This window comes from Enterovibrio litoreus, assembly GCF_045679545.1.
Classification (GTDB): Bacteria; Pseudomonadota; Gammaproteobacteria; order Enterobacterales; family Vibrionaceae; genus Enterovibrio.
Genome location: NZ_CP166194.1, coordinates 2,190,717 through 2,306,059 on the forward strand (window position 1 = coordinate 2,190,717; position 115,343 = coordinate 2,306,059).

The window sequence follows — 115,343 nt, forward strand, 5'->3', positions numbered from 1 at the left end:
AACGTCTCTAATAGACACTCTGAAACTATTTCAGTGTTTCCTGATGTAGATGCGTAATAAATTCCAATTTTCACGGCAATTCTCCCTCTTTGGATGGGTGAAGAATAAGCCGAAAAGTTGAACAAAAAAAATCAATGAATAAAGCTATCACACCACGTTGAACCCACCATCCATTGCATCGATCAACATCCCACCATGAAATCTAACTTTTAATGCAAGCAGTAGTGATACACAGACATCCCTATGTAAATCATCATGCTATTCCACGCTACAAAAACCTGTTGGACTCCAACTATTAAATAAGTCATTGAGGTAAGCACTTACTCCACACTTAAGTGATCTTGGTTCAAAAAACTGGACAGTCCAGCCAATAATAATAATATTGATACAATTATCATGAATAATGAATTGAGATGACTCTGTCGCGGTAAAAAGCCCTCACAAATTGCACCGTAATTATAATTTAAATTGAATCCAAAAAAGAAATAGGAAAGTGTTTCCAAGCTTCATTCTTTAATATCAACAAGGTTAACCCTGCATTAAACCAGGCCGTTCAGGTTGACCAGTTTCAGCTCGGGGCACGAAACAAGTTACATACATGCGTCACAGTTATGAGACACCTCATACGTCTCACGCATGGCTTGATAAACATTCATATATCATGGACGAGTATGTATATAAAAAACCTGAATCATATAAATTCATTCCTGAATGTCGTTAAAACGGGATCCATTTCATCTGCATCGCGACTAATGCGAAAGTCGCAAACATCGGTAAGTAACAGCGTTGTAAGTTTGGAAATTGAGCTTGGGCTAGACTTATTAATTAGGGAAGGCCATAAAGCCAAGCCAACAGAAGAAGCTGAACGCCTTATTCCATATATGGAAAACCTTCTTGGATATCAAAGAATATTGTGCAGCATTGCCGATGAAATATTCTCTAATCGGCCACAACTTCACATTTCAATTGACAAAAGAATATCAAGTAATTTCCTACATCTTTTAAATTCAATCATCATTGAGCATGGCGACAAAACAATAAATGTCCACAGGGATTTGCATTACGATAACATGGAGAGCGGCGAACGCGGAGATATATATATCATCATCTCAATTAATGAAAACCTAATATTCCCAATGCTTACAAGAAAAACACTTGGAATACGAGAAGATGTAATTGTTTTTTCGTCTAAAAATAAAGGCTTGTCGTTGACGAAAAAAATGTGCTTTAGTGAAATTCTTAATTTGCGACAAGTGTATGTCCGAGAGAGTGTCTCTGACATTCAATGTAACCCGTTGAGCAGTAAAGTTTGTTATGTGGATTCGTATGATGATGCCATTCATTTTATAAAAAATGATTTTGGATGGGGGATCCTCCCTTACTACGTGATAAAAAATGAGCTCAAAGAGGGTTCCTTGATCGCTCTAGACGATGAAGAAAAGCATGATGCTCCCCTTCAGCATCATGTGTATTGTTACTTTTCGCCTTTGCTTAGAAATAGTGACGGATTCAAACGCTTCCTCGAAAAGTGTGCAACCATATTTATGTATCCTGCACGTCTTAAGTATAAACAGACTCAGTGCCCTTCGCGGTACAACAAACTGTAAACCAGATCTTGGTTTATTGAGGGGCTTGCGCCCCTTCTTTTCGCCCTGTTGCGCTTCAAATCATCATTCGCGTTTAATCTGGTGCTAGATTTCGGTAAACTCCATGGCCATATTGAAAGCGCCCCTTACGTTTGGCTGTGGGGGAGCAAACAAGGACACGAGTGTAAATGAAACAGCTCCTCGACTTTATTCCGCTGATCATCTTTTTTGCGCTGTACAAAATGTACGACATTTACACCGCTACCGGCGCGCTGATTATTGCCACAATTATCCAAGTCATTGTGACATGGGTACTTTATAAGAAAGTGGAGAAAATGCAGATCGTCACCGCAGCCTTAGTTGCCGTGTTTGGTGGTATGACGCTGTTTTTCCATGACGACAATTTCATCAAATGGAAAGTCACCATCGTCTACGTCATGTTTGCGGTTGGCCTGATGGTTTCCCACGCCATGGGAAAACCGCTGATCAAAGGAATGCTGGGTAAAGAAATCACCTTACCCGATACGGTATGGCGCAACATTAACACTGCTTGGGTTGCCTTTTTCGTGGTCCTCGCTGTGCTTAATGTATACGTTGCTTACACGATGCCATTGGACATATGGGTAAACTTCAAAGTGTTTGGCTTAATGGCAATCACTTTGGCTTATACACTGGCGACAGGTGTGTATATATACAAACACATCCCAAAAGAAACTGACTCTACCGATTCAGAATAATCAAACATAGAGGACATTCCCATCCTCTTCAGTACCTAGTACCCCATCTCGGAAGTAGTAAGATGTCGGAAACAAATAACTGCCCACGTGGCCAACTATTGCTAAGAACGTTGGCAATGCCCGCTGACACCAATGCCAATGGCGATATTTTTGGTGGCTGGATCATGTCTCAACTGGATTTAGCGGGTGCCATTTTGGCAAAAGAGGTCTCTCAGGGTCGCGTGGTCACGGTTTCTGTTGAAGAAATCGTATTCAAAACGCCCGTTTCAGTCGGTGATGTGGTGTGTTGCTATGGCGAATGTACTCGCATTGGGCGCACATCCATGAGTGTATCGCTTGAAGTGTGGGTAAAGCCTGTCGCCACTGACGGTGTCGGCGAACGCAATAAAGTCTGCGAAGCAACGTTTAATTATGTGGCGATTGATGGCGACGGTCGTCCAAGAGCGATAAATAAGTCATAAATCAGACAACGTCATCAGCATGTTTCTTTAGCCTTGCTTACAATAGGCCAAAGAGAAGAGAAAACGAATTAACACGGAGAGAAACACGGATGTGGTACGTCATTTTTTCACAAGATGTTGAAAACAGTTTGCCATTGCGCCTTCAGGTAAGAGAGCAACATCTAGCACGATTGCGCGATCTCGAATCCCAAGGACGCTTGCTGGTTGCAGGACCAAACCCTGCGATTGACAGCGAAGAACCTGGCGAAGCTGGATTTACGGGTTCAACCGTGATTGCAAAATTTGATAGCCTCGACGACGCAAAAGCGTGGGCCGATGCTGACCCTTACATCGACGCAGGCGTCTATCAAGACGTTGTCGTTAAGCCTTTTAAGAAAGTGCTACCTGCATAGTCGGTAGCCAGTAAACGCATAGGATTTCGTAATGCGAAAATTTTCAACCTTAGGACGAGTTGCCGTTGCTGGAGCATTGGCGTTGGTGTTATCGGCTTGTTCAAGTACTTCAGATCAGGAAATCGCGGAAACATTCGCAGATCAACGTGCAGACATGCTCAGCAAAATCGTCCCCGTTACCATGAATGGCTACAACTTGGTTCGCGCCAAAGCCATCGGTTCTCAAATTGAGTTGACCTTGCTGTATGCAGAAAGTGGTGATGTTGCACCCGCAGCGCTGACGGACAATCTGCTTAAAAAGTATTGCACCGATAACGAAATTTACTCGCTGTTGGAAAAGGGAGTAAGCTACAAATTGCTGTTCCGCGATGCTCGTGGACGCCCAGTGTTTGACCGCACTGTTTCCATCGCAGACTGTGGCGAATGAGTCCATCATCGACTGCTGACTGACATAAAAAATCCCGCATCGGCGGGATTTTTTTCGGGTTAGCTTTATACCAATCGAAATGAGTATTACTGCTGAAAGCCCAGAATGAACGACATCACTTTTTCACGAGGCATTTCGCAAGGCTTGAGTGACCATACATCATCAATCAAGTACAGATTACCACTGATAAAATCCTTACCTGACCGCGCTTCGGCGAACACTTTTATCGAGTGACCGTTGCTATAACGCTTGATGGTCAATCCCCAACGTTCATCGTGGTAAGTCACCTCATGATGACCTGACTCCAATGCGTCTATTCGTTGAAAGGCGTCCATGATATCGCTCCGTCAATTAGTCCTGACGTTTAAAGTGCATCACTTTCAGCGCGCTGTCTGTATCAATATCTTCAAATTCTGTCGGATTCTCAAGTCGAGACACAAACGTAAACTGTGGTGCAAACTCTGCCATTTGTTCTTGCAAGAAACTCGGCTTTACATCGGGCGCATTGACACAAGCAAGCACATCGCCCCCTTCAGACACCAATTCCGGTAAACGTCTTAGGATCTTGGCGTAATCTTTGGTGAGAACGAAACTGCCTTTTTGAAACGACGGTGGATCGATAATCACCAGATCATAAGGGCCATTTTTTTTCACTTTGCCCCATGATTTGAAAAGCTCATGACCAAGAAAGCTCACCTTGTTCACGTTATGTTGGTTTAACTGATGGTTCTCTCGCCCGCGAGCCAACGACGATCTGGCCATGTCCAGATTCACCACTTTGTCTGCGCCACCCTCAACCGCAGCCACAGAGAAGCCACACGTATAAGCAAAGAGGTTTAACACGTTCTTTTGGGCGGCGTGCGTTTGCACCCACTGACGACCAATGCGCATATCCAAAAATAAACCGTTGTTTTGGCGCTTACCCAAATCCAGTGTGTATTTGAGACCATTTTCAATCACATCGATTTGAACTGGCATTTCACCGACCAAAGTTTCGGTTTCTGCTCCTTCACGATCACGGTGTTGCAAAAACACCGTTTTACCACCAACCTTCTGCCACACTTCATCTTGGCAAAACTGCTCAACACCAGTACGAAGCGCATCATAGAATTCAGGTTCAGCTTCTTTGAATATCGCGATTTGCAGTACACCTTGCCCAAGCCAATCTGCAGTGATTTGTTCTAGCCCTTCGTAACAACGCCCACGACCATGAAATACGCGTCTAACTTCATCGCCGCTCGCGTGGATACGATCAGCAATAACGTGGAAAAAAGTGTTTAACGCATCAGGATTCATCATGGTTTATTTCCTTTTGTTCGTCGTTAGCGATGCTGGAAAGTTCTACGGGGGCTCCACTCATCTGAAGATTATAAAATTCGCAGTTACGGCGCGTGCGCGTGCGGGCCACTTTCTTTTTATGTTGTCGCCTAATGTTCGCAAGTGCCCAAAGACGAGACTGTTTCAAACTGCGGTTTCTGTTGCGGGCATGCTGCATGCTTATCTCCAACGCACTCCTTCCATGGAGATCAATGACCTGCCAATGACAGATCAATTCGATTATTTTTGATTCGGTAATTTTGGCCATGGTAGAGACGCTGGCTCAGCCCATTCATTGGGCAGTACCGGCCATTGGTCGCCAATTGATGGCGGGAGAAGAAACTGAAACGCTTCTCCTGAATGCGTAAACTGCAATCCATAGGCATGTAAATACCCACGGTCGGCGCTCGCACCGCCATAGGTGTCATCACCCAATATCGTCGCACCAATACTTTTCAACGCCACGCGTATTTGATGAGTTTTGCCTGTGTGTGGTTTGCATAAAAACAAACGACGCCCCTCTCCACCCGCAGTCGAAAAGAATTGGGTGACGGCAGGGTTATTTTTACTGATCAGCAGTTTCCACATTGAGCGACGACTTTTCATCATATCGCCAATAATGGTGCCTTGTTTTTTCGTTGGCTTTTTCGCTGACACTGCCACATAGAATTTTCGAACGGTTTTTTCCGCAAACATCAGAGAAAGTTCAGCGGCTGCTTTTTGATGACGACCAAGTAGCAAAAGGCCTGATGTCATTTTATCAAGGCGATGAATAAGATAGAGCTGCTTATCACCTGTCAATTTCGCCACTTCCGCGAGTAAGGGTTGTTCATTGTCGTCTTTGTGGACACTGACCCCTGGGTGCTTGTCGATGACAAGGAAGTCTTCATTATGAAAGACCAGACTAAACATGCCTAATCCTATAGTTGTAAGTCACAAGATGTTTGTGAGTGCTAAAAACAGCGCTGAGTGTAAACGGAATGGCGCTCAGGGAGAAGCAACCAAAGAGAGAAAGACAAAATCCCCAGCAAAGCTGGGGATTGTTCTCGTTTATTTAAGGAGTGGCCAGAAGAACACCAGCGCCATCAAAATAGGACATACAATGCGCACATAGGTAGGCCATACTTTCCAAAACAGGCTGTTTGCCAATTCAGGGTTGCCCTGGCTAAGTTCCTCTAGCACTTCATTTCGTTTCCACATCCAACCGGCAATCAGTGCCATAATCACACCCAAAATTGGCTGCATGTATTCAGTGGTAATGCTAATGACTGTGCCAAACATTGAGCCAAAATTGAAAATGATCAGCGCCGAGAACAGCGCGATTGCGCCACCGACCCACCAAGCAACATGCTTACGGTCTTTATTAAGCTCTTCTGACAGACAAGCCACCGGAACTTCCAACATGGAGATAGAAGAAGTCAGCGCTGCAATCACCATCAAAGCAAAAAAGGCCACGCCTACAATTAAGCCTGCACTACCCATGCTGTCGAACATTGCCGGAAGCACACTGAACACCAAGGTATCACCGTCTAGCAGCGTACCGCTCTTGCTATAGATTTGTACGCCATTTTTCTGCGCAACAAACATGGCAGGAAGGATCAGAAGACCCGCAACGAATGCAACACCCGTATCCAGCAGCGCAACTTGAGCGGCAGTCTTCGGCAAATTCGCATCTTTACGCAAATATGATCCGTACACCATCATGGTACAGACACCGATTGAGAGCGAGAAGAACGCTTGACCCATGGCACTCACCATCAGATCGGGTGAGAAATGAGAGGTATCTGGTACAAGATACATTTTCAAGCCTTCCATCGCGCCCGGTTGGAACAGGGTATAACCCACCATGGCGATAAACAGAATGAAAAGCACAGGCATTAAGCGGGTTGACCATTTTTCGATGCCATCAGCGACGCCGTTACGCACGACCAAAATGGTCAAGGTCATAAATACCGCCATCAGCACCAAATTACGTTCAATGCTAAAGCCTTCAAGCCATGCTGCCGCATCTTCAAATCCTGCCACGCTTAATAGCGGCCCAATCAGAAAGCCAAAGAACCAACCTGCAACAATCGCGTAGAAGCTCAAGATGCCACTCACACCCAACATGCCGGCGATACCAACCGCCGACCCCAGCGCTTTGTTCTTCGGTGCGACGGAAATGAGCGAACGAATAGGGTTCGACGCACCAAAGCGACCGATGGTCAGTTCAGCGACCAGCAGTGGGTAAGCCAATATGAAAACCATGATCAAATAAGTGATTAAAAAGACTGCACCACCATTGCTGGCAGCCTGTGTGGGAAAACCCCAAATATTACCAAGACCGACGGCAGACCCTGCCGCAGCCAAAATGAATCCTAATCGGGAGGAAAACTGGGCTCTATTACTGCTTGCCATACATACTCTCTACTACAAACGATGATATTGATGTCCATGCCCAGCGTCTTTTGCCATTCCATGGCATCTCCCTAGCTGGATTGTAAATTTAAATTTACAGGAGACGGGTGACCCGTTTTTAAAACAGGCATGGCAAGTAAACCAGTTTGAGAATAAAATTTGAAGCGTTAGCGCTATATTTTTCTTTTAGCCGACATATATCTCCAATTTTTCGCTCAAACTGATTACTTTGTAATCAACACCTCCCTACAAGACATTAACAAGTTGCCCACTCACCTTCCTGTTGGTTAGCAAAGCGTCACGTTTGCTAATACGAGACACTAAATACAGTGCATACTGTTCTCGTTCCCTCTATATTGGGAAACGTGTTGGGCTAAATAGATTGATATGGAACAGATTTATCAGATCCTTGTTTGGGCAAGTGTTTTCTTTTACTGGCTGCTAATAGCCGGTGTCACCATACGTGTTGTGTTAAAGCGACGAGCACTTGGTGTTTCTATCGCTTGGCTAATGATCATCTACATCATTCCTATTGTCGGCGTGATCCTTTATTTACTGTTTGGTGAACTCAACCTTGGCAGAAAACGCGCTGAACGAGCCAAAGCTATGTTTGCGCCCTATCTGAGTTGGCTTCATACGCTCAATGAATGCGAAGCACATCGCCCTCATCATCATAGTTTCCTTGCTAGACCCGTCCACGATCTGTGTTTGCGCAGAGCGGGTATCCCTGCCCTAGCCGGTAACCAACTAACATTGCTGAATGAAACCGCCGATATCCTCAAAAATATTGCCTTAGACGTTCGAACAGCGAAATCTTCGATCAATATGGTGTTTTATATCTGGCATCCCGGTGGCCATGCAGACGATGTGGCAAATGCGGTATGCGAAGCCGCAAGACGCGGCGTAACAGTGCGAATACTGCTTGATTCCGCTGGCAGCAAAGCGTTTTTCAAAAGCCACTGGCCGGACGTTATGCGTAAAGCGGGAGTAGAGTTGATCGAAGCCTTGGCTGTGAGTCCAGCCCGTATGTTCTTGCGCCGTCTAGATATTCGTCAACACCGTAAAGTTGTCATCATCGATAATAAGATTGGCTACACAGGTTCAATGAATCTGGTTGACCCGCGTTTTTTCAAGCAGGATGCCGGTGTCGGTCAATGGGTTGATATTATGGTGAGGGTAGATGGCCCTTCGGTTCCAATCCTGAACAGTATTTTTGCTTGGGATTGGGAGTTTGAAACAGGTCTGCGCTACCTACCTGATTTGCCAGAGTGTGCTCTGATTGAACAACACCAACACGCAAACCATTCGGTGCAAGTCGCACCCTCAGGCCCTGGCATGCCAGACGGGATCATTCAGCAAGTCCTCATGCTGACCATCCATCAAGCGAAAAAAAGCCTAACGATCACTACGCCATACCTCGTCCCAAGTGAAAGCTTGTTGAGCGCACTCCAAACGACAGCTCAGCGCGGTGTGACCGTTAACATCATTATTCCAGCGAAAAACGACAGCTTGATGGTGGATTGGGCAAGCCGATCTTTCTTCAATGACCTGCTTCGCACGGGGATCAATATCTATCGGTTCAATGGTGGGTTGCTGCATACAAAATCAGTCATGGTTGATGACAACTTTTGTCTCATGGGAACAGTGAATTTGGACATGCGAAGCCTATGGCTCAATTTTGAATTAACACTATGCATTGATGACCCTGATTTCTGTCAAGATATGCTGGCTTTACAGCAGTCATATATTGAAGACTCGACCGTTGTGAGCTTGGCTGAGTGGTCAAAGCGCTCTATTATCAATCGCCCTGTCGAGCAATTTTTCTACATGTTTAGCCCTTTGCTCTAGTCGAAATTTGATCCTCATTCAATATTTTGCACCTGTCCTCGCGTGAAAAATGCCATTTAAACGATAGCTAGATCAACTTTTTACATTTATTTACAACGTTTCAGGTTAAGCCATCACCGTCGAGATAGTTTACATTCGATTACCATTCATCCGGCATCGAAGCAAAAATAGACAAGGTTACTGACACTGCGTCTTATAAATGAAACATTATTTCGCGGGAAATAATTCAAATCCAATAAATTCATATGGTTATATTGCTGAAAACATAAATCCCTTGATTTGACCTTCTCAAACAAAGAGTGTCTAGCAGGTTAGACTTTTTTGAATTGACAGAGGTAATATGCGCGCTTCTTTCAACACATATAAAACAGTGATAATCGTGTATATTCAATCGGAACTCAGTTCTCTATGCCGACTTGTTGCTTTGAAATCCGAAAAGCGAGCGCAAGACTGGCTGGAAAACAAAGGCGTACATATTAGTTCTGAGCAAGCAATCACCATCATGGCTATCTCAAAACAAGAAGAATTCCACCAAGGTGATTTGATGGGCATGCCTTATCTTGCAAGCGAAAAATCGAAGGTCAGTCGCATTGTGCAAAGCCTTGTGATGGATGGTTACATCGTACGGCGAGATGATGCTAACGACCGCCGATCCAAAATCTTAGCCTTGACAGAAAAAGGCCAATCGATGTCTGAGTTGTTAATTCAAACCGAAGACATGAACAAAGAATTGCTGAGTGAGTTATTGTCACGAGAAGAAATGGACACGATTCAAGTATCGTTACAACGAATTGCAAACGCCATGTAATTGCCTTTGAGCCTGATTAACCATCAGGCTTTTTATTATAAACAAACAGTTAGTTTGATCCTCTATCGTTCACATTCCCTGCATCCCTTTCTCCACGGCTTAGTTCGGCCACAATTTAGACTCTTTTTAGCTTTACACTGCGTTTGAAATTACCGCATTAAGTACGTGAAAAAAGTTTTATTTACGCATCATAGTTTTGCCGTATTTATGACAAATTCTGACTATTTCGACCTGAACTTTATGCACCTTGTTGTCTACAATAAAATTGCAATTAGGGGATGACGCGCTGAGGGACAACATATGTTGGCAAGACATAGAAATTATCTTTTAAAAGACACCAAACAACTCCATGCAAATGTTCAAGTAATCCCAACAGGGACGATTGAAATAGAGATCATCGAAAAACATCAACGTCATGCTGCTGAATTTGAACACCTTCGCTTTGAACGAAGCGGAAGTTTGACAAAATTAGTCGGCAAACATACGTCAAATGGCAAACCCATTCATTGGCAGTTACCCCTTGCTAATGATGACGCGAAAGAACTAGAACATCTCATCGAAGAAGCGACCGAAGAGCTCGAGATCTTAATGAGAGACTTATAGCGCATTAATAAGCACTACATGAAATCCATAAGCACTAAATATGCCTTTCAGCGCTGCTCATGCAGCGTTTTTTTTGTCTATCCATCACACAAAGTTTGAAAACACCATATATACCCACGCATCTTGAGGTTGTTTGGGTATATTAATCATTTGTTGCACCTTGGCAGCCTAAGGGCCAATGTACATTTTGAGTGACTCTGGTAAAATGCGCGAAAATTCAAATGTGAGCATGACGAGAGCCAACTATGCCAATGTATGTAGTGGGACATAAGATCCCTGATTCAGATTCAATCTGTGGTGCCATCGCACTTGCGTACCTGAAAAATCAAATCGATGAGCCAGCAATCGCAGCACGTCTTGGTGAACTATCTCCAGAGACTGCGTTCATTTTGGAACGTTTCGGATTCGAAGCGCCTGAACTGAAGCTTAGCTACGCGGGTGAAGAAGTTTACATCGTTGACCACTCTGAGCTAACTCAAGCGCCGGATGACATCGCTGAAGCGACCATCGTGGGTATTGTTGACCACCACAAGCTAGGTGACTTGACGACATCTACGCCGCTGGAGTGCTGGATCCGTCCTGTCGGCTGTTCTAACACAGTCATCAAAATGATGTACGATTTCTACGGCGTTGCTATCCCGAAAGATATCGCGGGCATCATGCTTTGCGCTATTTTGAGCGACACCGTTATCTTCAAATCACCAACTTGCACCACAGCAGATATTCGTTGTGTTGAAGATTTGGCTGAAATTGCAGGTATCGAAGACATTCAAGCGCTGGGCATGGAAATGTTCAACGTAAAATCAGCCGTTGCTGGCACACCAGCACGTGATCTTGTTATGCGTGATTTCAAAGACTTCAACATGAACGGTAACCTAGTAGGTATTGGTCAATTGGAAGTTGTTGACCTGGCTGTTTTTGATGAAATCAAAGCCGAGCTTGAAGCGGATATTGCTGCGCTAAAAGAAGAAGGCCAACGTCACTCTGTGATGTTACTGCTGACTGATATCATGAAAGAAGGCTCTGAGCTGCTGGTTGTATCTGACGACATTTCAATTATTGAACGTGCTTATAACGCTCAAACAGAAAATGGCCGTGTATGGTTAGATGGCGTTCTTAGCCGCAAGAAACAAGTGGTACCGCCACTGCAAGACTGTTTCTAATCATCTTTACCACACAAAAAAAGGGCGATCATGTATCGCCCTTTTCTTTTCCCTCGGCTTCCCACTTTCACTCTCATCACCACACCTCTTAAGCAAAACAATACCTTATGGGTGACAGTAAAAAGCCCCACTATTCACGACAATTCCATGCTTAAACAATGCACAAATAACGACCAAAAAACAGCAAAACCACTATTGATGTGCGTCACAAAAAAATGCATACTCTGCGCAAATAATCACCAATAGGAGAACATCGTGTCAAATAAGATCATTGCTAAGCTCTCAAAATACGCCCCACTTTTCGTTCTCATGGGGGCAACCATCGCATTTACCATGTTCAATGCCATGTATTGGGGCGGCGCGCTCTGATACTCATGGGCCAGGCTGTCTGACTCAAAGCATTCAGGCGTTGGTGTGTTAACGTATTAATACCTGAACTCAAAACCCAAGCCTAAACGCTTGGGTTTTTGCTTTTTACAGAAGATTTAAATCGCATGTGATGTGCGCAAGAACATGCATCACGATGGCAAGTCGATAACGTGCAACGCATTCATTCCACGTTTTTTAGATAAGAAAAAAGACGCCCTAGGACGTCTCTAAACTTGAATGTGGCGGTGAGTGAGAGATTCGAACTCTCGATACGTTGCCGTATACACACTTTCCAGGCGTGCTCCTTCAGCCACTCGGACAACTCACCGTTTTTTTGTTGGACGTATTCGTCTCAACGGAGCGCTACTATAAATATTTACCCTTTCAGCGTCAATGCTTTGGGCTTTGTGAATCGTTCAAATGTTTAGGGTTTAAACGATTTATGCCTTCTATACCCAAACAACCTCAAGATGCATGGTTATAAACGAAGAAACCCGAGCATTTCTGCTCGGGTTTCGAATGTGGCGGTGAGTGAGAGATTCGAACTCTCGATACGTTGCCGTATACACACTTTCCAGGCGTGCTCCTTCAGCCACTCGGACAACTCACCGTATTTTGGTTGGACTTATCGTCTCAACGGGGCGCTACTATAGGGAAGCTGCTCAGTCAGGTCAACGATAAATAACAAAAACCGGTGCGAGTGTTTAAGTTTCCATCGGCTTGGTGCTGTTTTCACACCGAGTTACGCTTTTTACTCTCGAATTATCACTCAGACTGATAGAATATTGCCCTAAACAGGACCAGAGAATTACACATGACTATCTCGCTAGCGCAATTTATCAACGAAAATGGATTAGAGCCTTTTGTATTATCAGCGTCACAAACCGAAGGGTTTGTCACCGCAATGGCTGCTGCGCCTAATCTGATCGATCCAAGCGAGTGGCTTGCTTTTATGTGGGGCGGTGAAGAAGAAGCGCCGTTCAACAACCATGAACAACTTGAAGCATATGCCACTATCATTATTGACATGTGGAATAATCAACGTGAAGCGCTGCTGTCAAATGAATGGCATTGGCCTGAAGCGTGTGCATTGAGCGAAACAGAAATTGTTAATCAAGCGACGCGCGAATACTGCGAAGGTATGTTGCAAGGGTGGACACTAGCCCGTGATGATTGGGAAACACTCATGCCTGAGGACTCTCAAGAAAATGCCCTTCTTGGTGGCGTATTGCTTTCTATTAGTCTTCTTTTCGACCCAGAATCTGCTTTGGCGACAATGGATGAGTTAGGCGCGGCTGAACTGGCGCAATTTGAAGAGATTTTCAACGGTATGCCTGTCATGCTTTGTGGCCTGACGATGCGCGCACACCAAATGGTTGAGCAACAATAATACTGCGTAATCAACCCAAACGTACTGGCTAGCAGTATTGGGTGAATAGCAATCATAAAGCGGCCATGTGCCGCTTTATTTTTCGCGCAGTTTGCCAACATTCCTGCTATAGTCCTGCCCCTGTTTTCATCCGCCAATACCCTGGCTTCTAAATACTGGAATTTCCCTGTGACCACACAATCATTCTCTAACCTGCCGTTGAAAGCCGAATTGCTTTCCACACTTACTGATATTGGCTACACGGAAATGACGCCGATCCAAGCACAGAGCCTTCCAGCCATTCTTGAAGGTAAAGATGTGATTGGTCAGGGTAAAACAGGTTCGGGTAAAACGGCCGCCTTTGGTCTTGGTCTGCTGAACCGACTGAATGTAAAGCGCTTTCGTGTACAATCACTGGTTCTGTGTCCAACACGCGAACTGGCAGACCAAGTCGCGATTGAACTGCGTAAACTGGCACGCGGCATTCACAATATCAAAATCTTGACCCTTTGTGGCGGCGTTCCAATGGGCCCGCAAATCGGCTCTCTAGAACATGGCGCACACATTATTGTCGGTACGCCTGGCCGTATTCTTGATCACCTAGACAAAGGCCGTCTATCACTGGAAGAAGTGAACACCTTGGTGTTGGATGAAGCAGACAGAATGTTAGAAATGGGCTTCCAACCAGCGTTGGATGCGATTTTTCAAGACATGCCTGCGAACCGTCAAACGCTACTGTTCAGTGCAACGTTCCCAGCTCAGATCCAGAGTATCAGCCGCCAAATTATGACTGCACCAGTGATGGTGAAAGTCGAATCAAACCATGACAGCAGCAGTATTTCGCAGCACTTTTACCAGTGCAACAGCAATAAAGACCGCATGCATGCATTGCAACTGCTGCTACTAAAGCACCAGCCAGAAAGCGCGGTTGTATTCTGTAACACTAAACGCGATGTGAAAGACGTAGCCGCAGTGCTTGATAACGAAGGCTTCTCTGTCGTTGCTCTGCACGGCGACCTAGAGCAACGTGATCGTGACCAAATGCTGCTTAAATTTGCCAACAAGAGTGTCACCGTGATGGTGGCGACCGATGTAGCAGCACGCGGCTTAGACATCGAGGCGCTTGATGCCGTGATCAACTACGACATGGCATTTGACACCGAAATACATATTCACCGTATTGGCCGTACTGGTCGCGCGGGAAGCGAAGGCGCAGCATACACCTTCTTCAATCACGAAGATGGTTACAAAATTGCGTTACTTGAAGACTATCTAAAACGTGATATTAAAGGTGAAGCGCTGCCAGATGATTCGGCGATGACCAATATGCCACGCAAACCAATCATGACGACATTGCACATTGAAGCGGGTAAGAAAAACAAAGTCCGCCCTGGTGATATTGTTGGCGCGCTGACTGGCGAAAATGGTATTGCAGGCAGCGAAGTTGGCAAAATCAAAGTTACCGATTACCGCTCTTATGTAGCCGTTAATCGCAATGTTGCAAAACGCGCTTTGGACAAATTGTCATCAGGAAAAATCAAAGGCCGTACTTACCGCGTTTGGCAACTTCGCTAGATCACCTAATCTGTCGACCAATATAAATGCCGCTCATTGTGAACTGAGCGGCATTTTTGTTTGTGCTGTTCACTCCGCAGAGAAAGCTGAATGTCTCTCTTGTGTTACTTAACGGGCATGGGAAAAAGCCCTGCGGTAGCGCGCAATCAATAGCACCACAGGGATATTCATCAAAATCCCGTATAGCAGTGGTGTAAGCGCGAGTTCCGGTTGCTGAAGTTGCACAACGGCAACAAAAATCGCCGTGCCGGCATTTTGAATACCCACTTCAATCGAAAAGGTTTTGGTTAGCTTCGCATCATCGCCAAAGCCTTTTGCCACTATCGCACCCAATCCCATCCCCAGCAGACACAGTAACAATACGGCAAGCGACGCGACAGAAAACAACTGATAAAACACCTTGGTATTTGCGGCCAGAGTCATCGCAACAGTGAAGAATAAAGCCCAAAGTGCCGTTCGCCCTGCTGCATGGATGAACTTATCAAACCACGCCGATCTGATATATCGCTTGAGCAACATACCCAAAACAACCGGTACCAAAGTCACCGCCACCAATTGAAGAATGGCCGTTTTCACAGGAAGTGTGGCTGCAACGTCAGGCAGGACGATTGGCAGTAACAAGGGCAAACTAAAAGGGATAATCAGACTGCTGATCGCTGTCATGGTAATCGACAGTGCAGAATCTCCACCAGCCAAATGGCTAATGGCATTGGACGACGCACCACCGGGTGCCAATGCCAAGATCCAAAGCCCAACGGCAACAACAGGCGGCAAATTCAGCCATTGGATCAGGCAATAAGCGATAAGCGGCAAGCCAATAAGTTGGGCTGCTAGGCCTGCTGCTATCTTACCGGGAAATTGTAGGACACGCTTAAAATCGGCAACGGACAATGTCAAGCCAACGCAAAACATCATCCAAGCGAGCGCAATCGGAAGACCAATAGTTAGCATTGTTTGGCTCATGACCCCGCCTCAATAGAAAAGTAAAAATGGAAAACTCGGATCAAAAAAGGCGAACAGTTCGCTCGCCTTTGTACTCAAAACCCAACGTTGTGTTACGCGTTACCTTTAACTTGTAGTTGCAACTCTGCGGCAAAATCAAGCATACGGTTCAGCGGGATCAATGATTTAACACGAATCGATTCATCAACGAAGATCTCATGCTCTTCGCCGCCATCGCGCAAAGCGGTCTCAATGGCTTTTAAGCCATTCATTGCCATCCACGGGCAATGTGCGCAGCTTCGACATGTTGCACCGGCACCTGCAGTGGGCGCTTCGATCAGCTCTTTATCTGGCACGATTTGCTGCATCTTAAAGAAAATGCCCTTATCCGTCGCCACAATCAATTGCTGTTGCGGAAGCGCTTTTGCCGCTTTGATGAGCTGGCTGGTTGAGCCGACCGCATCGGCCAATTCCACCACACTTGCAGGCGATTCAGGATGCACGAGAATCGCTGCATCAGGGTAAACGGCTTTCATGTCACGCAGAGCTTTAGCAGAAAACTCATCGTGAACCACACATTCACCCTGCCATAGCAACATGTCAGCGCCTGTTTTATTCGCAATGTAAGAACCCAAATGGCGGTCTGGGCCCCAAATGATTTTCTTGCCTTGCTCGTCTAAGTGCTCAACAATTTCCAATGCAATGGATGATGTCACCACCCAATCAGCTCGCGCTTTTACCGCTGCTGATGTATTGGCATACACCACAACAGTGTGGTCAGGATGCGCGTCACAGAAAGCGGTAAAACGATCTTCAGGGCAGCCCAGATCCAAAGAGCACTCTGCTTCCAGTGTTGGCATCAACACGGTTTTTTCAGGTGTCAGGATCTTCGCACTCTCTCCCATAAAACGGACACCCGCGACCAATAACGTCTTGGCCGGATGCTTGTTACCAAACTTCGCCATCTCAAGCGAATCGCCAACAAAGCCACCTGTAGCTTCAGCCAGCGCTTGAATTTCAGGGTCGGTGTAATAGTGAGCAATCATGACTGCATCTTTTTCTTTCAAAAGTTGCTTGATGCTCGCGATGTAGTCTGCCTTTTGCAATTCAGACAAGACTTCCGGTTTCGGAGGGAATGGGTATACCGTCTCAGCTACGGTATTAATAATCTGGCTCATTGATTTACTCAGATTGACGTGCAATTCGGGCATTATACCCAGCTTAACGCCGAATTTTCACGCTTTATGATGCGAATATTAGGTTTTCTCACAGCTATTGATGCAAAAAAACCGGCCAAATAAGCCGGTTCTTAAATTTCAAAAACGAGAAAAGTCAGTTCAACTGTTTCTGGGCCTGTTTCGCCGTGGTGGTACCTGGGTACTCACTGACGACAGAATTGAACAAGCTTTTCGCTGTCGCGACATCGCCTTCTTTTTCAGCGATCATACCAAGTTTCAGCATAGCATCTGCGCGTTTGCTCGATTTCTTAGCCTCACTCACCGCAGTGAAGTGTAGTTTTGCCGCACCAAGGTCATTCTTTGAAAAATAGAGCTGACCTAACCAGTAATGGGCATTGGGCTTATAAATCGACTCAGGATACTTAACCAAAAACGCATTAAACGCTTCAGTAGCGCCTGCGTAATTCTTCTCTTTCAGAATGAGATTAACCGCAGCATCATACTCTGCATTCTCAGACTGATTCGAAGAGTAAGATTCTTTTGATTCAGACTCTTCAGGGTTGGCTTCCGCCGCAGCTGCTGGTTTCGCATTTCTCAGCGTATCGATCTCTCTGTAAAGATCGCGCTGGCGCTCCAACATCTGATTTAATTCGTAACTGTTTCTTTCTACTGTGCCACGCAATTGATCGAGTTCGCCGGCCATTTGGTCTAGCTGACGCTGCATATCCAATTGCATCTGATTACGGGCAGCCAGCATTCGCTCCAAGCGCTCTACAGAGCTACCACTACCTAACTCAGTCACCGGAGCAGGTGCAGCAGCCACAGGGGCTGCTGCACTCACCAGTAACGCCAGCGAAAGAGCACGCAAAGTGTTACTGTTCATAGGATTTACCTTTATTAGTAAACCAGAACCGCACGGCGGTTCTTCGCGTAAGCTTCTTCACCTTGGCCAAGAACCAAAGGCTTTTCTTCACCGTAGCTTACAAGTGAAATTTGTGATGCTGGAACACCCAGTGCTTGCAGGTACTTAGCCACTGCATTTGCACGGCGCTCACCCAACGCGATGTTGTATTCAGGTGTACCGCGCTCGTCAGCGTGACCTTCAACAACAACAGTGATTTCAGCATTTGCGCGCAGGAATTCTGCGTGTGCATCAAGCATATCTTCAAACTGAGGAAGCACTGAGTAATCATCAAAACCGAAGTAAACAGTTTGCGACTGACGCAGTTCGTTGTTTCGGATTTCTTGTTCAGTCAGGCTACCTTGACCGCCATCTACTGGTGTTACGATAGTGGTTTCTGTACCTTTGTTGGTTTCAGAGCCCGTGCTATCTGTAGAGCTGTCGCTTGAGCTACATGCTGCCAGTGTGAACATAGGCAGCGCAACAGCCAAACCCTTAAGTACTTTGTTAAGTTGCATCTTGTTTTCCTTTATATCAAATAAGCGCAAATATTATTGGTACGGAGACCATGCTGGGGCTCTCACCCTACCGTTAGTCGCAGGTAAACGTGCTTTAAATCGTCCATCAATGGAGACCAGTGAAAGTACGTTATTACGCCCATAAACCGAGCTGTAAATTACCATGCTGCCGTTTGGTGCTAGGCTCGGCGATTCATCCAACATTGTTTTTGTCAGAATTTCTACCGCCCCTGTTTGCAAATCTTGTTTTGCAATGTTGTAACCAGAGTCTGAGCGGTGAACCATGACAAGGTATCTACCATCCGGAGTAAGTTGACCACCGAGGTTCTGGCTGCCTTGCCAAGTTACTCGATTAGTAGAACCATCGGCTAAATTTACTCTATAAATCTGTGGTTTACCACCCCGGTCTGATGTAAAGATCAAAGACTTCCCGTCCGGATCCCAGAATGGTTCAGTGTTATTTGCTCGGCCTTTGGTGATTTGCTCTAACTCACGTGTTTTCAGATCCATCACATAAAGTTGCAAGCTCCCCGTCTTCGACAACACCAACGCCAGCTTGCTGCCGTCTGGAGAGAAGCGTGGCGAACCATTGTGGCGGGGGAATGACGAAATCATCTCACGCTCACCGGTATAGATGTTCATCAAGAAAATCTGCGCTTGCCCGTTTTCAAAACTGACATACGCCAATTGCTTGCCATCAGGAGACCATGCTGGTGACATCAAAGGTTGCTTTGAACGCAATACCAACAGCTCGTTGTACCCATCGTAATCAGCGATGCGAAGCTGATACGGGTGCTCTGCTTTGTCATCGATAACCACGTAAGCAATACGCGTCAGAAACGCCCCTTTTTCACCGGTCAGTTTTTCATAAACCAAATCAGAAATACGGTGAGCGTATTGGCGAAGTTGGTTGCCGGCAACCGTTTTACGGTTATTAAGAAGCAGATGATCTTTGGTTAAAACCAACTCACCCGTGGTGGACAGCCCCTTGCTTTGACCGCCAGTCAATTGACCACGGACCACATCAATCAGCTGATATTCGATCAAGTATTTGCCATCTGGTGTTGGGCTGATTTTACCGGTAACCAGAGCGTCGACACCCATTGCGGTCCAATCATTAAAATCCACATCCGCTTCACTATAAGGCGTTTGAGGCATTTTATCGGTCGGTACTGGGCTAAATTTTCCGCTGCGCTGCAAATCAGACGCAATCACTGACGACACGTTTGTTGGTAACTTGCCTTCGCCTTCCCATTTGAACGGGACAATAGCGATAGGACGTGCAGAATCGATTCCTTCGGTGATGAATAGCTCAAGTGCAGCATGGGCGAAGCCTGTGCTCATAATCCAGATGAATGCTACCGAAGCACTCCAACGTTTTAACATCCTGTATTCCTCTATTAACGCTCGAAATTGAGGTTCAAGTCTCTCAACTTAGCCACAACATCAGAATCTGCCGGCATGGGAAACTTGTTTATTTTAAACACGCTCGCTTTCGCAGAACGACAAAGTGCGTCATTACCCGATAGTGTTCGTACGTCAATCACGAGACCATCAGGTGCCAAACGAAGGTTCAAGCGACATTTCTGTCCATCCATACTGGAATCAACTCGCCAGTTTTGCTGGATAATTGACACATATCTGGAAGACCATTGACCCACTTCACTGGCAACTTGACGCCCTCGAGCCGAATCACGACTTTCTGATTCCGACTCGAGACCGCTAAAAAGCTCATTAAGTGCAGCCTCCTGCTCTGCTTGTTTGCGCTTGGCTTCTGCCGCTTTTCGCTCAGCTTCTACCCGCGCCGCTTCTGCTTTTCGGGCTGCTTCTTCGGCTTTTTTCTGCTCTGCTAATTTTTGCTGGCGGGCTTCTTCGGCCTTACGAGCCTCTTCTTCCGCCTGTTTTTTCTCTGCTAGCTTACGCTCACGTTCGGCTTCAGCTTGCTGACGTTCTTGCTCTGCGCGCTGACGATCAGCCTCTGCTTTTTTAGCCGCTTCTTCTGCTTTACGTTGCTCAGTGACCTGACGCTGACGCTCCGCTTCTGCAGCCGCTGATTTTTCCTTTGCGATACGTGTCGCTTCTTCTGCTTTACGTTGTTCTTCTGCTTCTTTTTTACGCGCTTCGTCAATCCGTTTGCGCTCAGTTTCCGCTTCTCGCGCTTCTTTTTCAGCAGTCAGTTTTTCTGCTCTCAACTCACGCAGACGTTTTTCGTCCTGCTCGCGTTGTTTTTCAAGCAAATCCGCTTGTTGTTCTAAACGACGTAAACGATCGTCTTCCTGACGTTTCGCTTCATCACGCTGCTGGCGGATTTTACGGGCTTGTTCACTCACTACACTCGGGTCGATCACCACAGCCTCTATGTTCTGACCTACCGGTTGCTGTGACACCTTGGTCAGATCTGCGCCCCATAACAAACCGCCTAAAAGCGCCACGTGTAACAGCACGGATATGACCGTCGAGCCCGCGTATCCGCCATTTTCTTTATTCTTCATTCAGTATCTCATCTTACGAATCATACGGTTCGGTCATCAGCCCCACTGATGAGACGCCCGCTTGACTCAACGCATCCAATGTTAGAATGATTTCTGAATAAGGTACGCGTCCGTCACCTCCAACAAGCACAGGAGCTTTAGGATTGATTTCCAGTTCAGCTTTTACGCGCACCAATATATCTTGCAGCGAAAGTCCGTGTTCCATATCGCCATTGTTAACGCTCAAGCCAAGACCACCGTTCTGATCGACTTCAACAATGATGAAAGCACCACTATCCGCGTCAGCTGCTAGGTCAGCCGCTGTCTTCGCCGTTGATGTCTGTGGCAGTTCAACGTCTACACCCTGTGTCACGAACGGCGCTGTCACCATAAAGATAATCAGCAGCACCAACATAACATCAATGTAAGGCACGACGTTGATTTCAGCGGTCATCTTCCTTCGTTTAGGTTGATAAGCCATGGCTTACTCCTTGGGTGCCGCGAACGCCTGACGGTGCAAAATGCTGGAGAACTCTTCCATGAAATTCACATAGTTGTTCTCAAGTTTGCCGACTTTCGATGTCAAACGGTTGTATGCCATTACCGCCGGAATCGCAGCAAAAAGACCCATCGCTGTTGCCACCAATGCTTCGGCAATACCAGGTGCTACCATCGCCAAGGTCGCCTGTTTCACCGCACCGAGCGCGATAAATGCATGCATGATGCCCCAAACCGTACCAAACAAACCAATGTAAGGACTAATTGACCCCACAGTGGCCAAAAATGGTAGGTTGGTTTCCAGCGATTCCACTTCTTTTGACAATGAAACACGCATCGCTCGAGATGTGCCTTCCATGACCGCGTCTGGCACTTTGCCATTGCTGCGGTGTAAACGCGCAAACTCTTTGAACCCCGAATAGAAGATTTGCTCGCTACCTGTTAGTGAGTCCTTACGTGCTTGAACCTCCTGAAAGAGTTGCGATAAATCCATGCCCGACCAAAAGCGGTCTTCAAAGCGTTCGGCTTTGGATTCGGCTTGGGAAAGCACTTGAGAACGTTTGATGATCATCGCCCAAGACATAATAGACATGCCTAGCAGCACCAACATCACTGCTTTTACCAGCAGACTGGCCTGTAAGAACAGATCAAGAATTGACAGTTCAGCGCTCACTTAAAATCTCCGATTGAATCGATATAGGGATGGATTTTGGTTTCATTTTCTCAGGGTCGATACAGGCTACCTTAACGGTGGCCCGACACAACACGTCGCCATTTGAATTAACTAAATCCTGACAGAATGTCATGCTGACTCGACGTAGCTCTGACACCGTTGTTTGAACGGTAAGCGCTTCATCAAGTGTTGCGCCTTTGAAAAAATCCATATCAAGGTGGCGAACAACAAATGCCGTGCGCTCTTCAAACAGCGTCAGTTGGTTGACACCAATACTGCGCAATAGTTCGGTTCTGGCACGCTCGAAGTATTTGATATAGTTCGCATGATAGACCAGTCCACCCGTATCTGTGTCCTCGTAGTACACCCGAATTGGCCAGCAGAATGGAGTGTGATTGCTCATCCTGATAATTACCTGAAATCCATAAATAGGTTTAGCGAAATACTATAACTGACTTGCTCAAGGTATTGAAAGCACGATGCAACGAAGCAGGTCACGAATGGCGTAAATATACCCAAGCAACCACAATATGTTGCTTTCACCGCGACTAATCACGCTAATTTAAATTGATTGGATACAAAACAGCCCAGCGCTTTCGCAACCGGGCTGTTTTAGGATTGATCTGTTTTCAACTAGACAAAGGCACTGATCAGCATCACGACCATCACCAACCACGCCAGAGGCGGGAAGAAGACAATCTGCCAAAGCCAAAAACGCGGTTTGAACCCTATACCATGAATCATTCCGGTACAGGTTGCCCAAATTAGAGCGGGTGCATTGGCGACATTAAAACCGCCAATTTTGTCAGCAAGTGATTGCGGGTCCCAAATAACCAGCCCCGCACACGTACAAGCAAGCACTAAGGAAAACAACATCAAAACACGCTTATGAAGACGGTCATGAAGACCGTCTAACATAATCGTGCATTTAGTCTTCACTGTCGTGATCCATGGCTTCAGTGTGTTCTAACCAAAGCGCATTGATAATACCGAACGAGCACGCCAGCAATACACCTAGAATCCAAGCGAAATACCACATGGTTAACTCCTTCTCTTAATACAGTGAGGTTTTGTTGTCTTCGATGAACTTGTCATCAAGGCGACCAAACATTTTGTAGTAACACCAAATGGTGTAAGCCAGAATGATTGGCACCATCACGAAGGCAACAACCGTCATGATGTTCAGCGTCAACTCACTCGAGGTCGCATCCCACATGGTCAAGCTATGCGAAGGCACGAGGCTTGATGGCATCACAAACGGGAACATCGCAAAACCAGCAGTCAAAATAACACCTGCAATGGCTACGCTTGAGAACAAGAAGGCAAAGCCACCACGTTCTAAACGAGAGCACAAGGCAACCAGAAGCGGCATGAACACACCTAGAGCAGGTGCAGCCCATAGTGCAGGGTAGGTATCGAAGTTGTTGAACAACGCACCAGCCATTGTCACCACTTCTTTGTTCAGAGGGTTAGACGTGGCGTTTGTCACAATTTCACTGGTGATAACGAAGCCATCAATGCTCTGCGCCCAAAAACCCGCTAGCGCGAAACATACTGCCGTTAGAACGGCAGAGATTTGCGCCACATTACGCGAACGAGCATGTAATGCGTCCGTGGTTTTCATCTGCAAGTACGTCGCACCTTGCGTCACGATCATAAACAAGCTGACCAAACCACACAGAATGGCGAACGGATTGAGCAGACCGAAGAAACCGCCTTTGTAAGTTGGGACCAGGAATTCGCTCAATTCAAACGGTACACCTTGAAGCAAGTTACCGAACGCCACACCGAAAATGATTGGCGGAACAAAGCTACCAATGAAAATGCCCCAGTCCCAGGTTTTACGCCAGCGTGGATCTTCAATCTTAGAGCGGTAATCAAAACCGATAGGACGGAACCACAATGCCGCCAATGTCAGCATCATGGCGAGGTAAAAGCCAGAGAACGACACGGCATAAACCAGAGGCCATGCAGCAAACAATGCACCGCCTGCGGTGATCAACCAAACTTGGTTGCCATCCCAGTGTGGCGCGATTGAGTTAATCATGACACGGCGTTCGTTATCCGTTTTACCAATAACCGGCACAAGTGCACCTACACCCATGTCGAAACCATCAGTCACGGCGAAACCAATCAGCAGAACACCAATCAGTAACCACCAAATTAAACGTAGAATTTCGTATTCAAACATCGCTCAGCTTCCTTATGCTTCAAGTTGACGCGCAAGATCCGTTTCCGGCGACTTTTGCTGTTCAAAGTGATAACGGCCCGTTTTTAGGCTACTTGGACCCAGTCGAGCGAACTTAACCATCAGATACACTTCTGCAATCAGGAATACTGTGTACAGCAGAACAATCGCGACCAGTGAGGTAATGATTTCTGATGCTGGCAAATTTGAAGCCGCCATGTGTACAGGCAAGATTTCACCCACCGCCCAAGGTTGACGACCATATTCAGCCACAAACCAACCTGCTTCTGATGCGATCCACGGCAGTGGAATCGAGAGAAGTGCAGCTTTCAGTACCCATGGTTTTTGGTCAATTTTCTGACGGCAGGTTTGAATGAATGCCATACCGAACACGAACAGCATCGCGAAGCCACATGCCACCATGATACGGAAGCTCCAGAACAATGGTGCAACCTGCGGAATTGACTCTTTTGCAGCAAGTTTGATTTGCGCTTCAGTCGCATCAACAACACTGTCGGTGTGCTCTTTCAGCAACAAGCCATAGCCCAGATCTTTTTTCACGTCGTCGAACGCTGCGATATTTTCGGGCGTTTTCTCCCCTGCACGCAGTTTCTCTAGCAAACCATAAGCAATCATACCGTTGCGGATTCGTGCTTCATGCTCTGCGACAATGTCATGCAAACCGGTAACTTGCTTGTCAAAAGAACGCGTTGCGATGATACCCATCACGTAAGGAATCTTGATGGCGTAATCCGTGTGCATGGTTTCTTGATTCGGAAAACCAAACAGCGTGAACGCAGCAGGCGCTGGCTCTGTGTGCCATTCAGCTTCAATCGCCGCAAGTTTTACTTTCTGAACTTCACCCAGCTCATAGCCAGATTCATCACCAAGCACGATAGTAGACAGAATACCCGCCATACCGAAAGATGCCGCAATCGCAAATGAGCGACGAGCAAAAGCAAGATCACGCCCTTTCAGCAAGTAGTAAGCACTGATACCCAAAACAAACATGGCGCCTGTGGTATAGCCCGCAGCAACTGTGTGAACGAACTTCACCTGCGCAACAGGGTTTAGTACAACTTCTGCAAAGCTGACCATTTCCATACGCATGCTTTCAAAGTTGAACTCCGCACCGATTGGGTTTTGCATCCAACCGTTTGCAACCAGAATCCAAAGCGCGGAAAAGTTGGAGCCAATCGCCATTAGCCATGTGACAGTAAGGTGTTGGCGCTTTGTGAGGCGGTCCCAGCCGAAGAAGAACATACCGACAAGTGTGGACTCTAGGAAGAATGCCATTAGCGCTTCAATCGCTAGCGGTGCCCCGAAGATATCGCCAACATAGTGCGAGTAGTACGCCCAGTTGGTACCGAATTGGAACTCCATTGTCAGGCCAGTAGCGACACCCAACGCGAAGTTAATACCAAAAAGCTTACCCCAGAACTTGGTCATGTCCTTGTAGATTTGCTTGTCGGTCATGACATACAAAGACTCCATGATGGCAAGTAAGAACGCCATACCCAAAGTCAGTGGCACGAATAAAAAGTGATACATCGCGGTAAGTGCAAACTGGAACCGCGATAGCTCCACAATATCAGTTAACATGGTAACTCCTTCCTCGTCAGACTGACTGACGCGCAATACTTTCGTATTAATAAGTAAATGCTAAAACACACGCACGCCTTGAGGGACGTACTTAACCGAGCTTACTTACGGGAACCGAGTAAACGGCTCGCCTATTTTTTGTTGCATGTATGTTCTGCACTGGTTAGGATTTTGTTAAGCAACTCCTAATGTAGTGACAGCTAATACTAATCATTATGCGAGGCAGCTTCAAAGTATTTGGCCATCTAACACTTTGACTGCTGTCAAAGTAATCAATTATTGACCTACAAATTTGCCAATTGTTAGATCTTGATCATTTTCAGCCACCATTTCGCACCGTTGCCGCTCACTTCTAGCACGAAATTTATACATCAAAGAGAGTATGTGCCCGTTGTTCTAAAATAGAAAAGGCCAGCATTAATACTGGCCTCAGACTATCATTTTGATGACTTATTGCTTATTCAGGCATGTCAAAGCCAAAGTGCAGATAAGCACGTTGGCTTGCAATCCGCCCACGCGGTGTGCGCTGAAGGTAACCTTGCTGAATCAAATAAGGTTCAAGCACGTCTTCAATGGTGTCTTTCACTTCACCAATCGCAGCGGCAAGGTTATCAAGGCCAACAGGGCCACCATCAAACTTTTCGATAATCGCTTTGAGGAGTTTTCTGTCCATGTAATCAAAGCCCTGATTGTCGACATCCAACATATCAAGCGCCTTAGATGCCACCTCTGCATTGATTTCCCCGTCTGCTTTTACTTCCGCATAGTCACGAACACGCCTTAGCAAACGGTTTGCAATGCGAGGTGTTCCCCGCGCACGTTTCGCAATTTCTAACGCGCCTTCTTCATCGATAACGAGATTCAGGCAATTTGCACTGCGCAGCACAATACCTTTGAGATCGGCAACATTGTAATATTCAAGACGCTGAGTGATACCAAAGCGGTCACGCAACGGAGACGTTAACGATCCCGCACGCGTGGTGGCACCTACCAAGGTGAAAGGCGGTAAATCAATTTTGATGGAACGAGCAGCTGGCCCTTCACCAATCATGATATCCAATTGGTAGTCTTCCATCGCGGGGTATAATATTTCTTCCACCACGGGGCTTAGGCGGTGAATTTCATCAATGAACAACACGTCATGAGGTTCCAGATTAGTCAGCAATGCCGCCAAATCCCCTGCTTTTTCTAATACCGGCCCTGATGTCGTTCGAATGCTCACATCCATTTCATTGGCCACGATATTGGCTAACGTGGTTTTGCCGAGCCCCGGAGGACCAAAAATGAGCAGGTGATCTAGGGCTTCTTCACGCTTTCTTGCCGCATGGATAAAGATTTCCATTTGGCTACGAACATGATCTTGACCTTTATAGTCCTCCAGCATTTTGGGGCGAATGGCGCGGTCAATAACGTCGTCTTCTCGCATTGGAGGCACGACGCCTGTTAAGCGGTCTGCTTCAATCATTCAACAAGGCTCCATTAAATCATGCTCCACTAAACCATTGAGCGCAGCGCATCACGAATAATGGCCTCGCTCTTCATGCCGTCTTGCGCGACTTGTTTAACCACTTTCTCTGCTTGAGCCGCCTTGTAACCCAATGCAATGAGTGCGCTCATGGCTTCCTCTTTTGGATTACTCGACGAAGCTGACGTTGTATCCGCGCTATTTGCGCGACGTGCTGCGGCATCTGAATGCGGCGTTAATAAATCAAACGCATGCCAGTTCTTGAGGCGATCACGCATTTCGATGACTAGACGCTCTGCAGTTTTTTTACCCACACCCGGAATTTTCACCAGGGTCGACACATCTTCGCGTTCCACACTATCCACAAATTGCGTCGCCGTCATGCCGGATAAAATGGCCAAGCCAAGTTTAGGGCCAACGCCGTTAGCTTTGATCACTTCACGGAACAAGGCACGCTCAACCGTGGTATTAAAGCCGTAGAGCAATTGCGCATCTTCACGGACAACAAAATGCGTATAAATAATCGCTTCTTCGCCGATTTCAGGCAACTCATAGAAACAACTCATTGGCATGCTAACTTCATAGCCCACACCATTGATTTCAAGAAGAACTTCAGGAGGTTGCTTTTCAAGCAAGGTTCCGCGCAATCGGCCAATCACAATGCTATCTCGACTCTAATAATGACAATTGCGATAAGGATAATGAACAACTGGATAGATATCCAGTCTTAAAGGGTTCTAAGGCATGGAAATGGGGTTATGATCAGGCGAGGAATTCCCGCCTCAAGCATTGCCTGCAGCGTGAATAACCTTGTCATCCTGAGCCGACACAAGCTGCAGCGCGGCAAATTCACGATAGAGTGATGAAGTTTCCATCAGCTCTTTATGCGTGCCACTAGCGACCAGCTCGCCTTTGTCCAGTACCAAAATTCGATCCGCATTCACCACCGTTGCCAAGCGGTGTGCGATAACCAAAGAGGTTTTCCCTTTCATCAGGGTATCCAGTGCCTCTTTCACTTTATGTTCGCTAACCGCATCCAGTGCGCTCGTTGCTTCATCCAATAGCAAAATCGGCCTGTCGGCCAAAATAGCACGAGCAATTGAAATACGTTGCTTCTGCCCGCCCGACAATCTCACGCCACGCTCACCCAAATCGGTCTGATAACCCTGAGGCAATTCAGAAATAAACTCATGGGCTCGAGCGGCGATACACGCTTCGATGACCGCCGCTTCACTGGCCGTGGGATCGCCATAGCGCACATTTTCTATGACGGAGGTGGCAAAGATCACTGACTCTTGCGGCACTAACGCAAATTGCTTACGCAATGCATCTAAAGATATTGTGTCGATCGACACGCCATCCAATGTCACCTCGCCTGCTTGCACGTCAAAAAAGCGCTGTAAAATAGCAAATACCGTGCTTTTCCCCGCCCCACTAGGCCCCACGAGCGCCACCCGCTCACCGGGCTTTACACGCAATGATAGCGCCTTAAACACGGCAAGGTTATCGTCGCCCGGATAGGAAAAATCGACACGACTAAAGGTAATGTTGCCTGATACAGCCGATGACAGTGCAACGGGATTTTCGGGCTCAGCAATATCTGGTTTCATCTGTGACAATTCAATCAGTCGCTCCGTTGCTCCTGCTGCACGCTGTATATCACCAATAACCTCACTGACCGTCGCAACGCCGCCCCCCACCAGCAAGGCATAGAACATAAAGGCGGAAAGCTCTCCCGCCGAGAGCGAACCATCAAGTACATTCAGCGCACCTACCCAAGTCACCAAAATGATGGCAACGGTACTGAGCAACACGACAGAAGACATCAACATGGCGCGATAACGAATGCGTTCTTTGGCCGCACCCATCACAGACTCTACGCGGCAGGTAAAATGCTCCGCATCGACACGTTCATGGTTATACGACTGAACGGTGCGGATCTCGTGTAAGGTTTCATCCACATGAGAGCCAAGATCTGCCACTCTGTCCTGACTGACGCGCGCTAAACGACGCACTTTTCGCCCTAAAACACCGATGGGAACCAACACCACTGGCACGGCCAGCAACACCAAGGCTGTCAGAGTCAAACTGGTGATGGCCATCATGACTAATCCACCCAGCACGGATACAACAGAACGAAGCGCCATAGAAAGGCTGGAGCCCACCACGGTTTGTAGCAAAGTGGTATCCGCTGTGAAGCGGCTAATCACTTCGCCTGTTCGCGCTTTGGCGTAGAAAGAAGGAGAAAGAGTCAGCAGTTGGTTGTACACCTTGATGCGAATGTCTGCGCTAACGCGCTCGCCCAACCAACTCATCAAATAAAATCGACAAAAAACAGCAATACCGCTGACGAAGGTAATAGCGAGAATCAGTAATATCCATTTGTTCAGTTGCTCGGCGTTTCCAGTCAGAAAACCATCATCAACCAGCAGTTTGACGCCCTGCCCTAAGGCAAGCCAACTCAACGAACCAATAAACAAAAAGAAGATAGCGGCAAACGCTTGACGGCGATACGGAACGAGAAAAGCTCCAATCCATTGAAGTACATCTCGGGTACGAACATGCTTAACAGTGTTGGACGACACAGGTGATCCTTACTCAGTAATGCCTAACCCAACGTTATCAGATCATAGGTCTAGGCGCGAATAGAAGCACCCAGACCAAGCAAAGTGTTAGTCGACTTGTTCGCGGTCGCCTTTTCTTGTTTGATACAGCAAAAATGCCGCTGAAACCCAAACCAAGCACGCCATGACAAACAAGGTCCCGCCGTCGTTGCCGACCACTTCTCCCGCAGCATTAAACGCTGGTTGAGCAACACCAATTGGCGTGAAAAGGTGAAAGAAAATCGCGCCCGTCATGGTTCCGATGGCCAAAAGTGCACCCAGCGCATGAAACCGCGTAAACAACATTATTGATGCGATAAGCTCAACCGTGCCCACCATGTACGCACCGTATTTTCCAAACCAAGCCAATCCAGACCATTCGCCCAATGTGCCAAAGATAAAAGTAGTTTCCGGAGAGCCCGTAAACTTAAAGAACAGCGATTGAACAAACACAAACGCAATAAAAATACACAAACCCCATTTAAGGTATTTCATAGCAAACTCACTTCAAGAAAAAATTGTTCATAAATAACGATAGATTAGAACCGAAACTTAGCGCTTTAATTTCCGATCTGCACAATGAAACACCGATGGAACGCTCTTAGGAATGAGAAATGGCCGTATTTTTCGGCCAGTGAAGGTTTGATGAAAAGGTTTTGATGAAAAGGTTTTGATGAAAAAAAGCAGCCAATTGGCTGCTTTGAACAAATCGTGTATGCAGTTATCGATATCGCCCACGTCTTGCACTTGTCGCCTTGCCTGCCATCGCCACCAGCGTGTGGTTGGTGTGAGCATGACAAATGGCAACCGCCAATGCATCAGCGGCATCAGCTTGAGGCGTTGAAGACAATTTCAGCATGTGTACCACCATGTGCTGCACTTGCTTCTTGTCAGCGCCGCCATTGCCAACCACAGATTGCTTAATCAAGCGTGCAGCGTATTCGCTGACAGGTAATCCACCGTTTACTGCCGCGACAATCGCACTGCCTCGTGCTTGACCGAGCTTTAGCGCGGAGTCTGCATTTCGCGCCATAAACACCTGTTCAATAGCAAAGGTATCAGGCTGAAACTGAGTGATCACTTCGCTCACACCCGCATAAATTTGGCCCAAGCGCCCTGCCAAGTCTTCCGATTCTGTTCGGATACAACCACTACCAAGATATTCGAGGTTGCGGCCTTGTTGGCGGATCACGCCATAGCCTGTGATCCGCGAGCCCGGGTCAATCCCGAGAATAATAGCCACGTATGCTTATTCCAATGTTGCTGCGACTTCGTCAGAAATTTCACCGTTGTGGTAAACCTCTTGAACGTCGTCCAAATCTTCTAGCGCATCGATAAGACGAAGCAGTTTAGGTGCCGTCGTTTCGTCTAATTCCGCCTTTGTTGAAGGAACTAGGGTGACTTCAGCGTTTTGTGCTTCAAATCCTGCGGCATCGAGCGCATCTTTAACCGAGCCAAAATCAACAGGTGTGGTGAAAACGTCAATCGAGCCATCTTCATGGGTTTCAACATCATCAGCACCGCCTTCTAGTGCTGCTTCCATGACTTCATCTTCATCTAAGCCCGACGCATAAGAAATCACACCTTTTTTATCAAACAGATAATTCACGCTGCCGTCAGTGCCCAAATTGCCGCCTGACTTTGAAAACGCATGGCGAACACCAGAAACAGTACGGTTACGGTTGTCAGTCATACACTCAACCATCACGGCCGTGCCTGCTGGTCCGTAGCCTTCATAGATGACAGTTTCCATGCCTTCGTCGCCTTCACCGCCAGCCCCACGGGTTACAGCGCGGTTAACGGTGTCACGGGTCATGTTGTTGGACAGCGCTTTATCAATCGCGGCACGAAGACGCGGATTGTTTTCTGGCTCTGCGCCGCCTTCTTTCGCGGCGACGGTAATTTCACGGATGAGTTTGGTAAAGATTTTACCGCGCTTGGCATCTTGCGCAGCTTTGCGGTGTTTGATGTTGGCGAATTTACTGTGACCTGCCATTTCTCACTCCTTTTTCAGCGACATTTCGGCACTGATTTATTCATTTCGTGTTGGGTTTATAGCAAAACAGTGCGAGTAGGTTTGAGACAACACCCATATCTGATTGAATGCACCCAATTTATTTCGTGGTTTTAGAAACAAATAAGGCCAGAAAATCTGGCCTTATTGCTAGAAGATAGGGTCGACTTAAGCGTCGTTTTCTTCGTTTTTCTTCGCAGCGGCGGTGACTGCAATCGCCAGCTCAGCCAACGATGCAGGATTCGCGAGGCTTGGCGCATCTGTCAGCAAACACGCGGCTGCGGTGGTTTTCGGGAAAGCGATAACATCACGGATGTTCTCTGTACCACAAAGCAGCATCACCAAACGGTCCAGACCGAATGCCAAACCTGCATGTGGTGGCGTGCCGTACTTCAAGGCTTCAAGCAAGAAGCCGAATTTTTCTTGCTGCTCGCCTGATTCAATACCCAGAATATCAAACACAACAGTTTGCATATCAGAGTTATGAATACGCACAGAACCACCGCCTACTTCGTAGCCGTTAAGAACCATATCGTATGCGTTTGAGATAGCTGATGCTGGGTTTGCTTTCAGCTCTTCCGCCGTCATGTTCAAAGGAGACGTGAACGGGTGGTGCATCGCGTGCAGGTTACCTTCGTCATCTTCTTCAAACATAGGGAAATCAACCACCCACAGTGGTGCCCACTTGTTGGTGTCAGTCAGACCCAGGTCAGTACCCAGCTTCAGACGCAGTGCGCCCATCGCTTCGGTAACCACTTTCTTGCTATCAGCACCGAACAAGATGATGTCGCCAGATTCTGCGCCAGTGCGCTCAAGAATACCGTTAACCACTTCTTCGTTTAGGAACTTAGCCACTGGAGACTGAACGCCTTCTAGGCCAGCAGCAAGGTCGTTAACCTTCATCCATGCCAGACCTTTCGCGCCGTAAATACCCACGAACTTGGTGTAGTCGTCGATTTGTTTACGAGAAAGCGCAGCACCACCCGGTACACGGATAACCGCAACGCGACCTTTAGGATCGTTCGCAGGGCCCGAGAACACTTTGAAGTCCACGTCTTTTAGTATGTCAGCCACATCAACCATTTCTAGCGGGTTACGCAGGTCAGGTTTATCTGAACCGAAGCGACGTGCCGCTTCTTCGAACGTCATGATTGGGAACTCACCCAGTTCCACGTTGAGCAGTTCTTGCCACATGCCGCGAACCATATTCTCGGTCATTGCACGAACTTGATCAGCGCTCATGAACGAAGTTTCGATATCGATTTGGGTAAATTCAGGCTGACGATCAGCACGCAAGTCTTCATCACGGAAGCACTTAACGATTTGGTAGTAGCGATCGAAGCCAGACATCATCAGAAGTTGTTTGAACAGCTGAGGAGACTGTGGCAACGCATAAAAGCTGCCTTTGTGAACACGGCTTGGTACCAAGTAGTCACGCGCGCCTTCTGGGGTCGCTTTGGTCAATACTGGGGTTTCAATATCCAAGAAGCCGTTGTCATCCAAGAAACGACGAACAAAACTTGATGCTTTTGCACGTAGTTTGATGCGGTCGCTCATTTCAGGGCGACGCAGATCCAGATAACGGAACTTCAGGCGCTGTTCTTCAGAGTTGTTTTGGTTGAAATCCAGCGGCAGTGGCGCAGCACGGTTGATAATTTCCAAGCCTGTCGCCAGCACTTCTACTTCGCCCGTTGCCATGCCTTTGTTAACTTGGCTTTCTGGACGAGCACGCACTTCACCCGTGATCTTGATACAGAATTCGTTACGCAGCTGATTGGCAAGCTCGAATATATCTTTCATATCCGGGTCAACCACCACCTGAACCACGCCTTCACGATCACGCATATCAATGAAGATAAGACCGCCTAAATCACGGCGGCGGTTTACCCAGCCGCAAAGTTCTACAGTTTGCCCTACTAGGGCTTTGTTCAGGTGACCACAATATTGGGTGCGCATATGAATTTCCCGATCTGTTACTGACTGTCCTATTGCGCCAAAAGCGCAAAGCTACAAATATGGTTGTGCAGACAATTCTGCAGGCTCCCGCCTAAGTAAAAAAGCCAAGGTTAAAAAACAACGTTAGAAAACCTAGGTTAAACACTCAAGCCAAAGCCAAAATACCTCAAAATGACGCAGCATTATAAAGGAAAAAATGGCCTTGCGGGAATTCGAAATCTGTCGAACGGCAGAAATCGTCGCAATCGCGCAAAAAATCAGCAAGGATTGACGCTCACAGGGTGAGACACCCAGAATAGGCACTCGACGACATGAGGGATTATCCGTTGCCACCATCGATTTCCAAACTTGCTCTGCTTTCTGAACTTGCCACGCCGCCACTTCGTTTAGGCATGACCCAATGGTCACACAATGGATGGCAGCGAAAGTTTTACCCATCTGGGACAAAAAGCGGCGAACGCTTGGCACGCTACGCGCAAGTTTTTAATACAGTGGAAGGTAACACCACATTTTACGCAAGCCCCTCTCATGCCACGGTCGCCAATTGGAAAGCGGCCACCAGCGATGCGTTTCGGTTTACCTTTAAATTCCCTCAACCCATCACGCACCAAATGATGCTGCGCCATTCAGATGCTATGGTGTCCGAATTCATCACACTGATGCAGCCACTACACGAGCGCATTGGGCTTTGGAAAATTCAATTACCGGCAGCCTTTGGCCCGCAATCATTGCCGGATCTCAAGCGCTTTTTAACCGCAATGCCTACGTCTTATAACGTCGGTGTTGAAGTGCGCCACCCTGCTTTTTTTGCCAAGGGTGATGAAGAACGCGCGTTGAACAGCTTGCTGATAGAGCACGGTGCGAATCGTATCATCATGGACAGTCGCCCTGTTTTTGCCGTACCTGCAGACACTGACGCCCTACTCGATGCGCAGCAGAAAAAGCCGCGTGTGCCCGTTCATGCGATTGCAACGAGCGACACACCTATGGTGCGATTCATTGGCGACCCAACACTTGAGAGAAACGATGTATTTTTTGCGAATTGGCAGAAAAAGATCCCGCAGTGGATAGAGGAAGGGAAAACGCCTTACTTGATGATCCACACCGCCAACAACGATGATGCACCGCAGTTGGCTGAGCACTTTTATCATCAGTTACAAAAGAAAATACTATTGCCGCCACTCGCGCAATTGTCCCCTGAAGATACCTCTTCTCAAATCGCCTTACTGTAAGCTGGGTTAACTAAAGACAACCGTTCTAAAATTCTCTACAATACGCGCCCTCTCGGTGCGGGACGGAAATCCACACATAAAACGAATTCGATACAGCATGTGAGGACAATACAGACATGCTGTTAGCACTCTCAAGGCAGGTTCAGATGGCCAATCGCGATAATATTTTTGCTGCGCCAATTGAAAAACTGGGCGATTTCACGTTCGACGAAAACGTGGCTGAAGTTTTTCCCGATATGATCCAACGTTCTGTACCCGGTTACAGCAACATCATATCCGCCATTGGCATGCTCGCTGAACGCTACGCATCTGACGGATCAACCGTGTATGACCTTGGCTGCTCGCTAGGCGCGGCAACCCTCTCTATGCGTCGTCATATCAAAGCAGAAAATTGCAACATTGTGGCCGTTGATAACTCGCCAGCCATGGTGGAACGCTGCAAATTGCACGTGAATGCCTATCGCTCAGAGACCGACGTTGATGTGATTGAAGAAGATATTCGTCACGTCGATATTCAAAATGCATCGGTGGTTGTCCTCAACTTCACCCTGCAATTTTTGAATCCCGATGATCGTCTGACGCTGCTGAAAAAGATTTACGCTGGCCTGAAACCGGGTGGCATCTTAATTTTGTCAGAAAAATACAGTTTTGCTGACGAAACCGCCCATGAACTGCTCATCGATTTGCACCATGATTTCAAGCGTGCAAATGGGTATAGCGAGCTAGAAATCAGCCAAAAACGCAGTGCGCTAGAAAACGTGATGAAGCCAGACACCATTGATTGCCACAAACAACGTTTAAGCGACATTGGTTTTAGCAGCATCGCGGTATGGTTCCAATGCTTCAACTTCGGCTCGATGTTTGCGATTAAGTAAGCTGGATGCTTGATGCCTAGCTAAACGTTGTCGCGCCTTTCGCAACTAGAAAATACCCTTTAATAAATACTTAACTGACAGACTAATAAGCCATGTTCGATTTTTCTGATTTTTACCAATTGATCGCCAAGAACCGTCTGCAAAACTGGCTGAATGTCCTGCCAGCGCAACTTGCCGAGTGGCAAGACCAGCCGCACGGTGACATGCCAAAGTGGATGCGTGTGCTGAAAAAGATCCCAACCGATGCGCCATCAACGGTGGACCTGAAAAATTGCGTATCCATTGGAACTGACAGCGAACTACCAGAAGGACAACGCGCGAAACTCGAGAATTTGCTGCGTACCTTCCATCCGTGGCGTAAAGGCCCGTATGACGTGCACGGCATCCAGATTGATACCGAATGGCGTTCAGATTGGAAGTGGGATCGCGTGCTTCCCCATATTTCACCGTTGAAAGGCCGTTATGTTCTGGATGTAGGTTGCGGAAACGGTTACCACATGTGGCGTATGCTGGGCGAAGGCGCAGAGCTGACAGTTGGCATCGACCCATCCGAGCTTTTTTTGGTGCAGTTCGAAGCGATTCGTCGATTGATGGGCAACGATCAGCGTGCACACCTGCTGCCGCTTGGTATTGAACGTCTACCAGAACTCAAGGCCTTCGACACCGTATTTAGCATGGGCGTGTTATACCACCGCCGCTCCCCGCTTGATCACTTGATCCAGCTTAAAAACCAACTGGTGAAAAATGGCGAGTTGGTATTAGAAACACTGGTAATTGAGGGCGACGAAAATGCGGTGTTAGTGCCAATTGATCGCTACGCGCAAATGCGTAATGTCTATTTTTTCCCGTCAGCAAAAGCATTGAAGGTATGGTTAGAGAAAGTCGGTTTTGTTGATGTGCGCATTGTTGATGAGTGTGTGACCACCACTGATGAGCAACGCTCAACAGATTGGATGACGCATAATTCACTACCTGAATACTTGGATGTGAATGACCCGTCGAAAACAATAGAAGGCTACCCCGCGCCTAAGCGCGCGATTTTAGTAGCAAAAAATCCTGACTAACCCATGACAAAGGACGCTTCTCGCGTCCTTTTTTTCAAGGTAAACTAACCGCCATCTTTTTCACTCGTTAATTATCCAGCACGGAGCTCCCCATGCTAACTCGCAGCGGATTGCTGATTTTTCTCACTGCTGTTCTTTCTGGCTGCAGCCTGACATCCCAAAAACAACATCAGCAAACATTGGACGCCATTAACGCCATCGACACCAATATCCAGTCTGACATGACAACATTGAATCAAAATGTCGTTTCTCAGCAAGCTCAAATCGCAACTCTTGAACAACAGATACTCAGCCTGTCTGACACACTCAAAGTGCTAAGACAAACGCAAGCACGCGAAGCGGCAAACCGCCCTGAACCAAAGGTGGTGTACGTAGAGAAAGAAGTGCCCGTTTCTACCGCGCAAGACAAAACCATTTTAGGTGAAATGGAATGGGTATGGATTGATGCTGCAGGTTCAAACTTCAAAGCGCGCGTTGATACAGGCGCCACCACCTCATCCATGAATGCCACTGACATTCAAGAGTTTGAGCGTGATGGTAAAACCTGGGTACGTTTCAATTTGGCACATGCCAATGTTGATCAAAATGATGTAGAGCCAGCCGTCGAGATTGAAGCCCAAGTCAAACGCTGGGTGAAAATACGTCAAGCTTCTGCGGATGAATTAGAACGTCGCCCTGTGGTTGAATTGCGAGTCCGTCTCGGTAACTTGCACGAAAAAGCCCAATTTACGCTAGCAGATCGTTCCCAGATGGAGTTTCCGATCCTGTTAGGTCGAGAGTTTTTTAAAGATATTGCAGTGGTGGATGTGAGTCAGTCATACCTTCACCCAAAGTTTGTCGCTGAAAAAAAATAGTTCACTGACGTCATTTCGTCGGTTAAGCGTAAGAGGAAAAAATGACTTCACGCGTCCCGTTTTATCTGTTGGTCAGTCTGCTTGTTATAGTGGGGATCGGCATGAGTATGTACCGTCACGATGTCTATGGTGTGCCTTGGACTGCCGGGCAAAAACACCAAGTGTGGGAAGTGGAAGCCCGCGTTGAATTTGAAGCTAAAGGCGATCCCGTTAAAGTCTCCTTGGCGACACCGGATACACAAGACGGCTTTACCCTAATCAATGAAAACACCAGTTCGCCAGGCTATGGTTTTGCACTGGTTAACACCGAAAACGGCCGTCGTGCAGAATGGACAAAGCGTGAAGCCTCTGGCCAGCAAATCTTGTACTTCAAGAACCAAATGCTGGTAGATAATAATGCCAAGTTCCCCAATGAACCGCCGATTGGCGATGTCACCCCTATCGCGTTGGATGGCCCAGTCAAAACAGCGGCTGAAGCCATTCTAAACCAAGCCCGCCAACGCTCAGCAGATAACAGCACACTCACGCGAGAGCTGATTAAGCAATTCAACGACAGTGAAAGCCAAAACGCATCTTTGCTAACCAAAGAGATGAGCAAAGCCGATGCAATTGTCGCGATCCTGTCTCTCGAGAACATACACGCCCGCGTTGCTGGTGCGTTACAGCTGGAAGACGGTCGACGCCGCCAAAGTATCATCCCAATGGTTGAAATTTGGGACGGCGAAAACTGGCAACTGTTTAATCTTGAAACAGGCGCAAAAGATATCACCCAGAACTTGCTGCTTTGGAATGAAAAAGGCACGCCATTGCTTGAAGTGACGGGCGGTAGCAATAGTCAGGTGAGCTTCTCCATCATTTCTCAGGACATCAGCCCGAAACAAGCAACAGACGAAAAGATCCAAGCAGAAAGCCTGCTGAACTTTTCCATTCACAGTCTGCCGATTGAAGAACAGGCCATGTTCAAAACCATCATGCTCGTTCCTATTGGCGCGCTGATCGTGGTGTTGCTGCGGGTGCTCGTTGGCCTCAAAACGTCAGGGACATTCATGCCCGTTTTGATTGCCGTTGCGTTTGTGCAAACCCAATTGGTTCCCGGCATTGTTGGCTTCTTGCTTATCGTCGGTACGGGTTTGATCATACGAAGCTATTTATCGCGGCTTAATTTGCTCTTGGTGGCAAGAATATCTGCTGTGATTATCACCGTGATTCTGATCATCGCCGTGTTTACCGTCGTGGCCTTTAAGATTGGATTGGTCGAAGGCTTAAGCATCACTTTCTTCCCAATGATCATCTTGTCTTGGACCATCGAGCGCATGTCTATCATTTGGGAAGAAGAAGGCCCGAAAGAAGTGCTTGTACAAGGTGGAGGCTCTCTGCTGACTGCCGTGTTGGTTTACCTTGCAATGACCAATGACTTTGTTCGTCACATCACCTTTAACTTTATCGGTATCCAACTAGTGATTCTGGCGCTTATCTTGATGCTGGGTAACTACACCGGTTATCGCCTCAGCGAATTGAAGCGCTTTAAGCCGCTCGTGAAGGACTAAACACATGCTGGGATTGTTAAAGAAATACACCTCACCATTTAAGCTAAATCGCGCCGGTATTATGGGGATGAACCGACGTAACATCAGTTACATTGGTCGCTATAATCAGCGCAGGCTTTTCCCCTTGGTGGATAACAAACTCAAAACCAAGCATCTTGCCCAGCAATCTGGCGCGACCGTGCCTGAGTTGATTGGTGTCATCAACGAACAGCATAGCGTACCTTCCATTCATAAAATGGTCGAAAACTGGCCGGGCTTTGTTATCAAGCCTGCGCAAGGTTCAGGCGGTAAAGGGATTTTGGTGGTCACCTCAAACAAAGACGGTGTATACAAAAAACCGTCAGGTGCTGAAGTGAACAAAAGCGAAGTCGAGCGCCACATCACCAACACACTAGCGGGCTTGTTCTCGCTGGGTGGCAAGAACGACGTTGCCGTGGTGGAAAATCTCATCCAATTCGATGATGTGTTTGAAGGCTTCAGCTTTGAGGGTGTGCCAGATATTCGCGTAATAGTATTCAAAGGCTACCCCGTGATGGCCATGATGCGCCTCTCCACGTCAGCGTCTGACGGTAAAGCAAACCTTCACCAAGGCGCGGTAGGTGTGGGTATTGATATTGCCACTGGTGACGCCGTGCGCGCTGTGCAGTTTAATCGCCCGATTGAACGCCACCCTGACACTGGTAGACTGCTCAGTGAGCTTAAAGTGCCCCACTGGGAACAGCTGCTTGTGCTTGCAGCGAGTGCGTGGGAGATGACGGGACTTGGCTATATCGGCACCGACATGGTGCTCGATAAAGAAAAAGGCCCCATGGTGTTAGAGCTAAACGCCCGTCCCGGCCTCGCCATTCAAATTGCTAATGGTTGTGGCTTATTACCAAGGCTGCGCCACATTGAGCACCTTGGCACCTCTGCCACACCGCTCACGCCAGAACAGCGCGTCAATTATGCCAGAGCGCATTTTGGTGACACGCCGCAACACAAATAGAGAATCGGGCAAACGCCCGATTTTTTATTCCCAAGTCCCCGCACGATTCACCAAAGAACCGCCATATCCGCCGATATATTCACACATCAAGATCTTAAAACTGATTTCCCTTTACCCTACAAAGTCGCTTTCAGTACTCTAAACACACTGTTAAGACGTAAGGACGCGCAATGGAAGCTACAAAGCCTGTTTTTGATTTCGACAACGAACTCGACCGCACAGCCACCAGCAGCGACAAATGGGATAAATACAAAGATCAGGATATTCTTCCCATGTGGGTCGCTGACAGCGATTTCCAATCCCCACCTGCCGTACTAGAAGCCTTACATGCGCGTATTAACCATGGCGTTTTTGGCTATACACACGCGCCTGAACGCCTCACAGAAATTTTTGTTGCCCGCATGGCAGAACGCTATGACTGGCACATTCAGCCTGAATGGGTGGTGTATTTACCTGGTCTAGTTTGTGGATTGAACATTGCCGCGCGGGCGTTGACCGAGCAAGGGCAAACCATCATTAGCCCTAGCCCTATTTATCCTCCGTTTATTTCATCTGCCAAATTTGCAGAGCGCCCATTGGTCAAAGCGCCTGTGGTATTAAAAAACGGCAGATGGTTACCAGACCTGCAAGATGCAGGAAATCAGTTAGCCGACAACGGTGGTTTGCTGCAAATGTGTAACCCGCTTAATCCCGGCGGCACGGTTTATCGACGTGACGAGCTCGAAGCAACGCTGGCTTTCGCCGAAAAACATCACCTACTCGTCTGCTCTGATGAAATTCACTGCGACCTGATTTTGGACAACGAACACAAACACATGCCTTTCGCCAGCTTAAATGACAACGCAGCACAGCGCAGTGTGACATTAATGGCGCCAAGCAAAACCTTCAACATCGCCGGATTGGGGGCGTCTATCGCCATCATTCCTAACGCTGACATACGGGCGCGATTTAACAAAGTAAAACGCGGTATTGTACCGGGCGTAAGCCTTCTTGCTTTCACCGCCGCGGAAGCTGCTTATGAACATGGCGAGTCATGGTTGCAAGCACAACTGGCGTATTTGGCGGGGCATCGAGACTATCTGATGCGAGAAATCAATGCCCTACCCGGCTTAAAGCTAGAACACATTGAAGCCACCTATTTAGCGTGGATTGATTGCAGCAAATTACCTGTCGATAATCCTTTCCGTTTCTTTGAGCAAGCGGGAGTCGGTATGTCACCGGGACTGGATTTTGGTAACCGACAATTTGTGAGACTCAATTTCGGCTGCACACGAAAAACCTTGGAAGAAGCGGTACGCAGAATGAGAGCCGCGATTGCCACACTTGACCTTTAATTTTCTACTAAACAAACACCTACATTTGCATCCGAAACATTACGTTGCTCACCGCATAGGAGAGCAACGTAATGTTGTTGCAATACCAAGCAAACACTCCGCCGCATCGCTATCAACAATCATCAACATGAAAGATTTCAATGGAGATGAAAAACAAAACGGTTGACCAATTAAAAAAATGGAATAAACTGCCGGAAAAACAAGACATACATCACATAAATACCCTGATTGTTATCAACTGGCCTGTAGCGATTGACCATGCAAATATCTTCCAACGTGAATCGTTCTCTCCCCTATTCATTCGTTCGCGTGTTCATCTTATCGCTTCTTGTTGTGTCCATGGCGTTGCAACTTTTCAATATGCTCCATACACAAGGTCTGGTAAGACAGCTACAAACCAACTTTCATAGTATTTTTGAAACTATTCGCCGCTTTGGTTCTTACTACAACAACACACCCAGCTTAGTGATGAGCAAAGGCATTCATGAAAGCAATGGTGTCAGTTTATTGGTGCGGCAAGACGCTATGTCAGTAAAGGAACTTACTCCAGGGGTGCTGAAATTACGCGCGCAGGTTGAAGCACTTGCTCCCGATAGCGTCTGGACGATTGCCGTACTCGAACATCCGAGCCTGTACGCACATTTCCTCCCTTTGCGAAATCAATACAGTGACGCCTTTGATCAATATCGCTTAAACGATGTTATAGAGCGTGTCGTTGTGCGTGAGCATCTAAATAATACGTACCAAGAATTCTATGGGTGCAATCTGCTCATGACCGAACCTTATGTTGAAGAAGGCACGAAGCAACGCATCAGAACTGTGTATTACCCCATTCACAATCGCCAAGCTTTGAATGCACTGGTCGCTGTCGATTTAAAAGAAAGCCACATTCAAGATCAGCTTGATGCCTACAACGCGCTACATCACACCACTCTTAACATTAATGGCGCGCACAATGTGTACACCACAACCGCGCATTTTCCATGTTCAAATGCCGCCACGTTTAGAATCGGATTCTCCTTCACAGATGTCATACTGAAAGCCCTGTGGCCCTCATTGGTGCTGGCGATTTTGTATCTATTCGGCTCACGTATCTTGCGCCAAAAAGGACGCTCGATTAAAACCGACAAAATGACCAACCTCTATCGTCGCGATTACTACGAGCCAAAACTAAAACGCATGACCAGCTTTTCGTTGCTCATTCTTGATATTGACTATTTCAAGAAAATTAACGACACCCATGGCCACGCAAAAGGCGATGAAGTGCTGTCGAAATGTGCTCAAATTATCTCATCTCAGATCCGAACTGGTGACGCCGCCATACGCTGGGGAGGAGAAGAGTTCATTATTATTTTCAAAAATATGCATCAAGGCGTCTTACTAGAAAAAGCGGATCAAATACGTCTAGCCATTGCCAATGAAAAAATAGCTGATCTCGACGTCACCGTTTCTATTGGTGGTGTTACCACAAGCCAGACAACGTTTGATAACGCTTATAAAATCGCCGATACCGCTTTATATGAATCTAAACGTCGTGGCAGAAACAGAGTGACCATCTTGTGAAATACTCTCTTCAAATTTCAGAGCGGTCACACATTGACTACGTTAAACATGTTCTACTCGCATTTCTGCTGGTTTTTATCAGCACGAAAGTATCTTGGTTTGCGAATCAGGATACCACCAACAACCTATTGCTCTCAGTCACCACTGGAGCCATGGTCGCTGTCACCTGCATTTATGGACGAAGTGGCGCATTAGGCGCCTTCTTAGCGCTTATCTCTTATTACCTATTTAACCCGATCCCTAGTGGCGTTGGGTTGCTCTATACCTTGGTAGTGACGATTGCGCTATCAGCATCCGTGCGCATTTTTGAGCAATACCGACACCATTCCTATGCAAACCGTATCGCTTTTTTCTACTACGTTTTTCTCACGCCGGGGTTGGGGGCATTGTCACTCGCCATATTTGCGCCCGACACATTTTGTCTCGAAAGTGCGCTCAATTTGTATCTCACCGATTCTATTGGCGTACTGATTACCGCTCCCGTCATCGTGCTCGCGCTTCACTGTGTTTATCATCCTGATTTTTTTCGTACATTTGCACGACCGCTCGTCAACATCTCTGCCACTAAATGGATGTATAAACTACTTTTGATAGTCTGTATTTTGCTGGTACTGAATGTTGAAAGTACCATTGATTACCATCGCTACCTGGCATATCTGCTGCTGGCCCCCCTTGTAATTCTCGCCGTATTTAACTTTTCTGAATTGACACTGGTTGCGCTGATGATCATTGGGTATAGCCTTCTTTTCCAAACGAAAGATCCCAATAATCTCGCTGCGCTAAATACCAAGCTGGCCATTTTTTCAATGTTCTGTGTGATCATATACATCATGCTGGAATACAAGCTGACCCTAAGAAAGCAGATAAAGAAAAACACGAGAAACCTATATACCGATGCACAAAGTCACTTTGGCACGTTCCAGAAACTCAATGCATTGACGTTAGACATGAACGACTTTCTCGTGTGCGCGCTTGATTTAAGGCCAGCGTTTAAATATCCAATTGAAAAACGCGACGAGATTTTGCGCCAGATTGCGTATTACTTTAAACACAACACCGACGTTTACGACTTGAGCTTTATGCTTTATGACGTTTCCTCTTTGGTGTTTATCATGGAAAACACACCCAGTGCGGTGAAACAGTTAGAGAGCATCCCGCAGTACTTGGACCAATACTTGCAGCGTCGAAGCATCAACTACCGACCAGATCGTATTTACTATTGTCGATGCCAAAAAGGCATTCGTATTAAACCCGCAGTCAATCGACTCAACGTAAACATGCGCTTGGCTGACAAACACATGGGCTCTTCGGTGATTAACTGCGATGAAACGGCGATGGATGACTACATCACCCTGCTGGACGAACTTAATTTCGACAATATACGCCTACTAAAACAGAACTACCTTAATCTCGAGCAACCGGATAAACAGAGCTTTGAGCTACTCAGTCAATTCACATTGGACGGAAGAATACTCAATACTGCTTCGGTATTTCAGTGCGCACAACGCTTAGGCTATCTTGATACGCTAGAAAACATGTTGCTGTATAAACAACTCGCGTTCCTTGGCTCGTTAAACGAAAGCACCTATGACACGGGATCAATTAACTTAACACCAGAGTTTCTCTCCGACACGCGATCAGTCGATTCACTCGTGCAGTGGGTTAAACAACATAAAATCAACACCCAAAAAGTCGTGATCGAAATTGTCGAATTCGGAGAAATAGAAAACCAGAATTTGCTTTTTGACAACCTTAATACATTGAAAAATAACGGGTTCAAGCTTGCCCTGGATGATTTCGGTGCTGGGCATGCCACTTATAATCAACTTTTGACCATGCCCGTAGATGCGGTAAAAATTGACGGGTCATTGATTCGAAATTGCATTCACGACCCCATAAAATGCAAAATCATTGAGAACCTGAAGTCAGTGGCAGATACGCTGAAAATCAATGTTGTTGCGGAGTGCGTTGAAACGGACGAAGAAGCCTCCTACTTGAAAGCTCTAGGCATTGATTACCTGCAAGGCTATTTGATTCACAAGCCTGCTGAGGTGGAATGGCTTCAATAACACGCCCCGCAGGGTTCGTTCATTAAGCCAAGGTAAAACAGCACCCAGGGTGCTGTTTTACACTGCATTGAGGTCGGGGTTCTGCCTTCTATCAACGCTTAGTTCGAAACCCACGATGACAATTTTTGCAGCTGCGTTCTGCATCTTTAAATGCTTTCTTCAACGCTTTTGCATCCTGCGCTTCAGCTGCTGAGGCCATGTCAGTGAATTGGGTGTTCAACGTTGAAAGATTTTGTTCAAACTTATCCCATTTGCTCCAAACCGCTGAACGGCTTCGGCTACCTATCTCACTTCCTTCAGGAAACAAAGCAGGCAGGGTTGCGACGGTTTCACTGTTCTTTAACGCCAACGATTTTATCTGTGCCCAATCTGAATCACTGCCATCTTCCAGTTTTTTCATACTTTTAAGGTTGTCAGCAAACGACAGAAAACCCTTTTGTCGCTCATCAATCTGTTGAGAAAAGTCGCTTGCCACTGCACTTGCCGCCATGAATATGCCGGCAACGATCGCCGAAAACAGTGCAACAGACTTGATTGATTTACGCATTTCTTTACATCCTTTTATTGCCATGATGGCGGGTTCAATCTGGAGCATTAATATACTCGATATCAGCAAAACTCTTGAGTCGTTTTTACTCAAAATTGTCGGGCGAGTATCAAAAGATTCAAAAAGTTACGACCGAATATTTGCCTCCGTTGTCATTGCCGAGTAAGTTTGCACCCATGCAAAATGATCGGACAAAAACACATGAAAATATGGGATCTACCTACCCGCCTTTACCATTGGCTACAAGCGCTGCTGTTCGCCCTTCTTGCCCTAAGCGGCTTTTTGGGCACAGGTCCGCATGAGTGGTTTGGCCTTGCACTGGCAACACTCGTGACATGGCGGGTTTTATGGGGATTTTTTGGCAGTGAAACCAGTCGCTTTCATCAATTTTTGCGCTCACCCAAAACCGTTATCAGTTACCTAAAAGGTGAACATTCGCATCATGGTGTCGGGCATAATCCGGCAGGCGGCTGGATGGTGATAACGTTACTTTCACTGATTCTCGCGCAGTGTTTTGTCGGCTTATCCATGGGTGGCTACCTTGACCCTTACGTCCACGATGACAGCCTGCTGTATGACATGGATTTGCTCATTTTTCTGCATGCCACCTTTGCATACCTACTTTTGGCTTGCGTGGTACTTCATCTCAGCGCGATTACCATCTACAACTTACGCGGCAAATCTTTGGTCAAAGCCATGTTTACCGGTAAGCAGCCAAAACTGGTCAGCACTGTGCGTGTCTTTTTCCGTTCGAATGCCCGAGCAGGCTTCCTGCTCGCCACTATCGGTGGGCTGGTAAGCGTTTTTCTTTATCCTTCATTCACATAGGCAATCCAAGAGACGCACGGCCACTTTGTTAACATCATCAGCGTGTTTGAATGAGAGAACAGGTTTGAGTGGCATATTGACGCACTGACGAAACCGAGCAATTAGTCTCTTTGCTGCGAAAATTCGTTGATAAGGATGGATAACGAAGGGCTCGACTAGCAGAAACTCCGTTCTCACCTGCTACACTGTAGCGAACGAAGTCTCACTCAACAGGAGTTAATATGTTAGGCGAAAAACACTCACTGCAAGATGATTTCCCAGAGCTTGAAGACCGCATCACCCAACTTATCGAGTCAGACGCAGAATTTGCTGCCGAAAATAAAAAATACAACGCATTAGACAAAGAAATCCGCACCCTTGAACTACAAGGCGCGCCAATTGGCGATTTGGCCATGCAGAAACTTAAACTTGAAAGATCGGCAATGAAAGATGCGCTCTATCAACGCGTGAGTCATTCAAACGGCTAATTCAACCGCTTGCGGGAATATTGGCCTCCATCGGGGTAATTTACGTGCCCATTTTGTCGCGAGAGGTCAATATTCCCGTGGTTCTTGTTGTTACTTTGTCGCCATATACTTTTTAAGTGCTTTCGCCGATTCATAAACAAATGTCGCTATACCACCCGCTGGGGTTGAATTCGCATAATCTTCTAAAGGCGCACAAAAGTTTGACTTAAATTTTCCAATGGCTTCTTCTGGAGAGTCGGCATAAATCACATCATCTTCAACTTCAAAGCCAATCTGTAAGAGCTGATCTTTTTCGCTGACAAAGGTGTCAGAGCCCATATCTATATAGGTAAACTCTTTACGGTCTGATTCTGGTTTACAAAAGAACTGGTACTTTGGCATTGTTTTTCCCTACCCATTATTATTCCCAAACACCAATAAACCATACCGACCTCACTCATAACACCCTGTTTCAAAAAGACTTCGGCATGGTTCACAGTCAAGATTGCGCTTATCAATCGTTGCAGGTGATGGGATTTACGAGTGTACCGTCGTTGAATGGATGAATGGCAGGGGTAATGGCAGGGGTAATGGCAGGGGTAATGGCAGGGCTGGCTGGATTACATTGGCTGGCGAATAATCGTATCGCGTAACGATAACAGTTGGATAAATTCATAAACGTGCTATTTCAACGATGTTCGAAAAATAGCACGCCTTACCTGAATTCAGCCTTAGCCAGCTTGTTCTAGGGGCGGATCATCTTGCACTGGCGGCGTTTCTTCATCTACAGGGGTATCTAAGAAGATAGCGGTGGGATCAAGGATCAAGCTATGAGATTGTTTGTGTTTGATCAGCCCGCGCATCAGTTTTTTGGTTTGCGGGTCCACGTCAAAGCCGACTTTCACCAGTTCTTCCAGTGGCTGTATATCGGTTTCAACCACTGACACATTATCTTCCACTTTATCGACAAGTAAACCAATGCTCGGATTCATTCCGTCTTTGGTGGTAAATACAATGATGGGTTTGTAATCGAGCGTGAGTTGTTCGCGAGCAGATTCAAACAAGCGGATCAGGCGCGCATACGTTGAGCGTTCTTCTCTTGTGTAGGCGTCTCTCGCTTCTTGTTGTTTGCCTGCTTTTAGCATGTCCAACACCTCATCGGCCAACTCATGGAGCTTGCGATGTGGATCATCGAATTTCGCCAAGATTTCAGCGAACTCTTCATTTTCTGGCTTATACGTATCATACCAGCGGCCAAATGCGCATTTGTGCGGGTCGCGAGCTTTGGTAAATGGCACGCCTTCATGAATAGTCAGTTGCAAATCACGCAGCCAATCTACATGGTCTTGTTCGCGAGCAGAAAGTAACGCAATCAGTTCGTTATTAGTGTCTTTGGTCGCCACGCGATTTAAGATCAAACCCAAATCAAAAATGGGCACAGGTTTACCCATGAAATCCTTGATACCTAAAAAACTCTCACGGTCATTGGGTAGCTGGGTGAGGTTCTCCTCATATTGCTCTGTGAGAAGAATATCCAAAATTTTGAGTGCGACAGTCTTTTGTCCCACTTTGAAATTAATAAAATCCATGTGCCTCGATACCTTAGCTGTCCATCTAAATAAGCATAGTCAAACACACACATAACGTTTTATTTATAAGACAAAAGTTTCCTGAATCGATCAGAAAAAAATACGCCCCCAAAGGCGCGTATTCATCAATTTCAACACTGAGCATGACCGCAGATTGCGATTATTCAGAAAGATCCAACTCGTTATGGATCAATACAACACATTGAGAGGCGAAGATCATCTTGGGCCCAAGGCTGATCTTCTCTGCACCAAGGCGTTTTAAGCTGTTGAAGCTTTTCTTCGGCATAGGCAGGTGATCGGTTAGCAAGAAGCAGCAGTTCGCAGGAAACGTTTGTTCACGAATAGGTGTGCCTTTTTTGTCCATCATGAACAATTGATACGCTTCTGATAGTTCTTGTACCAGCTTTTCAAAGCTGACAGTACGAACAGAGATACCTGGCTCAACGTCTCTTTCTTGTTCTTTACCCATGCCTTTCGAAGCATCTAACGCTCTGGCGACTTTGGCCAATAACGCTTGCTCATGAAATCCGCCAACGTTGGTCAGTTCATTCGCGTTAAAACGAATTGTTCGTGAGTAATCTTGCGTCTTTTCCAGCACCAGATACACGACCACATCTTCACGGTGAGATTGCGCCACAAAGATAGCGTTCATTAAGGTGTGAGCCAAAATCTCGGTATGAGCTTCCTGACCAACCGATGCCAACACTTGCTGACTATCCACAGAGGTAGATCGGGCTCGTAATACAAAAGCACGCATAGATGAAGTTCCTAATGAGTTAAACGGCGCACCTTCTTTGAAACGAACGGAGCGGCGATTCATGGTCATAGATTGAAGCGCGGCATTATCACAGTTTTACTTAGCTATGTAACTCTCTAATCACCGCTTGATTCGAGGCTGCTAGATGATTTGCTTTGCCAACGTTTGGTAGCCATTGAAAATCCGTGACCCCGTGGTAAACCAGCACATGGCGCCAAACACACAGGCAATTTCCACAAAATGTGCAGGGAACACACACATCAGCATAAAGCACAGAATAGTCTCAGTTCCTTCGGTTAATCCTGTCATGTAATAGAGCGATTTGTTTTTGTAGACGGGATCGTCGATGCCCTGTTTGTTCGCCATAATGGCAAACGCTAAGAAGCTACTTCCTGTGCCAATGAAGGAGAAAATCAAAAATGCGCCTGCGATGGCATTTTGATCGGGGTTGGCTAGCACAAAGCCAAACGGTACCAGCGAATAGAAGAGAAAATCGAGACTGATATCGAGAAAACCACCTGCGTCAGTCACCCCTTGAATGCGCGCTATTGCGCCATCTAATCCGTCCATCACACGGTTAATCAAGATAAACATCAAGGCAAGCGCGTAGTTTTCCAATGCTAAGGCTGGCAGCGCCATGGCGCCAATAGCAAAACCCGCGACTGTGGTTTGATTGGCGCTGATGTCCCACTTATCGGCCCACTCTGCGGCTCGCGATAACGGCCAACGCACCGCTTTAATTCCGATGCTATCAAGCATAAACGTGTTCCTCTTGCGCGGCATTCCAAGGCCAAGTGAGAAGCTGACTGCCCGGAGGAATGTCAGCCATATCGTGTGTCACCATCAATGCAGGAATGTTTGCGTCTTGTAGTTGTTCAACCACCCAATCACGAAATTGGGTACGCAGGTCTTTGTCGAGCTTGCTGAAAGGTTCATCCAGCAACGCTATTTTGGGTTTAGCCAACAACATACGCGTTAAGCTAATGCGTGCTCGCTGACCACCCGAGATCTGATCGGGAAATGAATCTGCTAATGCGGTGAGGGCGATATTTTTCAGTGCTTGCATCGCACGTTCTTTTCGCTCAGCGCCTTTAATGGCATCAGGCAATGCAAACGCTAGGTTTTCCCACACACTCAAGTGAGGGAACAACAAGTCATCTTGAAATAAAATACCCACGTCACGCTTATGCGCTGGCATGTTATCTAGTGCCACGCCGTCTAAGGTAATGGTGCCTGAGTAACGAAATTCCTCGGACAAATGCCCCGCAACCGCATCCAACAGGGTTGATTTACCACAACCACTGGGGCCCATCAGACAAAGGATATCCCCTTTTTCGACGCACATATTGAGCGACGAAAACAGCGTCTCGCCAGAGGCTTTACGAATGGCGAGGTTTTCGAGACAAATACTCATTCGGCAATAACCCTTTGATTGAAAGTCGACGATATTTGACCTGTAAGTGGCTGACAAATATCGCAAATGAAAAAAACAGCAGTGGCAACAACGCCTGCCAAATAGCATAGATCGCCGTAACACGTCGATCGAACCCGCTTGAGAGTGCCACTGCTTCTGTGGTCAAGGTGCTGATTCTACCCGCCCCGAGTACCAGTGTAGGGAGGTATTGCGCGAGACTGACGCTGATCCCAATCGCCCACGCGAACACAATCGCAGGAAGCAAAATCGGTAGCTTCACGTTTAGCCAAACACGCAGCGGCGATTTACCCAGACTCAAAGCAACACGCGTAAATCCTTCGTTGTAACTGCGCCACGGGCCATCTAACGACAAGTAAACATACGGGAAAGCGAAAAATACATGCGCCCAACACACCCACAATAAATGCGCGTCACCGCTGACATACAAGGTCGCAACCTGCATGCCAAACAAAATGGAAAGCTGAGGAATCAACATAGGAATAGCGACGATATAGCCCGGCACCTGCAAGCGGTAACGAAGACGATATTCGTGAGCAAGCAATGCCATCACCAAGGCGGTGGAGGCTGAAATCAACGCGATCAGCATACTCTGCTCAATGGTGCCAACAATGGACGCCCATTCGAATTCCCAAAAACGCAGGCTGTATCGGCTTGGCAATAAATCAGGGAAGCGCCAACGTTGGGCAACGCTCCACAACAACATCAGCGGCATCATAGACACAGACATGACGAGTAACCCCAAGAATACGGTTTTACCCGGCAGGGCAAATCCACGTCGCCCTGCGTATTGCCACGACCTCAACCCCTTAGTGATTGACCACTCGATGAAACGCGCAAGGCCGATCAATATCAGGGAAATCACAAACAGCACGACAGCACCGGCGGACGCTCGGGGGAGTAAAGTTAAATCCGGATCGTTAAACCATTGCCACACCAACACCGCAAAAGTGGGCGGATTGGTCGGCCCAATAATCAACGCCACATCAACCACAGACAGGCCATATGCCATGACCGCCAGCATTGGGAAACGCAGCTTGGTCAGCCATTGCGGCAGCACACACTTCCACCACGCTTGCGCGCGACTGTAGCCAAGGGATGCTGACACTTTTTCAATTTGGCTCACATTCACTTGCTGCAAAATCGAAATGCTCATCAACAATAAAAACGGCACTTCTTTCAACGCCAACATCAGGATCATGCCGAGCGCATGCGGGTCGTTGATCACCAGCGCGAGATCAGCCACGCCCTGCGCTGCGGAATCATAGGCAAACCATTCATGCAGTAAGCGCGTCCCCATCCCGGTTGGCGCGAACAAGAAAGCAAAACCAATCGCAAACGCCACATGAGGAACCGCAAGTAATGGCGATAACGAAACTTCAACTTTACGCCAAAACGCAGTGCCCCAACTGGCCTGCAAAACAGCAAAAGTGATCAAACAAGCAAGGTAGGTGCTCGCAACGGCGGAATACACCGTCATGCTGATGGAGCGCCACACACCTTGCCAATCAAACACCATGGCGAAGCCGTCCAACGACGGATGATGCATGGCCAGCGGCGGAATATAGCCGAGTGAAGACAAAGAGACTCCCACCAGCCCAAACACGGTCGGCAGAACGCAACAAATGACGATAACTAAATAGAGCGCGCGTAACATCAAATCTAGCTTCCGTAACGTGTCAGCCACTCTTTCTCGATGGCGCTTTGCCAACTCGGGTGGGTTTCAGCAATAGATTTAAATGGCGTGTTCTCTTTGGCAGAGCCAGACAGGTACTCCGTTCTCAATACTGAGGGATCGCCCCAGATCTCAATGTTCCCTTTGCGTGATTGCGCTTCAGGGCAAAGTAGAAAGTTAGTCACCACTAACGCGCCTGCTTTGGCATTCGCATTCCACGGAACAGCAAGGTAATGAATGTTCGACAAGGCGCCAGAATCAAACGCATAGGCGCGAGTCGACTCGGCCAAATTACCCGAGGCATGCGCAGCGTACACCGCATTTGGGTTGAAGGTGATGGCAAGATCGATTTGTCCATCATCCAGCAATTGGAAGGTTTCGGCTGTGCCTGTTGGGAACTGCTTGCCTCCGCGCCACGCGACTTGATGTAACGCGTCTAAGTACGTCCACAACGGTGTCGTGACCGACGCATAATCCGCCTCAGACACGGGTCGCTGCAAACGTTCATCGCTGTTGGTCAGTTCAATCAACAGGGATTTCAAAAAACTGGTGCCGTGAAACTCTGGTGGCCTTGGATACGTGATGCGGTTCGGGTGAGCTTGAGCGTAACTGAGCATTTCGGTGAATGAACGTGGCGGGTTAGCCAGTTCTTCTTCATCGTGAACAAACACTAACTGCCCCATACCCCAAGGCGCTTCTAATCCTTCGGTAGGCTCGGAGAAATCGACGGTCACAGGCAAAGACTGGTCAACGAACGTCCAACTCGGCAACTTGTCCACGAACGGGCCAAACAGTAATTGGCTATCTTTCAGTGATTTAAAGTTTTCGCCGTTAATCCACATCAGGTCGACACTGCCACCTTGGTTTTTTCCCGCCGCTTTTTCCGCGATCAAACGTGTGGTGGTTTCGGTAATGTCAGCCACTTTTACGTGATGCAATGTCACGCCATAACGGCGTTGCACTTCTTGCTTTGCCCAATGCAGGTAACGGTTTATTTCCTGATTTCCACCCCATGCGTGGAAATAGACGTGTTGACCAACAGCGTCTTCTTCAACCTGTTGCCAATTATCGAGATCAGTGGCGAAAGCGACACAAGAGGCAGTGAGTAATGCAATGGCAGAAATCAGTTTTTTCATCGAATTCGGTCTTATTTTCTTATTGGGCTTTCTGCATTTTATTGAAGGATATAAATGCAAAAATCGTCCCTTACGTGTAGCAAGGGACGACACAATATTCACTTCAGAAACTAGCGCAAGTTATTTCGCTAATTCTTCCATGTTGATACCTTTTTTCTTAGCAATGTATTTCGGGATAAGCGACATACCGAACAACACCAAACCTGCACCTGCGAACTTAACTAGCAACATGGCTGATACGCCGTTCGTTGCGATATCACCCGCCATGTAAGCGAAAATGAATGCGCCTGGCGCCATGGTGATCAGAGAAACCAGCGCGTAAGTGCCAAGGTTCAAACTGGTCAGGCCGTATGCGTAGTTTTGCAGGCTGAATGGGAACACAGGAACCAGACGCGTCAGGATCAGGAAGCTCGTCCCGTTTTGCGCCACACCTTGGTCGATTTTCTTGAAGATTGGGTTGTCACCAAACTTCTTCATGATGGTGTTACGCAGTAAGAAACGTGCAACCACGAATGCCACAACCGCACCTAGCGTTGCAGAGAACAGCGCCAATATGCCACCTTTGATTGGGCCAAAAACAATGCCCGCTACGATGGTAAATGCACTGCCCGGCAGCAAGAAAACACACGCAAACACGAATGCTGCAATGAACACAACGTAGCCCATCGCGCCGAAGCCTGCGATCCATGCTTGGAGGCTCTTGATGTCAGTGATAATTTCAAGAATACCTGTTTGCTTTGCCACGAAAATAATTGCAGCGATCGCCAAAGCGAACAAACCAATTTTTACAAATTTCATTATGTGTTACCCAATAAAAACGAATTCGACAGTGTCTTGCCAAAGAAGGCAAAACCTTGGCTAGATCAAGCTTCTCGCCAACATCATCAACACGCGGGGGAACGCAAAGTGATTGATGATGTTAACGCGCTAGACTGGCCAATGATTAACGTGACTGACAGTTACAGTGACACGCACTTGATCAGAGCCGCTTTGGACTTATAGCGGTTGAACCATGCTTTCACTGGGCTTGCCAATACGTTGACTGGTGCGGGTGAGTCTTTCATCACAACAGGGCCAAACATCAGATCCAGAATGTGCCATGAGTTTTGACCAACACCCATCATGGATGCACGGCATGCTGCGCAGTAAACCACAACGTGATCGCTTTGGAACTCATCAACACGGCGCTGAACAACGCGGTTCGCCACGCCTGGGTTAGCCGGAACCACCATGCCACCGAAACCACAGCAACGTGTGTTTTCGCGGGTGAATTCAGGTTCAACGGTTTTGTAGCCCAGCTCGTTCAGGATCCAACGGATACCGTCTTGAAGTTCGCTTTCGTAGCGGGTAGAGCAAGAGTCGTGAATGGTAAATACCACATCACTGTCTTTTGCTTTACCAACCAACTCTGGTGGAAGACCGATTTCAGGTAGCAGTTTCCATAGCGACAACGGCTTTTGCTTGCCACCCGATTTTTTGATCATGCCGTAGCAGCTTTGGCACGCCACGATAACTTGCTCGGCTTCAAGTTTGTCAAAATCAGCCTGTAGCTCGCCATAACGCTCTTTAAACTTGTCAGCCTGACCAATTGCCGCAGTTGGTTTACCGCAACATTTCTGCACGGCACCCATTTCCGGAAATACATTTTTTAGGTGCGCAGCAATCGCAGCAACGCCTTCTGGTGAGTAGGATGGCAGGCTGCATCCTGGCATAAATACTTTATTGGTCATTTTGTCGTTACCGCGCGTTTAGCCATAGTGAAGAATTTCGAGAAGCCCAGCTTCTGGTGCATGTTGATCGCCTTGTGCCCTTTCATTGGTGATTCGCCATTGTTCGCATTCACGAAATCAACACGCGCACCAAGGAAGATTTCCTTCATCGGGTAATCTTTCGGACAGACGATGGTGCACTGGTCACAAGCGTTACAAGAGTAAGCCAGCAGTGGGTCCATCTCTTTCTTGTTAACGAAGTCACCGAACAGCGTCTTCGGACAATCACCGAAGTCGTTCATCATCACGCACTCGCTCATACACAGCTTGCAACTACACTGCAGACAACGCGAAGACTCTTGCTTCACTTGCTCTTGGGTAAAGCCGAAATCAACTTGTGCGAAGTCGCGTTTGCGTTCTTGTGCATCGCGCAGTTCGCCGTGCAAACGTGGAACATCTACAGTGCCTTTTGGTAGTGGAACGTCCAGACGAGATGCGTAGCTGTACTCATCTTGGAAATCACGACCTTCTTCTAAAGGACGACCTGCGAATTGACGCTCAATACTCATTGCCGCTTTACGGCCCAGTGCCATCGCTTCAATCACGATGTTACCGCCAGAGGCATCACCCACCACGTAAACACCCGCCACTGAGGTTGCCATCGTATTCTTATCAACCACGTAACGACCGCCACGAGTTTGCTCAAGAGCGCCATCAGTGATGTCAGCAACAATTTGACCGGTTGCGAACAACACGGTGTCGACTTCAATAACACGGGTTTCGTCTGCATAGCTCGGTGCGAAGTTGCCGTTTGCATCGAGAATAGAAAGTACACGCTTCAGTGTGATAGAGAACACTTTGCCGTCTTTCTCTTCGATAGAGATTGGGCCCCAACCTGCGTTGAATGACACGCCTTCTTCCAGCGATTCTTCAATTTCAACGTGGCTTGCTGGCAGGTTTTCCATGCTTTCCAGTGAACACTGGTGCACTTCATCTGCGCCGATGCGCCATGAAGAACGTGCACAGTCCATCGCAACGTCGCCGCCACCAATAACCATTACACGCTTACCAGCACGAGGGAACGCACGGGTTTCAGAGACCTCTTTCAAGTATTCAACCGCTGAGAACACGCCTTCTGCTTTGTGACCCGGCAGAGGAATGATTGAACCAATGTGCGCGCCGTGCGCCAGAACTACTGCATCATGGGTATTGCGCAGTTCTTCGAAAGTGATGTCTTTGCCGATTTCAACACCGAACTTGGTTTCAATGCCCAGCATATCTAGGTAGCTGTATTCGAAATCGATAACGTTGCGTGGCAGACGGTACTCAGGAATACCGACGCGCATCATGCCGCCATACACATTCAGTTTTTCAAAAATGGTGACACTGTGACCTTTACGGCGAAGTTCAATCGCAGCCTGTGCACCCGCAGGGCCAGCACCGATGATTGCGATTTTCTTGCCCGTTGGGTTAAGAACAGCAAGATCCCAGTTTTCTTTGTTATCCATTTTCTCGGCAACAAAGCGTTTGATGCCAGCAACACTGATCGCTTGACCGTATTCAGTGTTACGACGACATGCCGCTTCACATGGGTGCGCACAAATGCGGCCCAGTGTTTGTGGCAGGAACAGTTTTCCGCGAATGGTATCGAGTGCTTCTTGATACTTACCTTCACCGGCCAGACGCACATACTGTTTAACATCAGTGTGCATTGGACATGCTGTTTGACATGCTGGATCTGCATCGCCCATACAGCCATCTACTACGCGTTGTGCCGCGTCATAGAGTTTTTGGCTAAAGATTACATTGCTCATTATTTTTATGCTTCCAGTAGAAGTTGAATTCTTTTTGTATCCGTCACATGACGCAGGGGTCAGCAACACACCGACCCACCGTCTTACTCATTCGCAATTAGCTTTTGCCGTTTTGTACCGGCACGTCAGCGCGTGATTGCTCGTAGTGGGCGTAGCTGTATTCGATCCAAGAACCGTCGTAGTTGTAGATACCATCTGCACCCAGCACTTCTTCGAGTACCATTTGAGTGTGTGCAGAACGAACACCAGACTGGCAATATGCGATTACCTTTTTGCCTTTGATCACATCGCCGTACAGCGCTGCTAGCTCTTCTGCTGATTTCAGCGTGCTGTCTTCGTTCAGGGCTTTGGTCCAGTTGATGTGAACACTGCCAGGAATCGTACCAGGGCCAAAAGCGCCCGATACGGTGGTAGAGCCATCGAATTCTTGAGTGCCGCGGGTATCAAGGATCACCCACTCATCAGACGACTGCGCGGCAAGAACCATCTCTAGTGTGGCCAGTGCGTCAGCTTCATATTGAGGTGCTGGCGCTTCGTAGTTGCTTGCCGTCACAGTCGGGTTAGCATTGCCTGTTGGGTAACCTTCGCCAATCCATGCATTCAAGCCACCGTCAAGATAGCGAACATCGTTATGACCTAGGTTTTTGATTTGCCAGAAAAGGCGAGCAGCATCGTGGTGAGAGTTCGCTGCGTAAACAATGATGGTTGATGAAGGGGTCGCACCGTATTGGCTCAGCAACGCTTCCATTTCTTCAACAGAATTGCGCATACCGTCAAACGCATAAACGCCGTCTGCCGCTGAGTAGTCGTTACGCCACATGGAGAATGAACCTTCGATTGGCGCATCAGGTTTCATTGGGTTGAGTGCACCAATGACCACAACATCCGCACCCGTGCCCATGATGCTTTTCAGATCTTGCGCCGAAATAAAAGCTTCAGGGTTTGCGTATTCGTTGAATTTCTCGTTCAGTACGTCTGCACTCACGGTAACGGCTTGCGCACCGAACATGGAAGTGTATCCAACATAGCCTGCTGCCATTGCAGCAACCAGCACACCCATTGCAACTGTCGATTTCTTCATCACATCATTCCAAGTATTATTTAAATTTTTTCGCTCATCACTGAGCAGATTGAAATCGGTGACATGAAGCTTTACTGGGAGGCTGAGTTATTGTTTTTTAGTGCCACACGTTGAAAAGCATCACGCTATAAATCATTTAGTTGGCCGCTAAGAGCCAGTAGCACGGATTGTGCGTTTTTGAAGGGCTGGCGGATATTGTGGTAAACCACAATAACGACACTAATTTGATCTAAAACAACATAAAGAAAGCGGTTATTTCAGGTATCATCCCCGCCAGTCGAGTTTGCCCTCTAGCGGTTCCCCTTTTGTCTGGATATTTATTGCGTCTGGTGCCCCTGTTTAGCATCAAGGCCGTTTTGCTTTTCGTTGTTAGTTTTAGCTGTTTTTGCGTCTGCCCAGTACGAGCCAGCGTGATCCAACATTACGATGTGGGCGTGCTTGCATTGCGCGGAGACGACCACGCCAAAACATCGTGGCTTCCGACGCTGGAATGGCTCGAATCGCAAATCCCAAATACAACATTTGATATCCACACATACGACTTTGACGAGTTGGATGATGCTTTCCGACACAACCAGCTCGACTTTCTGCTAACCAGCCCAGGACAAGCAACCAAGATTGCGCGTCAATACCAACTAAACTGGCTAGCGACGCAGAAAACCGCATACAGCAGCAATGCAACTCACTCCATCGCCTCAGTGGTGGTTGTGCACCATGACTCGCCTTATAAAACATTGAAAGATATTGAACATGCATCCGTCGCGGCGGTGTCCGAAAAAGCGTTCGGGGGATTCTTGGCGCTTCGATATGAACTGGATAAAAGTGGCATATTCGGTCGTTCTTTTTACAAAAACATCCTGTTTACGGGGCCACCAACAGACAAACTGCTACTTGACGTGCTGGACAAGACATTGGATGTGGCCATTGTGCCTGCCTGTACGTTGGAAAATATGGCCAAAGAAGGCTTACTCGAACGGCATCAACTGCGAGTGCTAGACCGCAAGCACCCGCATGATTCGGTTTGCGCCGTCACAACGGCGCTTTATCCAAACTGGACGCTGGCCAAAACGGAACGTGCATCGAACGAGATCGGTAAAAAAGTCACCCAGGCCTTATTGTCACTCCCTGAATATTCAAAAGCGGCAGCAGCAGCGGGCAATATCGGCTGGACCCTGCCCGCCAGCTCAATGCGCGTAGACAAAGTATTTCAGCATCTTGATATGCACCCGCTTCAAGAAAGCTGGCAACAAGGGCTCATCAAGTGGCTCACCAAGAACCACTATATTGCGTTCGGTATCTTGTTGTTTCTTATTGTGCTCAACGCTTATCACTTCTGGTTGGAATACCATTTCAACCGAAGCAAAAAAGACTTAGAGCGCACGCTGTTTGATTTAAAAGAAAAAAACACCATGCTGGAGCATGCCCAGCGCACCATGATTGTTGGCGAACTTGGCAACAGCATTGCGCACGAAATCAATCAGCCATTAAGTACCATCAAGAACTATTCCGAAGGTATTCAACGTCGGCTAGATCAAGGTATGACCGCGGAAGAACTCGCGCCATTTCTTGGCAAGATCCACCAGCAAGTGGGTGTGGCGAGCGACATTGTGCAGCGCTTAAGAAGCCTAATTAAACGCACCCCGAGCGAGCGCGTTATCTGCGACCCTGCGGCATTTATTAGAGAGTCGTTAGAGCTTATTGCGTTTGATTATCAGGCACTCAAAATTGGCCTTAATTTCACGGTTGAGGGCACGCCGCTAGAAGGTGAATTTGACTACATCGGCATGCAACAAGTGATGCTCAATTTGCTGCGAAATGCCAAAGAAGCGTGTCTCGCCAGCATGGATTGGGAGCAAGTATCCACCGTCAATGTCGAGCTTCTTTATGGCGAAAATGACATTGTGATTCGCGTTGAAGATAACGGCGCGGGCTTAGAAGCCAGTGAAGAAAAAGTGAAAGAGCCCTTCTTCACCACCAAGAAGGACGGCCTTGGTCTTGGATTGGCAATCTGCCGTGACGTTATTGAAGCGCACAACGGATATTTCATGATCCAACCTGCCCGCCCAAATGGCTGCGAAGCCACTGTGGTCATACCCATCAAAAGAGAACTAGCATGATCAATACCAATACTGGCCCCGTTTACGTGGTGGATGACGAAGACGCAGTACGTGAGTCACTGGTTTTTATGTTGGAAACCTACGGCTTAGCGATTCAAGATTTCGGCTCAGGGCAAGCCTTTCTCGAACACGTTGATATTCATCAGCCCGGTTGCATTGTGCTGGACAGCCGCATGCCTGAAATGCGTGGACAGGAGCTTCAAACCTTATTAAACGAGGCGCGAAGTCCGCTTTCTATCATCTTCTTAACCGGACATGGCGATGTACCCATGGCGGTGGATGCGCTTAAAGAGGGTGCGGTCGATTTCTTTCAAAAACCGGTAGATGGCGACAAACTGGCCAAAGCCATCGACAAGGCGCTGTCACACTCTTTTCAGCGCGAAAGCCACGTTAACGTTGAGAAGAAATACAACAGCCTGACCGAGCGCGAAAAAGAAGTGCTGAAAGAGGTGCTAAAAGGGCAAACCAACCAGCAAATGGCGAAGACACTGTGCGTTTCACTGCGCACCATTGAAGTTCACCGCGCCAACATGATGAAGAAATTCGAAGCCAGCAATGTGGCGGATTTGGTGCTCAAGCTGAGTACGCTTATTCAGCAGAATCGGTTGTAACGGTAAACGTCATTCATCGCTGAATCAGCAGACATAGCTATGCGTCTGCCTCTCCACTAAATGAGGAAAAGCAGACGAAAAAGCGAGGAATTGATGGTATTCGTGGCGCTATGACATCCACGGCGAAGCTTGAGTTTTGGTTGCGCGTGGCTTTCTTTTCTTTTCAACCGTCACGACGCACATAAAGTCTTCGTGGAATCTTGCATCGTCTAGCATGCGTTTGGGAACGAATAGCCTGATGCGAGAATTGGCCAACACAATTCCCTTGCTTTGGGAGGGCGCAGCGTCTGCGCCAATACAAGACAAATCGCCAGCCATCAGCTTCATGCCAGTATTAAGGACAACGCGACCATTTTGACTGACGCTTCTCACCAATGGGAATCCAAAGAGCGTCAGGCTTTGATTGGAAACGGAGATGGTTTCCTCAAAAGATGCTTCAACATAAACTTTATCTGAATGAATGATGGCAGAGAGCTCATCCACCTGCGTTTGTACCGAGGACGAAAACACCCACTGCCCTAACACAGGCTCCCACTTTCCACCCAGTTGCAAACAGCGCTTATACACAAACGTGTTTTTGCGCCCTGCAGATAGCATACATATTCCTATATCGCCCTGATCTTCAAACGCACAAGTCAATCGGAATACGGTTTCTTTGGTTTTATGTTGATAGCGATCCGTGATTTCTTCGACATGCAAATGGTGATCACCAAGCGGCAGGGTTTCACTCATCGCATCGACAACGATCCGGCAATAGCTTGTCCCTGTTTGGCACACATAGTATTGCTCTTTTTTTTCTAACACTTTGAATTCACGCATTTTTAACTCACAAAATCGGAAGCAGGAGACAAACCACTAATGACTTTCATTCCCCTCATCATCAATGAATTGGGCTTCCCTTTGCTTACGCAATGCATTTAATTGCTTCAACCGTTCGCCCAATGGGCCTTGTGGCGTGAGTCCATCCTCCACACATTTATCAATGATCTTATCGATTCTCGACCGCTCAGGGTTAGCCGACGCATCAACAATCCCGGCTTCCTGCTCATCCAGCAACTTGTCACGATCAAACAGCATCACTTCCTCAAACGCTTCGATATAAAGCGTTCTAAATTCGTAAGCGATATTGCGTTCAGACAAGGTTCTCAGCTTGGCCGATTTGCGGCTCTTGATGTACTTCTCAACGCGACTGGAAGGTTGCCCTATCGTTAAAATATTGGTGCGCGCTTCCAAGATTTCTTTGTCTGTAGGCGTTCTTGTTAGCGACTCAAAAACAGCAATTGACGGCGGCCACTCCTGCCCTTTGCGCAGTCGCTCTTCCAAGTTGTCTTTCAAACGGGTGTAACTATCCGCAGTTAACGACGCGGCAAAACGCATCAGGTGATTGTCAGGCTCATCACCAAACTCCTGGCGAATGCGTCCTCGACCAAAACACGCGGTCATGTCATACCAGAATTTGAGTATTTTCTTTTGCTCGTTACCCGAAAAACTTTCCATTTTCCCTAGAGTGTTAGCCGAGAAAATATTGGCGGGCATGGTGAATGGCGTGTTAGTGCCACTCGATTGACCTGCGCTAACACTTCTTCCTGACTCAACGCGCTTTGACGGCATAGAAGCTTGTTTAGCCTCCTGAGAAAGCGCTGCCGCTCTCGCATCGCCCGCGCGACGGAGATAGTCTTCAAAGGACTCTGTCATATTTTTCGGGGAACTCATGCTGCCACCTTATTCGCTGTCGTCATCTTTAAAGTTGAAGTTTGAAATTTTCTCTTCAAGCTCCTCAAGCGCAGAACGTCTAAGAGGTTGAGGCGCATAGGATCTTTTGGTGTTTTGCTTGTAGTTCTTTTCCGAATGAAGATGCGAGTGCAATCGACTCGTTAATTCATCAAGAGAAAACAGATGCTGAGACGGATTTTCACGAACGCGTTCAACAAACGAAGACCACACATTGGTTTGATTGGCAAAGCCGCTTTTGAACATAATAAGCTCTGCCCAGTTCTCAATCACATTAGGCGAAAGTTCAAGCACATTAATGACTTTCCCTGATGTGGACTTGTTCAAAGGATTGATCTGAGAACGGTGGAACGACGAAATACGCGAAGGGTTACCTGGCGCATTTTGCTGCGAATGATAAGGCATGTCTTGTGTCGCATTGTTGGTCGACACATGGTTGGTTGACGCAGGGTCGAGATAAGAATCGAAATTCAATCTGCCTTTGATTTTGCCATCACTGCGGTAAGACGAGGTGCGCTTGTTAGTACCGATGAGCGTTTGATCAACGCTAAGTTTACCAATCAAGTTATCAATGAGGCTTTCAGATGCACACATCATGGCCTTAAGCTCACTCATGCTTGTGATGAAAGCGCCATCCCGATCAGAAAGCTCGGCAAGTGCCACGAGCAACAACTTTTCTTCGGCTGTGACCGTTTTTCTGCACCATGCTTTTTCTATGTATTTCGATGACATTGATTTATACCATTTGCAGCCATTCGGATAGCGTTGTTACGCTAAAATCAAGCCTCAATTCTAGCAAATCTCACCAATGTTCACACTAGCAACTCGCCTGTTCGTGCTTAAACCCCTCAGAATAAAACCAAAGAAGTGATACAAGCGCAAAACAATCAACAAATGGCGAAAGTATGTTCATGCGAGACGTCTCACTCTGTACGGTGTTGTTTTCTGCGCACGCAGAGACTCATCACCACCACTAGCCCTGCCAAAGCCACGTTTATCGACACTGGCCACAGCACATGAAACGCAAGGGTTAACGCCAGCAATGCTGCTAATCCATACCCGACAGTATGCGCCATCGCAATGTACCCAGATATTACCCCTTGGCTGGTCGGTAATAGATTCATAGCACTCGCGGTGTAAGCGGGCACTAACATCGCACCGCCAATAGCGACCAGCACGCACGCTAGAGAAAACCCGCGCCAGTCTGGAATGAAAAACATGCTAAACCCCACCAGCATTAAATTTCCTCCCAGTAGATACATGTTCTCGACACGCACACGTTTCTTTTTCACTACGAAAATCTGTGTCAACAAGGTGACGGCGGCGCTTAGGGTCAACAAATACCCAACGCCCTGTGTTGCCATGTCAAGCGAGATGCCAGCTTGAAGAATTAACAACGGTGACAAGGTGTATTGCATTAAACCAATGGCCGCCGCGCCAAATGCGGCGGTAAGAAGGAAAAATAATAAGGAGACGGGAGGAAAGATCGCCACTTTGCGTGCCTCAGGATTATCCTGATGATGCGTTTTAAATTGTCGCTTAGGCTCTGCCAATTTGACGACAAATATCAACGCGATTAGCGGGAGTAACATTAAGACCATCAGGGGGGCAAGAGGATGAACAGAAAGCAACAACACCGCCAACAGTGGCCCACATAATCTGCCTGTACTCAGCCCTGCACTGATGGTTGTGATGGCTTCCAAACGCTGATTTTCACCCACACTCATCACCGCCCAATGTTGGGCAGCAGGCACCATGCCAGCCACAGTGACTCCGTATATCACCCTCGCAATGATTAGCCCAATCACCAACAGCAAGGGCGATAAAAGCGCACTGTCGTAAAAAGACACGAACAGAAACATCAAACCAAAACTCAACGAGAAACCCATCAGCGCTTGCAGCAAGATAGCCTTTGGGCCATGCATGTCACTTTGTCGCCCCCAATAGGGAGAGGCAGGCAAAAACAGCACACTCCCTACGGCAATGATCATGCTCCACGTTGGCAAACTCAGCCCAGTCGTGAGCACCAAGCCAGGCAATGACACCAACAACCCACCCTGCCCAAGCCCCATCAACGCTGCAATGGCGGCAATCACATTGAGTCGCGCAGAGGGATGTTCGGTATTTTTCTCGATCAATGATGATGTTTGCATAACAAAATTCGCACAAGCTGACGTGTTTCAATGACATCAGATTAAAATACAAATACAATGCGGATGCAAATCGTTATCATTCGAATTAATATTTAACAAATGGTTTATGCCCATGTTTTTATTAGACGGCGTGTCCTTTCAGCCAGAAAACAAACACATTCTTCACCCCACATCACTCGCCATCGCCAAGGGGAAAGTCACTACCTTGCTGGGCCACAATGGCAGCGGAAAATCGACCTTGCTCAAACTACTCAGCCGAAAAATCGCCCCGACACAGGGCAACATTTTGCTGACGAATACGGCGTTAGATCAATTCAGTGCCAAGGAATTTGCGTTTCGCGTGGGCTACCTGCCTCAGCACCCCCCCATCACTGAGGGGGTGACCGTTTACGAGTTAGTGCAATTTGGGCGCTACCCATGGAAAGGCGTGTTGGGGCGATACAACGATGACGACCACCGAATTGTTGGTGAGGCCATCTCCGATGTGGGCTTGACGAGCATGAGCGAGCGCTTTGTCAGCACCCTGTCTGGCGGCGAACGTCAACGCGCATGGGTGGCCATGCTGCTTGCCCAACAAAGCGAATGCATATTGCTCGATGAGCCGACGTCTGCTCTGGATGTTGCCCATCAATATGAATTGTTATCACTGATCCGCAACCTGAACACATCACGCGGTATCACCGTCATCATGGTGCTGCATGACATCAATATGGCTGCACGTTTCAGCGACACCCTCATTGCTTTGCATTCAGGTCGTGTGTTGGCGCAAGGCAGCCCTGACGATCTGATGACAGAAGCCACCCTCGCGTCAATTTACGGCATTCCACTTGGAAAATTCCAACACCCGCAAAGTGGACATACCATCACTTACGTTCTTTAACACAATCAGGGAGTTACATTGTGCGCGTTTTAGGTTTGTTATTGCTTTTTTTCACCCCATCCCTTTATGCTCTTACCGTTGAGCATGAATTGGGTTCGACCACGATTGCATCCCCACCTAAAAAGGTGGTGGCACTGGATTGGGTGTTAACAGAAACCTTACTGTCTTTAGATGTGAAACCAACAGCAATAGCTGATGTGAAAGGCTATCGCGATTGGGTCGTTGAACCGGCCCTACCCACTGCTATCGAGGATGCAGGTTCACGCCGAGAGCCAAACCTTGAATACCTTGCCCAGCTCAAACCCGACCTCATCTTGATCAGCGCCAATCTCGCTGCGGTCTATCCACAACTGACTCAGATCGCACCCACGCTGGCTTTCAATGTGTATACCGACCACAAAGCGCCACTGAACGCGCTCGAGCAACTCACGCGCACATTGGGCGCTGTTTTTAAAAAACAAGCCAAAGCGGAATCTGTCATTGCGCGGGTCAACCAGCAAATCTTGGCAAACGAACACGCGCTAAAAACGGCTGCTCGTCCTCAGCAACAAGATCGCCAACACCAAGTGCTTGTGGTGCGCTTTATCGGTGATTCTCACGTTCGCATACATGGCAAAGGCTCCCTAATTGACGACACACTCACTAAGATGCAGATCACCAACAGTTGGCAATCTGAAACCAACAATTGGGGCTTTTCCACTGTGGCTATTGAGCAACTCGCGAGTCATCAGAAAACAACCTTGCTTTACCTTGGCCCCATGAAAGAAGCCGATCAGACGGCGGTATTTAGCACACCTTTTTGGAAGGCCATGCAATTCACCCGTGATGATCAAGTGATCGCACTGCCGCCGATTTGGACCTTTGGCGGCTTGCTTGCCGCCGAACGCCTGAGCAACCAGATCACCCAACAATTGCTGATAAACGCACAACTATGACATCACATATTTTCCCCTCTGCTCCCTCAGTCAAACGCGCATCAAGGCCGATACTTGCACTGACGATCATTACATCATTGCTCAGTGTGTTGTTGTATCGCAGCCTCCCCTACGAACTCAGCTCTGTGCAATGGGTTGAATCGTTGTTTTCACCGGATGAAAACGACTACCGGCAGATCATTATTCACTACAGTTATTTACCACGTATCGCCATGGCGATGCTGTGCGGCGCAGGCCTCGCACTGGCGGGGGCTGTCATGCGATTTGTGCTCAGCAATCCGTTGGCCTCTCCCACCACACTCGGGGTGGCAGCCGGTGCTGAACTGGGCCTTGTTTTGGCTAGCCTCTTTTTGCCAGCCAGTTGGATGATATCACCCTACATACCGGCGTTTGCAGGCGGGATGCTTGCAACTGGATTGGTGTTTATGCTGGCCGCAAAGCGTGGCTACTCGCCGTTAGCCTTAATATTGGCTGGCATGGTCACCACGCTGTTTATTGGCGCTGTTACCATGATGTTAGTGCTGGTCCACGAGCAACAACTCACACAACTCTTTGTCTGGGGAGCCGGCGCCTTAGAGCAGCAAGATTGGCAAGGGATAAAACGGTTAGTGCCGATGATTTTCATCGCTTCCATCATGCTGTTTATCTTGGTTAGACCACTGACTGCGATGCAAATGGGTGAAGCCATCGCTTCATCTATTGGTGTCAATGTGGCGGCACTCAGACTGATCGCGATTGCACTGTCGGTCATGATAACCGCCGCCATTGTCAGTGAAGTCGGCATCATTGGCTTTGTCGGCTTGGTTGCCCCTGCCCTTGCAAAGATGCTGGGGGCACGCCGTTTACCCGCACAAATGGCCGTTTCGGCATTGCTCGGCGCTGCACTGCTGTTGGGTGCCGATCTGCTGATCCAACCACTGTCAGGGGTCGCGGCCAATTTGATCCCAACAGGCGCAGTCACCGCCGCCATTGGCGCGCCGTTTCTTTTATTTTTGCTTCAACGCAAAAATATTGGCGCGTCATTTCATCCTGACGATACGCCAGCACCTCACGTTCAAGCCATACGTTTTTCGTCGCTCACCGCCTTACTCGTCACAATACTGGTGACGGCTTGCGCCATGAGTTTGCTGGTCGGAAATTCACAATCAGGATGGCAATTCACACTCGACCCAATCTTGTTGGGGCTGCGCGTCCCGCGAGTGGCGGTCGCCATGCTGGCGGGATGCTGTCTTGCTATCGCAGGCACCATCATGCAACGCATTACCCAAAACCCCATGGCAAGCCCTGAAGTGATGGGGATCAGCGCTGGGTGTGCCCTTGCCTTAGTGATAGGTGCAGTATATGGCTTGTATTTATCACGGATGACTCAACTTTTGCTGGGCACTGCAGGTGCAATCGTGGTGGTTGTGCTCATTCTCCTTTTAGGAAAAAAACGGCAGTTTTCTCCCATTCACTTGATGCTAACGGGTATCGCGCTCAGTGCCGCCGCCGATGCAGCCATTCGCATTGTGATGGCATCGGGTGATGACAACGTAAAAGCGCTACTGAATTGGTTATCAGGGTCAATGTACCTGGCTGATAACTTGACCGCTTTCATGCTGATGAGCGTGACGCTAAGTGCAGGGCTAGCCGTGATACTTTGCGCCAGATGGTTAGATCTGTTTTCCTTGGGCAGCGAGAGTGCATCCAGTTTGGGGCTGAATCTTCCATCCGCCAGAAAATGGATGATCTTGGCAACAGGCGTGCTAACTGCCGCTGCCACCATCGCCATTGGCCCGCTGAGCTTTGTTGGCTTGCTCGCCCCTCATATGGCGAGGTCCTTGGCTCAATATGGCGCGAAACAACAGCTCATCACCGCCGCCTTACTCGGCGCCACACTCTTGGTACTTGCCGACTGGGTGGGGAGAAATCTTTGGTTTCCGTGGCAATTCCCTGCAGGTCTACTCGCTTCTTTGTTGGGCGGCGCTTACTTTCTTTATCTTCTGCAAAAATGAGCGAACTTGTAGCAAAAATATGGGACTTAGACGCTATTTACCCCTATCGTCGAGGATGATTTGGTTTAATGGGGCGCAACGCCCCCTCACGCTATATTCGATTCAAACACGCAAATAAAACCCAATTTATTGTACACACCACCCCCTTTCTCACATGACACACGAGCAAAAGCCACTCTCAAAACACACAAACAATAACAACAATCTCTCATTAAGAGAACTTGGTGCAATTTATGTGCAACAAATCCATTGCAATTGTTATTGAGAATTATTAGCATTCGCATAAAGAAATAATAGCGGATGCGTAATTATGACAAATCAACAAGATAACTATGGGTTTGAAGGGCATGATGTAGCAGTTACCTGTTTCCTCAATGCCTTCCTTCGAGAGTGCGCTTCAGTACACGTCGAGCATTTGGAGGATGGGCAATGCCAACTAACCATTCCCATGAGCCATGAAAAGCAGATTAGGTATCAGGTCAGTCGATATTCTCACTTAGGTTTACATGAATACCTCATGCCTGCCTTTTTGGTCAGTAAGGCAGGTTTTATCCCTTTAACTTTCCGTGACGTGGTCTCACACATTGTCTCTGAGCCAGCACTGGTTGGCATGTTAGGCAAGACGCAGAAACACACCTTTATCACGCGAGTGATTGAAAGCCACCAAAACACCCAGGATGCCATTAATCATCAGGGCGAGTTGGCGCGCTTATTTGAAGGTGCATTGCGCTTTGAAACCGCAGAACAAGGCTTGCTTGCTGGGCATTCCGTTCACCCTGCCCCAAAAAGCCGCGAACAATTCACCGCCGAAGACGCTAAACGTTATTCGCCCGAGTTTGGTGGACGCTTTCCTCTGCGCTGGTTTGCGGTTGCAGACTGGCTGACTCTGAATGGCAGTTCCGGCAATCGCTCTGCGTATACGCGAATCGACTCTTTGGTCGATGCAGACCTGTCGCTCTGCGCACTCAAACATCGATGCCCCAAAAGCTACGTGCTCCTTCCTGCTCACCCTTGGCAAGCCAACGTTTTACTGGCACACGAAGACATTCAAAACTATCTCAATAAAGGCTTGATGATTGATTTAGGAGAAGCTGGTCAAGATTGGTATTCCACTTCATCCACACGCTCGCTTTACAGTCCATCACTGCCTTACATGTTGAAATTCTCATTAAGCGTCAGGCTGACCAACTCGGTGCGTAACCTGTCGCTAAAAGAAGTGATCCGAGGGACGCGTCTTAACGAGGTGTATCAAGCCCATCCGTTCGCCAAAACAGACCCACTATTGGCCGGATTTACTGTGATGCAAGAGCCCGCTTTTATCGGTTTGCTTGATCGTCACGGCAAGGTGATTGATGAATCGTTAGTGGCGCTGCGCGAAAACGCCCTACAACACTCACCCGCACAAGAGGCGGTTGTGCTGGCGACTTTGAGCCAACAACACCCCGACGGGAAAGACAATTTGCTGGCATCGCGCATCAAACACTATGCAAGTGCAGAAACCATTTCTGTCGAGGCTGCGGCGAGAAAATGGTTCGATGCTTATTGTCAGCACGTGGTTGTGCCACTTTTTGCTTTGCAAGCGAACTACGGCATTGTGTTCCTTGCCCACCAGCAAAACATTGTACTGCGCATGCACAATGGCTTACCCACCGGCATGTACTATCGCGACTGTCAGGGAACAGGCTACACAGATCTGGCGTATCAATTATTCCCACGTGTGCTGGTCGACGACGCCCAAAGCGTCGAAAACTATTGGGACCAAGACAAAGTACGACGCTACTTTGCCTATTACCTGATCATCAACTCTTCTTACAACGTGGTGGCAGCCATTGCCTCAGGTTGCGGTTTGTCCGAACAGTCGTTACTGGCAACCTTACGTGAAAACCTCTGCGATTTACGCACCAAAGGCGTCAAGGACAGTGCTTGTCTCGACTACGTGTTAAACAGCCCAACACTCTGTTGCAAAGGCAATTTCTATTGCTATTTGCAAGACTTCAACGAAAACACCATTCCCGACCCCAAGGTGATCTATTTCGACCTGATCAATCCGCTCTCCGCACAGGCGGCGAACCCTAACAGCCACACGCTTTGCAACGATGAGGAAGCAAACCATGTCTGAGTGCCTAACACTTTCCCAACCGCCTTTGGTTCACGCCAAGACGATAGAAGAAACGATCACAGAGCTGGTACCCAACCCAGACTTGGCATCGCACGCAAAAAGCGACCCTTGTTTGATTGCAGGTGAGATTGACCGATTCTTTTCGCAACACCCAAATTGTCAGGCGCTGTTTCTACCCCGTTTGGAATGGCAAGCGCTACAAAGCGACGCGCCGTGGTTGAGCCTGTTTTTAGGGGATCGCCTGACACGATCTCAGTTTTACCAGTTGCCTGCCCTAGGGATCCGCCACACGCCATCAGATCGCTTTCCGCCGGAACTAATCCAAAGCGTCGACAGCGCAGGGCTTCACCCTAAACGTCCACCCACGCCGAAAGGCTATGTTTATGAGCGCTTTGATCCCGTGTCTGGCTTACACATTTCGTTTAGGGTTTTTGACCCTAAAACCGACATGGCGCGTTTCACCAAATGGATGAACACACCACGGGTCGCTCACTTTTGGGAGCAAGCATGGCCTGAAGAAAGGCTGCATGAGTTCATCCTTGAAAGGTTGGCAGACCCGCATATTTTGCCCCTGATTGGTGAGTTCGACGGCGAGCCGTTTGGCTATGTCGAAGCTTACTGGGCAAGTGAGGACAGGCTATCACCCTACTATGATGCCCAACCGTACGATCGCGGCATTCACCTGCTGGTCGGCGAGGAGTCGTATCGCGGTTCGCGACATTTCAACACTTGGATGCGCGCCATGACTCACTACCTGTTTCAAGATGATTGCCGCACTCAGCGCATTGTGCTCGAGCCTCGCCATGACAACGAGCGCTTGTTCAATCGCATTCAAGAGGTGGGATATACAAAGCAATTTGAGTTCAATTTCCCCCATAAACGCTCAGCGCTGCTGATGACAACCCGCTACGCCTTCTTTAGGGAGCAATGGTAATGGAACAGGCCGCACTGCATCGTTTCTGGCCACTAGCCAACCGAAAAATGGTGGCCAAGTTGCTCAGCGAACTCGAATATGAACAAGCCTTTACCTTGGTAGAACATGAGAAAGCCTTCATTGTGACATTGTTTTCCGGCATGCAATATCAGGTCGAGGGCTGGCGAAACTTATGGGGGCAATTGGTGATTGAGCCGTCAAGTATCGTCAGGCGCAATGCGCTCAATCTTGACGTTCCCGTCGAAGCCACTGGTTTCATTCAAGACGCGCGCGGGGAATTGGGTTTGAGTGACGAATCACTCGCTGAGCATTTGGAAGATCTCTATGCCACCTTGCTAGGCGATTGCAAACTAATGCAACGCAAAGCCGATCTGACCGCAGAAGACATTGCCGCCCTACCCTTAGACAAGCAGCAATGTCTGTTTGATGGTCATCCTAAGTTTGCCTTCAACAAAGGCAGGCGCGGTTGGGGACGCGATGACCTGCGCCAGTTCGCGCCCGAGTCCGAAGAAGCGTTTCAACTGTATTGGATTGCGGTCAGTGACACCCTAGTTAGCCACGCCATCTCGGATTCCGTCACATGGCAAACCTTGCTGGATTCGGCTCTCTCCTTGGACGAACAAGCGAATATCCGCGCCGATTTAACCGCACTCAAACTGAATGCGCACAACTACCGTTTGATCCCTGTCCATCCTTGGCAGTGGGAGAAAAAACTGTCACTCCTCTTCGTGGCGGAACTCGCTGCAAAAGAGATGGTTTTTCTGGGTGCGTATGGCGATGAATTCTTACCCCAACTGAGTCTGCGAACCCTCACCAATGTCTCGCGCCCCGGTGGTTACGACATTAAATTGCCACTGACTATTATGAACACCTCATGCTATCGCGGTATTCCTTCGCGCTACGTATTAGCGGGCCCAGATGCTTCCCATTGGCTGGCAGCGCAATTTGCGAAAGACCCAACGCTAGGTGCAACAGGCGCCAGCATTCTGAGTGAGCCCGCCAGCGCATCTGTGTCACATGCGGTGTACCAATCGCTGCCCAATGCGCCGTATCGCTACCATGAATTGTGCGGTGTGATCTGGCGCGAAGCGGCTCACACCAAGCTAAAAACAGATGAAGACGCGATATTAATGGCGGCCTTAATGGAAAGTGATGTTGAGGGCAATCCTCTCATTGGTGCCTATATTGCGGCCTCGGGATTGTCTGCCGACGAGTGGATATCGCGCATGTTTCAGGCGGTCGTGACCCCGCTTTATCACTTGCTGGTCAAATACGGCGTTTCTCTGATTGCACACGGTCAGAACATCACGCTTGTGTTGGAAAACCATGCGCCAAAACGGATTCTACTCAAAGATTTTCAAGGCGACATGCGACTGATTGATGCTGCCTTGCCAGAGCTAGAGAGCCTGCCCCTCTCGGTTAAATCCGTCACTGTACGCTTACCGCCAGAGCTCATCATCCACGATTTACAAACCGGACATTTTGTGACGGTGCTGCGATTTATCTCGCCATTAATGACGCAACTCGGCATGAGTGAATTTCGCTTTTATAGCCTGTTAGCGCAAACACTAAAGACCTACATGGCCGCTCACCCTGAGTTAGCAGAACGCTTTAAATCGCTGGATTTATTTACACCAAAGATGCTGCGTATTGGCTTGAATTTAGCCAAGTTTCGCCATGAAACCGACAATAGCGCCAACCGTATGCTGCCAGATATGGACGATGATCTGGATAACCCTCTTTATCTGGTCACGCACTGAAAAGGACACCAAGATGAATACTCAAATACACGCTCCGATTCTTGATCTCGCGGGGATTGGTGCAGGCCCATTTAACCTCAGTGTTGCCGCCTTACTGCAAGAAAAACCAGAATTGAACACCTGCTTTTTCGAGAGCCGCGAAGCCTTAAGTTGGCACCCCGGCTTGCTGCTGGATGGCACGCACATGCAAACCATGTTTCTTAAAGACCTGGTCACTGCGGTTTCGCCACAAAGTGATTATTCTTTTCTCGCCTATTTGGTGGAGAAAAAACGCTTTTACCGTTTTCTCTCTGCGGAAATGAATTGTATTTCTCGTCATGAGTTTTCGGATTACCTGAACTGGGCATCACGAAAGCTGCCCAATCTCCGTTTTTCAACCCGTGTAGAACGCATCGAATTTATTGATAACCTGTTCCACATCTACACCAATCAAGGTATTTGGCGTGCCAGAAATCTGTGTTTAGGCACTGGAAAATCGCCCTACATTCCACAATGCGCCCAACCATATATTGGCGATCGCGTGTTTCATGCTGCGGAAGTGGCACTGAGGCAACGCGATCTGACTGGAAAACGGGTCGCGATTATCGGAGGTGGGCAAAGTGGCGCAGACATTTTCCTCAATGCACTACGTGAACAGTGGGGGAAACCCGCGCAGCTTGATTGGATTTCGCGCCGCGCCAACTATCAGCCCCTAGACGAAGCCGCTTTCACCAATGAGTTCTTCACGCCAGATTATGTCAGCGCGTTTGTTTCACTATCGCCCGATGTGCGCGGTCGCGAAGTGGCGGCGCAAAAACTCACCTCAGACGGCATTACCCAACAGGCGCTGCTAGAAATTTATCGCGAGCTTTATCAGCGATTTGATGTGACAGGCGAGCGAAAATGGGTGCGTCTACTACCCCACCGTACGTTGGTGTCCATGCTGGAAGATAAAGGCGCGTACAAGCTCACCGCGACCAATAGCCTGACGCAAGCATCTGAAATATCGACCCCTGACATCGTGATCCTCGCAACCGGGTTTGAGAGCGCCATCCCCACGTGTATTGATGGCCTTCGCCACCAGCTTGACCTTGATGCACAAGGGCGCTTTAGCCTAAACAAACACTTCGAAATGAATTGGGCGCACGCCAGCACGCATAAGATATTCGCCGTGAATGCCGGCATCCACAGCCACGGTATTGCCGAGCCACAGTTGAGCCTGATGGCATGGCGCTCTGCCTGCATTATCAATCACCTATGCAATGAAAACGTGTTCGACACCGACTGCGACTGTGGCTTGATTGACTGGGCATCTCCAGTCAGCCGTGCCGAGGCGATGGCATGATTCGCGCCCCGTTTCAGTCGCTCCTTCCCATGCCACGTGACGCGTCTTTAATGACCAAAGTGACGCAGCTCGATGCGAAGTGGCAATGGGCGGATACACAGGAAGAAAACACGGTGAGTCTCGCGCAACTGTCCAATGACAGTGACTATTTGCATCAACGAATACAGGAATTTGCGCGTGCGTATCAAGCCCCCAGGGAAAAAGTCGCCGCCTCTTTGGTTCACAAACAACTGGTGGCCGCGATCCTTTCGCCCTTAATGGCGATTTACTTGCTAACGGACAATGATGTGCCGTGTAACGCTGAAGACGTGTTTTTCGCCAAAGATACGCAGCGCATCAGCTGGCATCAAAGCGATTGCACACCAAGCCAGCGAGTCAGCATGACTGAACGTATCGCGTTTTTGTCCCACGTTGACGAGCGTTTACATGCATTTTTTCGCAAAGAGTATGGCGTCAGTGCTCGCATTCTTTGGAGCAATTCGGCGTTGGCCTTTTCAGCCCCTTGGAATCGCCTTATTACGCACAAAGTGGACGGCACACAGATTCGCGCGCAACTGGCAGAACTGTTTACGCTGCTCCCTCCGCCATTGGCGACAAGCATCCACTGGCTTGTTATTCGTTGCTCGGCACACACCCTCTGTGTGCCGCGGCGAACAAGTTGTTGCCTGAAATACGCCCTACCTGACAGCCACAACGCACTGTGTGGCACCTGTCATCGACGATCAGAGCAGGCACAACGCAAGATGATAGAAGCGCGTTTTATAAATTAAAAATTGAATACGAATAATTACTAGACGCAAAAATAAGTGCGATAACAGATTTTTAGGACGCAGCGAAAAGCTGTATTGCGTTAACAACAAGAAGAGAAGAAGAAGTGAAAGCATCAAGGACGTTTATTGTAAAACCATTAGTTGTCGCCATCGCGACCGCCACATTGGGTTATTCCTCCTCCGTGTTGGCCGCCAAATCGGGTGATGCCTACAACCCTGACGACGTTGTCGTTATCACAGGGCGAAGCGAGAAAAGTATTTCGGACATTCCCGGCACCGTGTGGTTTGTGGATAGCGAGCAAATAGAACAAGCCTATCGCGGTGGGCAAAACCTTAGCGAAATCCTCGCGGCATCGGTTCCGGCTTTAGATGTGACAAGCCAAGGTCGAACCAACTTCGGGCAGAATATGCGCGGTCGTGCCATGTTGGTCATGATTGATGGCGTATCACTTAACTCGTCCCGCTCTGTCAGTCGCCAATTGGATTCCATCGACCCATTCAATATCGATCGCATCGAAGTGCTTTCAGGTGCGTCCTCGATTTACGGCGCAGGCGCAACGGGCGGCATCATCAATATCATCACCAAACGTGCAAACAGCGACGAACTGACATTTGAAAGCTACGTTGGCGGCACGAGCGGGTTCAATGGTAGCGAAGACATGGATTATAAGCTGGCGCAATCGGTCAGCGGCGGCAATGAATATGCGCAAGGTCGCGCATCGCTCGTTTATGGAAAAAATAAAGGCTACTACGATGCAGACGGTAACATCATTGTTCCTGACATCACCCAAGGATCACTTCAGTTTAATGAAGTGATCGATGCCCTTGGCACTTTGAGCATCACCCCAGATAACACCCAAACCATTCAACTTCTTGCGCAGTATTACAGCAGCAAACAAGACAGCCCTTATGGCATCTACTTTGGCGAAAATTTAGCAGGCGCACCGAACAACGTCACCGGCAACCCAGCAGACACCAGCTTGATCGAGACCCGAAGCGGATTTGAATCTGACCGCCAAGGCAGTACCGAGCGCATTATGCTCAATGCCAGTTACCACAACAGTGATGTGCTTGGGCATGAGTTATTGGTGCAAGGCGCATACCGCCAAGAAACCTTCACATTTATTCCGTTTATCTATGGCACTTACCTCGCCGCATCGGAGCAAAATACCGATGTGTTCAGCCTACGAGCTGCGATGATCAAGTCACTCGACAAGCTCACCCTCACCTATGGTATTGACAGTTATATCGACAAACTCGATGCCAATCAGGCGCTGTTCGATCAATCCACCAGCTACGCATCAGGCGGTTTAGTTAACCGAACCTCAGCCTCCATTGGGCGATACCCTGGAACCGAAGTCGCCTCGCTTGCTGGCTTTGTTCAAGCTAGCTATGCCCTCAGTGACGATTGGTCAGTGGAAGGCGGTTATCGTTACCAATACATGCAAAACACCATTGATGATTTCGTCGCGTCTAATATTCAGCGCAACATCGCCCAAGGAAAAGGCACCTCGGCCGATGCCGTTCCAGGTGGTGAAACCGACTACACCATCGGCTTGTTCAACCTTGGAACGGTTTATAACCTCTCACCTCAAACACAGATTTGGGCCAACTTCGCCCAAGGCTTTGATCTCGCTGACCCTGCTAAGTATTACGGACAAGGCAGTTATGCTAGCCAAGATGCCAACGGGCACTACGCGTTAACAGACAGTATCAACGTCGCCAATTCCAAGATGCAGGGCGTCAAAACCAACGGCTATGAAATCGGTATGCGACAAAGCCAAGGGGATCTGAGTTGGCAGGCGGCGGCTTACCTTTCAGAGTCGGACAAGACAGTTAAATACAACAAGAAAACCCTCAATATCGACATCAATGACGCAAAAAAACGCATCTATGGTGTTGAAGCACAAATGAGCTATTGGCTGAGCGACCAATGGCAAACCGGTGTCAGCGGGCATTGGGTAACATCCAAAGAACAGGATGCCGATGGCAACTGGGAAAAGATGTCCGTCAACTACGCAAGTGCGTCAAAAGCAGGGGCATGGATTGGCTGGTATGACGATATCTACGCGGTAAAACTGCAAAACCAAACCCTGTTTGACTTAAGTGATGATAGCGATAATCAGATTGATGGTTACAGTGTCTTTGATGTATTGGGGTCGGTTGACCTTCCTGTGGGAAGCCTCGGCTTTGGCATACAAAATCTACTCAACGAAGACTACAGCACCGTCTGGGGACAACGCGCAAAAGGCTGGTACAGCTATTATGGTCCTGAAAAAATGTTCGATTACAAAGGCCGCGGACGCACCTACACACTGAACTATCAACTGACTTACTGATCCGATATTTTCAGCACGGTTATCTAGTCCGGCAAGCTCACTCTTCGGAGTGGGCTTCTTTGCAGGTTATACCCAAGAAGCTGAAAGATGAGCAATTAATCATCATTTAAACCAAATTAAACAATGAGTTAACTATCATTTTTTAACCACTCCGCAGCACGCTAATCATCGTATTTTTGAAGCAATATCGACATTCCAAAAACAAACTCTGCACCAAGATCAATGAATTGCATATTCACCCATCATCATTATTGATAAATCAATCAGAATCCCGTCCGTAAACACATAATTCTAATGACATTATTTAGGGACAAATCATGAAACGAAAGCTGTTGCCGCTGCTCATCGGGAGCGCTCTTATCAGCCAACCCACCCTGGCTGACCCCAACACACTCACCGCACTGGGTGAACAAACCCGTGCATCGCTGCAACACATGCAGAAATTGGCGCAAGATGCATCCAACGTGATTGAAAGAGATGGTCGGCGCTTCTTACAATTTGAAGGCAAAGAGTACTGGCTAAACCACGAAAATTACCCAAAATTCCCGCTCAACGACAAAAACGGGGAATACAGTACGGCCTTCCCTTTTATTGACTCAGATTGGGAGTACGTCTCTTACAACGGTGGCTTCTACTTACTGCATCGCGAGCTGGGTGTGATGAATCCTGACGACTCTGGGTGCTTTGTCGAGTACATTCCCGCCGCGCGTGGCTCACAGCTTGATAACGGCAGCTATGTTTGGGAAACCAACTTAGTCCTACGTACCGTAATGTCAGATTGCGGCACACAGACCTTACCAGAAATTACCGAGCTTCAAGCCGCATCCCTGTCTGATGTGGGCGTTGAGTTGGCATGGAATTCTTCCGCTAACGACGCTGAATATAAAATAGCGCTCACCACACGTCCTGCAGGTGGATCTCCAATCACCTTCAACTACAACGCCACAGGTTCCAGTTTCTACATTGGCGATCTTGAGCCGGAAACCACCTACGAGGTGGAGCTGATAGCCTGCAATATGTTGAGCTGCGATGTTGAAACCGCAAGCTTTACGACGCTACCAACCCGCCTTAGCTACAACGACAGTCGTGACGCTGAAAACCATCTAGTTGGAAACCTTCGCGCTCATGTTAACTTCGCGCAAACCCACACCAGTGTGATGCCAAATGGTAACGAGGTGTTGGGTCACCCTAATCTTGTTATGTCACGTAACGCGCAGTTGTTAGTCACTCCCTCTCAGCGTGGTGTAAACCAACTATGGGTCGACGTTGAGCTTGATGGCGTCAGCATGGGCCGTTTCCCAATGCAGCCACCGAGCGCATTGGCGAAAACCGATCAACCTGACAATGGCCGCAGTGAAGTGGTGTTCTCTCACCATGCATGGAGTTTCCCTCTGAGTTGGGAATGGATGAAGCCGGGGCTGTCACTGCGCTTTAGCGACAATCGAGGCCGTGAAGGCGACCTGAACAGTGACATGCTGGTATTCGGCGGCGCACCAGAAATGGTGATTCAAAACATTGATATCGGCATGTTGGTTGAGCCGCGTGATCGCTACGACATGATTAAGAAAATGCCCAATTTGGCGACAGATTACTTTCAAAAAATCCCTGTCTCTAAGCTGGTCATGGCCGATTACACGCCGCTTCACCTGAAAAAAGTGACATTGCCTAACGGTAAGGTGTACACCAAGGCCAGTGAATTTGAAACGCCGGGATGGCACGGCGGCGACATGCGTGAATATATCGGCAAACGTCTGGTCTCTATCGGTATTAATAACGCCAACTTCGGCATTACCGACACCGCGGGTGGCAATGCCAGCTGGCCTCGCCCGTTTAGCCATATCACGGCACACAACAGCCGTGGCCGCTATCTCGCGAAAGACAAGAACACAGGTGTCGTTACGTCCAAAGTCGTAGTGCATGGCGGCAGCGGTGGTGGCGGCATCGTGACACTCGACGATACCCGTGGCAACGAGTGGTCACACGAACTGGGCCACAACTTTGGCCGTGGTCACCACCCACAAAACTCATCGATTCATGATATGGAATCGGGCTGGGGTTGGGATGCACGCTACAATCGCTTCATCGGCAATATCCATTGGTCTGCTGCGCCAGTGACCATGGAAAACTCTAGCAGTGGTGAAATTGTGCCGCCGTTTGCGGGTGAATTCCGCTTTCTTCGTGAAGCCATGGGCGGTGGGGAATATCCAAAAACGGGTCTTATCAGTCATTACACACTGGAGCACCCTATCCAATCTCGCATTACACAAGATTGGTTTAACCGTTCGAACAATTTGGACATGAATAGCACCACGGGCTTCTCGCAGTGGGATCACTTCGCACAGCAATATGTTGAAGCTGATTCAAACTATTCAAAACCAACATCGAAAGGCGTGCCAGTTATTACTGTGCTGGGTATTTACGACCCCTCAGAGAATAACCCAAGCCAGATTTATCCGTTGATTTACTCCAACTACGGCAACCTGTTTGAACTGCCTGAACCGAGTTACATTGAACCAGAGCGCGAAGGTTGGCAAAACGTGGATTCTCTCACGGGCTCTGACCGAGTTAACACCCAGTGGCAGACGATCAAAGAAAACAATGAATGGCTGCCGTTGTGTCAGTTCAGCTATACCAATGCGAATGGTGAACAAGCCAACTTCATTGGTTATGAAGACGCTGCAGACAATGTGTGTCGCACCGCATCAGACATGTATTGGGCCGTGAATGGCGAACGTGAAATGCCAATATCGGCGCCTATGGAATACCAACTGCTGGCAAGCAAAGGCGAACTGTTAGGCAAAGTGACCTATTCACCAACCGCGGCGCTGGGTGAACAAACGCTGTGTAGCTTAGATAAAAATGGCACATCACACGATGGCGCCGGCTTTCTTGCTAATGGAAAATGTACGCAAATTGAAGGCATAAAAAATAGCAGAGGCGTGAACTGGGCCTATGCGACACATCAAGGCGGGATCCTGCAGTACAGCCTGACTTCACAAAAGCAATGTGAGCTAGTTGTTGATGGCGAAGACGGTTCGGTGCAGCGCATTGCGCTGGCAGGTGGTCGTTACAACAATGGTGAAAGTAACAAGTTCCACATCAATTTGCCTGCAGATGTGCACCCTGAGCGAATCTCCCTGAGCTGTTCTATAGGCGCAGATTCTCACAGTGTTCTCGATTCGGTTGAAACGCCACGCAACCCTGCGGTTAACGATCTGATTGGCCCTGTCATCATTGGTCAAGAACACGGTTATGAGGCGCTCGATTCTGTGCTGCCATCAGGCTGGTTTAGCCACACCGAAAACTTCGACCCTGCGGCATTGCCTGAAAAAGAGCGTCAAAACCTTGCTACCCTGCGTCTAGGCAATGACTACCCGAACATCTGTCGCTTCCCAATGGCAGTCAACGGCGTAGAAAAGACCCTGCACGGCTACGTGGATAACCTTGGCAATGGTGATTTCCAATGCACCGGCGGCAGTGAAATCACAGTGCGTGACGCCGAAGGCGAACGCCCTGTTTTATCAGCGCTGAACCAATTTGAATGGCTGTCTTTAGTCAGTCGTGATGACATTGGTGAGCCTATCAAGGCCACAGAAAATAGTGATGCTAAGCTTTGTAGCTTAAATCGCAGCGCTGATTTTTACGGTGCGGGATTTGTAAACAGCAACGGTCAATGTACGCAAGCACCTGAAGTGTATTGGTCAAATGGTAAACATTGGACCTTCTCTGCAGGTTTTGGCGAATACACCTTTCGTTAATCACGGATGAGCTAACACCACGTATTTGATAAACCTTAATCCCTCTCGCTATCGCATTACTTTTTGAAGTGTATTGGCGGGAGGGTTTCTTATTTCTTATTTCTTATCTTTCATCGCCTCTGCTCTTCTCTGCTCACTTGTAACATCGCATTGCCGCCGCAACAGCAACAGCAACAGCAACAGCCAACATAACAAAAATTTATTCATTTAATAATGATTGATAATTTTACTGCCACACCCAACGTCCCTATTCTCATGCTCAACAAAGGCCAATGATTGAGCTGCGCACTCACGCGTATCGCCGCCATTAAGTGATCAAACGGGCCAAATAAGATTAGCGACTAAGAGGAAATCGACATGAAAGACGCATTATTCCAACCTATCCAAATGGGTTCGCTGACACTAAAAAACCGCATAGTGATGCCACCGATGACACGCTCTCGTGCGACACAGCCGGGCAATTGCGCTAACGATATGATGGCAACCTACTATGCGCAGCGCGCCAGTGCAGGCCTGATTGTGGCTGAAGGCACGCAAATCTCTGCATTAGGTCAAGGCTATGCGTGGACACCGGGTATCTACTCGCCAGAACAAATCGCTGGCTGGCGCAAAGTGACCGACGCCGTTCACGAAAAAGGCGGCGTGATTTTCGCACAACTTTGGCACGTGGGCCGCGTCACGCACACAGCAAACACAGGGGGTGAGCAACCTATTTCCTCGTCTGCATTAAAAGCAGAAAACGTGAAAGTGTTCATCGACAACGGCACTGATGAACCTGGATTTGTCGAGGTGGTCGAACCGCGTGAGATGACAAAAGAAGACATCAAAAACGTGGTGGCGGAATATCGTCAAGCGGCATTAAATGCCATTGAAGCGGGTTTCGACGGCGTTGAACTGCACGCTGCCAATGGCTATTTGGTGAACCAGTTCATCGATTCAGAAGCTAACAATCGTACCGACGAATACGGCGGATCTATCGAGAACCGTCTGCGCTTCCTTGGTGAAGTGGTTGAAGCGATGACAGACGCTATTGGCGCCGATCGTGTTGGCGTGCGCCTTGCACCATTCACCTCTTTGAATGGCACTGTGGATAAAACGCCGGTGGAAACTTACACCGCAGCGGCTGCACTGTTGAACACACTGAATGTGGTGTATCTGCACATTGCAGAAGTGGATTGGGACGATGCCCCAGAAACCCCTGCAATGTTCAAACATGCGATTTGTGAAGTGTACAAAGGCGTGATCATTTACGCAGGCAAATACGACGGCGACAAAGCAGAGCAAGCAGTGAAAGAGGGTATTGCAGACATGATTGGCTTTGGTCGTCCGTTCGTGGCGAACCCTGACCTACCAAACAGACTGCGCAACGGCTATCCGCTCGCGCAGCATGACCCAAACACCTTGTTTGGTGGCGGTGAAAAAGGGTTAACCGATTACCCTGAATACCAAGCTAACTAGGCAAGAAAGCTAGCCGAGTGTGCTTTGCAGCACGCTGATAAAAGCCTGCCCATGTCTTGTTTGATATGGGCGGGCTTTTTGTTTGCATGACATGAATGTCCCTCTCATTTGGGTGACGAGGTTCACGCGTCCACTAAACCCGCCCCATCGTGCACCTGACACACGTAGATCGATGCGTTCAAGCCAGTCTGCATTTCATAATTCGCTTCAACTGCCGCTTTCACATCTTCGACCAAGGCAGGAGGAACAAGGGCAACGATACAGCCACCAAAGCCACCGCCTGTCATACGAACGCCACCTTGGTCGCCAATCACTGCCTGTACGATCTCAACCAGTGCATTGACCTCTTTGACGGTGATTTCAAAATCATCACGCATTGAAGCGTGTGATTGCGCCATCAACTCGCCCATGCGTTTCATGTCACCGGCACGCAATGCCTCTGTGGCGGCAAGGGTACGATCATTTTCTGTGATGACATGGCGAGCGCGTTTGGCGACTAACTCTGAAAGATCGCTAACTCGGTCATTGAATTGCTCAATGGTCACATCACGCAACGCTTTCACGCCAAAGATACGCGCCGCTTCTTCGCACTGAACACGACGCGTGTTGTATTCGCTGTCGACCAAGCCGCGTTTTTTGTTGGAGTTGATGATCACCACCGCCATGTCTTTTGGCATGGATACCGCTTGGGTTTCCAAGCTGCGGCAATCGAGTAACATGGCATGGTTTGCGCGGCCTTCGGCTGAGATCATCTGATCCATGATGCCGCAGTTACAGCCGACGAATTCGTTCTCGGCTTGCTGACCGTTGAGGGCAATATCTGCTTGAGAGATATCAAGCTGATACAGTTCTTTGAAGGTTTGCCCTATCACCACTTCCAACGCGGCTGACGAGCTTAACCCCGCCCCCTGCGGCACGTTTCCGCTTACCGAAATATCTGCACCATTAAACGTCAAACCACGCTCAAGCAAGCATTTAACCACGCCACGAATGTAATTCGCCCACATCTTGTCGTGCTGAAAGGTAATGTCTTGTGTGATATCGAATTCATCAACGGCGTCGTCATAGTCAACCGACACCACGCGAACTATGTTGTCTTCTCGTCTCGCCGCCGCCACCATGGTTTGATAGTTAATGGCGCAGGGCAGCACAAAGCCATCATTGTAATCCGTGTGCTCACCAATCAAATTGACGCGTCCTGGCGCTTGCACAATGTGCGTTGGCAGATACTGAAAAACCTTCTTAAAAGACGCGTTCACATGTTGGATCAGATCAGACATATCTCTCGCTCATATCACGTTTTAAACTGGGTGAATGCTCGCCAAATCGAGGCAAACTCTCTGAATCATCGATTATTGCGGTTCTTTATAATGCACGTCGCTGACCTCACGAAGACGCTGCGCGGCTTGCTCTGCCGTTAGATCTCGCTGACTTTCTGCGAGCATCTCGTAGCCGACCATGAACTTGCGTACCGACGCACTCCTCAGCAAGGGCGGATAGAACAGCGCATGCAATTGCCAATGGTCAACCTCAGTGCCCTCATCAAAGAAAGGCGCGAAATGCCAGCCCATCGAATAAGGGAATGAACACTGGAACAAGTTGTCATAGCGACTGGTCAATTTTTTGATCGCTACCGCTAAATCATCACGCTGCTCATCACTCAATTCGTTCATGCGACGAACTGACGCTTTCGGTAACAACATGGTTTCAAACGGCCATGCTGCCCAATACGGCACCAGTGCGACCCAATGCTCGGTTTCCACCACCACGCGCGAACCATCTTTCAGCTCAGCGCGCACGTAATCCACCAGCAAGTTAGAACTGCGCTCTTGATAATAAGCTTTCAGATTATGTTCTTTGCGCTCAATCTCATTGGGCAAAAAGCTGTTGGCCCAGATTTGACCATGCGGGTGTGGCTGAGAACACCCCATGGTTTCGCCTTTGTTCTCGAACGCTTGCACCCACAGGTAGTCTTTACCAAGTTCTTCAATTTGATCGTTCCACGTATCAATCACGCGGCGAATACTTTCCAGCGGAAGCTCAGGCAGCGTTTTACTGTGATCAGGCGAGAAGCAAATCACGCGGCTCAACCCACGAGCGCCTTGGGTTTTAAATAGCGGGCTGTCAGATTCTGGCGCGTCCGGTGAGTCCACCATCAAGGCAGCAAAGTCATTATCAAAGACATACGTGCCCGTATAATTGGGGTTTTTATCACCTGATACGCGTCCGTTAGTTGGGCACAGGAAGCACGTTTTTTCATAGCTGGGTAGCGTGTCAGTCGACGGTTTTTCGTCTTGCCCACTCCATGGCCGTTTTGCGCGATGCGGCGACACAAGGATCCATTGCCCTGTCAGAGGGTTATAACGGCGGTGAGGGTGATCAACCGGGTTAAATGCTACGTTTGACATCTTAATTACTCATCCGTTTGTCGTTGTTTCACCCCTATCTGGCATGGCGATGACGAGGACACATCAAACCAATCTAGATACAGTGAATAACTTCCATCATGTAAACGTTTCCATAGGCTGAGTATAATACATCCAATCAGATTACGCAGACCTCGTCGTTCCGTCACATTGAAATTCTGTCACCTAGGTGATCACGCCTCTATTTGCGAGGACATGGCTCACCTGAATACCCTGTATGCTGTTACCTTACTGTTACTGTCAGTCCGAGAATGTTCCAGCAAAGAAAGCGAGAAGAACCTTACATATTAATGAATTGTTACCTGGCGATTCACATATTACTAGAGTGGTATTTATTGAATTGATACAATATGCAATGCGATTAATTACACATTCCTCACCTCGACTAGAAAGAGCATAAGCATGTCAGCGGCAGAAAAATCATCACGGAAATTAAGCTTCTATATTATCGGGGTCATTCTTGTCGTTTGGCTCTATAGCCTTTGGTCTGACCGCGTGACGCCAATGACAGGGAATGCGAGAGTGCACGCCTATTTAGTCAGAATTGCGCCTGAGGTGTCTGGCAATATCATCGACGTTAGCGTAAAAGACAATCAGGTTGTCGCGGCAGGCGACGTGCTGTTTAACATCGACCCGAGAAACTACGAGATTGCATTGCGCTCCGCGCAGGCAAATCTAGCTATCGCAGGCCAAAACATAGGGGCGAGCACCGCCGCCGTTGAAGTCGCACAAGCAAGAGTTGTCGAAGCGTTGGCTGCAAGAAATAACGCCAAGGAGCAGGCATCTCGCACCAATGAGTTAGCCAAAAAAGGCTTACTCAGTCAGTCCGATTTAGACAATGCCATTGAAGCGCAATCTCGCACGCAAGCAGCGTTTGAAGCCGCAGAAGCCGCTTTGGTACAAGCGAAGCAAAGCTTGGGTCCATTGGGTGAGAACAATCCGCAGATCCTAGCGGCCATGGCAAACCTCGAAAAAGCGCAGTTGGATCTGCAAAAAACACAAATACTCGCGCCGTCAGATGGCGTGGTCACCAACCTACAACTCACTGTGGGTCAAACCGCCAATGTTGGTTCACCTATGTTGACCTTTATCGATCCACGAGGTGTTTGGATTTCTGCATCAGTGCGAGAAAACTCCATGGAGCACATCCGCGAAGGCCAAACGGTAAAAGTGTTACTTGATGCATTGCCCGGCCGTGTCTTAACTGGCAAAGTTGACAGCATTGGTTGGGGCACAGGCGGCAGCAATAACATTGACCAATCAACGGGCTTTCTTACCGCTGATTCGGGCTCAATAGGTGCACAGCGCTATCCGGTCAATATCGTTTTTGAACACGGTAATGTGCCATCAAACATACGCTATGGATCACAAGCAACGGTAGCTGTTTACACAGAGCAAAGTGCGTTTGGTGAATGGCTTGCTGGGATTTGGATGCATATCTTGAGCGTGTGGACGTATGTTTCGTAGCCCTGTTAATCCAATTATTCGACTGGTTTTCGCGCCGTCTCTATTGCTTTTTTATTTGGTGTCCAACGGGGCGTTTATGCCCATGTTGGCACCCATATTCGTGGTGATATTTTTAACCCTCATGCCCTCTCGCCCACCGCTTGGCATGTTGCTAAAGCTGTTGGTCGCTCTGCTGCTTATCAGCTTTGGGGTGATATTGATTGGTGAGACATTAATCGACTCGCCGACGGGTTACGGGCTCTTTTGTTGGTCTTTGCTTTTTGGGTGTTTTTACCGCAGCCACCAAAACCCGAAAGACATACTTGCCACGCTGACAATGCTGGTTGTCATTATTATGGCTGTGATGAATCTCCAATTTGGTGTTTCTAGTATTGGCTTACCCTGGCTCATGTTTGAAGGCTTTGTTATCGCTTTAATTGTCACCTATATGAGCTTCTTACTCTTCCCCGGCGATGAAAAAGACATCTTGCCCGACGAAGAAGACACTGAAGGCGCGCAAGCCCACATTGGGCTAATCGTATTTAAAGCAACCGCCATGAGCTTGGTATTGGCGGCACTCATTATGTCAGGAAGTTCACAAGCAATACTGATCGCGATTACGATCAGCAGCATGATTAAAATACCCATTTCGCGGGATCACCGAATATTCAGCCAGCATCGATTGGTGACAACCGCCATTGGCATATTATTCACCATTCCTGTCATGCTCTCATCTAACATTGGGATGCCGATTTGGGCGCTCATGGGCGTCACTGTATTTTGCAGTATTCAACTCGCTTGCTATGCGATTCGACGCCAATGTAAGTTAAGCATTTATCAATTGCTGTTTACAAACTTCATCGTGCTGATCAGCCAAGTACTGACTTATCAAGGAGAAGATCCTTTTTCTTCTCACTTTACCCGTTTGGTCTCGATCGGGTTGGCGATTTTTATCGGTAGCTTAATGCTAAACCTCGTGCAAAAGCAGCCAAGTAAGTCCACTGCTACGGCCTGAACCCTCGGCTCAACAGACATTGAGTCATACTCAATGAAACAAAGGATGTCACATTGAAATTGGTACGTTTTCTTTTGTTACTAAGCTGCTTAGGTTTGTTGTCTTGCAGCAACGCTCCTGAAGATCAGAATATTGCAAAAGAAGCCAGCTACCGCTTGGGCTATCACGAAGACGGTAAATTGGCAGGTTACTTCGAGCATCTGCGTCCGCCAGAGGTCAGTGACCAGTTCACGGGCTTCCATTCACTAAGCAGTGGAGACGATGCCCTTCTCGCCAGAATCGCGCTGATAGAATCTGCTTCGCAAAGCCTCGATTTGCAGTACTACATCTTCAGTGATGATGAAACCAGCCAGATCATCACTTGGCGATTGTATGAAGCCGCTCAGCGCGGTGTCAGAGTCAGGGTTTTGTTAGACGATATGCAACATCGTGACGATAGCATCATGGCGCGCTTACATGCTCACCCCAATATTGAAATCCGATTATTCAACCCACACTTTGCGCGCACAACGAGATCACTTTCATTTCTGATGGACTTTTCTCGTTTAAACCACAGAATGCACAATAAATCGCTCACTGCGGATGGTGTCTCTTCCATCGTGGGTGGGCGCAACATCGGCAACGAGTACTTTTCATTCGCAAACAGTGTCGAGTTTGGCGATTTTGATCTTTTGCTATTTGGTCCCGTGGTCGCGCAAACAGCAGTGCAGTTTGACACCTATTGGAACAGTCAACATGCACTCCCCATTGATGCACTTGTCGACATGCCGCCAACAGAAGCCACATCGTCATTAACCGAACTTTTCGCCCAAGAACAGCTCGAAGCGCCATTTAAAGACGGGAAGTATGACATTACTCAGCTCGCGCTTTTTGAACAGCTCAAGCTTGGCACCTTGGACATGAATTGGGGTGAAGGCGAGCTCTGGTATGACTCACCTGATAAGGTCGAAACAAAAGCGAGTGCTCTGGCGGAGAAATTAGCCCAACGTTTGAAAAACGCTAAACACTCGGTACTGTTAGTTTCCCCCTATTTCGTACCTACGGAATCAGGCACAAAGGCGCTTACTGACGCAGCGGAACGCGGGATTAAGATTACCATCGTGACAAACAGCCTCGCCTCAAATGACGTGTTTGCAGTGCATGGTTGGTATGCAAAATACCGTGAAGCATTGCTAAAAAGTGGCATTGAACTTTGGGAGATGAAATCCAGTGCTGAAATCAAACGTCAGTGGAGCTTAATTGGCAGCACACGTTCTAGCCTTCACGCCAAAGTGATTCTGGTTGATGAACGGGATGTGATTGTCGGTTCGATGAACTGGGATCCTCGTTCTGCGGAACTTAACACTGAAATGGCCGTCGTGATCGAGCATGCCGATTACGCCAAACTGGCGTTAAACCAACTGCGAACCGGGTTGAGCACGGGTGCATTCAAAGTAGATCTGCAAAATGGTGCGGTGATCTGGCGAGACATGGTGACAGGCGATATTCACGACAATGAGCCAGAAGCCAGTATTTGGCGCAGGTTTGGCGCTTGGTTTTCTGGCATCTTGCCCATTGAAGGAATGTTGTAGTTGAGTGCGTTGGAGAGCTAACTCAACGCACTAATTAACTGCTAGCCTTTGTGTCCAAGCCTAAACAATCTCAAGAAATCTCGTCGCTTATCGCTTGATAAATAAAAAAGGATCGAGCTTCGCCTCGATCCCTTCTCCTTTGCGAATGCTGACTACTTCGACGAACTACTCGCCAACACTTCTTCTAATTTAAGCCCCGTCAAATCATGGATGGTACGCCACAGATAATAGAATATCGCCATCATCATGATGGTGGAGGGCAGCGCAATCATTGGGTAACTGTATAACGTCAGTTGGCCAAGTTGTTCATTAAACTCAGGGGTTCCAGCTGGGCTAGTGACAATCCATTTAGCGAGAACAAAATTCATGGTTGCCGAAAAAGCAAAAGAGCCCGCAACAAGGTAGGTCGCTTTCATCAATCGGCTCTCAAAGGCTTCCATGCTGTTACGCATTTGCAGGCGTTGATTAATCTTCTCAACATCCATCACCGTTGGGTTGAAAAGCAGTGCTTTGACGAGCGGGGAAGAGGTAAAAGTAGAGACCAAAACAGCAATGCCTATCACTGCGGGAATAGCGGCTTCTTTAATGGCCAACCACTTGGTGTCCAGCTCAAGTAAACCAATGCCGCCCGTGAGTAGAACGTTGGCGAGGCCCAACAAGGCAATGAAGTTGAATTTTCTGTATTTAATGAGCTCAAACAAGCCCCAACCGAGCGGGAAGCTCAAGGCGACAATCAAACCGCCGCTGGCACCTAGATCATTTTCACCACTTAATTTCATGAGAACAAAAGCAGGGATGACGATGCTGACCAAAAGGTCAATCATCGGGCGTGGTTTATGTGTCGGTACACTGGTCATAAATGTTGTTGTTCCAAACTAATTTCAATTCCTATCGCCAATACTAGCGAATGACAAAATCCTTGGATAGGTTTGTGTCTGCCCTATTTTGTTCGATTTAGTGTCTGACATGGCCTGCGAACGCATGCGGAGACACGAGCCAGTCTAGTTCAAAGGGATAAACGGCATAAACTCCAAGCTTCGCCTCTTGAGTGGCTTGCTTCACATTTTTAGCACACAGCAGCAACGCCTTCTCTGCTTCTTTGAGCGCCAAATAACCTGTCGTACGGTATACATGATTCACGCCCCACTCTTCTTCCAAACGCGCCACGCGCATACTAACCACAGAGTTTGTAACGCTATTCTTATCGGCGGCCTTGCTAAAACGGGATAATTCCACCACCTGAGACAGCAAAATCAGGTCATCTACACGCATAGCATTCATCCCATTTGGGAAATAATGTATTTCACTATTTCCATATATAAACAAAAAGGAAAGCATTACATTCACCGCCACGCAACAAGAAGCACACATTTACAATAGATACCCCACAGAGCTCAATACCTCAGCCGCGCCCTACAAACGCAGGTCACACCATCTTAAAGATGGGAGCTCAAGGACGAGGACGTACACCATGAATGATACCCTTCTCGCGTTAGTCGCCTTCTCACCCATCGTGGTGGCAGCGATACTGCTCGTTGGCCTCAATTGGCCGGCCAAAAAAGCCATGCCCGTCGCGTTCGGTTTAACCGTACTGATTGCCCTGACCTTCTGGGACATGTCCGGCAACCGTGTTCTTGCCTCTGTTTTGCAAGGTCTCGGCATTACCATCGCGGTACTTTGGATTGTGTTCGGCGCAATCTTCTTGCTCAATACGCTCAAGCATACTGGCGCCATCACCACCATTCGTAACGGTTTTACCAACATATCGTCTGATAGACGTGTGCAGGCGATTATCATTGCGTGGTGTTTTGGCTCATTCATCGAAGGGGCATCAGGGTTTGGCACGCCAGCCGCCATTGCTGCCCCTTTGCTTGTTGCCATTGGCTTCCCTGCCCTTGCCGCTGTGCTGATGGGCATGATGATCCAATCCACGCCTGTTTCCTTTGGCGCGGTCGGCACCCCCATCATTGTTGGGGTCAACAAGGGCCTCGATACCCATAAAATTGGCGAAGCGCTTCTGGCAAATGGCTCAAACTGGGACGCCTACTTGCAACAAATCACGGCCAGCGTTGCCATTATTCACGCCATCATTGGGACATTCATGCCTGTGTTGATGGCCATGATGCTGACCCGCTTTTTTGGCAAAAACAAAAGCTGGACGGAAGGTCTCGACATCCTGCCTTTCGCGCTGTTTGCTGGCGTCGCGTTTACTGTGCCTTACGCCCTGACGGGTATGCTTCTTGGCCCTGAATTCCCTTCATTAATTGGTGGGCTCTTTGGGCTTGCACTGGTCGTCACCGCCGCGAAGAAAGGCTTTTTGGTGCCAAAAACCGTGTGGGATTTTCGCCCTGAAAATGAGTGGCCAGCAGAATGGCTCGGCTCGTTGAAAATGGATCTAAAAGACGCGAAAGGAAAGCCGATGGGCTTGGTCATGGCGTGGGCGCCGTATGTGCTGCTGGCGGTCGTGTTGGTCGCGAGCCGCGTGAGTGCCGATTTCAAAGCCATGCTGCTGAGTGTCAATGTGTCGTTTAGCAACATACTAGGTGAAACAGGGATCAGTTCGGCCATCCAGCCACTTTACTTACCCGGCGGCATCCTGGTGTTTGTCGCACTGATCGCCACTATCGTACAAGCTCGCAGCGCCAAACCACTCTCTCAAGCATTTGGCGAATCAACAAAAACGTTGATAGGCGCAGGCTTCGTGCTGGTGTTTACCATTCCCATGGTACGCATTTTCATTAACTCTGGTGTGAATGGCGCGGATCTGGCGAGTATGCCAGTTACCACCGCTAACTTCGCATCCGGCTTGGTGGGCGATGCATTTCCTATGCTGAGCGCAGCAATTGGCGCGCTTGGGGCATTCATTGCGGGGTCGAATACGGTCTCTAACATGATGTTTAGCCAATTCCAATTTGAAGTGGCACAAACGTTGACCATTTCAAGCGTGGTGATCATTGCGCTGCAAGCGGTCGGTGCCGCGGCAGGTAACATGATAGCGATTCACAATGTGGTGGCGGCATCCGCCACGGTGGGCTTGCTGGGGCGTGAAGGTGCAACGCTGCGCAGAACCATTTTGCCCACAATCTACTACTTACTGTTTGCAGGAGCGATTGGCATGTTTGCCATCTACGGGCTGAAACTCACGGATGCCTTGATGATCCCACACTAAACCCAGAAAGAGCGGCTTGATGCCGCTCTTTTTTGTAAAGAAAAACATTAGAACAAACGGCGTTTCAATCCGGTTTTTTCCAAAATACGGGTAGTGATTTCTTCTACCGATAGCGCCGTCGTGTTGATGTAAGGAATGGCTTCACGACGAAACAGCGATTCAATCGTCGCGACTTCCTGCTCGCATTGCTCGCTGCTGGCGTATTCACTGCCAGACAAACGATTCTCGCGAATTTGGGTTAAGCGTTCAGGTTCAATGGTAAGGCCAAACAATTTGTGGCGATGAAACTCAAATTCGGGCAACAGCCTAAGCAGTTTTAAGTCTTCTGCAATAAAGGGGTAATTCACCACACGAAGACCAAACTGCATCGCCATGTACAAGCTGGTTGGGGTTTTGCCACTGCGCGACACGCCCAGCAAAATGATGTCGGCATGTTCGAGGTCTCTTAGCGACACACCGTCGTCGTGTGCCAATGTGTATTCAATGGCAGAGATACGGTCGAAATAGGTATCGGAATCTTTGCCCACGCTGCGCGAGCGCTGAAGTTTGGGCTTGGGCTCAAGATGAGTGTCTGCGGCAACACGCTGAACAATGCTTTCGAGCACATCGTAGAAAAAAGCAGGCGCTTGGAGCAGACGCTCACGCACCTCAGGGATGACCATAGAAAAGAACACCAAGGGCTTCACGCCGAGGCGCTCATAAGAGCTGTGAATTTGCTTCAACAGGTCATCTAATTTGTCGTCACTTTCAACAAAGGGGAAGGTTCTTTCGTTGGTCACGAAGCCAAATTGTCCCAACACAACATGGCCAAGCGTTTCACATGTGATGGCTGTCCCATCCGAGACATAGAAGACGTCTCGGGTTTGCATATCTGAGTGCATAGGCGGTTAAGTTACTCGCATTTTTTGATTAATATACGCACATAATAACGAAAATAATAACGCTTACCGTTACGCCCTCCACAGCTTAGTCACCCAAGGGAAACTAGGCGGAGCGTGAAGCAGTTGGCTATTTACTACAAACAATCCAATACCCAAGACAAAAACCGCAATGTTTCTGGAGAAAGACATGCAAAAGAACACCCTCTGGTTCGATTCCCTGTCCATGGAAGATGTCGACAAAGTCGGCGGAAAAAATGCCTCACTTGGTGAAATGGTGTCAAACCTCGCCAACGCCGGCGTGTCTGTGCCAAACGGGTTTGCGACCACCTCGTATGCGTTTAATCAGTTCCTCGATCATGAAGGGCTGGATGAGCGTATTCATCAGGTGCTCGACGAGCTAGATATCGAAGATATTGATGCCCTTCGTCATGCTGGTTCTACTATCCGCCAATGGGTGCTGGACGCCCCCTTCCCGGCAGATTTAGAACAGGATGTTCGAGATAATTACCACACCTTGGTTGATGGAAATTCGGAGCTTTCCGTCGCCGTGCGCTCTTCTGCAACCGCAGAAGATTTGCCAGATGCCTCGTTCGCCGGTCAGCAAGAAACCTTCCTCAATGTAAAAGGCATTGATGCAGTGCTTGAAGCCACCAAACACGTTTTCGCCTCACTGTTTAATGACCGTGCAATCTCTTACCGCGTTCACCAAGGTTTTGACCATCGCGGTATTGCCCTTTCTGCGGGTATTCAACGCATGGTGCGTTCAGATCAAGCGTCATCGGGCGTCATGTTCACACTCGACACCGAAACAGGCTTCGACAAAGTGGTCTTTATCACTTCGTCATGGGGCTTGGGTGAAATGGTGGTCCAAGGCGCTGTCAACCCTGATGAATTTTACGTTCACAAGCCACTGCTAGAAGCCGGCACCGCTGCTGTCATCAAACGCACCTTTGGCTCAAAACTCATCAAAATGATTTATGCCGACAGCCAAGTCATTGGCAAGCAGGTTGAAATCGTGGATACCTCAGAACAAGAGCGCAACCAATTCTCATTAACCGATGATGAAATCGCTGAACTCGCGAAACAAGCGATGATCATCGAAAAACACTATCAGCGTCCGATGGACATTGAGTGGGCGAAAGATGGCATCGACGGCAAGCTCTATATCGTTCAAGCTCGCCCAGAAACTGTGTGTTCTCAGAAAAACGCCAACGTGATTGAACGCTATGAACTGAGCCGCAAAGCCGATGTACTAGTAGAAGGCCGCGCCATTGGACAACGCATTGGCAACGGTAACGTTCGCGTGGTCGCCTCGCTGGATGAAATGTCACTGGTACAAGACGGCGATGTGCTGGTGACCGACATGACAGACCCCGATTGGGAACCTGTGATGAAAAAAGCGTCTGCCATTGTGACCAACCGTGGCGGTCGTACCTGTCACGCGGCGATCATCGCCCGTGAATTGGGCATTCCCGCTATCGTGGGTTGTGGGGATGCCACCAGCAAGCTACATGATGGCGCTGAAGTCACCATCTCCTGTGCGGAAGGCGAAACTGGCTATGTCTACGAAGGCAAAATCGAGTTTCAGATTAACCAATCCACCGTTGATGAACTGCCATTGTTGCCAACCAAGGTGATGATGAACGTGGGGAACCCCGATCGCGCATTCGACTTCGCGCAGATCCCAAATGAAGGTGTCGGCCTTGCGCGCCTGGAATTCATCATCAACAAGATGATTGGTATTCACCCTAAAGCCCTGCTGAACTTTGACGCCCAGAGCGATGAGCTTAAAGCGAAAATCAATGACCGCATTCGTGGCTACAAAGATCCGGTTGATTTCTACGTCAGCAAATTGACTGAAGGCATTGCTACCATTGGCGCGGCATTTTGGCCTAAGCGCGTCATCGTGCGTATGTCAGATTTCAAATCCAACGAATACAGCAACCTAATTGGCGGCAGCGAGTACGAACCACACGAAGAAAACCCAATGTTGGGCTTCCGCGGTGCGTCGCGCTACATCTCTCCGGTATTTGAAGATTGCTTCGAGCTGGAAACGCAGGCGATTAAACGCGTTCGCAACGAGATGAACCTGAAAAACGTCGAAATCATGATCCCGTTTGTTCGCACCACAGGTGAAGCGGCAGAAGTGAACGACTTGCTGGCGAAATTTGACCTTCGCCGCGGCGAGCAAGGGCTGAAAGTGATCATGATGTGTGAACTGCCGTCTAACGCTGTTCTTGCGGATGATTTCTTGAAGTACTTTGATGGCTTCTCGATTGGTTCAAACGACATGACCCAGTTAACACTCGGCTTAGACCGCGATTCAGGCGATGTGGCGCATTTGTTTGATGAACGTAACCCCGCGGTGAAAGCCATGCTGAAAATGGCGATTGATGCAGCAACCCGTGCAGGAAAATACGTGGGCATTTGCGGTCAAGGGCCATCCGATCACGATGATTTGGCGCAATGGTTAATGGAGCAAGGTATTAGCTCTGTCTCCCTGAATCCAGATACCGTCGTCGATACATGGATGAAGCTCGGCAAGGTTGTTAATCCTTCGTAGTGTTGTTTGTTTTCGCAGCTCGTTGTTAACAACGATCTATGCCGTGTGGATAGTGGCAAAAAAGGCTGCTGACTAACAAAAAGCCCGTTCGATCTCCATGAGAGATCTGGCGGGCTTATTTTTTGATGAGGATAGACGTGGAGATAGAGTTAGAGATAAAGAAAAGCTCAGTGCTCACTTGTGTTCAGAAGCCAAGAGTTTAGAAAAGGGATGATAGAGCACGCTGAATAGATGCCGACTTGATAGAGACATCTGGTTTAGACATGATGGCTCATCGAGAGGTGTTATGTTCAAGGAGAGCACTCATGATCAAGGAAATCACAAGGTCGGATTTTGAAACGTTCTGGCCAACGTTTTATGCCATTATTCAGGCTCAAGAAACCTATGCATTCGACCCCGATATGACATTGAAACAGGCATTCTCGCTATGGTGTGAAATGCCACTAAAAGCTTATGTTTTCATTGAAAACGATCTCGTTCTCGGCACCTACTACATTAAGCCAAATGCGATGGGTCCAAGTCGTCATATTTGCAATTGTGGGTACATGGTTTCAAGTGAGGCGAGAGGTAAAGGTATTGCTCGCCTTATGTGTGAACACTCACAGAAAACAGCCCTTGAGCTCGGTTTCGATGCGATGCAATTTAACAGTGTTGTCTCTACCAATGACGTCGCGATCAAGCTTTGGGAGAAGCTGGGTTTCACTATCATTGGCACTATCCCAAAAGCATATAAACATGCTCAGTTAGGGCTAGTTGATAGCTACATCATGTACAAATGGCTAAGAACATAACAGACGGCGATGGCGTCTTTGCGCGCTCAGATTCTCTGGTCAGCCGATTGCTAGAAAGTGAAGTGACGCCGATACTGCGCCGTTTACCCGGCATTCAATCTGTGGCGCTGTATGGCCCAAGCGCTTCCATTTATATCGATGTCGATCAAGACCGATTAAACGCCGCCGGACTTACGCTTGATTTTGCGAGGTCTAATTCAGCAAGCTGTGCGCTGCGACGATGTTATTTGATACCTAGAAAAAAAACCATCGAACCGTTAAATGGTTCGATGGTTTTTCAAACAACGCAGACAGTATCTACATACTATCTGTTGCCGTTACAGCGAAATAAACAGGCCGGCCAATGCAGCACTCATCAAGTTAGCCAAGGTCGCCGCGCCGACGGCCCGTAAACCGAGCGTTGCCACATCATGACGACGCTCTGGTGCCATTGCACCAATAGAACCCAACTGAATCGCTATCGAGCCAATGTTAGCAAAGCCACAAAGCGCAAAGGTCACTATTACTTGGCTGTGGTCAGAAAGCATCGATTTCACACTTTCAAAATCGAGGAAAGCCACAAATTCGTTCATGATAGTTTTCTGACCAATTAAGGAACCCACGGTCAGCACTTCACTCATCGGAATGCCAATAACCAGCGCCAACGGCGCAAACAAAACACCGAAGATGCGTTGCAATGTGATGCCTTGGTAACCAAACCACTCACCGACGATTTCAAAGCCAGCATTAAACATGGCGATCACACTGACAAAGGCCACCAACATCGCACCGACAGCAACCGCCACTTTCACGCCGTTCATCGCGCCAGATGCCAATGCATCGATTGCGTTGGCATCTTCGCTTTTTTCTAGCTCGAAGTTGGATTGATCCATCGTTTGTTGTCGCTCTGGCACCAACATTTTAGCCATAAGCAAGCCACCTGGAGCAGCCATGAAGCTGGCCGCAATCAAGTATTTCAGCTCGACACCCATCGCGGCATAGCCCCCCAATACCGAACCTGCCACCGATGCCATACCGCCAACCAACACAGCAAAAAGCTCTGAACGTGTCATCGATGATAGGAATGGGCGAACCACCAAAGACGCTTCACTCATGGACAGGAAAATGTTGCCTGTTGCTGCCACAGATTCAATTTTACTGGTGCCAAGAAGACGATGAATCGCACCACCCAATACTTTGATCAACCATTGCATAATGCCGAGGTAATAAAGCAATGAGACCAATGAAGAGATGAAGATGATGAGAGGAAGAACGCGAACAGCAAAGATGAAATCGCCGCTGGCTAGGTTACCGAAGACAAATCCAATGCCTTGGTCAGCAAAAGAAAGAATGGATGAAACACCGTTACTTAGTGCAACAAGGGCGGATTGCCCAAAAGGAATATAGAGAACGAGAGCAGCAAAACTGGCTTGAAGACCAAATGCACCCAAAACGGTGCGCCAATTGATATCGCGACGACTTTCTGACAATAAGTACGCGCACGCCAATAGAGCCAATATACCGGCCAAACTGAAGATGATTTGCATTGTATTACCTTGCTTTAGTATCTGGATTTAGGCGGGCGCTCTAATCCACACGCGAGCGAAGACAACACTATTGGCAGGAAATGCAAAGTGGTGTGCTTTACCATCACGGCGAATGAATAAGGCCCGTAAATGCTCACAGTTACGCTGGGCCCAGTTCCGTGGGGCAAGTATCCATTTAGCAGTCGATTGAAAGCTGGTTGAATCTACTTTTCGTTCATAAAAAGTAGCCTCTGTTACCGGTCGCGGAGTATATCCGCATCACATTTCCCCTGACAACCTGTTATTTGGGCATTGAAACGTAAAACAGCCAAAACAATGGGGAAAACACATCCTCAGAATAGTAAAGAAAGAGAAGCGCATGCCAATCGCACAGACAGAGTAAAACGGAAAATTACCACGTCATTTCGACCTTTGGGTGAAATACGAAAAAGCCCGCTCAATGAGCGGGCTTAATCTAATTTGGCGGAGAGATAGGGATTTACTCGGTCGCTGCGCTCCCTTGCCTTTCGGGCCGTCGCCTATTCCGACTTCGTCGGGGCAACGTTGTCTCGCTTTGCTCGGCTGAACCCTAGGCCAATAAGCTCTCGTCTCTGCGAACACATGTTGATCTGCGAACACAATTAGCACAGACAAGACTTGTATCCTATTTTTAATAAGTTAACTGTCAGTAAATCTTTCACCGTAAATTATATACGCCGCAAAACTTAAGCTGTCGGGAGTGTGGTCGATGAGTCAAGTCAAGTTACCAAGCAACGCAACTGTCTTGTACATCAGTGGTGTCGCTTCATTGAGTAAAGACAGTCATAAGACCCTGAGCGCTGGTGAGTATCTAAAAGCCGGTGACACATTAGACGTTGCTGAACCAGCACTCATTGAGTTTCTCGGAGAAGATGGTGGGATCTATTTTTATGTTGGCGGTGAAATAGATAGCCTTGCAGCAATTATCAACGACCCAAACCAACTTGACTCAGACAAAGCTAAGATTCAGGAAATTATCGATGCGATAAAGCAAGGGGTAGATCCTACCCAAAACGATGAATACGCCACTGAATCTGGCACTACATTGCAAGGATCTGGTTCAAATGGCTTTATTGTGCTCTCCCGATCAGCCAGTGAAACCATTGCCAGCGCAGGCTACAACACCGAGAACTATGCCACCTCAGGTGTTCCTCAAAATCCTGATGTTCGTGGAGACGTGGACAATCCATTTTCTTCAACCCCGACTATCAGTCTGAACGTTCAATCGCTAACCAACGACAACACGCCGACGATATCTGGCACCACTAACATGCTGCCAGGCTCTATTGTCAATCTCACCATCATCGACGCAACGGGAAAAGTGCAAACTCTAACCACCATTGTGCAGGTAGGCGGTTTCTTTTTCGTCGATATCGCAGATGCATTGGGTGAAGGATCATTCTCAGTCACAGCAACAGTCAGTGATAACCAAGGGAATAGTGCTTCAACCACTGCAACTGGTTTTGTCGATACCTTTGCGCCGGGACAGGGCTCCGGACCAGATGGTACGGATGAACTGCCTATTGTGGACATTCCCGAAGCCTCCGGCGGTATTGGTGAAGATGAGCTGACAGATGGCGTTGAAGTATTGGTCACGCCGCCGACAGGTACCGAACCCGGTGACACCATTACGGTGACTGTCACTCAACCGGATGGCTCAACCTCTAACATTACCACCACGGTGCCTGACGGTTGGACAGGCGGCACCAGTGTGCCTGTGACCGTCTCCCCCGAAGATTTGGGCGGCACAGGCGGTGGTTTGCCTGCCGAAGGTGAATACACCATCACAGCATCAGTGACAGATAGCGCCGGCAACACGTCTGCGCCCAGCACATCCACCACGGTGACGATTGATACCACGGCACCCGGTGAAGGCACCGGACCGGGCGGCACCGATGAACTGCCGCTTGTTGAGATCCCCGAAGCCTCCGGCGGCATTGGTGAAGATGAACTGGCGGATGGCGTTCAGGTACTGGTCACCCCACCGACCGGCACTGAGCCCGGTGACACCATTACGGTGACTGTCTCTCAACCCGATGGCTCAACCACCGATGTCACTGCCACGGTGCCTGACGGTTGGACAGGCGGCACCAGTGTGCCTGTGACCGTCTCCCCGGAAGATTTGGGCGGCACAGGGGGCGGTTTGCCTCCCGAGGGTGAATACGCCATCACGGCGTCGGTTACCGACAGTGCTGGGAATACGTCTGCGCCCAGCACATCCACCACTGTCACCATTGATACCACGGCACCCGGTGAAGGTACTGGACCGGGCGGCACCGACGAACTGCCTCTGGTTGAGATCCCGGAAGCGACCGGCGGTATTGGTGAAGAAGAACTGGCGGATGGCGTTCAGGTACTGGTCACCCCACCGACCGGCACTGAGCCCGGTGACACCATTACGGTGACCGTCACTCAGCCCGATGGCTCAACCACCGATGTCACTGCCACGGTGCCTGACGGTTGGACTGCCGGCAGCAGCGTTTCCGTGACCGTTTCGCCGGAAGATTTGGGTGGCACTGGCGGCGGCTTGCCTGCCGAAGGCGAATACACCATCACAGCATCAGTCACTGACAGCGCTGGCAATACATCTGCACCGAGCACATCGACCACTGTCACGATTGATACCACGGCACCCGGCGAAGGGACGGGTCCGGGCGGTACCGATGAACTGCCTCTGGTTGAGATCCCCGAAGCGACCGGCGGCATTGGTGAAGATGAGCTGACAGATGGCGTTGAAGTATTGGTCACGCCGCCGACAGGTACCGAACCCGGTGACACCATTACGGTGACTGTCACTCAACCGGATGGCTCAACCTCTAACATTACCACCACGGTGCCTGACGGTTGGACAGGCGGCACCAGTGTGCCTGTGACCGTCTCCCCCGAAGATTTAGGTGGTACCGGCGGCGGCTTGCCTGCCGAAGGCGAATACACCATCACAGCATCAGTCACTGACAGCGCTGGCAATACAACTGCACCGAGCACATCGACCACTGTCACGATTGATACCACGGCACCCGGCGAAGGGACGGGTCCGGGCGGTACCGATGAACTGCCTCTGGTTGAGATCCCCGAAGCCTCCGGCGGCATTGGTGAAGATGAGCTGACAGATGGCGTTGAAGTATTGGTCACGCCGCCGACAGGCACTGAGCCCGGTGACACCATTACGGTCACCGTCACTCAACCGGATGGCTCGACGACTGATGTCACCACCATGGTGCCTGACGGTTGGACTGACGGCAGCAGTGTGTCGGTTACTGTCTCCCCAGAAGATATGGGCGGTACCGGCGGCGGTTTGCCTGCCGAAGGTGAATACACCATCACAGCGTCGGTTACCGACAGTGCTGGGAATACGTCTGCGCCCAGCACATCGACCACGGTCACCATTGATACCACAGCACCCGGCGAGGGCACTGGTCCGGGCGGCACCGATGAACTGCCTCTGGTTGAGATCCCGGAAGCAACTGGCGGTATTGGTGAGGAAGAACTGGCGGATGGTGTTCAAGTATTGGTCACCCCACCTGCCAGCACTGAGCCCGGTGACACCATTACGGTGACTGTCACTCAACCCGATGGCTCGACGACTGATGTCACCACCACGGTGCCTGATAGTTGGACTGGCGGCAGTAGCGTTTCTGTGACTGTTTCGCCGGAAGATTTGGGCGGTACTGGTGGCGGTTTGCCTGCCGAAGGCAATTACACCATCACAGCAACAGTCACTGACAGTGCTGGAAACACCTCCGCATCAAGCAGCAATGTTGAATTTGTCGTCGATACCACCCCTCCTGATGCACCAACAATTGAAGAACTGGTAACCAACGATACGACACCTGTCATAACAGGCACTGCGACGCTGGGAGATGGTGAAACGTTAACGGTGACATTAAACGGCATCACTTATGAAAATGTGTCTGTGCAAGGTGACGGCACCTGGAGCATCGAAATCGCTGATGCCAACGCGCTTTCAGAAGGTTCTTTTGATATCACAGCGACCACTCAAGATTCAGCGGGTAACACCAGCTTTGAGACGACAGGCCAACTGGTCGTTGATCTCACCCCTCCTGATTCACCCGTTGTGTCTATCAATGACGATGTAAATAACGATGGGCTCGTTAACACTTCTGAACAGGGAGCCGACAACCTTCAACTCTCGGTTTCCGTTGACCACGCCGACTTAACACAGGGGGGGGTTGCCAGCGTCACTGTCAACAATGGCGGTGTATCAAACACCCTGAACTTCAAACTCAGCAATGGGACACTGACGTTTACAGACGACACCCCGGCTACAGGATACAGCTACAGTAACGGTGTGATTGCTTGGTCTGAAACCGTATCCTCCGGTGACACCATTTCTGTCAGTGCAACGCAAACCGACTTAGGTGGGAATGTTTCGGGCTCCAGCTCAGATTCAGCGGTTGTCACGATCGCGGCTGATGATACTTCTACCAGCCTTGAAGACACCACCAATAGTGGCAATGTTCTGACCAATGATTCGGGCAACACCAGCGTTGTGAGTTTCGTGGTAAATGGTGACACAACAACCTATAGCGCAGGCCAAACGGCTACCCTCAACGGCATTGGCACGCTGGTCTTGAGCGCTAACGGGGCTTACGTTTTCACCCCCAATGCAGATTGGAATGGCGCAGTCCCTGATATCACATACACCACCAACTCCGGTGACACAGCCACCCTGTCTATCACTGTTTCCAATGTTGACGATGCCGTTGATGCGATAAATGACAGCTACACCGTAGACGAAGACAGCTCCCTGCCGCTCAACCTTCTCAGCAATGACCAAGCGCCGGATGGCGGTCTCGAAGTCACCCACATTAATGGCGTAGCACTGATTGGCGGCGCCCAGTCTATCGCGGTGGATAACGGCACTGTTCTTGTTGCTGGCGATGGCAGTTTCACCTTCCAGCCAAACGCTGACTACTTCGGCGCAGTGAGCTTTGACTATCAAATCAAAGATGCTGACGGCGATGTCGATACGGCGACGGTCAGTATTACCGTCAACAGTGTGAACGACAATCCAGATGCCGTGGATGATACCGCTAAAACAATAGACGCTGGTGCGACCGCAACGGGTTACACCGGTGAGAGCATTGACGCCACTATTGTCGAAGGCTACGGGACGAACCGCGTCGACGATTCAGCCTACCTGACTACCACTCATGCAGATGGCAGTTACACGGTTGTCTGGCGAGGCTGGGATAGTACCTATCATGGCAACAATAAAGTCTTTCTTCAGAGCTTCAATGCAGATGGCTCTTTGAAGGGTGACGAAGTCATGCTTGGAACCCGGGACAAAATCGAATCACCACAAGTCACTCAACTCAATGATAGTGGTGACCTGCTTGTCACTTGGACCGGTTACAACAACACCGCCACACTAAACACCCACTCATATGCTCAAGTCGTTTATGCAAACCCTGATGACCATGGGGGCGCAACAACAGGGCCTCAGATTGATCTTGGTGCGTCGCACTTGAGGTCCGTGACGTCTGAAAATTCTGGAGATACCAGTGTCATTGTCTGGCAAGAGAACTTCAACGTTTACATGCAGGTACTGGATTCATCTGGCAATAAAGTGGGAGGCGAGCAGGTAGTAGGCTCGGTGTCTGCTAACTCAAATGGGTATCCGATTGTCTGTAGTCCTGAAGTCTCAGTCTTAGATAACGGTAACTACGTTATCTCTTGGAGCCAGGGCTCCACCGCTACCGCCACAAATACCGTAATGTATTCATCGGATGGCACCAAAATTGGTAGCCAGCAAACCCTGTCTATTGGCGGTACCAATGGTAATTCTGATCAAGAGACCAATATTGTCAGCATCAGCGGTGACAAATACGCGGTCGTTGGCTCCAGCGGCGGCACCGTTAAACTGACATTGATGGATGCTACGACAAACCAGCCAATCGCAGGCTCAACCCAAACATTGAGCTTGAATGGGACAACAGGGAACGACAATCCCTCTATCACAAATGTAGGTACCGACGGTGAATTTGTCGTTGTTTGGCGTGGTATCGAAGACGGACAGTGGCACACCTATATCCAACATTTCGATGCCAACGGTGTAGCAGACCAGCCAACAGACAAATTTATGGCTCCCGGCGGGCATGGTCCTGCCAGAGTAGTTGGCGTCGGCGAGGATGGTGACTATGTCATTGTCTGGGGCGCTATCAATGCAGACGGTAACTACGATGTCTTCACACAGAAATACAGTGCTGACGGCACCAAGATTGGAGAGCAGCTGACATTTACTGGTCAAAACCCAGACGTCAACGACCTGAATTTCGATATCACTCCAATTGGCACTGATGGGTCCTATGCCGTCTCCTTCGTTGGTACAGATTCAGCTGCAAATGGCGGTGAGTACAGCATCTACATCGCTAACGTCGACGCGAGCGGTAATAAAATCGTCGAATATCCAGACGGCAGCGTTGGTGATTTCAACATCACCACAGATGTCACCATTACCTCGGGCTTTTACACCGTCACCTACAGCACAGGTACCCTTTACGCGAACGGCGTGGCCTATCCAAGCGGCAGCCAAGTACCTGCCAGTGAATGGGTAGACGTGAAGTTAGTAGGGGCAACAGGTGCAGACTATGACTTAGTGGTCATCGCCCAAGAACAAATCACGACGACCGAAGACACGGCCGTCATCATCAACACATCAGATTTGCTGGCCAACGACACCGACCCAGATGGCAATCCGCTGACCATTACATCGGTTCAAGACCCACAAAACGGTACTGTTGTTTTGAATGGCGATGGAACGATTACCTTTACACCCGCAGCTGACTACAACGGTTCTGCCAGCTTTACCTACACCATCAGTGACGGACAAGGTGGAACCGACACTGCTACCGTCTATCTGAACGTCACTCCTGATGCCGTTAATGCGATGAATGACGAGTATACCTTGAACAATGGTGGCTCGGTCGCACTTGACCTTATCAGTAATGATACGACGACAGATAGCGGACTTAACATCACACAGATCAATGGGGTTGCATTGACTGGCAGCGCGCAAAGTATTGCTGTAGACAATGGCAGTGTCGTCATTGCCAGCGATGGCAGTATGAGCTTTGTCCCAGATACTAATTTCTATGGGCAAATAGCGTTTGACTATCAAGTCGAAAGTGCAGATGGGAACACTGACACAGCAACAGTCACCGTCGTTGGTGATGCAGACAAACCGACGCTTTCTATCACCAATACCAATACTAACAACGAGGTGTTGGAGTCAGAATTTGCCACTTTCACTATCTCACTGAGTGATCCTGTTGCTCAAGCCACAAAAGTGAAAGTCACCATCTCGACAGATTCAAACTACAACGAGGCCGATATTGGTGGTTACTCTTATTGGACCGGAACTGAGTGGACCAAGTTTAAAAGTGGTAGCCAGCTGACGTTTGACGCCAACCAAACCGAGTTACAGATTCGTGTAAGGTCTGTCAACGATAACAAAGTTGAAGGCAGTGAGACATTAACCATCACTGCCGAACCGATAGCAACAGAAACGCACATAGAAAGCAGTGTGGCCAGCGGCTCAGTTGATATTCTTGACTACGGCTTCAACGATACCAGCGGCAATCAGGCAGGTTTCATACATTGGCATATGGATGAAGACGGCGTTCAACACGTCGTTGGTAACGGATGGAAACCAAACGAAGAAGTCACCCTCATCGGCCCAGATGGCTCTAACAAAGTGGTGTACGCCGACAATGATGGTTTTATCCATGAAAGTGGCGTTGACTACTACACCTCAGCAGGCACGCTGACGGCTCAGGGCGAAACCGGCAATCCTGCTCGCAACTCAACTTCGGTCTCCCCCAATATTACCCCGATCATTCTCGATTTAGACGGGGATGGTATTGAAACCAGCGATGTCACCGAAAACCCGGTCGCCTTTGACTATGACGGTGATGGAAACACTGTCAACACCGGATGGGTTTCGGGTGGCGATGGCTTGTTGGTTCATGACATCAATAAAGATGGTCAAATCAACGATGGCTCCGAGCTCTTCGGTTCTAATACTTACCTTCAGGATGGAACAACCGCTGCTGATGGTTATGAAGCCTTAGCACAACATGACACCAATGCTGATGGCGTGATCGACCAGAATGACGCCATCTACTCCGAGCTAGGTGTTTGGGTTGATAAAGATATGGATGGCGAAACCGACGAGGGAGAACTCCTTAGTCTGGAAGATGCCGGCGTGGCCTCCATCAATCTGGATGCGCAAACCACCGATGATACCCAGAGCAATAACGTCATAGGAAAAACCTCCACCTACACCACCACCGACGGTGAAGAACGCGCGGCGGCGGATGTCTGGTTTGCCACCCAACAAGCCGAGGAGGGAGAAACCAATCTCGCAGGTTTGGTTGAAGAAAGCAGCATCAGCGGCCTCGACAGCAGTGAGTTGGTTTGGCACAGCAATGACGTTTCCACGCAGCCCTTATCAGATACGGTGACCGACTTTACCGTCGGACAATCCACCCTCGATCTCTCTGACCTCGTTATTGACAGCCAAGACAACCTGCTCAGTGAAGAGAATGTCGACATGTTCGAGCAGGACGGTTCGCTGGTGCTAAGGGTCGACACAGACGGCGACCACACATGGAATCAGGAAATCATTCTTCAGGATGTCTCTTTTAACGACATCGTCGATGAGAACGGCGTGATCAAAAGCGGTGTATTTGGCGACGACAACGTCAAAGAGTTGTTCCAGAAAGCAGCATCTACCGACTTTGTTGAAAACTCACAAACCCATTTAGACGATCCGAATATCGATCATTTCTAGGGTCTGTTGACCTTAGTAAGGTATTGAATTTGCAATTAGCAGACAATGTAAAACCTCAGTGGAGCATTCCAGGTTCAGTCCAAACCACTGAAGATCCTTTGCTGGAATGCTTGGTCATATTGACTGAGCACTACGGCACCCCATGCTCAGGAGAAGCTCTGGTCGCCAGCCTTCCCATGAAGGAGGCCCGTCTGACACCTGAGCTTTTCCCGCAAGCATCTTCCCGTGCCGGCCTCTTATCCCGCGTGGCAAGAAAACCACTGAACACCATTGGAGAGATGCTCACGCCCTGTGTCCTTTTGCTTGTCGACCAAAAAGCATGTTTGCTGCGGTCTATCGACGCTGAGGAAGGCACAGCCATCATCCAGCTGCCTGACACGGGAGGGGAAACAGAACTTACCCTTGAGGAACTGGAAGCGCAGTATATTGGCTATGCCATTCTGATCAAAAAGCAGTATCGCGGTGACCAGAGTGTTGATGTTCACTTGCACGGCAAAAAAGGCCATTGGCTGTTTTCGATGCTGTGGGAAGCTGCCCCAATCTATCGAGAAGCGCTGTTAGCCTCTGTTGTGATCAACATTTTTGCTCTTGTTTCCCCGCTGTTTATGATGAACGTTTACGACAAAATCTTGCCGAACCTGGCCTTTGAGTCGCTTTGGGTACTCGCCAGCGGTGCAACGCTGGCTTTCGTTTTTGACTACATCCTTCGCTATGTCAGAAGCATGATGATAGATACCGCGGGCAAGAAGATAGATATCGTGGTTTCTTCTCGTTTGTTCGCCAAATCTATTGGCATTCCACTCGAAAAACGGGGGCCGAGTGTGGGTGGCATGGCCAAACAACTCAGCGAGTTCGACAGCGTTCGGGAAATGCTCACCTCCACGACGGTTACCGCACTGGTAGATTTACCCTTTGCAATTCTTTTCCTTTTCATCATCTACATCTTCGCGGGTGATCTCGCTGTCGTCCCTCTTATTGCTGGCCTCATCATCATTGGCTACGCCTGCGCTATTCAGCCAAGGTTGCGAGCTGCCATCGAAGAAAGCAGCAAATTCGCCGGCTTGAAAAATGGTCACCTGATAGAAAGCCTTTCTGCCATGGAATCCATAAAATCTAACCTTGCAGAAGGCATCGTACAGAAAACGTGGCAACAGATGATAGCGCACTCCGCCGACTGGGGACTGAAAGTGAAAAAGATCTCCCAGTCAGTGTCTTACCTCGCCACCTTTGTTACCCAAATGACGGCAATTGGCGTGGTGATTTTTGGTGTGTATCGTGTTTCACAGGGCGACATCTCCATGGGTGGCATTATTGCTGCTGTGATGCTGTCGAGTCGTGTTGTGTCTCCCATGGCACAACTGGCAAACTTGCTGACTCGCTCTAATCAAACCATGAGTTCACTGCGTCAGCTAGATGGGTTGATGACGCAAGAAGATGAATATGAAGGCAAAGGCCATCTGATCAGTCGTCGACAATTGAAAGGACAAATCGAGTGTGCCGGGGTTTCCTTCACCTATTCTGGCACCGAAGAGCCAGTGCTTTACCCAAGCTCACTCAAAATCACTGAGGGCGAAAGTGTCGCTATCATTGGGAAAAACGGTTCAGGGAAAACCACGCTGCTCAAAATGCTCGCGGGGCTCTATCAACCCTCTCAAGGGAGCCTGAGATTTGATGGTATCGATTCCAAACAGATCCACCCTGCCGATCTACGGCGAAACATCGGCTACATGCCTCAAGATATCACCTTGTTCCATGGTTCCATCCGGGACAACATCCTGTTCGGAACCCGTCAGGTCACTGAACATCAGCTGATACGCGCGGTACAACTCTCTGGCGTTGGTCAGTTCACCTCTCTCGACTCGCAAGGGCTCGATAAGCAGGTGGGTGAAGGCGGCAACTCACTATCAAGAGGTCAACGACAGGCTGTCGCATTGGCTCGCGCTATCCTCAACGACCCTTCCGTGTTGTTGATGGATGAACCTACATCATCCATGGATGCATTTGCAGAAAAGCAATTTATCAGAGCCATGCATCAGGTCAGCAAAGACAGAACCCTCGTTCTCATCACCCACAAAATGTCCCTGTTGGACATAGTTGACCGCGTAATTGTTTTAGACCAAGGGCGAATCTTTCTGGATGGACCAAGAGAAATTGTCCTCAAGCAGCTTTCACAAGGCGCTGGCAATGACGGAGCAAAGAGGAAAGCCAACTATGAGTAAAATTAAAGACAGCAAAGATCTCGACATGGCTGACGATATCTATGGCGCCATGATCATGGATGTACCCAGCAAATATCGCATCGTGCTCTGGTTGTTGATCGTGATGGTCGCGTTGTTCATCGCATGGGCGTCACTTTCATCTCTCGATCAGGTGACTCGCGGGGAGGGAAAGGTGATTCCACCTTCACAAGTCCAACTCATTCAAAGCCTTGATGGCGGCATATTGCAGGAAATGTATGTCACAGAAGGAATGGTGGTGGAAAAAGGCATGCCCATCGCTCTCATTGATGACACTCGGTTTCGCTCTGATGTGGCCCAGCAAGAAGAGGAAGATGCCAGCCTGAATGCCAATATCATTCGCTTGCAGCAAGAACTGGATAGCATTCAACTGCAAAGCCTTGAAGTGACTTGGGAAGACCAGATTTCTATCAAGCCTGTTGATTTGGCCTTTCCAGAGGCACTCATTGCCCAAGAGCCAGAATTGGTGCGACGCCAAAAGATCGAGTCTCAGGGTCATTTAGATGATTTAACCAATAAAATAGAGATCCAGTCTCGGCAGGTTCTCCAGAAACAACAAGAGATTAAAGAGCTCAAAACCAAAATCAAAACACTGGAGAACAGTGCTAAATTGGTTGCCCGTGAATATGAGCTGACCAAACCACTCGCCCAAAAGAAAATCGTGCCTGAGATTGAGTTACTCAAGCTACAACGTCAGCTTAACGACATGCGGGGAGAAATAGCCGCTTTGCATCAACTTCAGCCCAAACTCAAAGCGGAACAAGATGAAGTGATCCTGAAACGCCGTGAAGCAGTTCTCTCCTTCAAAAACGATAACCTCACCCAGATCAGTGAGCTGGAAGCCAAGCTGTCCCGTTTGCAACAAGCGAAAGTCGGCTCACAAGACAAAGTGGACAAAGCCATCATCACCTCCCCTGTCAACGGCACCATCAAAACCATTCATATCAATACGCTAGGTGGTGTCGTCAGTCCAGGCGAGGACATCCTCGAAATCGTCCCTAACGAAGATCAGCTGCTTATCGAGGCCAAAATCCAGCCGAAGGATATCGCTTTTTTGCATGCGGGATTGCCGGCTGTCGTCAAAGTCACGGCTTACGATTTCACCCGTTATGGCGGTCTGCAGGGCAAACTTGAACACATCAGCGCTGACACCACACAGGATGACAAAGGCAACAGTTTCTATCTGGTGAGAGTGAGAACCCATGAGTCAAACCTGAAGGATAAGAACGGTCCTGACATGCCCATCATCCCTGGCATGTTAACCAGCGTGGACATCGTCACCGGTAAACGCACTGTGTTGGATTACATCCTAAACCCGATTTTACGTGCGCGGGAATCCGCCCTTCGCGAACGTTAATTGAGTACATGACCCAGGAGCTCGTCAATGATGCCAAATACAAGCTTTCAAAAGCGCTTCAAACGTCTTCTCATAGTGGCTCTTTCATGCGCTGTTTTGTTGCCAACAACCGTGTATTCCGACACGCTGGAGCAAGCCGTAGCCAAGGCGCTTTCCTCGAGCCCTGACGTAAGACGGGCATTTCACGCACACAAAGCACAACAAGAACAAATTGACCAAGCGTTCTCCGGCTACCTCCCTGTTGTCGATCTCACCGCCGGATATGGCTGGGAACAAACGAACAGTCCTTCAACACGGGCTGCCGGAAGAGAAGACGATGAACTCAACCCAGGTGAAGCAGGGATTAGTATCAGGCAAGCACTATTCAGCGGTTTCCAAACGCAAAACGAAGTCGACCGTTCGAGAGCAGCCGCAAACGCCAGTTATTGGAACCTCATTTCCGCGTCGGAAGACCAAGCCCTAGAAGCGGTGAGAGTCTACATCAAATACCTTCAAGCCAAACAGGTCGTCGAACTATCAGAAGAAAACCTGAAAAGTCATGAGACCATCTATGGTCAAATCAAAGAGAAAACCGATTCTGGCTTGGGCTCCTCAGCGGATTTGTCACAAATTACGGGGCGCTTGGCACGCGCAAAATCCAATCTAATCGCCGCCAGAAATAACCTGATGGATGCAAGAAGCAATTACATCAGAGTGGTCAATGTTCCGCCGGAAGGCCTGAATATACCACTTCCAGACGCCGCACTCATTCCAGCCGATTTAAATCAAACCATTGCCATCGCGGAGAAAGAACACCCCACCATCAAGGTATCTTTCTCGGATATCGATGCCGCCAATTTTCAGCGAGAGGCCGCGAAATCTTCTTACTATCCAGAAGTCAGCCTGGAACTGAACGGAAACTGGAATAACGACATTGGCGGAACACTGGGCCATGACAACGATCTGCAGGCCATGCTGCGTGTGCGTTACAACCTCTACAACGGCGGAAGGGATACGGCATTTGAAAAGGAAATGGCCTATCGCATTGGAGAGTCGAAAGAAGTTAACCAAAAAGCAGTGCGCGATGTGATTGAAGGTGCCACCTTGGCTTGGAATGCGCGAATCAGCCTTCAAGAACAAATGGGCTATTTGAGAGAACATGTTACCGCGTCGGTGGAAACCCAGAGCGCTTACACACTGCAGTTTGGTTTGGGCCAACGCACTCTGATTGACTTGCTGGATTCAGAAAACGAACTGTTCGAATCGAGGAAAGATTATCTCTCCGCAGAATACGACTACCTGATCGCGGAATACCGCATTCTCAATTCAACCGGAAGACTGCTCTCCTCTTTGAGAGTTCAGCCACCTGCAACAAAACAAACCGCGAGTGGAGGAGAATCACAATGAAGAAAGTCTTGATAGCGTTTTGCTTCTTCACTCTGGTTGGGTGCAGTACCAGCGACATTGAAAGCTTCCCGGAAAATGACGAACAGCCTGCTGACTTACGAGATTTAGACCTCGATGGCGTGATTGAAGCGAGAGAAAAGTGCAACAACACCATTAAGGGTGCCGTCGTTAATAACGACGGCTGTTCAGGCGTCAATGTAGTGAGCGAACGCATCACGCTGAATGTGCTATTTACTAACGGTTCCGCTTACGTCAACCCTAAGTATTATTCTGAAATCGCCAAAGTCGCTGAGTTTATGGCGGATTTTCCCTACGCAGAAGTCACCATTGAAGGGCATGCCAGCGCTGAGGGAGCGGCAGATGTGAACAAACGGCTGTCACTGCTACGCGCTAAGTCAATTGCCGCTCTCCTGGCCTCCATTCATCGTATCGATCGCAGCCACATTCAAGCCATAGGGTACGGGGAAGAACGCTTGCTTGATGATGCTGATACACCTGAAGCACACCAACGGAATCGACGCGTCGTTGCAGACATTCGGGGAAGTGATAAGCGCATACCTTTGAAATGGACGATATATACCGACTCTGAATATTGAGAAAGAGCATGATACAGGTCGCTTAACCGACCTGAAATTGCACACAATTCCAAATGGGATACAGCATGACAATAACCAACAAAATCACACTTGTTGTAGCTACCACACTCTTGTTTCTATGCGCAGCGATGGCCTATGCAGAATTCACTGTCAACCTTGCTTTCATCAAACAAGAAATGCAGTTTCAGACTAACAGTGCGATGCAAAACCTGAGTGCCGCTTTGGTGCCAATTCTGGAAACAGGCGATCTGGACAAAAGCGAGCGCTTTTTTGAAACCGTGATGAATGACAAAACCGCTCTCAGTCAGGTGACACTGCAGTGGTTGTTTAACGGTGATTTGCAAACTTGGAGTCAAGAGGTAACCGCTTCTCAACCTGCTCCGGAATGGTTTGTTGCTTTTGACCTCATTCAACCTATTTGGCTAACCAAGACCATCTCAAACGGTTGGGCTGATTTGGCTACCCTTTCAATTGTGATTGAGACCGATAACGCCTATTCGACATTATGGCAGCTGTTTCGATCGTTTCTCATTTCATCCATCATACTGATCACTGCAGCGACGCTCGTGGTTCGGTATACCATCGCCCGCATGCTCTCGCCGGTGAAAACCATCACCCTCGAGGCGAAACGCATTGCCAAATTGGACTTTTCCAATGCCGTACCTGCCCCAAAAACCAGTGACTTATCCGAGCTGACCACCGCCTTCAATGACATGTCATCACAGCTTCAGAATCTTTTCGAAACGCTTAATGAAGAGATAAGTAGCCTGCGTAAAAAATACCTTTATGACGAATCTTCAAGTTTACCAAACCGGAGTTTCCTTATCCGCCAGACCGAAAGCTGGTTGTTGGATGGGGACTGCGGCGTCTTGATGCTGATTAACCTGAAATGGCTTGAAAATACCGACCCAAAACAAGGCACCAAAAACTTCAACGAATGTATTCGTTCTATGGGCCAATCTATCGAACACATATTGGAGCAGACCAACGATTCTTTGGTAGCAAGAACAGCAAAGTATGAAATCGCAGTCCTGATCCCCAGCATTCACGAACAACAAGCCCGTGAGCATCTGAGAAAAATCATCAGAGCCATCAATTCAGAAATCATCAGTAATGGGTTACCCATCGCCAATGGCTTCGCCATCGGGGTTGCGGAACGAAACACAGACGATACTGTTTCATCCCTTCTTGAGCGCGCGAATATCGCCAAAAACCAAGCAGACATTGAAAGCACCGTCTTCGCTTTCTCCCAAACCTCACAGGAACATTCGCAAGAACAGCTCGATGAGAAATTGGTGGAGGCCTTACAGAATGAGACTTTTGAGTACATGTTGCAGCCCGTTTTTGCGACCGCTTCTCACGAGATACAACAATACGAAGTGTTTGCCAGACTTCAGATAGGTAACACCTTCATTTGTGCAAACAAGTGGGTATCTGATCTCTCCAGGCTCTCCATTGCACAAGGCTTCGACCGCTGCGTCGTAAAGAAACTGGTGACTGTTCTAAAATGTGACAAGGAAATCGCTCCCCTTTCGATCAATTTAACGTCAGACAGTATTAAAGATCCTGACTTCATCAAATGGCTTATCGACACCGTCATGGCGAACAAGCTCAAAAACCGCCTCTACTTTGAGTTTGCCGAAGCGATCGCCTGTAACCATCCAGAAGATTGCGAATTAGCCTGCCGGAGCTTTAATGAAGCAGGGATACGCTTTGGGATAGACAGGTTTGGACAACACTTGGCCTCTGTCTCTTTCCTCAAAGTGCTAGAGCCTCACTTTGTTAAGCTTGACCATTCTTTCATTCAAAACCGCGATGGTTCCAGCGACCACTTACTCCTACTGAAACCAATAATAAAAATGGCGTCCAGCCTTGGGATCGAAGTGATTGCGTCTTCGATTGAATATAAGCAGCAGCTCTCTAAGCTTCCGATATCAAACATCGACGCTTATTTCGGCTTTATCTCCCCGCCGTTCGCGTTGGAATCACTGAATGATGAAATGCAAAAATCAGCTTAGCAAACATTCGAGTGACACCAATCAACGATTGCGGCTCCCCTTGTCAC

94 protein-coding genes, 2 tRNA genes, 1 other RNA gene and 1 pseudogene (1 of these 98 only partly in view) are annotated in these 115,343 nt (G+C 48.5%); 47 read left to right on the forward strand and 51 right to left on the reverse strand.

Annotation, left to right across the window (positions count from 1 at the left end; translation table 11 throughout):
- Nucleotides 1-74, reverse strand: the start of a protein-coding gene (locus AB8599_RS09590) for a flavodoxin (RefSeq protein WP_407330686.1). Its footprint begins 445 nt before the window's first position; 74 of the gene's 519 nt are visible here — the first part of the coding sequence; it begins with the start codon at nt 72-74; the stop codon falls past the left edge of the window.
- Nucleotides 75-671: 597 nt separating this feature from the next.
- Between AB8599_RS09590 and AB8599_RS09595 the strand changes: the two genes are divergently transcribed.
- The 5 genes from AB8599_RS09595 to gspS2 all read left to right on the forward strand — a co-directional run bounded on the left by AB8599_RS09595 (nt 672) and on the right by gspS2 (nt 3,603).
- The gene (locus AB8599_RS09595; protein ID WP_407330687.1) at nt 672-1,607 is read left to right on the forward strand and encodes a LysR family transcriptional regulator; all 936 of its coding nucleotides are present in this window, start codon (nt 672-674) and stop codon (nt 1,605-1,607) included.
- Nucleotides 1,608-1,774: 167 nt separating this feature from the next.
- Nucleotides 1,775-2,323, forward strand: a complete 549-nt coding sequence (locus tag AB8599_RS09600; RefSeq protein ID WP_407330688.1) for a septation protein A — start codon at nt 1,775-1,777, stop codon at nt 2,321-2,323.
- A gap of 62 nt (nt 2,324-2,385) precedes the next feature.
- Nucleotides 2,386-2,784: an acyl-CoA thioester hydrolase YciA gene (gene yciA, locus AB8599_RS09605; RefSeq protein ID WP_407330689.1), complete on the forward strand. Its 399-nt coding sequence runs from the start codon at nt 2,386-2,388 to the stop codon at nt 2,782-2,784.
- An 89-nt stretch (nt 2,785-2,873) separates the two neighbouring features.
- A complete protein-coding gene (locus tag AB8599_RS09610; protein ID WP_407330690.1) occupies nt 2,874-3,176 on the forward strand; it encodes a YciI family protein in 303 nt (100 codons plus the stop codon).
- Nucleotides 3,177-3,207: 31 nt separating this feature from the next.
- The gene (gspS2, locus tag AB8599_RS09615; protein WP_407330691.1) at nt 3,208-3,603 is read left to right on the forward strand and encodes a type II secretion system pilot lipoprotein GspS-beta; all 396 of its coding nucleotides are present in this window, start codon (nt 3,208-3,210) and stop codon (nt 3,601-3,603) included.
- Between the two features lie 86 nt (nt 3,604-3,689).
- Here gspS2 and AB8599_RS09620 read toward each other — a convergent pair whose 3' ends face one another.
- From AB8599_RS09620 to AB8599_RS09635, 4 genes are all read right to left on the reverse strand, one after another.
- Entirely contained in the window at nt 3,690-3,938 is a 249-nt protein-coding gene (locus tag AB8599_RS09620; RefSeq protein WP_407330692.1) for a hypothetical protein, read from the reverse strand.
- 16 nt (nt 3,939-3,954) lie between these two features.
- Nucleotides 3,955-4,902 (reverse strand): class I SAM-dependent methyltransferase, encoded by a 948-nt coding sequence (locus AB8599_RS09625; protein ID WP_407330693.1) that lies wholly within the window; start codon nt 4,900-4,902, stop codon nt 3,955-3,957.
- Between the two features lie 258 nt (nt 4,903-5,160).
- Nucleotides 5,161-5,832, reverse strand: coding sequence for a TIGR01621 family pseudouridine synthase (locus AB8599_RS09630; protein WP_407330694.1), 672 nt, complete (start codon nt 5,830-5,832; stop codon nt 5,161-5,163).
- 138 nt (nt 5,833-5,970) lie between these two features.
- Nucleotides 5,971-7,317: a sodium-dependent transporter gene (locus AB8599_RS09635; RefSeq protein ID WP_407330695.1), complete on the reverse strand. Its 1,347-nt coding sequence runs from the start codon at nt 7,315-7,317 to the stop codon at nt 5,971-5,973.
- Between the two features lie 387 nt (nt 7,318-7,704).
- On the opposite strand from AB8599_RS09635, the gene cls reads away from it, so the two are divergent.
- From cls to AB8599_RS09655, 4 genes are all read left to right on the forward strand, one after another.
- On the forward strand, nt 7,705-9,165 hold the full coding sequence (cls, locus tag AB8599_RS09640) for a cardiolipin synthase (RefSeq protein ID WP_407330696.1): 1,461 nt from the start codon (nt 7,705-7,707) through the stop codon (nt 9,163-9,165).
- Nucleotides 9,166-9,544: 379 nt separating this feature from the next.
- Nucleotides 9,545-9,973, forward strand: coding sequence for a MarR family winged helix-turn-helix transcriptional regulator (locus tag AB8599_RS09645; protein ID WP_407330697.1), 429 nt, complete (start codon nt 9,545-9,547; stop codon nt 9,971-9,973).
- A 300-nt stretch (nt 9,974-10,273) separates the two neighbouring features.
- Complete coding sequence (locus AB8599_RS09650) at nt 10,274-10,576, forward strand: hypothetical protein (RefSeq protein ID WP_407330698.1); 303 nt, start codon at nt 10,274-10,276, stop codon at nt 10,574-10,576.
- 245 nt (nt 10,577-10,821) lie between these two features.
- Nucleotides 10,822-11,739 carry a manganese-dependent inorganic pyrophosphatase gene (locus AB8599_RS09655; protein ID WP_407330699.1) on the forward strand — a complete coding sequence of 306 codons (918 nt, stop codon included), beginning with the start codon at nt 10,822-10,824 and terminating at the stop codon, nt 11,737-11,739.
- A gap of 609 nt (nt 11,740-12,348) precedes the next feature.
- On the opposite strand, the gene AB8599_RS09660 is transcribed toward AB8599_RS09655, so the two are convergent.
- Nucleotides 12,349-12,436: transfer RNA gene (locus AB8599_RS09660), tRNA-Ser, on the reverse strand.
- Between the two features lie 194 nt (nt 12,437-12,630).
- Nucleotides 12,631-12,718: transfer RNA gene (locus AB8599_RS09665), tRNA-Ser, on the reverse strand.
- A gap of 204 nt (nt 12,719-12,922) precedes the next feature.
- Here AB8599_RS09665 and AB8599_RS09670 point away from each other — a divergent pair.
- Both AB8599_RS09670 and dbpA read left to right on the forward strand, forming a co-directional pair.
- The gene (locus tag AB8599_RS09670) at nt 12,923-13,498 is read left to right on the forward strand and encodes a UPF0149 family protein (RefSeq protein ID WP_407330700.1); all 576 of its coding nucleotides are present in this window, start codon (nt 12,923-12,925) and stop codon (nt 13,496-13,498) included.
- Between the two features lie 168 nt (nt 13,499-13,666).
- Complete coding sequence (dbpA, locus tag AB8599_RS09675) at nt 13,667-15,052, forward strand: ATP-dependent RNA helicase DbpA (RefSeq protein WP_407330701.1); 1,386 nt, start codon at nt 13,667-13,669, stop codon at nt 15,050-15,052.
- Between the two features lie 108 nt (nt 15,053-15,160).
- Here the strand turns inward: dbpA and AB8599_RS09680 are convergent, their stop codons facing one another.
- The 20 genes from AB8599_RS09680 to aspS all read right to left on the reverse strand — a co-directional run bounded on the left by AB8599_RS09680 (nt 15,161) and on the right by aspS (nt 34,061).
- A complete protein-coding gene (locus AB8599_RS09680; protein WP_407330702.1) occupies nt 15,161-16,015 on the reverse strand; it encodes a bile acid:sodium symporter family protein in 855 nt (284 codons plus the stop codon).
- Between the two features lie 92 nt (nt 16,016-16,107).
- Nucleotides 16,108-17,172: a quinolinate synthase NadA gene (gene nadA, locus AB8599_RS09685; protein ID WP_407330703.1), complete on the reverse strand. Its 1,065-nt coding sequence runs from the start codon at nt 17,170-17,172 to the stop codon at nt 16,108-16,110.
- Nucleotides 17,173-17,326: 154 nt separating this feature from the next.
- Nucleotides 17,327-18,055 (reverse strand): tol-pal system protein YbgF, encoded by a 729-nt coding sequence (gene ybgF, locus AB8599_RS09690; protein ID WP_407330704.1) that lies wholly within the window; start codon nt 18,053-18,055, stop codon nt 17,327-17,329.
- Between the two features lie 14 nt (nt 18,056-18,069).
- Nucleotides 18,070-18,591, reverse strand: coding sequence for a peptidoglycan-associated lipoprotein Pal (gene pal, locus AB8599_RS09695; protein ID WP_407330705.1), 522 nt, complete (start codon nt 18,589-18,591; stop codon nt 18,070-18,072).
- Nucleotides 18,592-18,624: 33 nt separating this feature from the next.
- A complete protein-coding gene (tolB, locus tag AB8599_RS09700) occupies nt 18,625-19,977 on the reverse strand; it encodes a Tol-Pal system beta propeller repeat protein TolB (protein ID WP_407330706.1) in 1,353 nt (450 codons plus the stop codon).
- Nucleotides 19,978-19,991: 14 nt separating this feature from the next.
- Nucleotides 19,992-21,083: a cell envelope integrity protein TolA gene (gene tolA / locus AB8599_RS09705; protein ID WP_407330707.1), complete on the reverse strand. Its 1,092-nt coding sequence runs from the start codon at nt 21,081-21,083 to the stop codon at nt 19,992-19,994.
- Nucleotides 21,084-21,096: 13 nt separating this feature from the next.
- Nucleotides 21,097-21,543, reverse strand: coding sequence for a protein TolR (gene tolR, locus AB8599_RS09710; protein ID WP_407330708.1), 447 nt, complete (start codon nt 21,541-21,543; stop codon nt 21,097-21,099).
- 3 nt (nt 21,544-21,546) lie between these two features.
- Entirely contained in the window at nt 21,547-22,233 is a 687-nt protein-coding gene (gene tolQ, locus AB8599_RS09715) for a protein TolQ (protein ID WP_407330709.1), read from the reverse strand.
- On the reverse strand, nt 22,223-22,636 hold the full coding sequence (ybgC, locus tag AB8599_RS09720; protein ID WP_016961287.1) for a tol-pal system-associated acyl-CoA thioesterase: 414 nt from the start codon (nt 22,634-22,636) through the stop codon (nt 22,223-22,225). Before ybgC ends, tolQ begins: the two co-directional genes overlap by 11 nt.
- Nucleotides 22,637-22,866: 230 nt before the next feature.
- Entirely contained in the window at nt 22,867-23,151 is a 285-nt protein-coding gene (gene ybgE, locus AB8599_RS09725) for a cyd operon protein YbgE (protein ID WP_407333206.1), read from the reverse strand.
- Nucleotides 23,152-23,161: 10 nt separating this feature from the next.
- Complete coding sequence (cydX, locus tag AB8599_RS09730) at nt 23,162-23,272, reverse strand: cytochrome bd-I oxidase subunit CydX (protein ID WP_017008254.1); 111 nt, start codon at nt 23,270-23,272, stop codon at nt 23,162-23,164.
- A 15-nt stretch (nt 23,273-23,287) separates the two neighbouring features.
- Nucleotides 23,288-24,424 (reverse strand): cytochrome d ubiquinol oxidase subunit II, encoded by a 1,137-nt coding sequence (gene cydB / locus AB8599_RS09735; RefSeq protein ID WP_407330710.1) that lies wholly within the window; start codon nt 24,422-24,424, stop codon nt 23,288-23,290.
- A gap of 12 nt (nt 24,425-24,436) precedes the next feature.
- Complete coding sequence (locus AB8599_RS09740; RefSeq protein ID WP_407330711.1) at nt 24,437-26,023, reverse strand: cytochrome ubiquinol oxidase subunit I; 1,587 nt, start codon at nt 26,021-26,023, stop codon at nt 24,437-24,439.
- A 457-nt stretch (nt 26,024-26,480) separates the two neighbouring features.
- Nucleotides 26,481-27,488, reverse strand: coding sequence for a Holliday junction branch migration DNA helicase RuvB (gene ruvB, locus AB8599_RS09745; protein ID WP_407330712.1), 1,008 nt, complete (start codon nt 27,486-27,488; stop codon nt 26,481-26,483).
- A gap of 29 nt (nt 27,489-27,517) precedes the next feature.
- On the reverse strand, nt 27,518-28,147 hold the full coding sequence (gene ruvA / locus AB8599_RS09750) for a Holliday junction branch migration protein RuvA (protein ID WP_407330713.1): 630 nt from the start codon (nt 28,145-28,147) through the stop codon (nt 27,518-27,520).
- A gap of 123 nt (nt 28,148-28,270) precedes the next feature.
- A complete protein-coding gene (locus tag AB8599_RS09755; RefSeq protein WP_407330714.1) occupies nt 28,271-30,073 on the reverse strand; it encodes an ABC transporter transmembrane domain-containing protein in 1,803 nt (600 codons plus the stop codon).
- 87 nt (nt 30,074-30,160) lie between these two features.
- Nucleotides 30,161-30,586, reverse strand: coding sequence for a hypothetical protein (locus tag AB8599_RS09760; RefSeq protein ID WP_407330715.1), 426 nt, complete (start codon nt 30,584-30,586; stop codon nt 30,161-30,163).
- 226 nt (nt 30,587-30,812) lie between these two features.
- Complete coding sequence (gene ruvC / locus AB8599_RS09765) at nt 30,813-31,334, reverse strand: crossover junction endodeoxyribonuclease RuvC (protein ID WP_407330716.1); 522 nt, start codon at nt 31,332-31,334, stop codon at nt 30,813-30,815.
- A gap of 6 nt (nt 31,335-31,340) precedes the next feature.
- Entirely contained in the window at nt 31,341-32,087 is a 747-nt protein-coding gene (locus tag AB8599_RS09770) for a YebC/PmpR family DNA-binding transcriptional regulator (protein WP_407330717.1), read from the reverse strand.
- Nucleotides 32,088-32,273: 186 nt separating this feature from the next.
- Entirely contained in the window at nt 32,274-34,061 is a 1,788-nt protein-coding gene (gene aspS, locus AB8599_RS09775) for an aspartate--tRNA ligase (protein ID WP_407330718.1), read from the reverse strand.
- 311 nt (nt 34,062-34,372) lie between these two features.
- Between aspS and AB8599_RS09780 the strand changes: the two genes are divergently transcribed.
- The 9 genes from AB8599_RS09780 (at nt 34,373) to AB8599_RS09820 (ending at nt 45,584) form a co-directional block, all read left to right on the forward strand.
- Entirely contained in the window at nt 34,373-35,293 is a 921-nt protein-coding gene (locus AB8599_RS09780) for a DUF72 domain-containing protein (protein ID WP_407330719.1), read from the forward strand.
- Nucleotides 35,294-35,439: 146 nt separating this feature from the next.
- Nucleotides 35,440-36,168 (forward strand): carboxy-S-adenosyl-L-methionine synthase CmoA, encoded by a 729-nt coding sequence (gene cmoA / locus AB8599_RS09785; protein WP_407330720.1) that lies wholly within the window; start codon nt 35,440-35,442, stop codon nt 36,166-36,168.
- 92 nt (nt 36,169-36,260) lie between these two features.
- Nucleotides 36,261-37,232: a tRNA 5-methoxyuridine(34)/uridine 5-oxyacetic acid(34) synthase CmoB gene (gene cmoB, locus AB8599_RS09790; protein ID WP_407330721.1), complete on the forward strand. Its 972-nt coding sequence runs from the start codon at nt 36,261-36,263 to the stop codon at nt 37,230-37,232.
- Nucleotides 37,233-37,324: 92 nt separating this feature from the next.
- Entirely contained in the window at nt 37,325-38,086 is a 762-nt protein-coding gene (locus tag AB8599_RS09795) for an ATP-dependent zinc protease (RefSeq protein WP_407330722.1), read from the forward strand.
- A 41-nt stretch (nt 38,087-38,127) separates the two neighbouring features.
- Nucleotides 38,128-39,633 carry an inactive transglutaminase family protein gene (locus tag AB8599_RS09800; protein WP_407330723.1) on the forward strand — a complete coding sequence of 502 codons (1,506 nt, stop codon included), beginning with the start codon at nt 38,128-38,130 and terminating at the stop codon, nt 39,631-39,633.
- Between the two features lie 4 nt (nt 39,634-39,637).
- The gene (locus tag AB8599_RS09805) at nt 39,638-40,618 is read left to right on the forward strand and encodes an alpha-L-glutamate ligase-like protein (protein WP_407330724.1); all 981 of its coding nucleotides are present in this window, start codon (nt 39,638-39,640) and stop codon (nt 40,616-40,618) included.
- Nucleotides 40,619-40,788: 170 nt separating this feature from the next.
- Entirely contained in the window at nt 40,789-41,952 is a 1,164-nt protein-coding gene (locus tag AB8599_RS09810) for a MalY/PatB family protein (RefSeq protein ID WP_407330725.1), read from the forward strand.
- Nucleotides 41,953-42,210: 258 nt separating this feature from the next.
- Complete coding sequence (locus AB8599_RS09815; protein WP_407330726.1) at nt 42,211-43,515, forward strand: GGDEF domain-containing protein; 1,305 nt, start codon at nt 42,211-42,213, stop codon at nt 43,513-43,515.
- Nucleotides 43,512-45,584: an EAL domain-containing protein gene (locus AB8599_RS09820; RefSeq protein WP_407330727.1), complete on the forward strand. Its 2,073-nt coding sequence runs from the start codon at nt 43,512-43,514 to the stop codon at nt 45,582-45,584. The genes AB8599_RS09815 and AB8599_RS09820 overlap by 4 nt, the downstream gene beginning before the upstream one ends.
- A 91-nt stretch (nt 45,585-45,675) precedes the next feature.
- On the opposite strand, the gene AB8599_RS09825 is transcribed toward AB8599_RS09820, so the two are convergent.
- The gene (locus AB8599_RS09825; protein ID WP_407330728.1) at nt 45,676-46,179 is read right to left on the reverse strand and encodes a c-type cytochrome; all 504 of its coding nucleotides are present in this window, start codon (nt 46,177-46,179) and stop codon (nt 45,676-45,678) included.
- A gap of 153 nt (nt 46,180-46,332) precedes the next feature.
- On the opposite strand from AB8599_RS09825, the gene AB8599_RS09830 reads away from it, so the two are divergent.
- Nucleotides 46,333-46,959 (forward strand): cytochrome b/b6 domain-containing protein, encoded by a 627-nt coding sequence (locus AB8599_RS09830; protein WP_407330729.1) that lies wholly within the window; start codon nt 46,333-46,335, stop codon nt 46,957-46,959.
- A gap of 221 nt (nt 46,960-47,180) precedes the next feature.
- The gene (locus AB8599_RS09835; RefSeq protein WP_407330730.1) at nt 47,181-47,426 is read left to right on the forward strand and encodes a YdcH family protein; all 246 of its coding nucleotides are present in this window, start codon (nt 47,181-47,183) and stop codon (nt 47,424-47,426) included.
- A gap of 90 nt (nt 47,427-47,516) precedes the next feature.
- Here AB8599_RS09835 and AB8599_RS09840 read toward each other — a convergent pair whose 3' ends face one another.
- The 12 genes from AB8599_RS09840 to AB8599_RS09895 all read right to left on the reverse strand — a co-directional run bounded on the left by AB8599_RS09840 (nt 47,517) and on the right by AB8599_RS09895 (nt 58,598).
- Nucleotides 47,517-47,807: a hypothetical protein gene (locus AB8599_RS09840; RefSeq protein ID WP_407330731.1), complete on the reverse strand. Its 291-nt coding sequence runs from the start codon at nt 47,805-47,807 to the stop codon at nt 47,517-47,519.
- A 112-nt stretch (nt 47,808-47,919) separates the two neighbouring features.
- Nucleotides 47,920-48,081: a hypothetical protein gene (locus AB8599_RS09845; protein WP_407330732.1), complete on the reverse strand. Its 162-nt coding sequence runs from the start codon at nt 48,079-48,081 to the stop codon at nt 47,920-47,922.
- A 55-nt stretch (nt 48,082-48,136) separates the two neighbouring features.
- Nucleotides 48,137-48,994 (reverse strand): CZB domain-containing protein, encoded by an 858-nt coding sequence (locus tag AB8599_RS09850; protein ID WP_407330733.1) that lies wholly within the window; start codon nt 48,992-48,994, stop codon nt 48,137-48,139.
- Nucleotides 48,995-49,154: 160 nt separating this feature from the next.
- Complete coding sequence (trmY, locus tag AB8599_RS09855; protein ID WP_016961245.1) at nt 49,155-49,751, reverse strand: tRNA (pseudouridine(54)-N(1))-methyltransferase TrmY; 597 nt, start codon at nt 49,749-49,751, stop codon at nt 49,155-49,157.
- Between the two features lie 141 nt (nt 49,752-49,892).
- On the reverse strand, nt 49,893-50,510 hold the full coding sequence (locus AB8599_RS09860) for a CDP-alcohol phosphatidyltransferase family protein (RefSeq protein ID WP_407330734.1): 618 nt from the start codon (nt 50,508-50,510) through the stop codon (nt 49,893-49,895).
- Entirely contained in the window at nt 50,503-51,165 is a 663-nt protein-coding gene (locus AB8599_RS09865) for an ATP-binding cassette domain-containing protein (protein ID WP_407330735.1), read from the reverse strand. The genes AB8599_RS09860 and AB8599_RS09865 overlap by 8 nt, the downstream gene beginning before the upstream one ends.
- Complete coding sequence (locus AB8599_RS09870; RefSeq protein ID WP_407330736.1) at nt 51,131-52,840, reverse strand: ABC transporter permease; 1,710 nt, start codon at nt 52,838-52,840, stop codon at nt 51,131-51,133. The genes AB8599_RS09865 and AB8599_RS09870 overlap by 35 nt, the downstream gene beginning before the upstream one ends.
- Nucleotides 52,841-52,845: 5 nt before the next feature.
- Nucleotides 52,846-53,994 (reverse strand): ABC transporter substrate-binding protein, encoded by a 1,149-nt coding sequence (locus tag AB8599_RS09875; protein WP_407330737.1) that lies wholly within the window; start codon nt 53,992-53,994, stop codon nt 52,846-52,848.
- Nucleotides 53,995-54,114: 120 nt separating this feature from the next.
- Entirely contained in the window at nt 54,115-54,792 is a 678-nt protein-coding gene (locus AB8599_RS09880) for a TVP38/TMEM64 family protein (protein WP_407330738.1), read from the reverse strand.
- Nucleotides 54,793-54,953: 161 nt separating this feature from the next.
- Nucleotides 54,954-55,724 (reverse strand): heterodisulfide reductase-related iron-sulfur binding cluster, encoded by a 771-nt coding sequence (locus tag AB8599_RS09885; RefSeq protein ID WP_407330739.1) that lies wholly within the window; start codon nt 55,722-55,724, stop codon nt 54,954-54,956.
- On the reverse strand, nt 55,721-57,517 hold the full coding sequence (locus AB8599_RS09890) for an FAD-dependent oxidoreductase (RefSeq protein WP_407330740.1): 1,797 nt from the start codon (nt 57,515-57,517) through the stop codon (nt 55,721-55,723). Before AB8599_RS09890 ends, AB8599_RS09885 begins: the two co-directional genes overlap by 4 nt.
- A 97-nt stretch (nt 57,518-57,614) precedes the next feature.
- On the reverse strand, nt 57,615-58,598 hold the full coding sequence (locus AB8599_RS09895) for a sulfurtransferase (protein WP_407330741.1): 984 nt from the start codon (nt 58,596-58,598) through the stop codon (nt 57,615-57,617).
- Nucleotides 58,599-58,918: 320 nt separating this feature from the next.
- On the opposite strand from AB8599_RS09895, the gene AB8599_RS09900 reads away from it, so the two are divergent.
- On the forward strand, nt 58,919-60,715 hold the full coding sequence (locus AB8599_RS09900; protein ID WP_407330742.1) for a PhnD/SsuA/transferrin family substrate-binding protein: 1,797 nt from the start codon (nt 58,919-58,921) through the stop codon (nt 60,713-60,715).
- Nucleotides 60,712-61,326 (forward strand): response regulator transcription factor, encoded by a 615-nt coding sequence (locus tag AB8599_RS09905; RefSeq protein ID WP_407330743.1) that lies wholly within the window; start codon nt 60,712-60,714, stop codon nt 61,324-61,326. The genes AB8599_RS09900 and AB8599_RS09905 overlap by 4 nt, the downstream gene beginning before the upstream one ends.
- 108 nt (nt 61,327-61,434) lie before the next feature.
- On the opposite strand, the gene AB8599_RS09910 is transcribed toward AB8599_RS09905, so the two are convergent.
- The 4 genes from AB8599_RS09910 to AB8599_RS09925 all read right to left on the reverse strand — a co-directional run bounded on the left by AB8599_RS09910 (nt 61,435) and on the right by AB8599_RS09925 (nt 65,210).
- Nucleotides 61,435-62,145, reverse strand: coding sequence for a hypothetical protein (locus AB8599_RS09910; protein WP_407330744.1), 711 nt, complete (start codon nt 62,143-62,145; stop codon nt 61,435-61,437).
- 36 nt (nt 62,146-62,181) lie between these two features.
- Nucleotides 62,182-63,039 carry a hypothetical protein gene (locus AB8599_RS09915; RefSeq protein ID WP_407330745.1) on the reverse strand — a complete coding sequence of 286 codons (858 nt, stop codon included), beginning with the start codon at nt 63,037-63,039 and terminating at the stop codon, nt 62,182-62,184.
- Nucleotides 63,040-63,048: 9 nt separating this feature from the next.
- Entirely contained in the window at nt 63,049-63,789 is a 741-nt protein-coding gene (locus tag AB8599_RS09920; RefSeq protein WP_407330746.1) for a hypothetical protein, read from the reverse strand.
- 191 nt (nt 63,790-63,980) lie between these two features.
- On the reverse strand, nt 63,981-65,210 hold the full coding sequence (locus AB8599_RS09925) for an MFS transporter (RefSeq protein ID WP_407330747.1): 1,230 nt from the start codon (nt 65,208-65,210) through the stop codon (nt 63,981-63,983).
- A gap of 112 nt (nt 65,211-65,322) precedes the next feature.
- Between AB8599_RS09925 and AB8599_RS09930 the strand changes: the two genes are divergently transcribed.
- From AB8599_RS09930 to AB8599_RS09980, 11 genes are all read left to right on the forward strand, one after another.
- Nucleotides 65,323-66,090 carry an ABC transporter ATP-binding protein gene (locus tag AB8599_RS09930; RefSeq protein ID WP_407330748.1) on the forward strand — a complete coding sequence of 256 codons (768 nt, stop codon included), beginning with the start codon at nt 65,323-65,325 and terminating at the stop codon, nt 66,088-66,090.
- Between the two features lie 20 nt (nt 66,091-66,110).
- Complete coding sequence (locus AB8599_RS09935) at nt 66,111-67,025, forward strand: ABC transporter substrate-binding protein (RefSeq protein ID WP_407330749.1); 915 nt, start codon at nt 66,111-66,113, stop codon at nt 67,023-67,025.
- On the forward strand, nt 67,022-69,019 hold the full coding sequence (fhuB, locus tag AB8599_RS09940; protein WP_407330750.1) for a Fe(3+)-hydroxamate ABC transporter permease FhuB: 1,998 nt from the start codon (nt 67,022-67,024) through the stop codon (nt 69,017-69,019). Before AB8599_RS09935 ends, fhuB begins: the two co-directional genes overlap by 4 nt.
- A 310-nt stretch (nt 69,020-69,329) precedes the next feature.
- Nucleotides 69,330-71,138, forward strand: coding sequence for an IucA/IucC family protein (locus AB8599_RS09945; RefSeq protein WP_407330751.1), 1,809 nt, complete (start codon nt 69,330-69,332; stop codon nt 71,136-71,138).
- Complete coding sequence (locus AB8599_RS09950) at nt 71,131-72,072, forward strand: GNAT family N-acetyltransferase (protein ID WP_407330752.1); 942 nt, start codon at nt 71,131-71,133, stop codon at nt 72,070-72,072. Before AB8599_RS09945 ends, AB8599_RS09950 begins: the two co-directional genes overlap by 8 nt.
- Complete coding sequence (locus tag AB8599_RS09955; protein ID WP_407330753.1) at nt 72,072-73,832, forward strand: IucA/IucC family protein; 1,761 nt, start codon at nt 72,072-72,074, stop codon at nt 73,830-73,832. Before AB8599_RS09950 ends, AB8599_RS09955 begins: the two co-directional genes overlap by 1 nt.
- Nucleotides 73,833-73,845: 13 nt before the next feature.
- The gene (locus AB8599_RS09960) at nt 73,846-75,156 is read left to right on the forward strand and encodes a lysine N(6)-hydroxylase/L-ornithine N(5)-oxygenase family protein (RefSeq protein ID WP_407330754.1); all 1,311 of its coding nucleotides are present in this window, start codon (nt 73,846-73,848) and stop codon (nt 75,154-75,156) included.
- Nucleotides 75,153-75,926 carry a hypothetical protein gene (locus AB8599_RS09965; protein WP_407330755.1) on the forward strand — a complete coding sequence of 258 codons (774 nt, stop codon included), beginning with the start codon at nt 75,153-75,155 and terminating at the stop codon, nt 75,924-75,926. Before AB8599_RS09960 ends, AB8599_RS09965 begins: the two co-directional genes overlap by 4 nt.
- Nucleotides 75,927-76,030: 104 nt before the next feature.
- Nucleotides 76,031-78,265, forward strand: coding sequence for a TonB-dependent receptor (locus tag AB8599_RS09970; protein ID WP_407330756.1), 2,235 nt, complete (start codon nt 76,031-76,033; stop codon nt 78,263-78,265).
- 317 nt (nt 78,266-78,582) lie between these two features.
- On the forward strand, nt 78,583-82,023 hold the full coding sequence (locus AB8599_RS09975; protein WP_407330757.1) for a M66 family metalloprotease: 3,441 nt from the start codon (nt 78,583-78,585) through the stop codon (nt 82,021-82,023).
- 357 nt (nt 82,024-82,380) lie between these two features.
- Nucleotides 82,381-83,481 (forward strand): alkene reductase, encoded by a 1,101-nt coding sequence (locus tag AB8599_RS09980; protein WP_407330758.1) that lies wholly within the window; start codon nt 82,381-82,383, stop codon nt 83,479-83,481.
- 122 nt (nt 83,482-83,603) lie between these two features.
- On the opposite strand, the gene galK is transcribed toward AB8599_RS09980, so the two are convergent.
- Nucleotides 83,604-84,761, reverse strand: coding sequence for a galactokinase (gene galK, locus AB8599_RS09985; RefSeq protein ID WP_407330759.1), 1,158 nt, complete (start codon nt 84,759-84,761; stop codon nt 83,604-83,606).
- A gap of 72 nt (nt 84,762-84,833) precedes the next feature.
- Nucleotides 84,834-85,889, reverse strand: a complete 1,056-nt coding sequence (locus tag AB8599_RS09990; RefSeq protein ID WP_407330760.1) for a UDP-glucose--hexose-1-phosphate uridylyltransferase — start codon at nt 85,887-85,889, stop codon at nt 84,834-84,836.
- A 420-nt stretch (nt 85,890-86,309) separates the two neighbouring features.
- Between AB8599_RS09990 and AB8599_RS09995 the strand changes: the two genes are divergently transcribed.
- From AB8599_RS09995 to AB8599_RS10005, 3 genes are read left to right on the forward strand one after another with little or no spacing between them, the layout of a single operon-like run.
- Nucleotides 86,310-87,374, forward strand: coding sequence for an HlyD family secretion protein (locus AB8599_RS09995; RefSeq protein ID WP_407330761.1), 1,065 nt, complete (start codon nt 86,310-86,312; stop codon nt 87,372-87,374).
- Nucleotides 87,364-88,368 carry a DUF2955 domain-containing protein gene (locus AB8599_RS10000; protein ID WP_407330762.1) on the forward strand — a complete coding sequence of 335 codons (1,005 nt, stop codon included), beginning with the start codon at nt 87,364-87,366 and terminating at the stop codon, nt 88,366-88,368. Before AB8599_RS09995 ends, AB8599_RS10000 begins: the two co-directional genes overlap by 11 nt.
- A 53-nt stretch (nt 88,369-88,421) precedes the next feature.
- Nucleotides 88,422-89,939 carry a phospholipase D family protein gene (locus AB8599_RS10005; protein WP_407330763.1) on the forward strand — a complete coding sequence of 506 codons (1,518 nt, stop codon included), beginning with the start codon at nt 88,422-88,424 and terminating at the stop codon, nt 89,937-89,939.
- Between the two features lie 152 nt (nt 89,940-90,091).
- On the opposite strand, the gene AB8599_RS10010 is transcribed toward AB8599_RS10005, so the two are convergent.
- Nucleotides 90,092-90,796: a VC0807 family protein gene (locus AB8599_RS10010; RefSeq protein ID WP_407330764.1), complete on the reverse strand. Its 705-nt coding sequence runs from the start codon at nt 90,794-90,796 to the stop codon at nt 90,092-90,094.
- A gap of 181 nt (nt 90,797-90,977) precedes the next feature.
- A pseudogene (locus tag AB8599_RS10015) lies at nt 90,978-91,211 on the reverse strand (LysR family transcriptional regulator); the annotation flags it as partial.
- A 199-nt stretch (nt 91,212-91,410) separates the two neighbouring features.
- Between AB8599_RS10015 and AB8599_RS10020 the strand changes: the two are divergent.
- A complete protein-coding gene (locus tag AB8599_RS10020) occupies nt 91,411-93,108 on the forward strand; it encodes an L-lactate permease (protein WP_407330765.1) in 1,698 nt (565 codons plus the stop codon).
- Between the two features lie 47 nt (nt 93,109-93,155).
- Here AB8599_RS10020 and AB8599_RS10025 read toward each other — a convergent pair whose 3' ends face one another.
- Complete coding sequence (locus tag AB8599_RS10025) at nt 93,156-93,989, reverse strand: pyruvate, water dikinase regulatory protein (protein ID WP_407330766.1); 834 nt, start codon at nt 93,987-93,989, stop codon at nt 93,156-93,158.
- Nucleotides 93,990-94,176: 187 nt separating this feature from the next.
- Between AB8599_RS10025 and ppsA the strand changes: the two genes are divergently transcribed.
- The gene (gene ppsA, locus AB8599_RS10030) at nt 94,177-96,552 is read left to right on the forward strand and encodes a phosphoenolpyruvate synthase (protein ID WP_407330767.1); all 2,376 of its coding nucleotides are present in this window, start codon (nt 94,177-94,179) and stop codon (nt 96,550-96,552) included.
- 305 nt (nt 96,553-96,857) lie between these two features.
- The gene (locus AB8599_RS10035; protein ID WP_407330768.1) at nt 96,858-97,343 is read left to right on the forward strand and encodes a GNAT family N-acetyltransferase; all 486 of its coding nucleotides are present in this window, start codon (nt 96,858-96,860) and stop codon (nt 97,341-97,343) included.
- A 317-nt stretch (nt 97,344-97,660) separates the two neighbouring features.
- Here the strand turns inward: AB8599_RS10035 and AB8599_RS10040 are convergent, their stop codons facing one another.
- Nucleotides 97,661-98,869 (reverse strand): NupC/NupG family nucleoside CNT transporter, encoded by a 1,209-nt coding sequence (locus AB8599_RS10040; RefSeq protein WP_407330769.1) that lies wholly within the window; start codon nt 98,867-98,869, stop codon nt 97,661-97,663.
- Nucleotides 98,870-99,329: 460 nt separating this feature from the next.
- Nucleotides 99,330-99,477: non-coding RNA, RtT sRNA (locus tag AB8599_RS10045), on the reverse strand.
- Nucleotides 99,478-99,596: 119 nt separating this feature from the next.
- Between AB8599_RS10045 and AB8599_RS10050 the strand changes: the two genes are divergently transcribed.
- The 6 genes from AB8599_RS10050 to AB8599_RS10075 all read left to right on the forward strand — a co-directional run bounded on the left by AB8599_RS10050 (nt 99,597) and on the right by AB8599_RS10075 (nt 115,296).
- Nucleotides 99,597-107,702, forward strand: coding sequence for an Ig-like domain-containing protein (locus AB8599_RS10050; protein ID WP_407330770.1), 8,106 nt, complete (start codon nt 99,597-99,599; stop codon nt 107,700-107,702).
- Between the two features lie 29 nt (nt 107,703-107,731).
- A complete protein-coding gene (locus AB8599_RS10055; protein WP_407330771.1) occupies nt 107,732-109,921 on the forward strand; it encodes a type I secretion system permease/ATPase in 2,190 nt (729 codons plus the stop codon).
- The gene (locus AB8599_RS10060; protein WP_407330772.1) at nt 109,914-111,296 is read left to right on the forward strand and encodes an HlyD family type I secretion periplasmic adaptor subunit; all 1,383 of its coding nucleotides are present in this window, start codon (nt 109,914-109,916) and stop codon (nt 111,294-111,296) included. Before AB8599_RS10055 ends, AB8599_RS10060 begins: the two co-directional genes overlap by 8 nt.
- A gap of 30 nt (nt 111,297-111,326) precedes the next feature.
- Nucleotides 111,327-112,682 (forward strand): TolC family outer membrane protein, encoded by a 1,356-nt coding sequence (locus AB8599_RS10065; protein ID WP_407333207.1) that lies wholly within the window; start codon nt 111,327-111,329, stop codon nt 112,680-112,682.
- Nucleotides 112,679-113,278: an OmpA family protein gene (locus AB8599_RS10070; RefSeq protein ID WP_407330773.1), complete on the forward strand. Its 600-nt coding sequence runs from the start codon at nt 112,679-112,681 to the stop codon at nt 113,276-113,278. The genes AB8599_RS10065 and AB8599_RS10070 overlap by 4 nt, the downstream gene beginning before the upstream one ends.
- 65 nt (nt 113,279-113,343) lie before the next feature.
- Nucleotides 113,344-115,296 (forward strand): EAL domain-containing protein, encoded by a 1,953-nt coding sequence (locus AB8599_RS10075; protein WP_407330774.1) that lies wholly within the window; start codon nt 113,344-113,346, stop codon nt 115,294-115,296.
- The last annotated feature ends 47 nt before the right edge of the window (nt 115,297-115,343 follow it).

Coding starts and splice junctions, on each gene's coding strand:
- AB8599_RS09595 (WP_407330687.1), top strand. CDS start 672: ATGTATATAAAAAACCTGAATCATATAAATTCATTCCTGAATGTCGTT.
- AB8599_RS09600 (WP_407330688.1), top strand. CDS start 1,775: ATGAAACAGCTCCTCGACTTTATTCCGCTGATCATCTTTTTTGCGCTG.
- yciA (WP_407330689.1), top strand. CDS start 2,386: ATGTCGGAAACAAATAACTGCCCACGTGGCCAACTATTGCTAAGAACG.
- AB8599_RS09610 (WP_407330690.1), top strand. CDS start 2,874: ATGTGGTACGTCATTTTTTCACAAGATGTTGAAAACAGTTTGCCATTG.
- gspS2 (WP_407330691.1), top strand. CDS start 3,208: ATGCGAAAATTTTCAACCTTAGGACGAGTTGCCGTTGCTGGAGCATTG.
- AB8599_RS09620 (WP_407330692.1), bottom strand. CDS start 3,938: ATGGACGCCTTTCAACGAATAGACGCATTGGAGTCAGGTCATCATGAG.
- AB8599_RS09625 (WP_407330693.1), bottom strand. CDS start 4,902: ATGATGAATCCTGATGCGTTAAACACTTTTTTCCACGTTATTGCTGAT.
- AB8599_RS09630 (WP_407330694.1), bottom strand. CDS start 5,832: ATGTTTAGTCTGGTCTTTCATAATGAAGACTTCCTTGTCATCGACAAG.
- AB8599_RS09635 (WP_407330695.1), bottom strand. CDS start 7,317: ATGGCAAGCAGTAATAGAGCCCAGTTTTCCTCCCGATTAGGATTCATT.
- cls (WP_407330696.1), top strand. CDS start 7,705: ATGGAACAGATTTATCAGATCCTTGTTTGGGCAAGTGTTTTCTTTTAC.
- AB8599_RS09650 (WP_407330698.1), top strand. CDS start 10,274: ATGTTGGCAAGACATAGAAATTATCTTTTAAAAGACACCAAACAACTC.
- AB8599_RS09655 (WP_407330699.1), top strand. CDS start 10,822: ATGCCAATGTATGTAGTGGGACATAAGATCCCTGATTCAGATTCAATC.
- AB8599_RS09670 (WP_407330700.1), top strand. CDS start 12,923: ATGACTATCTCGCTAGCGCAATTTATCAACGAAAATGGATTAGAGCCT.
- AB8599_RS09680 (WP_407330702.1), bottom strand. CDS start 16,015: ATGAGCCAAACAATGCTAACTATTGGTCTTCCGATTGCGCTCGCTTGG.
- nadA (WP_407330703.1), bottom strand. CDS start 17,172: ATGAGCCAGATTATTAATACCGTAGCTGAGACGGTATACCCATTCCCT.
- ybgF (WP_407330704.1), bottom strand. CDS start 18,055: ATGAACAGTAACACTTTGCGTGCTCTTTCGCTGGCGTTACTGGTGAGT.
- pal (WP_407330705.1), bottom strand. CDS start 18,591: ATGCAACTTAACAAAGTACTTAAGGGTTTGGCTGTTGCGCTGCCTATG.
- tolB (WP_407330706.1), bottom strand. CDS start 19,977: ATGTTAAAACGTTGGAGTGCTTCGGTAGCATTCATCTGGATTATGAGC.
- tolA (WP_407330707.1), bottom strand. CDS start 21,083: ATGAAGAATAAAGAAAATGGCGGATACGCGGGCTCGACGGTCATATCC.
- tolR (WP_407330708.1), bottom strand. CDS start 21,543: ATGGCTTATCAACCTAAACGAAGGAAGATGACCGCTGAAATCAACGTC.
- ybgC (WP_016961287.1), bottom strand. CDS start 22,636: ATGAGCAATCACACTCCATTCTGCTGGCCAATTCGGGTGTACTACGAG.
- ybgE (WP_407333206.1), bottom strand. CDS start 23,151: ATGTTAGACGGTCTTCATGACCGTCTTCATAAGCGTGTTTTGATGTTG.
- cydX (WP_017008254.1), bottom strand. CDS start 23,272: ATGTGGTATTTCGCTTGGATTCTAGGTGTATTGCTGGCGTGCTCGTTC.
- cydB (WP_407330710.1), bottom strand. CDS start 24,424: ATGTTTGAATACGAAATTCTACGTTTAATTTGGTGGTTACTGATTGGT.
- AB8599_RS09740 (WP_407330711.1), bottom strand. CDS start 26,023: ATGTTAACTGATATTGTGGAGCTATCGCGGTTCCAGTTTGCACTTACC.
- ruvB (WP_407330712.1), bottom strand. CDS start 27,488: ATGATTGAAGCAGACCGCTTAACAGGCGTCGTGCCTCCAATGCGAGAA.
- AB8599_RS09760 (WP_407330715.1), bottom strand. CDS start 30,586: ATGAAATACCTTAAATGGGGTTTGTGTATTTTTATTGCGTTTGTGTTT.
- AB8599_RS09770 (WP_407330717.1), bottom strand. CDS start 32,087: ATGGCAGGTCACAGTAAATTCGCCAACATCAAACACCGCAAAGCTGCG.
- aspS (WP_407330718.1), bottom strand. CDS start 34,061: ATGCGCACCCAATATTGTGGTCACCTGAACAAAGCCCTAGTAGGGCAA.
- AB8599_RS09780 (WP_407330719.1), top strand. CDS start 34,373: ATGAGGGATTATCCGTTGCCACCATCGATTTCCAAACTTGCTCTGCTT.
- cmoA (WP_407330720.1), top strand. CDS start 35,440: ATGGCCAATCGCGATAATATTTTTGCTGCGCCAATTGAAAAACTGGGC.
- cmoB (WP_407330721.1), top strand. CDS start 36,261: ATGTTCGATTTTTCTGATTTTTACCAATTGATCGCCAAGAACCGTCTG.
- AB8599_RS09795 (WP_407330722.1), top strand. CDS start 37,325: ATGCTAACTCGCAGCGGATTGCTGATTTTTCTCACTGCTGTTCTTTCT.
- AB8599_RS09800 (WP_407330723.1), top strand. CDS start 38,128: ATGACTTCACGCGTCCCGTTTTATCTGTTGGTCAGTCTGCTTGTTATA.
- AB8599_RS09805 (WP_407330724.1), top strand. CDS start 39,638: ATGCTGGGATTGTTAAAGAAATACACCTCACCATTTAAGCTAAATCGC.
- AB8599_RS09810 (WP_407330725.1), top strand. CDS start 40,789: ATGGAAGCTACAAAGCCTGTTTTTGATTTCGACAACGAACTCGACCGC.
- AB8599_RS09815 (WP_407330726.1), top strand. CDS start 42,211: ATGCAAATATCTTCCAACGTGAATCGTTCTCTCCCCTATTCATTCGTT.
- AB8599_RS09825 (WP_407330728.1), bottom strand. CDS start 46,179: ATGCTCCAGATTGAACCCGCCATCATGGCAATAAAAGGATGTAAAGAA.
- AB8599_RS09830 (WP_407330729.1), top strand. CDS start 46,333: ATGAAAATATGGGATCTACCTACCCGCCTTTACCATTGGCTACAAGCG.
- AB8599_RS09835 (WP_407330730.1), top strand. CDS start 47,181: ATGTTAGGCGAAAAACACTCACTGCAAGATGATTTCCCAGAGCTTGAA.
- AB8599_RS09840 (WP_407330731.1), bottom strand. CDS start 47,807: ATGCCAAAGTACCAGTTCTTTTGTAAACCAGAATCAGACCGTAAAGAG.
- AB8599_RS09845 (WP_407330732.1), bottom strand. CDS start 48,081: ATGAATTTATCCAACTGTTATCGTTACGCGATACGATTATTCGCCAGC.
- AB8599_RS09850 (WP_407330733.1), bottom strand. CDS start 48,994: ATGGATTTTATTAATTTCAAAGTGGGACAAAAGACTGTCGCACTCAAA.
- trmY (WP_016961245.1), bottom strand. CDS start 49,751: ATGCGTGCTTTTGTATTACGAGCCCGATCTACCTCTGTGGATAGTCAG.
- AB8599_RS09860 (WP_407330734.1), bottom strand. CDS start 50,510: ATGCTTGATAGCATCGGAATTAAAGCGGTGCGTTGGCCGTTATCGCGA.
- AB8599_RS09865 (WP_407330735.1), bottom strand. CDS start 51,165: ATGAGTATTTGTCTCGAAAACCTCGCCATTCGTAAAGCCTCTGGCGAG.
- AB8599_RS09870 (WP_407330736.1), bottom strand. CDS start 52,840: ATGTTACGCGCGCTCTATTTAGTTATCGTCATTTGTTGCGTTCTGCCG.
- AB8599_RS09875 (WP_407330737.1), bottom strand. CDS start 53,994: ATGAAAAAACTGATTTCTGCCATTGCATTACTCACTGCCTCTTGTGTC.
- AB8599_RS09880 (WP_407330738.1), bottom strand. CDS start 54,792: ATGAAATTTGTAAAAATTGGTTTGTTCGCTTTGGCGATCGCTGCAATT.
- AB8599_RS09885 (WP_407330739.1), bottom strand. CDS start 55,724: ATGACCAATAAAGTATTTATGCCAGGATGCAGCCTGCCATCCTACTCA.
- AB8599_RS09890 (WP_407330740.1), bottom strand. CDS start 57,517: ATGAGCAATGTAATCTTTAGCCAAAAACTCTATGACGCGGCACAACGC.
- AB8599_RS09895 (WP_407330741.1), bottom strand. CDS start 58,598: ATGAAGAAATCGACAGTTGCAATGGGTGTGCTGGTTGCTGCAATGGCA.
- AB8599_RS09905 (WP_407330743.1), top strand. CDS start 60,712: ATGATCAATACCAATACTGGCCCCGTTTACGTGGTGGATGACGAAGAC.
- AB8599_RS09910 (WP_407330744.1), bottom strand. CDS start 62,145: ATGCGTGAATTCAAAGTGTTAGAAAAAAAAGAGCAATACTATGTGTGC.
- AB8599_RS09915 (WP_407330745.1), bottom strand. CDS start 63,039: ATGAGTTCCCCGAAAAATATGACAGAGTCCTTTGAAGACTATCTCCGT.
- AB8599_RS09920 (WP_407330746.1), bottom strand. CDS start 63,789: ATGTCATCGAAATACATAGAAAAAGCATGGTGCAGAAAAACGGTCACA.
- AB8599_RS09925 (WP_407330747.1), bottom strand. CDS start 65,210: ATGCAAACATCATCATTGATCGAGAAAAATACCGAACATCCCTCTGCG.
- AB8599_RS09930 (WP_407330748.1), top strand. CDS start 65,323: ATGTTTTTATTAGACGGCGTGTCCTTTCAGCCAGAAAACAAACACATT.
- fhuB (WP_407330750.1), top strand. CDS start 67,022: ATGACATCACATATTTTCCCCTCTGCTCCCTCAGTCAAACGCGCATCA.
- AB8599_RS09945 (WP_407330751.1), top strand. CDS start 69,330: ATGACAAATCAACAAGATAACTATGGGTTTGAAGGGCATGATGTAGCA.
- AB8599_RS09950 (WP_407330752.1), top strand. CDS start 71,131: ATGTCTGAGTGCCTAACACTTTCCCAACCGCCTTTGGTTCACGCCAAG.
- AB8599_RS09955 (WP_407330753.1), top strand. CDS start 72,072: ATGGAACAGGCCGCACTGCATCGTTTCTGGCCACTAGCCAACCGAAAA.
- AB8599_RS09960 (WP_407330754.1), top strand. CDS start 73,846: ATGAATACTCAAATACACGCTCCGATTCTTGATCTCGCGGGGATTGGT.
- AB8599_RS09965 (WP_407330755.1), top strand. CDS start 75,153: ATGATTCGCGCCCCGTTTCAGTCGCTCCTTCCCATGCCACGTGACGCG.
- AB8599_RS09975 (WP_407330757.1), top strand. CDS start 78,583: ATGAAACGAAAGCTGTTGCCGCTGCTCATCGGGAGCGCTCTTATCAGC.
- AB8599_RS09980 (WP_407330758.1), top strand. CDS start 82,381: ATGAAAGACGCATTATTCCAACCTATCCAAATGGGTTCGCTGACACTA.
- galK (WP_407330759.1), bottom strand. CDS start 84,761: ATGTCTGATCTGATCCAACATGTGAACGCGTCTTTTAAGAAGGTTTTT.
- AB8599_RS09990 (WP_407330760.1), bottom strand. CDS start 85,889: ATGTCAAACGTAGCATTTAACCCGGTTGATCACCCTCACCGCCGTTAT.
- AB8599_RS09995 (WP_407330761.1), top strand. CDS start 86,310: ATGTCAGCGGCAGAAAAATCATCACGGAAATTAAGCTTCTATATTATC.
- AB8599_RS10000 (WP_407330762.1), top strand. CDS start 87,364: ATGTTTCGTAGCCCTGTTAATCCAATTATTCGACTGGTTTTCGCGCCG.
- AB8599_RS10010 (WP_407330764.1), bottom strand. CDS start 90,796: ATGACCAGTGTACCGACACATAAACCACGCCCGATGATTGACCTTTTG.
- AB8599_RS10020 (WP_407330765.1), top strand. CDS start 91,411: ATGAATGATACCCTTCTCGCGTTAGTCGCCTTCTCACCCATCGTGGTG.
- AB8599_RS10025 (WP_407330766.1), bottom strand. CDS start 93,989: ATGCACTCAGATATGCAAACCCGAGACGTCTTCTATGTCTCGGATGGG.
- ppsA (WP_407330767.1), top strand. CDS start 94,177: ATGCAAAAGAACACCCTCTGGTTCGATTCCCTGTCCATGGAAGATGTC.
- AB8599_RS10035 (WP_407330768.1), top strand. CDS start 96,858: ATGATCAAGGAAATCACAAGGTCGGATTTTGAAACGTTCTGGCCAACG.
- AB8599_RS10040 (WP_407330769.1), bottom strand. CDS start 98,869: ATGCAAATCATCTTCAGTTTGGCCGGTATATTGGCTCTATTGGCGTGC.
- AB8599_RS10050 (WP_407330770.1), top strand. CDS start 99,597: ATGAGTCAAGTCAAGTTACCAAGCAACGCAACTGTCTTGTACATCAGT.
- AB8599_RS10060 (WP_407330772.1), top strand. CDS start 109,914: ATGAGTAAAATTAAAGACAGCAAAGATCTCGACATGGCTGACGATATC.
- AB8599_RS10065 (WP_407333207.1), top strand. CDS start 111,327: ATGCCAAATACAAGCTTTCAAAAGCGCTTCAAACGTCTTCTCATAGTG.
- AB8599_RS10070 (WP_407330773.1), top strand. CDS start 112,679: ATGAAGAAAGTCTTGATAGCGTTTTGCTTCTTCACTCTGGTTGGGTGC.
- AB8599_RS10075 (WP_407330774.1), top strand. CDS start 113,344: ATGACAATAACCAACAAAATCACACTTGTTGTAGCTACCACACTCTTG.